Annotated in this window: 111 protein-coding genes, 2 tRNA genes and 3 rRNA genes (2 of these 116 cut by a window edge); 26 read left to right on the top strand and 90 right to left on the bottom strand. The window is 28.7% G+C overall.

Annotated elements, in window-relative coordinates:
- The 3 genes in view from ACRYA_RS01970 to ACRYA_RS01960 are tightly spaced (each overlapping or abutting the next) and all read right to left on the bottom strand, a layout consistent with a single transcriptional unit that may run on beyond the window.
- Positions 1-2, bottom strand: partial view of a DUF2018 family protein gene (locus ACRYA_RS01970; RefSeq protein ID WP_105917644.1) — a 2-nt sliver only. It extends 301 nt beyond the left edge of the window; only 2 of the gene's 303 nt are visible here; its start codon straddles the left edge of the window (only 2 of its three bases are visible, at positions 1-2); the stop codon falls past the left edge of the window.
- On the bottom strand, positions 2-1,297 hold the full coding sequence (gene hisD / locus ACRYA_RS01965) for a histidinol dehydrogenase (RefSeq protein WP_105917643.1): 1,296 nt from the start codon (positions 1,295-1,297) through the stop codon (positions 2-4). The genes ACRYA_RS01970 and hisD overlap by 1 nt, the downstream gene beginning before the upstream one ends.
- Positions 1,294-1,866 (bottom strand): shikimate kinase, encoded by a 573-nt coding sequence (locus ACRYA_RS01960; RefSeq protein WP_105917642.1) that lies wholly within the window; start codon positions 1,864-1,866, stop codon positions 1,294-1,296. Before ACRYA_RS01960 ends, hisD begins: the two co-directional genes overlap by 4 nt.
- 214 nt (positions 1,867-2,080) lie before the next feature.
- Here ACRYA_RS01960 and ACRYA_RS01955 point away from each other — a divergent pair, with 214 nt between their 5' ends.
- The 4 genes from ACRYA_RS01955 to ACRYA_RS01940 all read left to right on the top strand — a co-directional run bounded on the left by ACRYA_RS01955 (position 2,081) and on the right by ACRYA_RS01940 (position 5,416).
- A complete protein-coding gene (locus tag ACRYA_RS01955; protein ID WP_121443270.1) occupies positions 2,081-3,364 on the top strand; it encodes a major outer membrane protein in 1,284 nt (427 codons plus the stop codon).
- A gap of 123 nt (positions 3,365-3,487) precedes the next feature.
- Positions 3,488-4,123: a type III pantothenate kinase gene (locus ACRYA_RS01950; RefSeq protein ID WP_105917640.1), complete on the top strand. Its 636-nt coding sequence runs from the start codon at positions 3,488-3,490 to the stop codon at positions 4,121-4,123.
- Complete coding sequence (hisG, locus tag ACRYA_RS01945; protein WP_066155372.1) at positions 4,101-4,709, top strand: ATP phosphoribosyltransferase; 609 nt, start codon at positions 4,101-4,103, stop codon at positions 4,707-4,709. Before ACRYA_RS01950 ends, hisG begins: the two co-directional genes overlap by 23 nt.
- The gene (locus tag ACRYA_RS01940) at positions 4,709-5,416 is read left to right on the top strand and encodes a class I SAM-dependent DNA methyltransferase (RefSeq protein WP_105917639.1); all 708 of its coding nucleotides are present in this window, start codon (positions 4,709-4,711) and stop codon (positions 5,414-5,416) included. The genes hisG and ACRYA_RS01940 overlap by 1 nt, the downstream gene beginning before the upstream one ends.
- A gap of 3 nt (positions 5,417-5,419) precedes the next feature.
- Here the strand turns inward: ACRYA_RS01940 and ACRYA_RS01935 are convergent, their stop codons facing one another.
- The 3 genes from ACRYA_RS01935 to trpS are packed head-to-tail and all read right to left on the bottom strand — an operon-like array spanning position 5,420 to position 8,303.
- Positions 5,420-6,469, bottom strand: coding sequence for an AI-2E family transporter (locus tag ACRYA_RS01935; RefSeq protein ID WP_228199769.1), 1,050 nt, complete (start codon positions 6,467-6,469; stop codon positions 5,420-5,422).
- A 15-nt stretch (positions 6,470-6,484) separates the two neighbouring features.
- A complete protein-coding gene (locus tag ACRYA_RS01930; RefSeq protein WP_105917638.1) occupies positions 6,485-7,288 on the bottom strand; it encodes an ion transporter in 804 nt (267 codons plus the stop codon).
- Positions 7,289-7,337: 49 nt separating this feature from the next.
- Positions 7,338-8,303 (bottom strand): tryptophan--tRNA ligase, encoded by a 966-nt coding sequence (trpS, locus tag ACRYA_RS01925; RefSeq protein WP_105917671.1) that lies wholly within the window; start codon positions 8,301-8,303, stop codon positions 7,338-7,340.
- 169 nt (positions 8,304-8,472) lie between these two features.
- Here trpS and ACRYA_RS01920 point away from each other — a divergent pair, with 169 nt between their 5' ends.
- Together ACRYA_RS01920 and ACRYA_RS01915 are read left to right on the top strand one after the other, a co-directional pair.
- Entirely contained in the window at positions 8,473-9,969 is a 1,497-nt protein-coding gene (locus ACRYA_RS01920; protein WP_105917637.1) for a SulP family inorganic anion transporter, read from the top strand.
- A 1-nt stretch (position 9,970) separates the two neighbouring features.
- The gene (locus ACRYA_RS01915; RefSeq protein WP_105917636.1) at positions 9,971-10,810 is read left to right on the top strand and encodes a universal stress protein; all 840 of its coding nucleotides are present in this window, start codon (positions 9,971-9,973) and stop codon (positions 10,808-10,810) included.
- A gap of 35 nt (positions 10,811-10,845) precedes the next feature.
- On the opposite strand, the gene ACRYA_RS01910 is transcribed toward ACRYA_RS01915, so the two are convergent.
- Positions 10,846-11,385 carry a manganese efflux pump MntP gene (locus ACRYA_RS01910; RefSeq protein WP_105917670.1) on the bottom strand — a complete coding sequence of 180 codons (540 nt, stop codon included), beginning with the start codon at positions 11,383-11,385 and terminating at the stop codon, positions 10,846-10,848.
- A 205-nt stretch (positions 11,386-11,590) separates the two neighbouring features.
- Between ACRYA_RS01910 and ACRYA_RS01905 the strand changes: the two genes are divergently transcribed.
- Positions 11,591-13,087 carry an aldehyde dehydrogenase family protein gene (locus ACRYA_RS01905; protein ID WP_105917635.1) on the top strand — a complete coding sequence of 499 codons (1,497 nt, stop codon included), beginning with the start codon at positions 11,591-11,593 and terminating at the stop codon, positions 13,085-13,087.
- Positions 13,088-13,199: 112 nt separating this feature from the next.
- Here the strand turns inward: ACRYA_RS01905 and ACRYA_RS01900 are convergent, their stop codons facing one another.
- The 5 genes from ACRYA_RS01900 to ACRYA_RS01880 are packed head-to-tail and all read right to left on the bottom strand — an operon-like array spanning position 13,200 to position 16,759.
- Positions 13,200-13,649, bottom strand: a complete 450-nt coding sequence (locus tag ACRYA_RS01900; RefSeq protein WP_105917634.1) for a HEPN domain-containing protein — start codon at positions 13,647-13,649, stop codon at positions 13,200-13,202.
- A 3-nt stretch (positions 13,650-13,652) separates the two neighbouring features.
- Complete coding sequence (locus ACRYA_RS01895) at positions 13,653-15,032, bottom strand: DUF262 domain-containing protein (RefSeq protein ID WP_105917633.1); 1,380 nt, start codon at positions 15,030-15,032, stop codon at positions 13,653-13,655.
- Positions 15,025-15,897, bottom strand: a complete 873-nt coding sequence (locus ACRYA_RS01890; RefSeq protein ID WP_105917632.1) for a DNA adenine methylase — start codon at positions 15,895-15,897, stop codon at positions 15,025-15,027. Before ACRYA_RS01890 ends, ACRYA_RS01895 begins: the two co-directional genes overlap by 8 nt.
- Positions 15,894-16,283 (bottom strand): ExbD/TolR family protein, encoded by a 390-nt coding sequence (locus tag ACRYA_RS01885; protein WP_105917631.1) that lies wholly within the window; start codon positions 16,281-16,283, stop codon positions 15,894-15,896. Before ACRYA_RS01885 ends, ACRYA_RS01890 begins: the two co-directional genes overlap by 4 nt.
- Entirely contained in the window at positions 16,280-16,759 is a 480-nt protein-coding gene (locus ACRYA_RS01880) for a MotA/TolQ/ExbB proton channel family protein (protein ID WP_105917630.1), read from the bottom strand. Before ACRYA_RS01880 ends, ACRYA_RS01885 begins: the two co-directional genes overlap by 4 nt.
- A 60-nt stretch (positions 16,760-16,819) precedes the next feature.
- Between ACRYA_RS01880 and ACRYA_RS01875 the strand changes: the two genes are divergently transcribed.
- On the top strand, positions 16,820-17,701 hold the full coding sequence (locus ACRYA_RS01875; RefSeq protein ID WP_105917629.1) for a 1-aminocyclopropane-1-carboxylate deaminase: 882 nt from the start codon (positions 16,820-16,822) through the stop codon (positions 17,699-17,701).
- A 4-nt stretch (positions 17,702-17,705) separates the two neighbouring features.
- On the opposite strand, the gene ACRYA_RS01870 is transcribed toward ACRYA_RS01875, so the two are convergent.
- Positions 17,706-18,035 (bottom strand): hypothetical protein, encoded by a 330-nt coding sequence (locus tag ACRYA_RS01870; protein ID WP_105917628.1) that lies wholly within the window; start codon positions 18,033-18,035, stop codon positions 17,706-17,708.
- Between the two features lie 77 nt (positions 18,036-18,112).
- Between ACRYA_RS01870 and ACRYA_RS01865 the strand changes: the two genes are divergently transcribed.
- Both ACRYA_RS01865 and ACRYA_RS01860 read left to right on the top strand, forming a co-directional pair.
- Positions 18,113-18,889 carry a threonine/serine exporter family protein gene (locus ACRYA_RS01865; RefSeq protein WP_228199768.1) on the top strand — a complete coding sequence of 259 codons (777 nt, stop codon included), beginning with the start codon at positions 18,113-18,115 and terminating at the stop codon, positions 18,887-18,889.
- 1 nt (position 18,890) lies between these two features.
- Positions 18,891-19,358: a threonine/serine exporter family protein gene (locus tag ACRYA_RS01860; protein WP_105917627.1), complete on the top strand. Its 468-nt coding sequence runs from the start codon at positions 18,891-18,893 to the stop codon at positions 19,356-19,358.
- A 21-nt stretch (positions 19,359-19,379) separates the two neighbouring features.
- On the opposite strand, the gene ACRYA_RS01855 is transcribed toward ACRYA_RS01860, so the two are convergent.
- The 3 genes from ACRYA_RS01855 to ACRYA_RS01845 all read right to left on the bottom strand — a co-directional run bounded on the left by ACRYA_RS01855 (position 19,380) and on the right by ACRYA_RS01845 (position 21,574).
- Positions 19,380-19,763, bottom strand: a complete 384-nt coding sequence (locus tag ACRYA_RS01855; RefSeq protein ID WP_105917626.1) for a RidA family protein — start codon at positions 19,761-19,763, stop codon at positions 19,380-19,382.
- A 34-nt stretch (positions 19,764-19,797) separates the two neighbouring features.
- A complete protein-coding gene (locus ACRYA_RS01850; protein WP_228199767.1) occupies positions 19,798-20,574 on the bottom strand; it encodes an NUDIX domain-containing protein in 777 nt (258 codons plus the stop codon).
- Between the two features lie 124 nt (positions 20,575-20,698).
- Positions 20,699-21,574, bottom strand: a complete 876-nt coding sequence (locus tag ACRYA_RS01845) for an AraC family transcriptional regulator (RefSeq protein ID WP_105917624.1) — start codon at positions 21,572-21,574, stop codon at positions 20,699-20,701.
- A 152-nt stretch (positions 21,575-21,726) separates the two neighbouring features.
- Here ACRYA_RS01845 and ACRYA_RS01840 point away from each other — a divergent pair, with 152 nt between their 5' ends.
- Positions 21,727-22,833: an aminotransferase-like domain-containing protein gene (locus ACRYA_RS01840; protein ID WP_105917623.1), complete on the top strand. Its 1,107-nt coding sequence runs from the start codon at positions 21,727-21,729 to the stop codon at positions 22,831-22,833.
- A gap of 11 nt (positions 22,834-22,844) precedes the next feature.
- Here the strand turns inward: ACRYA_RS01840 and ACRYA_RS01835 are convergent, their stop codons facing one another.
- From ACRYA_RS01835 to trmD, 3 genes are all read right to left on the bottom strand, one after another.
- Positions 22,845-23,456, bottom strand: a complete 612-nt coding sequence (locus ACRYA_RS01835; RefSeq protein WP_228199766.1) for a DedA family protein — start codon at positions 23,454-23,456, stop codon at positions 22,845-22,847.
- A 100-nt stretch (positions 23,457-23,556) separates the two neighbouring features.
- Positions 23,557-23,913 (bottom strand): 50S ribosomal protein L19, encoded by a 357-nt coding sequence (gene rplS / locus ACRYA_RS01830; protein WP_105917622.1) that lies wholly within the window; start codon positions 23,911-23,913, stop codon positions 23,557-23,559.
- Positions 23,910-24,587: a tRNA (guanosine(37)-N1)-methyltransferase TrmD gene (gene trmD / locus ACRYA_RS01825; protein WP_105917621.1), complete on the bottom strand. Its 678-nt coding sequence runs from the start codon at positions 24,585-24,587 to the stop codon at positions 23,910-23,912. Before trmD ends, rplS begins: the two co-directional genes overlap by 4 nt.
- Positions 24,588-24,696: 109 nt before the next feature.
- Between trmD and ACRYA_RS01820 the strand changes: the two genes are divergently transcribed.
- Together ACRYA_RS01820 and metE are read left to right on the top strand one after the other, a co-directional pair.
- The gene (locus ACRYA_RS01820; RefSeq protein ID WP_105917620.1) at positions 24,697-25,044 is read left to right on the top strand and encodes a hypothetical protein; all 348 of its coding nucleotides are present in this window, start codon (positions 24,697-24,699) and stop codon (positions 25,042-25,044) included.
- Positions 25,045-25,249: 205 nt separating this feature from the next.
- Positions 25,250-27,517, top strand: a complete 2,268-nt coding sequence (gene metE / locus ACRYA_RS01815) for a 5-methyltetrahydropteroyltriglutamate--homocysteine S-methyltransferase (protein WP_105917619.1) — start codon at positions 25,250-25,252, stop codon at positions 27,515-27,517.
- A gap of 37 nt (positions 27,518-27,554) precedes the next feature.
- On the opposite strand, the gene ACRYA_RS01810 is transcribed toward metE, so the two are convergent.
- The 6 genes from ACRYA_RS01810 to ACRYA_RS01785 all read right to left on the bottom strand — a co-directional run bounded on the left by ACRYA_RS01810 (position 27,555) and on the right by ACRYA_RS01785 (position 37,296).
- A complete protein-coding gene (locus tag ACRYA_RS01810; RefSeq protein WP_105917618.1) occupies positions 27,555-29,534 on the bottom strand; it encodes a putative bifunctional diguanylate cyclase/phosphodiesterase in 1,980 nt (659 codons plus the stop codon).
- Complete coding sequence (locus ACRYA_RS01805) at positions 29,531-30,406, bottom strand: ABC transporter substrate-binding protein (RefSeq protein ID WP_105917617.1); 876 nt, start codon at positions 30,404-30,406, stop codon at positions 29,531-29,533. The genes ACRYA_RS01810 and ACRYA_RS01805 overlap by 4 nt, the downstream gene beginning before the upstream one ends.
- Before the next feature lie 22 nt (positions 30,407-30,428).
- Entirely contained in the window at positions 30,429-31,697 is a 1,269-nt protein-coding gene (locus ACRYA_RS01800; protein ID WP_105917616.1) for a methyl-accepting chemotaxis protein, read from the bottom strand.
- A 5-nt stretch (positions 31,698-31,702) separates the two neighbouring features.
- Positions 31,703-32,080, bottom strand: a complete 378-nt coding sequence (locus ACRYA_RS01795; RefSeq protein WP_105917615.1) for a PAS domain-containing protein — start codon at positions 32,078-32,080, stop codon at positions 31,703-31,705.
- Between the two features lie 113 nt (positions 32,081-32,193).
- Complete coding sequence (locus ACRYA_RS01790) at positions 32,194-34,170, bottom strand: methyl-accepting chemotaxis protein (protein WP_121443269.1); 1,977 nt, start codon at positions 34,168-34,170, stop codon at positions 32,194-32,196.
- Positions 34,171-34,377: 207 nt separating this feature from the next.
- The gene (locus ACRYA_RS01785; protein WP_121443268.1) at positions 34,378-37,296 is read right to left on the bottom strand and encodes a methyl-accepting chemotaxis protein; all 2,919 of its coding nucleotides are present in this window, start codon (positions 37,294-37,296) and stop codon (positions 34,378-34,380) included.
- A gap of 222 nt (positions 37,297-37,518) precedes the next feature.
- Here ACRYA_RS01785 and ACRYA_RS01780 point away from each other — a divergent pair, with 222 nt between their 5' ends.
- Positions 37,519-37,923, top strand: a complete 405-nt coding sequence (locus ACRYA_RS01780) for a DUF350 domain-containing protein (RefSeq protein WP_105917818.1) — start codon at positions 37,519-37,521, stop codon at positions 37,921-37,923.
- Between the two features lie 55 nt (positions 37,924-37,978).
- Here the strand turns inward: ACRYA_RS01780 and ACRYA_RS01775 are convergent, their stop codons facing one another.
- The 32 genes from ACRYA_RS01775 to ACRYA_RS01620 all read right to left on the bottom strand — a co-directional run bounded on the left by ACRYA_RS01775 (position 37,979) and on the right by ACRYA_RS01620 (position 69,011).
- Positions 37,979-38,542: a flavin reductase family protein gene (locus ACRYA_RS01775; protein WP_105917819.1), complete on the bottom strand. Its 564-nt coding sequence runs from the start codon at positions 38,540-38,542 to the stop codon at positions 37,979-37,981.
- 27 nt (positions 38,543-38,569) lie between these two features.
- Positions 38,570-39,754, bottom strand: coding sequence for an MFS transporter (locus tag ACRYA_RS01770; RefSeq protein WP_105917820.1), 1,185 nt, complete (start codon positions 39,752-39,754; stop codon positions 38,570-38,572).
- Positions 39,755-39,781: 27 nt separating this feature from the next.
- On the bottom strand, positions 39,782-41,890 hold the full coding sequence (gene flhA / locus ACRYA_RS01765; RefSeq protein ID WP_105917821.1) for a flagellar biosynthesis protein FlhA: 2,109 nt from the start codon (positions 41,888-41,890) through the stop codon (positions 39,782-39,784).
- A gap of 17 nt (positions 41,891-41,907) precedes the next feature.
- Complete coding sequence (locus tag ACRYA_RS01760; RefSeq protein ID WP_105917822.1) at positions 41,908-43,038, bottom strand: flagellin family protein; 1,131 nt, start codon at positions 43,036-43,038, stop codon at positions 41,908-41,910.
- Positions 43,035-44,339, bottom strand: a complete 1,305-nt coding sequence (gene fliI, locus ACRYA_RS01755) for a flagellar protein export ATPase FliI (RefSeq protein ID WP_105917823.1) — start codon at positions 44,337-44,339, stop codon at positions 43,035-43,037. Before fliI ends, ACRYA_RS01760 begins: the two co-directional genes overlap by 4 nt.
- The gene (locus tag ACRYA_RS01750) at positions 44,336-46,336 is read right to left on the bottom strand and encodes a tetratricopeptide repeat protein (protein ID WP_105917824.1); all 2,001 of its coding nucleotides are present in this window, start codon (positions 46,334-46,336) and stop codon (positions 44,336-44,338) included. The genes fliI and ACRYA_RS01750 overlap by 4 nt, the downstream gene beginning before the upstream one ends.
- Before the next feature lie 3 nt (positions 46,337-46,339).
- Positions 46,340-47,389, bottom strand: a complete 1,050-nt coding sequence (gene flhB, locus ACRYA_RS01745) for a flagellar biosynthesis protein FlhB (protein ID WP_105917825.1) — start codon at positions 47,387-47,389, stop codon at positions 46,340-46,342.
- An 8-nt stretch (positions 47,390-47,397) separates the two neighbouring features.
- The gene (locus ACRYA_RS01740; protein ID WP_105917826.1) at positions 47,398-48,147 is read right to left on the bottom strand and encodes a flagellar biosynthetic protein FliR; all 750 of its coding nucleotides are present in this window, start codon (positions 48,145-48,147) and stop codon (positions 47,398-47,400) included.
- Positions 48,147-50,105, bottom strand: coding sequence for a flagellar hook-length control protein FliK (locus tag ACRYA_RS01735; RefSeq protein ID WP_121443267.1), 1,959 nt, complete (start codon positions 50,103-50,105; stop codon positions 48,147-48,149). Before ACRYA_RS01735 ends, ACRYA_RS01740 begins: the two co-directional genes overlap by 1 nt.
- A gap of 10 nt (positions 50,106-50,115) precedes the next feature.
- On the bottom strand, positions 50,116-50,583 hold the full coding sequence (gene flgC / locus ACRYA_RS01730; protein ID WP_105917828.1) for a flagellar basal body rod protein FlgC: 468 nt from the start codon (positions 50,581-50,583) through the stop codon (positions 50,116-50,118).
- Between the two features lie 15 nt (positions 50,584-50,598).
- Positions 50,599-50,919, bottom strand: coding sequence for a flagellar hook-basal body complex protein FliE (gene fliE, locus ACRYA_RS01725; protein WP_105917829.1), 321 nt, complete (start codon positions 50,917-50,919; stop codon positions 50,599-50,601).
- Positions 50,920-50,935: 16 nt separating this feature from the next.
- Positions 50,936-51,322 (bottom strand): hypothetical protein, encoded by a 387-nt coding sequence (locus ACRYA_RS01720; protein ID WP_105917830.1) that lies wholly within the window; start codon positions 51,320-51,322, stop codon positions 50,936-50,938.
- A gap of 14 nt (positions 51,323-51,336) precedes the next feature.
- The gene (locus tag ACRYA_RS01715; protein WP_105917831.1) at positions 51,337-52,158 is read right to left on the bottom strand and encodes a P-loop NTPase; all 822 of its coding nucleotides are present in this window, start codon (positions 52,156-52,158) and stop codon (positions 51,337-51,339) included.
- Positions 52,158-53,312, bottom strand: coding sequence for a flagellar biosynthesis GTPase FlhF (gene flhF, locus ACRYA_RS01710; protein ID WP_105917832.1), 1,155 nt, complete (start codon positions 53,310-53,312; stop codon positions 52,158-52,160). Before flhF ends, ACRYA_RS01715 begins: the two co-directional genes overlap by 1 nt.
- Positions 53,309-53,704: a hypothetical protein gene (locus ACRYA_RS01705; protein ID WP_105917833.1), complete on the bottom strand. Its 396-nt coding sequence runs from the start codon at positions 53,702-53,704 to the stop codon at positions 53,309-53,311. The genes flhF and ACRYA_RS01705 overlap by 4 nt, the downstream gene beginning before the upstream one ends.
- The gene (locus ACRYA_RS01700; protein WP_105917834.1) at positions 53,688-54,065 is read right to left on the bottom strand and encodes a hypothetical protein; all 378 of its coding nucleotides are present in this window, start codon (positions 54,063-54,065) and stop codon (positions 53,688-53,690) included. The genes ACRYA_RS01705 and ACRYA_RS01700 overlap by 17 nt, the downstream gene beginning before the upstream one ends.
- Before the next feature lie 3 nt (positions 54,066-54,068).
- A complete protein-coding gene (locus tag ACRYA_RS01695; protein WP_105917835.1) occupies positions 54,069-54,386 on the bottom strand; it encodes a rod-binding protein in 318 nt (105 codons plus the stop codon).
- A 1-nt stretch (position 54,387) separates the two neighbouring features.
- Entirely contained in the window at positions 54,388-55,251 is an 864-nt protein-coding gene (locus ACRYA_RS01690; protein ID WP_105917836.1) for a FliM/FliN family flagellar motor switch protein, read from the bottom strand.
- 16 nt (positions 55,252-55,267) lie between these two features.
- Positions 55,268-55,582, bottom strand: coding sequence for a flagellin (locus tag ACRYA_RS01685; protein ID WP_105917837.1), 315 nt, complete (start codon positions 55,580-55,582; stop codon positions 55,268-55,270).
- 56 nt (positions 55,583-55,638) lie between these two features.
- Positions 55,639-57,669, bottom strand: coding sequence for a tetratricopeptide repeat protein (locus tag ACRYA_RS01680; RefSeq protein ID WP_228199765.1), 2,031 nt, complete (start codon positions 57,667-57,669; stop codon positions 55,639-55,641).
- Between the two features lie 7 nt (positions 57,670-57,676).
- Positions 57,677-58,003, bottom strand: coding sequence for a hypothetical protein (locus ACRYA_RS01675; protein ID WP_105917839.1), 327 nt, complete (start codon positions 58,001-58,003; stop codon positions 57,677-57,679).
- Between the two features lie 62 nt (positions 58,004-58,065).
- Positions 58,066-60,273 carry a flagellar hook-basal body complex protein gene (locus tag ACRYA_RS01670; protein WP_105917840.1) on the bottom strand — a complete coding sequence of 736 codons (2,208 nt, stop codon included), beginning with the start codon at positions 60,271-60,273 and terminating at the stop codon, positions 58,066-58,068.
- A gap of 109 nt (positions 60,274-60,382) precedes the next feature.
- Positions 60,383-62,065 carry a flagellar hook-basal body complex protein gene (locus ACRYA_RS01665; RefSeq protein WP_105917841.1) on the bottom strand — a complete coding sequence of 561 codons (1,683 nt, stop codon included), beginning with the start codon at positions 62,063-62,065 and terminating at the stop codon, positions 60,383-60,385.
- Between the two features lie 12 nt (positions 62,066-62,077).
- A complete protein-coding gene (locus ACRYA_RS01660; RefSeq protein ID WP_105917842.1) occupies positions 62,078-62,758 on the bottom strand; it encodes a flagellar hook assembly protein FlgD in 681 nt (226 codons plus the stop codon).
- A gap of 23 nt (positions 62,759-62,781) precedes the next feature.
- Entirely contained in the window at positions 62,782-63,069 is a 288-nt protein-coding gene (locus ACRYA_RS01655; protein WP_066166654.1) for a FliM/FliN family flagellar motor switch protein, read from the bottom strand.
- Positions 63,070-63,117: 48 nt separating this feature from the next.
- Positions 63,118-63,855, bottom strand: coding sequence for a FliH/SctL family protein (locus tag ACRYA_RS01650; RefSeq protein WP_105917843.1), 738 nt, complete (start codon positions 63,853-63,855; stop codon positions 63,118-63,120).
- Positions 63,855-64,865, bottom strand: a complete 1,011-nt coding sequence (gene fliG, locus ACRYA_RS01645) for a flagellar motor switch protein FliG (protein WP_105917844.1) — start codon at positions 64,863-64,865, stop codon at positions 63,855-63,857. The genes ACRYA_RS01650 and fliG overlap by 1 nt, the downstream gene beginning before the upstream one ends.
- Positions 64,866-64,874: 9 nt before the next feature.
- Positions 64,875-66,587, bottom strand: a complete 1,713-nt coding sequence (fliF, locus tag ACRYA_RS01640) for a flagellar basal-body MS-ring/collar protein FliF (protein WP_121443266.1) — start codon at positions 66,585-66,587, stop codon at positions 64,875-64,877.
- Positions 66,588-66,602: 15 nt separating this feature from the next.
- The gene (gene flgB / locus ACRYA_RS01635; protein ID WP_105911676.1) at positions 66,603-66,998 is read right to left on the bottom strand and encodes a flagellar basal body rod protein FlgB; all 396 of its coding nucleotides are present in this window, start codon (positions 66,996-66,998) and stop codon (positions 66,603-66,605) included.
- Positions 66,998-67,717: a flagellar hook-basal body protein gene (locus ACRYA_RS01630; RefSeq protein ID WP_105917846.1), complete on the bottom strand. Its 720-nt coding sequence runs from the start codon at positions 67,715-67,717 to the stop codon at positions 66,998-67,000. The genes flgB and ACRYA_RS01630 overlap by 1 nt, the downstream gene beginning before the upstream one ends.
- Positions 67,718-67,726: 9 nt before the next feature.
- Complete coding sequence (locus ACRYA_RS01625; RefSeq protein WP_170144468.1) at positions 67,727-68,617, bottom strand: hypothetical protein; 891 nt, start codon at positions 68,615-68,617, stop codon at positions 67,727-67,729.
- 22 nt (positions 68,618-68,639) lie between these two features.
- Positions 68,640-69,011 (bottom strand): response regulator, encoded by a 372-nt coding sequence (locus ACRYA_RS01620; protein WP_066155001.1) that lies wholly within the window; start codon positions 69,009-69,011, stop codon positions 68,640-68,642.
- A gap of 157 nt (positions 69,012-69,168) precedes the next feature.
- Here ACRYA_RS01620 and flgG point away from each other — a divergent pair, with 157 nt between their 5' ends.
- The 3 genes from flgG to ACRYA_RS01605 are packed head-to-tail and all read left to right on the top strand — an operon-like array spanning position 69,169 to position 71,279.
- On the top strand, positions 69,169-69,957 hold the full coding sequence (flgG, locus tag ACRYA_RS01615; protein WP_105917848.1) for a flagellar basal-body rod protein FlgG: 789 nt from the start codon (positions 69,169-69,171) through the stop codon (positions 69,955-69,957).
- A 19-nt stretch (positions 69,958-69,976) separates the two neighbouring features.
- Positions 69,977-70,363 carry a hypothetical protein gene (locus ACRYA_RS01610; RefSeq protein WP_105917849.1) on the top strand — a complete coding sequence of 129 codons (387 nt, stop codon included), beginning with the start codon at positions 69,977-69,979 and terminating at the stop codon, positions 70,361-70,363.
- Positions 70,350-71,279, top strand: a complete 930-nt coding sequence (locus ACRYA_RS01605) for a flagellar basal body-associated FliL family protein (protein WP_105917850.1) — start codon at positions 70,350-70,352, stop codon at positions 71,277-71,279. The genes ACRYA_RS01610 and ACRYA_RS01605 overlap by 14 nt, the downstream gene beginning before the upstream one ends.
- Here the strand turns inward: ACRYA_RS01605 and rimM are convergent.
- The 19 genes from rimM to rpsL form a co-directional block, all read right to left on the bottom strand.
- The gene (rimM, locus tag ACRYA_RS01600; protein WP_105917851.1) at positions 71,276-71,803 is read right to left on the bottom strand and encodes a ribosome maturation factor RimM; all 528 of its coding nucleotides are present in this window, start codon (positions 71,801-71,803) and stop codon (positions 71,276-71,278) included. The two genes, ACRYA_RS01605 and rimM, sit on opposite strands and share 4 nt — an antisense overlap.
- Positions 71,804-72,043: a KH domain-containing protein gene (locus tag ACRYA_RS01595; RefSeq protein WP_105911669.1), complete on the bottom strand. Its 240-nt coding sequence runs from the start codon at positions 72,041-72,043 to the stop codon at positions 71,804-71,806.
- A gap of 14 nt (positions 72,044-72,057) precedes the next feature.
- Positions 72,058-72,285: a 30S ribosomal protein S16 gene (rpsP, locus tag ACRYA_RS01590; RefSeq protein ID WP_066154982.1), complete on the bottom strand. Its 228-nt coding sequence runs from the start codon at positions 72,283-72,285 to the stop codon at positions 72,058-72,060.
- Between the two features lie 77 nt (positions 72,286-72,362).
- Entirely contained in the window at positions 72,363-73,715 is a 1,353-nt protein-coding gene (ffh, locus tag ACRYA_RS01585) for a signal recognition particle protein (RefSeq protein ID WP_105917852.1), read from the bottom strand.
- Positions 73,716-73,863: 148 nt separating this feature from the next.
- A complete protein-coding gene (locus ACRYA_RS01580; protein WP_105917853.1) occupies positions 73,864-74,616 on the bottom strand; it encodes a pseudouridine synthase family protein in 753 nt (250 codons plus the stop codon).
- On the bottom strand, positions 74,607-75,755 hold the full coding sequence (gene waaA, locus ACRYA_RS01575; protein WP_105917854.1) for a lipid IV(A) 3-deoxy-D-manno-octulosonic acid transferase: 1,149 nt from the start codon (positions 75,753-75,755) through the stop codon (positions 74,607-74,609). The genes ACRYA_RS01580 and waaA overlap by 10 nt, the downstream gene beginning before the upstream one ends.
- Before the next feature lies 1 nt (position 75,756).
- Positions 75,757-76,485, bottom strand: coding sequence for a zinc ribbon domain-containing protein (locus ACRYA_RS01570; RefSeq protein WP_105917855.1), 729 nt, complete (start codon positions 76,483-76,485; stop codon positions 75,757-75,759).
- A gap of 10 nt (positions 76,486-76,495) precedes the next feature.
- The gene (locus ACRYA_RS01565) at positions 76,496-77,230 is read right to left on the bottom strand and encodes a Nif3-like dinuclear metal center hexameric protein (protein ID WP_105917856.1); all 735 of its coding nucleotides are present in this window, start codon (positions 77,228-77,230) and stop codon (positions 76,496-76,498) included.
- Positions 77,231-77,232: 2 nt separating this feature from the next.
- Positions 77,233-78,117, bottom strand: a complete 885-nt coding sequence (glyQ, locus tag ACRYA_RS01560) for a glycine--tRNA ligase subunit alpha (protein ID WP_105917857.1) — start codon at positions 78,115-78,117, stop codon at positions 77,233-77,235.
- Position 78,118: 1 nt separating this feature from the next.
- A complete protein-coding gene (locus ACRYA_RS01555) occupies positions 78,119-78,349 on the bottom strand; it encodes a glutaredoxin family protein (protein ID WP_105917858.1) in 231 nt (76 codons plus the stop codon).
- A 2-nt stretch (positions 78,350-78,351) separates the two neighbouring features.
- Positions 78,352-78,846, bottom strand: a complete 495-nt coding sequence (gene purE / locus ACRYA_RS01550) for a 5-(carboxyamino)imidazole ribonucleotide mutase (RefSeq protein ID WP_105917859.1) — start codon at positions 78,844-78,846, stop codon at positions 78,352-78,354.
- 39 nt (positions 78,847-78,885) lie between these two features.
- Positions 78,886-80,142, bottom strand: coding sequence for a glycosyltransferase family 9 protein (locus ACRYA_RS01545; protein WP_105917860.1), 1,257 nt, complete (start codon positions 80,140-80,142; stop codon positions 78,886-78,888).
- A gap of 1 nt (position 80,143) precedes the next feature.
- Positions 80,144-81,433, bottom strand: a complete 1,290-nt coding sequence (locus ACRYA_RS01540) for a peptidase U32 family protein (RefSeq protein WP_105917861.1) — start codon at positions 81,431-81,433, stop codon at positions 80,144-80,146.
- 115 nt (positions 81,434-81,548) lie between these two features.
- Positions 81,549-84,422, bottom strand: a complete 2,874-nt coding sequence (locus tag ACRYA_RS01535) for a methyl-accepting chemotaxis protein (RefSeq protein ID WP_105917862.1) — start codon at positions 84,420-84,422, stop codon at positions 81,549-81,551.
- A 63-nt stretch (positions 84,423-84,485) separates the two neighbouring features.
- Complete coding sequence (locus ACRYA_RS01530; RefSeq protein WP_105917863.1) at positions 84,486-86,018, bottom strand: DNA repair protein RecN; 1,533 nt, start codon at positions 86,016-86,018, stop codon at positions 84,486-84,488.
- Between the two features lie 2 nt (positions 86,019-86,020).
- The gene (locus ACRYA_RS01525; protein WP_105917870.1) at positions 86,021-86,887 is read right to left on the bottom strand and encodes an NAD(+)/NADH kinase; all 867 of its coding nucleotides are present in this window, start codon (positions 86,885-86,887) and stop codon (positions 86,021-86,023) included.
- 126 nt (positions 86,888-87,013) lie between these two features.
- Positions 87,014-89,122 carry an elongation factor G gene (gene fusA, locus ACRYA_RS01520; protein WP_105917864.1) on the bottom strand — a complete coding sequence of 703 codons (2,109 nt, stop codon included), beginning with the start codon at positions 89,120-89,122 and terminating at the stop codon, positions 87,014-87,016.
- Positions 89,123-89,133: 11 nt separating this feature from the next.
- The gene (gene rpsG, locus ACRYA_RS01515; RefSeq protein ID WP_105908732.1) at positions 89,134-89,601 is read right to left on the bottom strand and encodes a 30S ribosomal protein S7; all 468 of its coding nucleotides are present in this window, start codon (positions 89,599-89,601) and stop codon (positions 89,134-89,136) included.
- Positions 89,602-89,616: 15 nt separating this feature from the next.
- Positions 89,617-89,997, bottom strand: coding sequence for a 30S ribosomal protein S12 (gene rpsL, locus ACRYA_RS01510; protein ID WP_066154936.1), 381 nt, complete (start codon positions 89,995-89,997; stop codon positions 89,617-89,619).
- 211 nt (positions 89,998-90,208) lie between these two features.
- Between rpsL and ACRYA_RS01505 the strand changes: the two genes are divergently transcribed.
- Both ACRYA_RS01505 and ACRYA_RS01500 read left to right on the top strand, forming a co-directional pair.
- A complete protein-coding gene (locus tag ACRYA_RS01505; protein ID WP_105917865.1) occupies positions 90,209-90,973 on the top strand; it encodes an alpha/beta fold hydrolase in 765 nt (254 codons plus the stop codon).
- A complete protein-coding gene (locus ACRYA_RS01500; RefSeq protein WP_105917866.1) occupies positions 90,970-92,124 on the top strand; it encodes an MFS transporter in 1,155 nt (384 codons plus the stop codon). The genes ACRYA_RS01505 and ACRYA_RS01500 overlap by 4 nt, the downstream gene beginning before the upstream one ends.
- A 31-nt stretch (positions 92,125-92,155) precedes the next feature.
- On the opposite strand, the gene ACRYA_RS01495 is transcribed toward ACRYA_RS01500, so the two are convergent.
- The 11 genes from ACRYA_RS01495 to ACRYA_RS01440 form a co-directional block, all read right to left on the bottom strand.
- On the bottom strand, positions 92,156-92,896 hold the full coding sequence (locus ACRYA_RS01495; RefSeq protein ID WP_105917867.1) for an AMIN domain-containing protein: 741 nt from the start codon (positions 92,894-92,896) through the stop codon (positions 92,156-92,158).
- The gene (locus ACRYA_RS01490; RefSeq protein ID WP_176549269.1) at positions 92,893-93,102 is read right to left on the bottom strand and encodes an FtsB family cell division protein; all 210 of its coding nucleotides are present in this window, start codon (positions 93,100-93,102) and stop codon (positions 92,893-92,895) included. Before ACRYA_RS01490 ends, ACRYA_RS01495 begins: the two co-directional genes overlap by 4 nt.
- Positions 93,103-93,134: 32 nt before the next feature.
- The gene (gene eno / locus ACRYA_RS01485; protein ID WP_105917868.1) at positions 93,135-94,412 is read right to left on the bottom strand and encodes a phosphopyruvate hydratase; all 1,278 of its coding nucleotides are present in this window, start codon (positions 94,410-94,412) and stop codon (positions 93,135-93,137) included.
- Positions 94,413-94,692: 280 nt separating this feature from the next.
- Positions 94,693-94,808: ribosomal RNA gene (gene rrf, locus ACRYA_RS01475) — 5S ribosomal RNA — on the bottom strand.
- A 181-nt stretch (positions 94,809-94,989) separates the two neighbouring features.
- Positions 94,990-97,902 (bottom strand): 23S ribosomal RNA (locus tag ACRYA_RS01470).
- Between the two features lie 358 nt (positions 97,903-98,260).
- Positions 98,261-98,336 (bottom strand) — tRNA-Ala (locus ACRYA_RS01465).
- 4 nt (positions 98,337-98,340) lie between these two features.
- Positions 98,341-98,417, bottom strand: a tRNA-Ile gene (locus tag ACRYA_RS01460).
- 124 nt (positions 98,418-98,541) lie between these two features.
- A 16S ribosomal RNA gene (locus tag ACRYA_RS01455) occupies positions 98,542-100,059 on the bottom strand.
- Together the 16S, 23S and 5S rRNA genes with 2 tRNA genes alongside form the textbook arrangement of a ribosomal RNA operon.
- Positions 100,060-100,486: 427 nt before the next feature.
- Positions 100,487-100,936, bottom strand: coding sequence for a c-type cytochrome (locus ACRYA_RS10810; RefSeq protein ID WP_105917552.1), 450 nt, complete (start codon positions 100,934-100,936; stop codon positions 100,487-100,489).
- Between the two features lie 61 nt (positions 100,937-100,997).
- Positions 100,998-103,214, bottom strand: a complete 2,217-nt coding sequence (gene clpA, locus ACRYA_RS01445) for an ATP-dependent Clp protease ATP-binding subunit ClpA (RefSeq protein ID WP_105917551.1) — start codon at positions 103,212-103,214, stop codon at positions 100,998-101,000.
- Positions 103,215-103,216: 2 nt separating this feature from the next.
- A complete protein-coding gene (locus ACRYA_RS01440) occupies positions 103,217-103,516 on the bottom strand; it encodes an ATP-dependent Clp protease adaptor ClpS (RefSeq protein WP_105917550.1) in 300 nt (99 codons plus the stop codon).
- Between the two features lie 85 nt (positions 103,517-103,601).
- Between ACRYA_RS01440 and bioD the strand changes: the two genes are divergently transcribed.
- The gene (gene bioD, locus ACRYA_RS01435; protein ID WP_105917549.1) at positions 103,602-104,246 is read left to right on the top strand and encodes a dethiobiotin synthase; all 645 of its coding nucleotides are present in this window, start codon (positions 103,602-103,604) and stop codon (positions 104,244-104,246) included.
- A gap of 3 nt (positions 104,247-104,249) precedes the next feature.
- Here bioD and ACRYA_RS01430 read toward each other — a convergent pair whose 3' ends face one another.
- The 3 genes from ACRYA_RS01430 to ACRYA_RS10690 all read right to left on the bottom strand — a co-directional run bounded on the left by ACRYA_RS01430 (position 104,250) and on the right by ACRYA_RS10690 (position 107,176).
- A complete protein-coding gene (locus ACRYA_RS01430) occupies positions 104,250-105,482 on the bottom strand; it encodes an McrC family protein (protein WP_105917548.1) in 1,233 nt (410 codons plus the stop codon).
- Between the two features lie 2 nt (positions 105,483-105,484).
- A complete protein-coding gene (locus ACRYA_RS10825) occupies positions 105,485-106,846 on the bottom strand; it encodes a DUF4357 domain-containing protein (protein WP_105917547.1) in 1,362 nt (453 codons plus the stop codon).
- 171 nt (positions 106,847-107,017) lie between these two features.
- Complete coding sequence (locus ACRYA_RS10690) at positions 107,018-107,176, bottom strand: hypothetical protein (RefSeq protein ID WP_165786090.1); 159 nt, start codon at positions 107,174-107,176, stop codon at positions 107,018-107,020.
- A 223-nt stretch (positions 107,177-107,399) separates the two neighbouring features.
- Here ACRYA_RS10690 and ACRYA_RS01420 point away from each other — a divergent pair, with 223 nt between their 5' ends.
- The 6 genes from ACRYA_RS01420 to ACRYA_RS01395 all read left to right on the top strand — a co-directional run.
- Complete coding sequence (locus ACRYA_RS01420) at positions 107,400-108,533, top strand: HpcH/HpaI aldolase/citrate lyase family protein (protein ID WP_176549268.1); 1,134 nt, start codon at positions 107,400-107,402, stop codon at positions 108,531-108,533.
- Positions 108,534-108,551: 18 nt separating this feature from the next.
- Positions 108,552-111,074, top strand: a complete 2,523-nt coding sequence (locus tag ACRYA_RS01415; protein ID WP_105917546.1) for an aldolase/citrate lyase family protein — start codon at positions 108,552-108,554, stop codon at positions 111,072-111,074.
- Between the two features lie 9 nt (positions 111,075-111,083).
- Positions 111,084-112,154: a MaoC family dehydratase gene (locus ACRYA_RS01410; RefSeq protein ID WP_165786089.1), complete on the top strand. Its 1,071-nt coding sequence runs from the start codon at positions 111,084-111,086 to the stop codon at positions 112,152-112,154.
- Positions 112,155-112,183: 29 nt separating this feature from the next.
- Entirely contained in the window at positions 112,184-113,167 is a 984-nt protein-coding gene (locus ACRYA_RS01405; RefSeq protein WP_105917545.1) for an HpcH/HpaI aldolase/citrate lyase family protein, read from the top strand.
- Between the two features lie 168 nt (positions 113,168-113,335).
- The gene (locus tag ACRYA_RS01400; RefSeq protein WP_105917544.1) at positions 113,336-114,835 is read left to right on the top strand and encodes a fumarate hydratase; all 1,500 of its coding nucleotides are present in this window, start codon (positions 113,336-113,338) and stop codon (positions 114,833-114,835) included.
- Positions 114,836-114,989: 154 nt separating this feature from the next.
- Positions 114,990-115,343 carry the 5' end (the start) of a DUF5718 family protein gene (locus ACRYA_RS01395; protein ID WP_105917543.1) on the top strand. Its footprint extends 483 nt past the window's final position, so only the first 354 of its 837 coding nucleotides appear in the window; it begins with the start codon at positions 114,990-114,992; the stop codon falls past the right edge of the window.

Raw genomic sequence — 115,343 nt, 5'->3', positions numbered from 1 at the left:
ATTATTTATCTTCCAATCGCACGCGAACACTTTTTGCATGTGCTGTTAATCCTTCTGTATCTGCTAAGAGTGCACAAGGCTCTCCTAAATCATTTATAGCTTTTTTTGAAAAACTTATTATTGAGCTTTTTTTAAGAAAATTCTCTACATTTAAAGGACTATAAAATTTGGCAGTTCCGCCTGTTGGTAGAGTATGATTTGGACCAGCTATATAATCTCCTATTGGCTCAGGAGTATTCTCACCTAAAAATATAGCACCAGCATGTTTTATAAAAGGAAGTAGCTCAAATGGATTTTTTGTCATAACTTCAAGGTGTTCAGGTGCTATTTCATTCATAAGTTCAATTGACTCTTCCATATTAGAAGCAACAATTATAACTCCTCTTTCATCTATTGATTTTTTAGCAATCTCATATCTGCTTAAATTTGCCAAAAAATTATCTACTTCAACACTTGTATTTTTTGCCAAATCTTCACAAGTAGTTATTAAAATCGAACTAGCCATCTCATCGTGCTCTGCTTGAGATAGTAAATCTATTGCTACAAAGTTTGCTTTTGCACTCTCATCTGCTAAAATCCCAATCTCACTAGGACCTGCAATCATATCAATATTTACTTCACCAAAAACCATTTTTTTGGCAGTTGCCACAAAGATATTTCCAGGTCCTGTTATTACATCAACCTTAGGAATTGTTTTAGTTCCATATGCCATAGCAGCAATTGCACTTGCTCCTCCAACTTTGTAAACTTTTGAAACATTACAAAGGTGACAAGCTGCAAGAAGTAGCTCATTTACTTCATTATTTGGAGTTGGTGTACAAACAACTATCTCTTTAACTCCTGCAACCTTTGCTGGAATTGCATTCATTAATAAACTACTTGGATACGCAGCTTTACCACCTGGAATATAAAGCCCTGCTCTATCTACAGCAGTTACCTTTTGTCCCAAAATTGTTCCATTTTCTTCAAAATCAATCCATGATTTTGGAAGCTGTTTTTCGTGATATGCTTTTATTCTATCATAAGCTTTGTGCAAAGAGTTTTTTAAATTTTCATCAAGAGTTTCATAAGCTTTTTTCATACTATCTTGAGATATTAAAAGTTCATCATCACTTTTTACAATCCATTTATCAAACTTCTCTATATGTCTTTTTAAAGCCTCATTTCCATCTTCTATAATCTCATCAATAATATTTTCAACTATTTTTGAAACACCTTTTATATCACTTTTTGCTCTTTTTAAAATATTTTCAAACTCTGTTTTAAACTCTTTATCTTTTGTATATATTATTTTCATTTTATCTGTCCTAAAATCTCTTTTACTATAACTTTTAAATCTCTGTTTTCAACATCAACAATAATATCTGCAACTTTTTCATACTCTTTTACTCTTGTATTATAAAGTTTTATAGCCTCTTTTTTATTTTGTAAAAGTGGTCGTTTTTTTAGTTTATTTTTTGCATTTGGTGCTTTTTTTATTCTTTTTAAAATTCCATCAAATGATGACTTAAGATAGATTATAGTTCCTATATTTTTAATATTTTCTTGACGATAAAAACCACCACCAGTTGAAATAATTGTATTTTCTACACTTTTTTCAAGCCAAAGTGCCGTCTTTTTTTCTAAATTTCTAAAATATTGCTCACCATCAAATTTAAAAATCTTTTTTATAGCTCTATTTTCCATACTTTCGATTAAATCATCTGTATCAATCGAATACTGGAAATGGAACTTTACTCCCACCTCTTCTTCTTCTGGGAATTGGGACGCAAGACCCACCATTGCGAACTCTTTTACCATAGCTCTTGCCACAGTTCCTTTTCCAACACCCATAAAACCAATTAGTATAATATTATTCTTTTTCATAGGAAAAGATTGTATCAAAAATATTAGTAAAAAATCCTAAAATAAGAAAACAAATGCTTACTTTTTGGCTTAAATTAACAATAAATAAACAGATAATTAACAAATTTAAGAAAACTTTAAAAATTAATCTTATAAAATGGTCGCCAAGGTTCACAAGGAATAAAAATTATTCTTGTAAATCGACTTTAATTTCGAAATTTTAGGAGAAAAAAACATGAGAAAAATCTCAAAAATTAGTTTAGTAGCAGCTGTTGCAGTTGCTGGTTTTAGTACTGCTAATGCTCAACCATTAGAAGAAGCTATCAAAGGTGTAGATGTATCTGGATCGGTAGTTTACAGATATAATAACTATGATAATAGTTTAAATAGAACTGGTGGTCAAACAGAAAACAATAACTACAAAATAGGTCTTAACTTATCTTCAAAAGTAAATGACTATGTTAAATTTAACTCAAGATTTATTGTAGGTGATTCAAAAAGTGCTGATTTTGCAAAATTAGATTCTAAAAAAGATCAAACTGGTGATGCACAAGCAGATGTAACTTTATCAAATGCATATTTTGGTTTAACTGCTATTCCAAATACTGTTGTAAATATTGGTAAACAAGGTTTAACAACTCCATATACAGTTGCTGTTGATATCAATGGAAATGAGCAAACTGGAACTGGTATTTTAGCTCTTTCAACATTTGGGCCAATTACTGCGGGTGCTGGTTACTTCAATGCAACTAACTTACATGATTCAGGAAATGGTGCATTTAATAGTAATAAAAGTGGTGTTACTGTAGATCACAAAGAAGTTATAAAAAATGGTAATGACATGTATGTTGCTACTGTTCAAGGTGATTTAGATTTTGTTAAACTTGAGGCTTGGTATGCTGGTATGCAAAACACTTTTGGTTCATACACTTTAGCAGCTACTTCAAATCTTGATTTAGCAGAAAATGCAAAATTAGGTTTAGAAGCTAGATATGTAAATTTACAATTAAACAGTAAAGTATTACAAGACACAGGTTTAACAAGTGATGATAACTCAATGATTAGACTTGCTGTTGATGGTAAGTTCTCTATCGTTAATGCTAGACTTGCATATACTATGACTGATAAAGATGGTGGTTTAACTGCACTTGATCAAGATGCAAAAAATACATCTCTTGGATGGTTCATTACTTCAAATGGTATAGCAGATGCTAAATATTTCCAAGGTGCTTTAGGTGTTGATATTTTAGATAACCTAAACCTAACAGCTCACTATGGATACTTAAAAGCTGATAAAACTGAAGCTGGTAAAACAACATTCAATAATCATGCTTACGCTAGAAGTGTTACAACTAGAGGTGATGAATTAAAACAACAAGAAGTTTATGGACAATTAACATATAAAATGTCTAAAAACTTAAGTACATATTTAAGATATGGTAACTTTGAGCAAAAATTTGATGGTGCAAAAAGTATTGATCAAGATGCTGGAAGATTACAAGTTGCTTATACATTCTAATTTTTTTAGAAGTTAAGACTTTCTTTCTAAAAGGTTGGGCTTTTGTCCAACCTTTTTTTTTGCCTTTTTACTTCTTAATTTGATATAATAAAATCAAAATTTTAAAAAGAACAAAGGCAAAATTTGATTTTATGTGATATTGGAAATACAAGTACAAAGTTTTTAATAGATAAAAATATAAAAAATTACTACAAAAATGATAAAATCCCAAAGTTTGAAGATGATATTTTTTATATAAGTGTAAATGAAAAAGCTACAAAAAAACTTCTTAAAAAAAATCCTCATGCAAAAAATTTATCTAGTTTTATAAATTTTAAAACTGATTATTTAGGTTTAGGAATAGATAGAGCAGTTGCATGTAGTTTTGAAGAAAATGCAGTTATCATTGATGCAGGAAGTGCAATAACTGTAGATATAATTGAAAACAAAAAACACATGGGTGGATTTATATTTTTGGGATTAAATAGTTTTTTAAAAAGTTATAAAAATATATCAAAAAAGCTAGAAATATCAAAAAGTGATTTTGAAAAAAATATTAATTTAGATAAAATACCGCTTCAAACAAAAGATGCTGTTTTTTTTGCTTTAATAAAATCTATCATTTTACCTATAATTGAGATTTGTAAAAATAAAAATATAATATTTACAGGTGGAGATGGAGAGTTTTTGAGCCAATTTTTTGAAAATAGTATATATAAAAAAAATTTAATATTTGAAAATATGAAAAGGATAATAGATGCTAACAATCGCCCTTCCTAAAGGAAGAATTGCAGATGAAACTCTTGATAGATTTGAAAAAGCTTTTGGAGAGAAGTTTGTTTTTGAAGATAGAAAACTAATCTTAGAAAAAAGTGGTTTTAAATTTTTAAATGTAAGAAATCAAGATGTACCAACTTATGTTATGCATGGAGCTGCTGATTTAGGAGTTGTTGGGCTTGATGTTTTAGAAGAGAAAGAGTACGACTTAATAAAGCTTTTGGATTTAAAACTTGGCCGTTGTAAAGTTGCTTTTGGTTTAAGAGCTGGAGAGAAACTAAATTTTGATAAAAGTAAAATAACAATAGCTACAAAACATGAAAAAATAGCCAAAAAATATTTTGAACAAAAAGCTATGGCAGTAGAGATCATAAAACTTTATGGCTCTATTGAGCTAGCACCTTTGGTTGGGCTTTGTGACTGTATTGTTGATATTGTAGAAACTGGTGAAACTATGAAACAAAATGGTTTAGAAGTAGGACCAACAATAATGGAAACAACAGCTCACTTAATAGCAAATAAAAACTCATTTTATGCAAAAAAAGATTTGATTTTTGATTTAAAAGATAAGCTAGAGAAATTTTTATAATGGGGCTTGATTTATATGCAAGAATAGAGCCTTATTTAGATTTTGAAGAGGAGATTTACTCTCTTCACAAAGAGTTTTTGAAGTTTATTATGGTAAATGATTTGGACAATATCATCGATATTGGTTGTGGTCAAGGCTATTTTTTAAATAATTTAAAAGTAAACAAAAAAAAAGCTTTTGGTATTGATTTAAGTATTGAACAGATAAAAATATGTCAAGAAAAAGGCTTAAATGCAAAAGCAATATCTCTTGAAGATGTTGAAAAACTAGAAGAAAAATTTGATTGTGCAACTGCAATTTTTGATGTTTTAAACTATATTCCAAAAATTGAGCTAGAAAAATTTATTTTACAAGTTAATAAAGTTTTAAATCGAAATGCTTATTTTATATTTGATGTAAACACATATTTTGGTTTTGATGAAGTAGCTCAAGGGACTATAAATATTGATATTGAAGATAAGTTTATAGCGATTGATGCTTTTTTTGAAAATGATAAACTTCAAACAAATATTACACTTTTTGAAAAAGAAGAGAGTGGAAAATATACAAAAGAACAAGACAAAATAGTACAAGAGTACCATAAAAAAGAGTTTTTAGAAAAGATTATAAAAAACTCTGGTTTTGAGATTGTTGAGATAAAAGAGTTTTTTCTTCACACAAATGAGTGTGCAGATAAATTAATATTTATTTGTAAAAAATATTTATAATAATTAAACTCTTCTTTTTAGTTTTTTTCTTGATAAATCAGACATTAAAATACCAAGCCAACGGCTATTTGAGTTTGAATCAAAAGCTATTTTTAAAGTCATAGTTATTGGAACTGCCAAAAACATTCCAACAATTCCTAAAATATAACCCCAAAATATCAAAGAGAAAAATATTACTAAAGGTGATAAGCCAAGCTCTCTTCCCATTAGCTTTGGTTCTAAGATGTTACTAATAGATATATTAATTACCATATAAAGCACAATTACCCAAATAGCAGAACCAATATCAAGATTCATTAGTGCTAAAAGTATTGCAGGAATAGAAGCTACTATTGAACCAATTACTGGAACAAAGTTAAATAGCATTGCTATAACTCCCCACAAAACTGGATAATCAACATCAAAAAGCATTAACATCAAAGTAACTATAAATCCTGTTAGAAAACTTGTAAAAGATTTAACTACAAAATATTTTTGAATGTTATATGAGAATAGATTAAAATGTTCTAGTTTTTTTGAGTTATTTCTAAAGATTACTTTTAGTTTTGTTTGAAAAGATTTTGATTCAGCAAGAATAAATGCAACTCCAATAATTACCAATAAAAATTGAGATAAAAATGCTCCAATACTTCCAATAATATTTTTAGTTACACCAAAAAAAGAACCGAAATTTAAAACTTCCATAATTTTTGCTCTGTCAATTTCAATCTCGAATCCATAATTTTGAACAAGGTGAATAGAGTTTAAAACCAAATTTTTTAGTTTCTCTTCATAAAGTGGAAGATTTGTTAAAAAATCTTTTAAAGAGATATTTATTACATAAACAAACATAAATCCAACTATTAAAACAATTAAAGCTAGAAGTAAATATGAAATTATTTTTGGAATTTTTCTCTTTTTTAGTAGATTTAAAACAGATGAGAATATAGAAGATATAAAAATAGCTAAAAATAGTATAACTACCACTTCACTTGCCATTTTAACTCCAGCAATAATTACTACAAAACTAGCAAAATAGAAAAAATAGTTTTTTAAATTTATTGCATCCATCATCTGTTTATCCTTTTTCTATTTTTCTAAATGATTTTTTAGTAAATGTTTTAGCTCACTAATCTCATTTCTTAGCTCTTTTATCTCTTTATTTAGACTATTATCTTGTAATTGTATCTCATCTATTATATTTTGCTCTTCCTCTTTGTTTAAAATAGCCATAGCATCAACAATTATTGCTACAACTAAATTTATCATTACAAAAGTTACTACAAATATAAATGGAACAAAGAAAACCCAAGCATAAGGATAAACATCCATTACAGGTCTTACAATTCCCATAGACCAAGACTCTAAAGTCATAATTTGAAATAGAGTATAAAACGACTCACCTAATGTTCCAAACCATAGGGGGAATTTCTCACCAAAAAGTTGTGTTGACATAATTGCGAAAATATAAAAAAACAGTGTCATTAAAGCAATTACAGATAACATTCCTGGAATTACGCTAATTAGTGCTGAAACTATTTTTCTCATTTGAGGAACAGCAGTTATAAGTCTAAATAGCCTTAAAACTCTTAAGACTCTTAGTATTTCAAATCCTGAACTTGTAGGAACTAAAGATATTGCTACAACAAAAAAATCAAACAAACTCCAAGGATCTTTGAAAAAAGATACTCTGTGAACATAAATTCGCAAAGCAATCTCAATTGTAAAAATCGTAATAACAATTTGATTAAATAATGTTGTGTAAACTCCATAACTTTGCATAAAAGTTTTTGAAGTCTCTAAACCCATTGTAATACCATTTAAAACTATCAAATAGATAATTATTTTTGAAAAAAATGCACTATCCACGATATTTTTAATTTTATGATACATAAAACTCCTTTTAAAAAATTTTGAAATAATAGATTAAAAAACTATAGATTTAAATTAAGCCTACTATATCTCTAATTTCTCTTATTTTTTCACTTGCTATTTTTCTTGCTTTACTAGCTCCAAAAGAGAGCATTTCTCGCACCTTTATTGGATTTTCTAAAAGTTTTGCTCTTTTTTCTTCATAAGGTGCAAAAAAATCTTCTATTTTTTCAAGAAGTGTAAGTTTAAAGTGACCATAACCCTCACCTGCTGTTTCATATCTTTTTTGTAAATCTTTTAACTCAACATCACTCATAAATAGTTTTGAGATATTGTAAATATTGCAATTTTCCCACTCTTTTGGCTCATCAAGCTCTTTTGAATCAGTTACTATTTTCATAACTTGTTTTTTTCGCTCTTTAGTACTTGTAAACATATCTATTGTATTGTTATAAGATTTACTCATTTTAGCTCCATCAGTTCCTAAAACTGTTGCAACATTTTCATCTACTTTTGCAGTTGGTAAAACAAAAATATCTTTTTTATATGCATGATTAAATGAGATTGCAATATCTCTTGTCATCTCAACGTGTTGTATTTGGTCACGTCCAACTGGAACTATATTTGAATCAAAAAGTAAAATATCAGCAGCCATTAAAACTGGATATGAAAAAAGCCCATGACTTGCACTAATTCCTCTTGAAGTTTTATCTTTGTATGAGTGAGCACGTTCTAATAGCCCCATAGAAGTGTGGTTTGATAATATCCAGTATAACTCTAAAACCTCTTTAACATCGTGTTGTATCCAAAAAGTTGATTTCTCAATATCCATTCCAAGAGCCAAAAAATTTATAGCTGCTTCATAAGAGTTTTTCTCTAAAAACTCTTTATCTTTTACACTTGTTAGTGCATGATATGAAGCTATAAAAGCAAATAGTTCACCATCATTTTGTGACTCTATCATCTTTTTTACCATACCAAAGTAGTTTCCTATATGAATTGTTCCTGATGGTTGAATACCTGATAAAATTCTCAAAACCAAATTCTCCTATATTTTTTTGTTTGGATTATATCAAAAGTAGCTAAAAGCATTAGTAAATCTATTAAAGAGGGCTTAAATTTTTTTAAGTATAATCTTCACCTTTTATTTAACAATAAAATTAACTCTATTTAAACTTAAAATATATAAATCAATAAGGAACTAGATGGTACAAAAATACTTTAAAAAAGATGAATGGTTCTCAAATATAAAAGCAGATTCAATTTCAGGTCTTGTAGTAGCTCTTGCACTAATACCTGAAGCAATAGCTTTTTCAATTATTGCGGGAGTTGATCCAAAAATTGGTCTTTATGCATCTTTTTGTATTGCAGTTGTAATCTCTTTTGTGGGTGGAAGACCTGCAATGATTAGTGCTGCAACTGGAGCTATGGCTCTTTTAATGGTTACACTTGTAAAAGAGCATGGGCTTCAATATTTACTTGCAGCCACTATTTTAACAGGTGTTATTCAAATAATTTTAGGCTATCTTGGAGTTGCTAAACTTATGAGTTTTGTAGCACGAGCTGTTGTAATTGGATTTGTAAATGCTTTGGCTATTTTGATTTTTATGGCACAACTTCCAGAACTTACAGATGTAACTTGGCATGTTTATGCACTAACTGCTGTGGGACTTGGAATAATCTATTTATTTCCTTATATTCCAAAAATAGGAAAAATGCTTCCATCACCACTTGTTACAATTATTGTTTTAACTATTTTTGTATATTTTGTGGGTTGGGATGTAAGAAATGTAGCAGATATGGGAGAACTTCCTGATACTTTACCTATATTTTTGTGGCCAGAAGTTCCATTAACTTTAGAGACTTTATGGATTATTTTACCTTATTCTCTTGCTTTAGCAGTTGTTGGATTACTTGAATCATTTATGACAACAACAATAGTTGATGAACTAACAGATACTTCAAGTGATAAAACAAGAGAAGCAAAAGGGCAAGGAGTTGCAAATATAGCTTCTGGATGTATTGGTGGAATGGCTGGATGCGCGATGATTGGACAGTCAATAATAAATGTAAAATCAGGAGGGAGAGGAAGATTATCTACTTTTTTGGCAGGTTTTTATCTTTTAATTATGGTCGTATTTTTATCTGATATTATCTCAATTATTCCTATGGCCGCTTTGGTTGCTGTTATGATTATGGTATCTATTGGAACATTTGATTGGGCTTCAATAAAGAATCTAAAAACTCTACCACTTTCTACAAATATTGTAATGCTTTCAACTGTTGTTGTAACTGTTTATACTCATAATTTAGCCCTTGGAGTAATAACAGGAGTTCTGTTTGCTTCTTTATTTTTTGCAAATAAGATTTCACACTTTATGTCTTGTGAAACTTCATATAATGAGAATAAAAGTATCAAAACTTATAAGTTTATAGGACAGGTATTTTTTAATAGTGCAGATAAATTTTATGATAGCATAAATTTTAAAGAGGTTTTAGATAGAGTAATTATAGATGTTTCAAGAGCTCATTTTTGGGATATTTCTGCTGTTTATGCACTTGATAAAGTGGTTATAAAATTAAGAAGAGAAGGTGCTATTGTTGAAGTTATTGGACAAAATGAAGCAAGTAAAACTATAATTGATAGATTTGGTGTTCATGACAAACCTGAAATGATAGAAAAAGTAATCAAAGGAGATTAAAATGAATAAAGTATTAGTTTGCCTTGATGGCTCGAATTTTTCAAAAGCAGTTTGTGATTATGGAGTTTTTATAGCCAAAAATCTTGATTTACCTCTTGTTTTACTAAATGTAATTGAGCATTCAAAAATTTCAAATGTAGTTGATTTTTCTGGAAATATTGGTCTTGGTGCAAAAGATGTACTACTTGAGATTTTGGTTGATGAAGATGCTAAAAGAAGTCAAGAACAAATTTCAAAAGGAAAAGCTATTTTAAAACAGATGCAAGAGTATGTTAAATCAAAAGAGTTCACAAACTTCACAACTCTTCAAAGACATGGAACTTTGTATGAGACTTTAGATGAGTTAGGAAGTGATTTAAAAATTGCAATTATTGGCTTAAATGGTGAAAATAGTAAAGATATAGGAGCAAATGTTGAAGAGTTAATTAGAACACTAAATATTCCAATTTTACTTGTAAATAGTGAGTTTAAAGAGGTAAATTCTATATTAATGGCTTATGATGGAAGCTCTTATGCAAAAAAATCAATTGATATTGCAGTAAAAAATCCAATATTTCCAAATACAAAAAGATATATTGTAAATATAAATAACGATAAAAATGAGTCATATAGAGTTTTAAACGAAGCTAGTTTGATATTCAAAAATGCAAATATAGATGTTGAAACTTCATCTTTAAGTGGAGATAAATTAGAAGCTATTTTGAATTATCAACAAAGTATAAACGCTGATATTATAGCTATGGGAGCTTATAGTCATAATAGATTTAGAAGTGCAATTTTTGGAAGTTTTACAACAAATATGATTTTAAAATCAAAAGTTCCATTATTATTGTTTAGATAAAAAGGAGAAGTTTTAAGCTTCTTTTTTTTAACTACTTAAAAAAGTAAAATTTTAAATCCAATTAGAATCAAAACAACTCCACCCAAAATTTCAGCTTTACTCTCATATTTTTCTCCACCACGACTTCCTACATAAACTCCAATATAACTAATAATAAATGTAACAAATCCAATAATAAAAATTGATAAATATATATTTACAGAAAACAGATGTAAGCTATATCCAGCAGCCATAGCATCAAGACTTGTTGCAATTGCTAAAGTTAATAATAGTTTGTTTGTTACTTGTGCTATCTCTTCTTCTACATTTTCATTAAATGCTTCATATAGCATCTTTCCACCTATAAGTAAAAGTAAAACAAATGCCACAATTTTGTCATATCCTTGAATATACTCTCTTAAACCAATACCACCTAAGAATCCTAAAAATGGCATAAAAGCTTGAAAAATTCCAAAAAATAACCCAGCTTTTAAAGCCATAGTTTTTATATCTTGCTTATTTTTTATTCCAAGACCAATAGAAACTGCAAATGCATCCATACTTAAAGCAAACGCCAATATCAAAACTTCTAACATATACATAATCCCTTTTTTTAAATATAAAGCCGAAATTATAACCAAATTAGATAAAAGTTTAAAATCTCTTTTTTGATATATATTTGTAACAAATTGTAACAAATATATAGATTTTTTTATGAAAAAGAGCTCTTTTTATTATTGTCACTAAAATGCCATTTATATATGCTAGTGTTTTGATATCAAATATCATTAAGGAGTTATTATGATTTATGAAAGACCAAAATATAAAAATCAGTATGAGAATTTTATAGGTGGAGAGTGGATTGTTCCAAATAGTGGTGAGTATATTGAAAATATTTCTCCAGTTGATGGAAAATTGCTTACAAAAATTCCAAGATCAAATGAAAAAGATGTTGATTTAGCAGTTGAGGCTGCAAAAAAAGGTTTTGAAGTGTTTAAGCACACATCTGTTACTCAAAGAAGTGCTTTATTAAACAAAATTGCAGATATTGTAGAGGCAAATCTTGAAATGTTGGCAATTGCTGAAACTCTTGATAATGGAAAAGCTGTAAGAGAGACATTAAATGCAGATTTACCTTTATTTATAGACCATTTTAGATATTTTGCATCTGTTATAAGAGCTGAATCTGGAACTATCTCTGATTTAGATGAAAATACAATTTCTCAAGAGATTTATGAACCTTATGGTGTTGTTGCTCAAATTATCCCTTGGAACTTCCCACTTTTAATGGCAGCTTGGAAACTAGCACCTGCAATTGCTGCTGGAAATTGTGTTGTTTTAAAACCAGCTAGTTCAACTCCACTTTCAATACTTCTATTTTTGGATTTAATCAAAGATGTTTTACCAAAAGGTGTTATAAATGTAGTAAATGGTGCGGGTGGAAAAATAGGTAAACATCTTGTAACTCATCCTGATGTTAAAAAAGTTGCATTTACAGGAGAGACAAGCACAGGTCAAGAGATTATGAGATATGCAACTGAAAATATTATTCCATCAACTCTAGAGCTTGGTGGGAAATCTCCAAATGTCTTTTTTGAATCAATTATGCAAGAGGATGATGAGTTTTTTGACAAAGCAATAGAAGGTTTAGTTCTATTTGCATTTAATAGTGGAGAGGTTTGTACTTGTCCATCAAGAGCATTGATACAAGAGTCAATTTATGAGCCATTTATGAAAAGAGTTATAGAAAGGGTAAAAGCTATTAAGCTTGGAAATCCTCTTGATACAGAAAATACAATGGGAGCTCAAAACTCTTTTAACCAAAAAGAGAAAATTGCAAAATATTTAAATATTGCAAAAGAAGATGGTGCTCAGTGTTTAGTTGGTGGAGATATTTATCACTCTTCTATAAATCCAGATGGATTTTATATAGAGCCAACAATTTTTAAAGGTCACAATAAAATGAGAATTTTCCAAGAGGAGATTTTTGGACCTGTTTTATCTGTAACTACTTTCAAAGATGAGAAAGAGGCTATTGAAATTGCAAATGATACTATTTATGGATTGGGTGCTGGAGTTTGGTCAAGAGATGCTCATCAAATTCATAGAGCATCAAGAGCTATTCAAGCTGGAAGAATTTGGGTAAATTGTTATCATGTTTATCCAGCTCATGCCTCTTTTGGTGGATATAAAAAATCTGGAATTGGAAGAGAAACTCATATGATGATGTTAAATAACTATAGACATACAAAAAATATTTTAACTTCATTTAATACAAAAGCTTTAGGATTTTTTTAATATCTTAAGATAATAGAGGCTTTTTTAGCCTCTATTTTCATTTTTGAAATACAAACAGATGCTCATGCATAATCAATAAAAAGTTTGCTTCTTTGCTTTTATTTACAAAAAATCATAACATAGAAAATATTTTTTTTAATTCCGAAACAAAATTATCAATTTTAATAAAATTTTGATTTAACACTTGAATAGTTAATACATTTATATTTTTACCATGAGCTATATTATTTCTATTATCAATAATACTTTGAATAGCTTGAATTGTAAGTTCAAAATCACTAATAGCATTTTTCAAATTATATGGAAAATCATCTTCAATAGTTCCTAAAATAGGTTTTATTTTACACCAAGTTGCATTTTGTAACTTTTCACCACTTAATTTTTTCATACATTCATGTGTTTTAAAATGCTGTGTCTTTTTATATTCTGTTAGTTGATTATTAATTTCTATTTCTAAATAACTTGATATTAAAATGCATACATAATTCTGTAAATGAGAGGTTATCTCTTCATCTAACTGAGAATAATCTTTGTTTAATAAGTTTTCAATTTTATTTTTCATAAATTATTCTCCAAAAAGCTGAATAGTAATTTCACATCTTCCTTTTACAAATTCCGTTTTAGAATTTCTTGACTCCCAATATTCTCTTTGTTTATAATCTTCTTTTTCTATATTAGCTTTTAAATCATCCAACTTATTTTTTATATATCCACTATTTACTAATTTTTGATTATCTATATTTTTTGCTATACCAACTAAAATTGAGTCTAATAATTGAGTATTTACTCTATTACTTCCTATTAAACAAATATCTTCTTTTGTAAGAAATTGTGAACAAATATTTATAGTTTTTTCAAAAATATTTTCAATATCTTGTTTTTGATTATATTTTAAATGTCTATTTTTACTCATATAAACATTTAAAAAGTGCTTCATTGGTGATTTATAATTTTCTAAATCAAAGTAAAGAGCAAAAAATCTCAGGATTAATTCTTCATGTGATTTTCTAGTATTTTTCATTTGAATAAAATCAATCCATTTTTGTTTATTTGCTAATTCTGATAACAATTCATTAAATTTACCATGATATGAAGAAGCTCTTATTTCTTGAGGTAAAAGCTTTGTGCCCTCAGTATTTATTCTTTCAAAAATTTTGTATATGCTATCATTATTATCATCTGGCTTATCTTGTTTGATAATTATCAACTGAATAGCATATTCATCTATTCTATCTTTTAATTTCTCCTCAAGTTCATTATAAGTTTTACCATTGAAATCTAATCCATAAAGTTTTTTAGCAACACTTTCTAAAGCAAACTCTCCATTATAAAATTTTTCAATTGATTTTAATCTTTGTTGTCCATCAATGATATAATAGTTTTCATCTTTCCCTTCATCTTTTGCCATAAATATCGATGGAATAGGAAGTCCCATCACCAATGATTCTATTAATTTTGAAGCTTGAGGAACTTTCCAAACATAATCTCTTTGAAAAGATGGGATATAATATTTATTTTTAGATAGCCTATTATATATAGTTCTTACATCAGCGGATGTTCCAAAAGTAGTAATATCATAAATTGGACTTTCATCTTCATTTTCATCTTCGTTAAACTCATCAAAATCATTTTCTCTATCACCAACACCTATTTCATAACCTAAATTATATGCACAAATTGCGCATTTATGTCTTCCTTGAGTTGGTTTTTGATTTATATGAATAATTTTAATACTAGATTTTAAAGCTTTTCTACCATGCTGACACTCTTCAATTTCATCTTCATTTGTAAAATCTAAAGCTTTACTTTCTCCATCTTTTATACCATTTTGATATGCACATAAAACACATCTGTGCCTTCCTATTCCACCTTGATTAAAATTTAATGATTCTATTAAATTTTTTGGCATTTTATTATTTTGTTCGCATGTAATAATTTCACTCATTTTTATAACTCCTAATTAAAAGTTCTTGAATTTTTCCTCTTTGAGATATTTTACTATTAATATTTCTATTTGCAAAAATAATTTCATATATTTTATATTCATTATACACATTATTTATAAATTTACTATTTGAATTACTTTGTGCAACTTTACATCTCTTTTCACTCAAACTTCTAAAAATATCAAAAAGTTCAATTTGCTCTTTTTCTAAAAACTCAAATTCACTATATGAAGTAAAACTAGAAGTTTGTGTAAGTGGATAATACGGTGGATCAAAATAAACCAAATCATCTTTTGAAGCATATTTTAAAACTTCTTTATAACTATCATTTAAAATATTTACATTTTGCAAAGCATTACTAGCACTCAAAATCACACCATAATCACAAATATTTGGATTTTTATAATTTCCTATTGGAACATTATTTTGATTCTTTTTATTTACTCTATAAAGCCCATTAAAACAAGTTTTGTTTAGATATATAAATCTTGAAGCTCTTTGTATTTCGCTTCTTTGTAAAAAATTATTTTGTCTATCCCAAGCTCTAATCTCATAATAAAACTCTTTAGTATGTTTTTGTTTAAAAGTTTCAAGTTCATTTATAAGCTGATTTGGATAGTTTTTTACTACATTATAGGCATTTATAAGTTCAGAGTTTATATCAAACAAAAAAATCTCTTTATTATCAAGTAATCCTAAATTCTTTAATTCAAAAAACAAAGCTCCACCACCAACAAATGGCTCAAAATAGTTATTAAATTTTTTTGGCAATAGTGGAATTATTTGAGATAGTAATCCTCTTTTTCCACCTACCCATTTTACAAATGGTTGAAAAGTTTTTTCTCTTACTACTGCTTTTGTCATTTTTTCTCTTCATTCGTAACCAAAGCCAAATTATTCAAACTATATTTTTGAAGTAAATCAAGAACTTTTACAACTTTTTCATATGGTACTTTTTTATCAATTCTAACAATTACAGGTTCTTCTTTGTTTTTTATACTTTTTAGATTATCTTCTAGTGAAGAAAATGAGACTTCAATACCTCTAATAGCTAGTTTATCTACACTTAACTCTATAAAAATTTGTTCAGATTTTACTTGCATACTTTTTGCATTTGAGCTAGGAAGTTCAAGCATAAGAGCAAGTTCCTCTTTTTTAAAAACACTTGTAACTATAAAAAAGATTAAAAGAATAAAAACAACATCAATAATTGGTGTTAAATCAAGTCCCAAATGCTCTCTTCGTTTCATCTATTTTCTTCTTTTACTAGCTCTTTTTTAGCTTTTATTTCGATTTTATCAACAAGGCTTATGAAGTGATTGTAGGCTATTTGATGAGGAATTGATACAATTATCCCAGCAATTGTTGTAATAAGAGCAACTGCAATTCCACCTGAAAATATTGTAGGATCACCTAAACCTTTTATCGTTATCTCTTCAAATGAACTATAAATTCCAACAACAGTTCCTAAAAGTCCAAGGAGTGGAGAGATTATTGCAATATTTTTTATAATTACAAGACCTGATTCTAATTTTTTTACTTCATACTCAATTTGTGCATTTGTTGAGTGATTAAAATCCAATCTTGAAGCTATTTTTGCTATTGTTTTATTGACCTGAGGAAGAGTTGTAAATTTCCAAATAATTATTGTAAACCCAATAATATTTAAGAAAATTAAAATATAGACTATAATCCCACCCTTGTCTATAAATTCTAATAAGTTCATATGAAAGCCTTTTGAAATTTTTAGATATTATATTGAAAAATTATTTACAAATAGGTATTTATGCAATTTATAAACTCAAAAACATCTAAAATTTTTTTAAACAATCAAAAATATTTTGTAAAAAGAGATGATTTGCTACATAGTGATTTTAGTGGAAATAAAGCTAGAAAATTTTACTACTTTTTAAAAAATAATTTACAAGGTATTGAAAAAATAATATCTCATGGCTCAAATCAATCAAATGCAATGTACTCTTTATCTGTTTTGTGCAAATTAAAAAATCTAAATTTTGACTACTATGTATCACATTTACCAGATATTTTAAGTAAAAATCCAAATGGAAATTACAAAGAATCAATTAAAAATGGTATGAATTTAATTATTGCTGAAGTTCCACAAAATTTTAAAGAAAATGAGTTATTCATAAGTGAAGGCGGAGCAGTAAAAGAGGCTAGCTTTGGAATAGAAATATTAGCAAACGAAATAAAATATTGGGCAAAAGAACAAAATTTTGAAGATAAGAAACTGAAAATATTTTTACCAAGCGGTACGGGAACAACTGCACTATATTTACAAAAATTTTTGCCTTTTGAAGTTTTTACTTGCTCTTGCGTAGGTGATGATAAGTACTTAAAAGAGCAGTTTTTAGCTTTAGAAGAAAAAAATCATCCAAAAATTTTAAAAAAAGAGAAAAAATATCATTTTGGAAAACTTTATAAAGAGTTTTATTTTAAACATATAGAACTTTTAAAACAAACAAATATAGAGTTTGACCTACTTTATGATAGTTTAGGATGGATTGTTTTTGAAGATTTTGTAAAAAATTTAGAAAATAAAGATGATTTCGTATTTTTATATATTCATCAAGGTGGAGTTTTAGGAAATAAAACGATGCTTGAAAGATATAAATTTAAATTTTCAAACTATTTAGACTCTATATAAAAAACTACTTTTGCTCTACTATTGTCCAACCAGTATCTTTTAAATGTTGTTTTGTTTTACTACAAATTTCACTTTGTATAAATAGTGTTTTTACTTTGAAGTTATGGTTTTGATGATTTACCAAAAGATTATACAAATTTTCTAGCTCATCTGAACTTTTTTTGATAAATCTGCTTTTACTTGACAATACAAATATTGCATAAAATTTTAAATCTGTGCTTGAACCTACAAAGATTCTTATCTTCTTTTTACTCTTTAACTCTTTTGGTAAAATCTCTTTTAACTCTTTAAAAAGTATATTTTTTTTTGCAAAGTATTGACTTGTATCTTTCATTGTTATCCTTAAAAGCGTTTATTATATCAAAACTTGTATAATTGCAAAATTTAAAAATTAAAAAGAGAAAAATTAAAATGCTATCTTACGAAGAACAATCGATAATCACAAGAGGTATTGTAAAAGCTGCTGTTTTAATGAGCGAATATGGAGCTGAAAGTATTTTAATAGAGCAAACAGCTCAAAGATTAGGAAAAGTTTTAGGTGCTTCAAGTGTTGAAATATCTTTGATACCATCTGCAATAGTTTTAACAACTCTTCATCATGGACAATCTGTAACAACTACAAGAAGAGTCCACCATAAACCTATAAATATGAGTATAGTTTGTGAAATTCAAAAAATAGTTTTAGATATGGAAAAATCAGACAATGAAGTAAACTATGATATTAGATATTTATACACTATTTTAAAACAAATTGAGCCAAATTACTACAATAGATGGTTGGTTGTTCTTATGGTTGCTCTTAGTTGTGCATCTTTTGCATATTTACAAGGTGGTGATTTTATGTCTCTTGTTATCACTTTTTTAGCTTCAGGTATTGCTATGTTTACAAGACAAGAGTTATCAAAAAGAAGATTTGTGATGATTATAGTTTTTGGGATAACTGCTTTTGTAGCTACAATTATTTCTGGATTATCAAAAATATATGGCTTTACAGATACTCCAAATATTGCAATGGCAGCTAGTGTACTACTTTTGGCACCTGGATTTGCTTTTGTAAACTCTTTTTTAGACTCATTCAAAGGTTATATGATGATGGGTTGGGGACGATGGATGGATGGTATGATTTTAACACTTGCTACATCTGTTGGAATTATATTGGCTATTGCTATTTTAGGACTAAAGGCTTAATATGGAATTTTTATTACAATTACTCATAGATGCTACTTTTGCTGCAACTGCATCTTTGGGATTTGGGATGGTTTTTAATGTTCCAAAATATACTTTAAAATATTGCGCCTTAGGTGGAGCAATTGTTTATGATTTAAGAACTATATTTTTACACTTAAATTTCGGAATTGAAATATCTACATTTTTAGCTTCTGCAGTAATTGGGATAATAGCTTTATATTGGTCAAGAAAATACAAAATACCAAGACCTGTATATACTGTTGCTTCTATTATTCCTATTTTACCAGGGACTTATGCTTTTGGAGCGATGATTGCTTTAATAGATATTAATAGATTTGGTGCAAGTATTGAATTAATAGAGCTATTTGTTCACAACGGGCTTAAAGCTATTGCTGTTTTAATAGCTATCACTTTTGGTTTAGTTCTTCCATCTTTATATTTTTTAAGACTTAATCGCCCTATTGTTTAGGCGATTATTTTATAAAAAATATTAGTTTTTAAATGCTATTACATCCACTTCAACTAAAACATTTTTTGGTAAAGTTTTAACGGCAACCGTGCTTCTTGCAGGAGCAGTTTCGGCTTTAAAATATTGTCCATAGATTTCGTTGAAAGCTACAAAATTATCCATATCTGATAGATAACAAGTTGTTTTTAATACATTTTCAAAAGAGCTTCCAGCTTCTTCTAAAACTGCTTTTAAATTTTCCATAACTTGTTTTGTCTGCTCTTGAACTCCACCATTTAAAATCTCCATATTTTTTGGATCTAGTGCAATTTGTCCAGAAGTAAAAACTAATTTTTCAAAACTAGTTGCTTGATTATATGGTCCAATAGCACTTGGAGCTTTTGTCGTACTTATTATTTTTTTCATTTTTATCCTTTAACTTTTAAAAAATTTATTATATTTAGTTTTTGCTTTCTTTTACAAAAAACAGTTCAAATTCATTTTTAAGATGACCTAAAATCGGAGTTTCACTTTTATACAATCCACAATTACTAATCGCTGATTTTACAATAGTTTTTGTGTAATCATGAATATCATCTCTTCTAAACATCTCATCTATATCTAGCCATATAGCTTCACTTATCTCCTCTTTATCTTTTACATCTATTTTTAAACTTTTAGGCTTCGCAAGACATAAAACATACAAGTTTGATTTATGAAATTGATGTGGGTAAAAATGACCAATAGATACAATCTTTTCAAAATCTACTACAACTCCAGTCTCCTCAAAAACTTCACGACTCAAAGCTTGTGAAATCATCTCAGCATCATCAATATGACCACCTGGAAGTTTATAATACTCATTTCTAACTATCTCTTTTATAAGTAAAATCTCATTTTTACTATTTATAACAACAGCTCCAACACCTAAAGTATGATTTGCTAAAGTTGGAACTATCGCATTTTGTTTTAAAACTTTTACAAGCAATATATAATCACTATTACAAGAGTGAAATGTAAAACCAAATTTTGTAGCTATTGGAATAAAGTTTGATTTTTTTATGTCTATATAAATCCAAATTAAATTTTTATTATCTTTTACTTTTTCTATTAAATCTTTTAAGTTTTGTTCAAAATCCAAAATATCTTCTGGTAAATCTTCACTTAAAATTGTTATTCCATTGTATGGATCAAGGCTTGTTTTAAAATTTGATATATATTCAATACTACTATTCATAATAATTTCCTTTTTATTTAATAACTACTTTTTATAGCGCAGATTCTTGTGCCTTTGGCTCTATCTTTGAGAAATATCCACTAAAAAAGTAGAATAAAAACATAAATAGCCTTGAGAACAAGTCTTAAGCATATTTTATTGGTAGATAAAAATCTAAAATAAACTCATTATCTGAACTTAAAAAATGATTTTTCTCATAAATTGTATACGATGGATTTGTTGTTGTTTCATAACCACTTTTTATTAGCCAAACATGATAAACCCACTGAATTAGCTTTATTACATCTCCATATTTTCCATTTAAACTAAACTTTGCATAAATTCCTTTTGGAATATCCAAGGTTGGAAGTGATAAATCTTTTAATTCTTCATTCTCATCTAAAACAGCAATTGCAATATATTGGCACTCATTAAGTGGAGTTATTATTGGATTATCGTGATGCAAAGCCATTTGTTTATAAGATTTTATCTCATTTGTATATATCCAAGTTTGAAGCTTTGCCCAAGTTTGTTTAATAGTTTTATCATAACCTTTATGCCTAATATAATAACCTTTCATTTGTGGCATTTTTTCAATTGTTGGTTCAATATTGAAAAAATCTTTAGTTTTAATATCTTGTGAAAACTCTTCAACTATTTTATTTGAATACTCTTTATAACCACCATTTTTCCACTCTTTTGGTGTCATGTTAAATCTTTGTTTAAAACTTCTTATAAATGAAGTTTGCGAACTATATCCTATCATTGAAGAAATAGTTGAAATAGTTGAAAACTTGTTTGTAATAAGTAAATTTGCAGCTTTTTCAAGTCTTATTGATTTAATACTTTCATAAATATTTTTTCCAAACTCTTCTTTAAAAATTCTATGAAGATGGAATTTACTAATATTTAGTTGACAACTTAACTCATCTATATTTATGTTTGTATCAATATATTTATAAATATAATTCATAACATCATTTGCAATTTTTGCTCTTTTTTCATAAGTAGATTTTTTCATAAAACTATTATATCAATAAATGTATATAAATTTAGCAATAATTGATAATAATAAAAGCATTTTATGTAAAGTATTAATATTTTTATTGCTGTAAAATTATATAAAATTTAATGGTACCCTTTAAAATGGGAAACCATTTAAAAGGAGAATTTATGAAAAGATCATTTATTAGAGAGATTCTTGAAGCAATAGATGAAGAGACTATCTCATTTGCAGGAGGACTTCCAAGCGAAAATCTATTTCCAAAGGAAGATTTAAAAATAGCAACACTAAAAGCAATTGAGAATCCAAAAGTTTATCAATACACAATTAGCAATGGAATAAATGAACTAAGAGAGCAAATTGCACAAAGATATACAAATGAAGGTTTTCCTACAACAAAAGAAAATATCTTAATCACAACAGGAAGCCAACAAGCAATGTATATTTTGGCAAAGTTTTTTGAGAACAAAGATATCACTATTGAAGAACCTTCGTATTTGGGTGCTATGAATATTTTTAGATTAAATTATTTAAAAATGCAAGGTGTAAAATTAGAAGATGATGGCTTAAATATAGATGAGTTTGAAAATAGTTTTAAAAATACAAAATTAACTTATTTAATTCCTGATTTCCAAAATCCAAGTGCTACTACTTATAGTAATAAAAAGAGAGAAGAAGTTTCAAATATAGTAAAAAAATATAATGGAATTTTAATAGAAGATAGTCCATACAGCGAACTATACTTTGAGAAAAAAAGTAAATATATAAGTGCATCAGTACCAAACCACTCTTTTCATTTAGGAAGTTTTTCTAAAACTTTAGTTCCAAGTCTAAGAATTGGTTGGATAAGAGCAAATGAAGAAAAAATAAAATCTCTGTTGATAATAAAAGAGAGTATTGATTTACACTCTTGCGGTCTTTCACAATATATCTTAGCTGAGTATTTAAAAGATGAACAAAAATATGAAAAACATCTTCAAGAAATAAGAGATGACTATAAAGCAAAAGCACAATTTTTTTCAAAATCTTTAAAAGCTATAATGCCTGAATTTAAACATCAAACACCAAAAGGTGGAATGTTTTTATATGGTGGTTTTGAAGATAAGATTGACACTTTTGCTCTAGTTCAAGAGTGTTTAAAGAAAAAGGTTGTTTATGTTCCAGGAAATCAGTTTTATATAGACAAAATACCAAATGGTGAGATAAGATTCAACTATACCCACTCAAATTTTGAGCAGATTGAAAAAGGTCTTAAACTAATAAAAAGTTGTCTATAAAATAGACAACTTTAAATTTTTCTTTTGTTTCTTCTTTTTGTAAATTTATAATATACATAACTAAATATTACAATTAATACTAGCAATATAATTATTATTTGATGTAAATACTCTTTTATTAACTCTTCATTTCCACCTAAGAAATATCCAAGAAATGCTAGTATCACAACCCAAATTCCAGCACCTAAACTTGTAAAAACTGAAAATACAAAAAGATTCATTCTTGCAAGTCCTGCTGGCAAAGAGATATATTGTCTTACAACTGGAATTAATCTTCCAAAAAAAGTAGAAATATGACCATGTTTATTAAAAAAGTCTTCCATTTTTAATATTGTATCTTCACTAATCAAGAAATATTTTCCATATCTCATTAAAAATCTTCTTCCAAGTTTTAAAGCAAAATAGTAATTAAATATTGCCCCTGCAAGTGAACCTAAAATTCCAAAAAGAATTACTGCATAGATATTCATTTCACCTTTATAGGCTAAATATCCAGCTGGAATCATTACAACTTCTGATGGAAATGGGAAAAAAGAACTCTCTAAAAACATCATTATAAAAATACCTGCATATCCAAACTGACCAACAGTTTCAACTATAAAATTTATAATTTCAGAAAGCAAATTTTTCCTTTTTGTAGATGTTTAAAAATAAAAATAGAATTTTTTATGAAGTTTTTAGAGAATTTATTTTAAATAAAAGATATTAAGGCGAGTGCCTTAATTATCTTTTTAGCTCTCTTATTTTCGCAGCTTTACCTTTTAGTGCTCTTAAGTAGTTAAGTTTAGCTCTTCTTACATCACCTCTTCTTAACACTTCAATAGCTTGTAAAGATTCACAATATAGTGGAAAAATTCTCTCAACACCAATATTATTTGCTCCAAGTTTTCTAATAGTAAATGTAGCATCAACACCGTTTCCGCTTCTTCCAATTACTACACCTTCGAAAGTTTGAACTCTTTTTTTCTCACCCTCTTTAATCTCAACACCAAGTCTTAATGTATCTCCCGCTCTAAATGCTGGAACTTCTTTAGAAGCTATTTGAGCTGCTTCAAAACTTGCTATATATCTGTTCTTCATCGTCTTTCCTTATTGGGTCTATAGTATTTCGTCCTACAAATGGACATATGAAATTTTAAGTCGCAAATTTTACTATGGTTTCCCTTTAAATATTCTTTAACGACAAATAAATTTTTATAATTTTCTGGTTTTGTAAAAGATGGTGCTTCTAAAAGATTATTTTCATAACTCTCAACATCTAAAGAAGCATCATTTCCAAGAACTCCTTGAACATTTCTAGATATTGCATCCGCCATAACCAAAGATGGAAGTTCACCACCTGTTAAAATATACTCTCCGATAGAAAAAACCTCACAAGCATATTTTTCAATAACTCGCTCATCAATTCCTTCATATCTTCCACTCACCATTACAATATTTTTCTTATTTGATAATCTTTTTGCATCACTTTGCCTAAATGGTTTAGCAGCTGCAAGTGGAAAAATTATATAAGCATCTTCATCTTTTCTTTTTATATCATCTAGACAATCAAAAAGTGGCTGACAAGATAGAAGCATTCCTGCGCCTCCACCAACCATAGCATCATCTACTTTTTTGTGTTTGTTTGTTGTAAAATCTCTAGGATTATAAAATTCATAACTTATTAAGTTTGATTCAACTGCTCTATTTAATATAGAGTCTTTTAAGTATGGTTCAATTAAATTTGGGAAAAGTGTAACAAAAGTAAACTTCAAAATAAAATTCCAATCAATTTTTTGTTTGGAATGTTATCATAATTTTTTTTATATATTATTAAGTATAAATAGTATAGATTTCGCATCTAATATTATAAGGAGTAAGTTTTTGAAAATTAAAGGCTTTGGAAAAAAATATTTTACACTAGCTTCAATTCAAGCGTATGCAACGGCACCAAAATTGCATGCAATATTTACTTCAATAAAAACTAATATAAATGAAAAACTAAAAATCTCTTCAAACAGTGATGATGAAAATGAATTATCCAAAGATATTGAGCAAAATTTATTAGCTTGTAATCTAATAAATTCTAAACCTTGTCACTGTGATTGTCTATTTAGAAGAAAAGCAGCACTTGCTGTAAGACTTTTTCAATTTATTCCTAGATGTCCATACTATACAACATATTTTGCATTTAGAAGAACTGGCGTTCATCCACCACAATTATCATTTTAATAATCAAAAAGTTTATAAATCTTATTTTAAATCCTCTTGCTACAAGAGTTTGCCACTTTTGGTAACCCAAAATCATAGATTTTGACCAAAAGGACAAAATTGTCTTTTTCGGACTTAAAAACGATTTTAATAAGCTTTAAATATTTCAAAATTGTTATCTACATTTTGTAGAGAATTAAATATTTTTATTAAAAGGATTAATAATATGTCAAAAAATTATGTAATAGGATTTCCACGAATTGGAGAAAAAAGAGAGCTTAAAAAAGTTTTAGAAGATTTTTGGGCAAAAAGAGTTGATTTTAGTGAAGTAAAATATGTGGCAGAAAATTTGCGAAAAAGACACTGGAATTATCAAAAAGAGGCAAAAATAGATTTCATAGCTTCAAATGATTTTTCACTATATGATAATATGTTAGACAGTTCTATTTTACTAGGAGCTATTCCACAAAGATTTCAACACCTAAGAAATGAAGAGTTATATTTTGCAATGGCTAGAGGCAATGATAATTGCGTTGCAATGGAGATGACAAAATGGTTTAATACAAACTATCACTATATTGTTCCAGAAATATCTAAAGATACAACATTTAAACTAAACTCTAAAAAAGTTATAGAAGAGTATAAAGAAGCATTAGAGCTTGGAATTAATACAAAAATAAATTTAATCGGTGCAATTACTTATTTAGGACTCTCTAAAAGTGTTGATAATAGTGATATTTTTGCTCATATTTCTAGTGTTGTAAAAGTTTATAAAGAGCTTTTAGAAGAAATTTCAAAACTAAATGAGAATATTGTTGTTCAATTTGATGAGCCTTTATTTGTAAAAGATTTAGAACCAAAAATTTTATCTCTTTTAAAACCAGTTTATGATGAGCTTTCATCTGTTTCATCAAATATAAAAATAGTTGTTACAACTTATTTTGAGCACTCAAATGAAGCTACAAAAATTTTAGTAAACACTCCTATTTGGGCTTTAGGATTAGATTTTATTCATGGAATTAAAAATTTAGAGAGTTTAGAATTTATTAAAAATTCAAATAAAGTTTTAATAGCTGGAGTTATTGATGCTAGAAACATTTGGAAAAGTAATTTTGAAGATAAATTAAATCTTCTAAATACAATATCAAATGTAGTTTCAAAAGAAAATATCGTAGTAGGAACTTCTTGCTCGCTTTTACATGTTCCTTTTACTCTAAGTTATGAAGATAATTTAGATAAAGAGATTAAATCTTGGCTTTCATTTGCAAATGAGAAATTAAAAGAGTTAAATCTTGTTTCAAAAAAGTTTTTTGGCTCAAAACTATCTTTAGAAGATATTGCAAATATTGAAAAAAACAAAAAAGATAATACTTTAAGAAAAATATCTACTAGAGTTCATAATAACAGTATTCAAGAAGAGATTAAAAATCTAAAAATTTGTCAAAGAGCAGATAAGTTTGAAGATAGAATAAAAATTCAAAGAGAGTTTTTTAAATATGATGCACTTACAACCACAACAATTGGTTCATTTCCTCAAACACCTCTTATAAGAGAGAATAGAAAACAATATAAATCAAATGCTATTTCAAAAGAGCAATATGAAAATGAAATCAAAAAATACATTGATGATTGTATTGCATTTCAAGAAGAGATTAATCTTGATGTACTAGTTCATGGAGAGCCTGAAAGAAATGATATGGTTGAATATTTTGGACAGTTATTGGATGGTTTTGCATTTACTTCTAATGCTTGGGTTCAATCTTATGGAAGTAGATGTGTAAAACCACCTTTGATTTTTGGAGATGTTTCACGACCAAAAGCTATGACAGTTGATTGGATAAAATATGCTCAAAGCAGAACTAAAAAAGTAGTTAAAGGAATGCTAACAGGTCCAGTTACAATTCTTAACTGGTCATTTGTAAGAGATGATTTACCAAGAAATGAGGTAACAAAACAAATTGCACTTGCAATAAACAAAGAAGTTGATGATTTACAAAATAGTGGAATAAAAATGATTCAAGTTGATGAAGCTGCATTTAAAGAGGGTTATCCTTTAAGAGCTGAAAATATAAAAGCTTATGAAAATTGGGCTGTAGAGAATTTTAAATTAAGCGTAAGTTGTGCAAAAGCAGATACTCAAATTCATACTCACATGTGTTATAGTGAGTTTAATGATATTATAAAAACTATTGAAGCTATGGATGCAGATGTTATCTCTATTGAAACAGCAAGAAGTGGAAATAGACTTTTAAAAATATTTAAAGATGTAAACTATAAACAAGAAATTGGACCTGGAATTTATGATATTCATAGTCCTAGAGTTCCAAGTGTTGAGGAGATGGTAGCTCAAATAAATGCTTTAACTGAAGTTTTACCAAAAGAGCAATTATGGATAAATCCTGATTGTGGTTTGAAAACTAGAAAATGGCCAGAAGTAAAAGAGAGCCTAAAAAATATGGTTGAAGCTGTACAAATTGTAAAACAAAACAGATAAAAAAAGATAGCCTTAAAAAAGGCTATCTTTTAATAGATTATAAAGATTTATAAAACTCTTCAAACTCTTTTGCTTTTATAGGTTTAGAAAAATAATATCCTTGGTATAAATTACAAGAAATAGATTTTAAATACTCAACTTGTTCTTGTGTCTCAACTCCTTCAGCTACTATTTTCATATTTAGTGTTTGTCCCATTTTTACTATTGTTTCAATAAATACTTTACCTTGACTATTAAAAGAATCATCTATAAAAGATTTATCTATTTTTAAATAATCAATAGGATATTTTTTAAGATATGATAAAGATGAATATCCTGTTCCAAAATCATCTAAGGAAATACTTACTCCAAATTTATTTAATTTTCTAAGAGTTGAATATACACTATTATTTTGGTCAATTAAAATATACTCTGTTAGCTCTAAAATAATTCTATTTGGTTCTATTTTTTTACTATTTATTTTACCTATTAAATTTTTTGCAAAATTATTTTGCAAAAACTGTTTAGCAGAAATATTTATAGACATTACTATATCTATACCTTTACTTTTCCAATCTACATATTGATTTAGTGCCTCTTCTACAATCCAATCTCCCAATTCAATTATAAAATCATTCTCTTCAGCAAGAGGAATGAAATCGCAAGGAGGAATAAATCCTTTTTCTTTATCTATCCATCTAATTAGTGCTTCTACTCCTATTATTTTTGAGTCTTTTAAGCAAACTTTTGGTTGATAAAATAGTTGATAATCACCATTTTTAAGAGCAGTTCTCATTTGTTTATTTAGATTTATTGTTTTTAAAATCATATCATTTAACTCTTTTGTAAAAAAATGATACTGATTTCTTCCATGTTTTTTAGCTTCGTACATAGCTATATCTGCACTTTTCATTAATGATATATGATCTTCTCCATCTTGTGGAAAAATAGCTATTCCAATACTACAAGTTGTATCTACAGGATGAGTTTGTATAACCCAAGGTTTAGCTAGTTGCTTTTGTATTCTTTTTATTATATTTGTAAGTTCAACACTAGATTTAAAATCTTGAATTATTAATACAAACTCATCTCCACCAACTCTTGCAATAAAATCATTTGGTCTTAATACTTGTTTTAACATACCTGATATTTTTTGAAGTAGTTCATCTCCAATATTATGCCCCAAAGAATCATTTATAGTTTTAAAATGGTCTAAATCTAAAAATAAAAAGGCAAACTCTTCTTGTTTTCTTTTTGCAGTTGGAATTAATCTATCTAAAAATTCTTGTAGAGAATTTCTATTTGCTAAACCACTTAAAGAATCAGTTCTTGCCATTAAAAAAAACTCTTTTTTTTCATTTTCTAATCTAGAAAAAGAGTCAACCATTGAGTGTCTAATAGATTCTAATTCCCGTATTTTAAAAGCTTTGGGTATTTTATTATTGTAGTATGCCAATTGTCTTAGTTTTTCTAATGGAATAGTAATATATTTTCTAAAAATAATATAAAAAAGTAAAAATCCAACTATTGGTAAAACTCCAAAGTATATAAAAAACTCTTCCCTATTTTTTATAAAATATTGATTGATATCTTCCTTATCAAGTAAGAATATTAAATCCAAAGTTTTTTGTCTATTTTGTTCAAAAAATATAATATCCTGTTTTAAATATGTAATTTTTGATAGTTTTTCATTATAAGTTTTTATATCACTTAAAATTAAATCTTCATTTATACTCTTAACTTTTGGATCAGTTGTAAGAAGAAGTTTACCATCATCAAAAACTAAAATTGCTTTTAAAAAATAACTATTTGCAACTACATTTCCTAAAAGTGATCTAAAAAGTAAAATATCATCTTTTTTCTCCATCATTTTAGAAATAGTATAAGATTTCTCTTCTATTTCTTGTTGTATTGTTGTATATATTACTTTTGAAGTTTGTTCTTCTTGATTTTTAAAATAGTAATAAAACAGTATTGACAATAACAAAAAAAGTAAAGCTATAAAAAATAAAACAAATCTTTGAATTCCAAAAATCATAGTAAGCCTTTTGTTGGGAAATCATTTTCTTTTAAAGAGTCTAAAATATTTTGATCAATATTTTTATTTATCCATTTTATGTTTGAAAGACTTTGTTGGAACTCTTCAAAGCTTGTATCATATAAGTAATCTTGTATTAAATCATAATAAGCTTTTTCATCTTTTTCTAACTCATCTATAGCAATATCTATAATCTTTTTTAACTCTTTTAGTTCATCTTTGTATTTTATTAAAATATCATTTGTTGTAAACATAGCATCAACTATTAAAATATCTATATTATCTTTTGTAGTCTCTAAAGTTTTTAAACCATTTTTTTCTAAAGTTATATTATATGGATTGTAACTAATAGCAATTGTTGGGTTTTTAAACTCTTTTTGTTGTGCTATAAAAGATTGGTCTTTATTTATATAGTTAAAATTTTTATTTTTTATATCGTACTTCGTTATAAAATCATCAAAAACTAAAGAGTTTATTGAACTTAACTCTAAAAAAACATCAATTTGTTTATCTTCTTTTTTTATCTCTTCTAATGTTTTATTTGACATAATAACATCACCACCATCAGATTTATTTAGAAGCATTATAGGAACTACTTGGTTATTTCTTTTAAAAGTTTCTTGGTATTCATATTGTGTTCCAAGAAATATATCTGCATGATTTGATTTGTATGTATGTAAACTTTCACTTAAAGAAACTACACTTAAAAGTTCAATATTTAATTTATCCAAAAGACCTTTTTCTTTTGCATAAAATAAAGGTGTATAACCTATCCAATTTGATGTAACAATTCTTAATTTATCTTTTTTATGGCTAACACAAGATGTTAAAAATATAATAGACATTAAGCTTACTAAAATAACTCTAATCATAAAACTCCCCTTTATTTATAATTTAATTCTTATTATTTACTCTAATACTCTTTTTACTAACACTGCTTTTGCCATCAAACTCTTTATCATTTGCATTTTTTACAATTAGGTTTGAGATTAAATCTGTTGTAACAGCTACTTCATGAGATTGTGAAGCTATATTTGCATTTTGTTGTGTTTGTTGGTCTAGTGCTGAGATTGCACTATTTATCTGTTCAACAGCTTTTAGTTGTTCTTGGCTTGAAAATTGAACTTCATTTATTAGATTTTTTGTCTCATTTATGCTTAAATATAACTCTTTGTATCCATCTATCATATAAGATGAAATATCTCTTCCTATATTTGCTTTTTTATTTGCACTTTCAACTATATTTTTTATCTCTTTTGCAGCTTGAGCACTTCTAGCAGCTAAGTTTCTTACTTCACCAGCAACAACTGCAAACCCTTTCCCTGCTTCTCCAGCAGTTGCAGCTTCTACGGCAGCATTTAGGCTTAAAATATTTGTTTGAAAAGCTATTTGATCTATTACACTTATTGCCTCATTTACTAAATTAACCTCTTTAGAAATTTCTAACATTGCACTAGATGTTTGTTCTGCTAACTCTTCTCCTTTATTTGCATGAGATATTATGTTATCAGACAAAGATGCAACTTTTAAAATATTATTTGTATTCTTTCTAATATTTGATGTAACTTCATCTAATGCAGCAGATGTCTCTTCAAGGCTTGCAGCTGCTTTTCCTGATGATAGATTTAAACTATCAACATTTTCTAAAAGAATTTTTGAACTATATTGAAGAGTCAAACCATTCGATTTATTTTCTACTAACATTTCAGTTATAGTCTGTCTTAGGGTATTTATCTCTTGAAATAAAACTTTATAATCATTTTCAACTAAACTTTCATCTAATTTTGGCAAATAGTTATAAGTTCCATACATTAAAAGAGTCTCTTTTACTAGTTTAATAATTTTTTCTAAATCATTTGCCAAATTATTTATAGTTTTTGCAATATAATTTAGTTTAAAATTTGAACTATCCGTAAAATTTATTCTATCATGCGTAATTCCATTTGCAAGTTTTTCTGAAATTAGCATAATCTCACCAAAAATTTGTAACTCTTCATCATTTTTTTTATTCATTAGTTCACAAATATTTGCTATTTTTTGACTGATTTTATTATTTTTTTTAGGTGGATTTATTTTTATATAGTTTATCTCATTGTTAAGATACTTCTCAATTTGATCTAGAGTTTGCAAAACATCATTGTTTGAATTATTTTTAAAAAACATAAAAATTAGCCTAGTTTATATAGTTTTTTTGCAATTTCTATCTCTTCTTTTGTTGGTTTTACTCTTACTGAAACATATCTAATCGTTCCATCTGAACTTCTTGATGGAAAAGCTGTTGCATTTACCCAATAGTATCCACCATCTTTTGTTCTATTTTTTACAATACCTTTCCAAGTTTTTCCAGATTTTAATGTTTTCCATAAATCTTCAAAAGCCCATTTTGGCATATCAGAATGTCTTACAGTATTATGGGCTTTTCCAAGAAGTTCTTCTAGAGAAAATCCTGCTATTTTACAGAAGTCCTTATTTGCAAAAAGGATTTCTCCCTTTTCATTTGTTTGAGAAACAATAATTGTATTCTTTTCTAAACTCATCTCTTTCATATTTCCCCTTATTTTCTTGTGTAGTGAAGCTAGTTTTAATGATTAAAAACTAGCTTCTTTATATGTTTTATTTTGAAATATTAATCACCGCTTTTTTCTATGAGTGAATAAATTTAGAAACTTTCCCATTCGTCGTTACTAGAACTACTTGTTATCTCTTTTGTAGAGTTAATATTTGGTTTTGAAGTTTTAATTATTTTTTTAGGTATTGAGGCTATTATATGTTCTTTTACCTCTTTTTTTATTCCTATATCTTTTGCTTTTACTTCATTTTTACCTTCAAACTCTTTTTGGTTTGCATCTTCTACTATTAGTTTTGCTATTTCATCTGTACTTAAAGCAATATCATGTGATTGACTAGCTACCATTGCATTTTGTTGTGTTTGTTGATCAAGTTGATTTACTGCATCATTTATTTGTTCAATTCCAAGAAGTTGTTCTTTAGAAGCATTTTCAATATCAGATATTAGGTTCATTGTTGAAGATATATTATTATTTAGATTTTTATATCCATCAATCATATTTGTAGCTATAGTTTTTCCTTCATTTGCTTTTACTGTTGCTCTTTCAACTATTGTTTTTATCTCACGTGCTGCTTCTGCGCTTCTTGTTGCTAGATTTCTTACTTCTTGTGCAACAACTGCAAACCCTTTTCCTGCTTCTCCTGCAGTTGCAGCTTCAACTGCTGCATTAAGAGAAAGAATATTTGTTTGGAATGCTATTTGATCAATTACACTTATTGCTTCATTTACAAGATTTACTTGAACATTTATCTCATCCATTGCAGTTGTTGTTTGATTTGCCATAGCTTGACCTTCATTTACTGCTTTTGTAACACCATTTGAAAGCATAGACATTTTTGCAATACTCTCTGTATTATTTCTAATATTACTAGTTATCTCTTCTAGTGCTGCTGCTGTCTCTTCTAAAGAAGCTGCTGCTTCATTTGAGCTTAGGTTTAATTTGTTTACATTTGATAAAAGAATAATAGAGCTTTCATCAAGAGTTAAACCATTTGCTTTATTCTCTTTTAACATTGAAGTAACTGAATCACCCAAACTGTTTACACCATTTGCCAAAGCCAAAAGTTGTTCTTTTAAACCATTTGTAGATACTTTATTTAAGTAGTTATAAGAAGAGTATTTTTCTAAAACATCTAAAATATTTTCAATATTTTTCTCTAATACATCTCCCATCCCATTTATAACTCTTGAAAGTTGCATTAAGGCTGGATTTGAAACTTTTGTATTTAATCTTTGACATAAATCTCCTTGTTCAAACTCTCCTAAAACTGAAATAGTTTCATCAATTAATCTTCTATCTTCTTCTATTCCTGCTTTTGTTTTTAAAATATTTACATTTACTACTTTTGACATTTGACCAAATTCATCTTTATTACTCTCATCCAAAAGAGTTGTATCTGAAGCTTCTCTATTTAAATATGCAAAAAATCCTAAAAGTCCATCTTTAAAACTATTTAAAGAGCCAATTATATTATTTGCTACTAATATAGAGATACCTATAAATAAAATTGTTGCTATTGTTATTATTATCATCAAATTTGTATCTAAAGCCACATAAGCTTCATCTCTTAATTTAACAGCAGATTTATTTATTTGATGAATATTCTCTTCCATATCTAAACCAATTTTTGCCATAGAAGAGATATTTTGTTTTAAAGTATCATTCTCTTCTAAAATATTATTATTATAATCTTCAATCTTATTCTTTGAATAAACTTTGAAAAGTTCAACATACTTATCAATTAAAGAGAGAGTTTTAGATGCCAACTCTTTATTTTTTACATCTACGAAACTTTTTGAACTCTCTGCTAAACTATTTTTTAAGAATTCAATATTTTCAATCACAACATTTTCATTATTTGGAGTTGCTGCTCTTAAAAATTGATAAACTGATATTCTAGTTTTTGCTATATCCAAAACAAATTTTTCACTTGTTAATGCTGCTGCATTTCTTTTATGTGCTATATCGATAAAATATAAATAAATAATACTTGAAATAACAGCTATTAATATAAACAATATTGGAAAAAAGTACAACTTCTTTCTTGTATCTAAACTTTTTAACATGATTTGTATCCTTTGTATAAATAGGCCAAATATTACAATTATTTATATTAATAATTTTACATAAAGATAATATTTATTATAAAATATTTCTAATTGATACAATATGAAACAAATAATTTCTATTAATGATAATTTAATGTCATTTAATATATATAAAATGACTTTTTATACTTTTTTTATGTAATTTAAAAATAAAAATAATAAAAACTACACTCTATTATTCTTTGAATTTAAATATAAAATATCATTTAAACTATCAAATATCTTTATAGTTATCTCTTCTATTTGATTTGCAGTATTTTTTAGAACTTTATTCTCACTTTTATTTGAATTTTGTGTTATATACTCTTGCATTTTTTCATGTAGATTTTCATGATGATTTTTCAAAATATTCCACTTTTCATCTTTTATAAAAATCTCATTTTTACTTTCACAAGAGATTATCCATTTTCCCATATTACAACTTTTGCAATCATCTACCTTACAATTTTCATATTTATTTAAAAGTTTAAAATATCTTTTTTTAAAATTCAAATGTTCATTTTTATAAACAGATAACTCTTTTATCAAATCAACATTTTCAACCATATCATAATACTTTTCATCTATTTTAGAAGCAGATGTAATTTGAAGTAATTTATTAGATAAATCTGATACTTCATTTGATAATCTATCTATATTTAAAGCTGTTTTAGCATTTTTCTGTGTTGTAAAATCAAGTTTTGAAACTGTCTCATTTATCTGAACTATTCCTAACTCTTGCTCTTTACTAAAAATTGTTACATTGTGGATTATATCTTTTGTCTGCGAAATTTTTAAAGCTAAATTTTCATAACCTTTTATCATAGTATCGACATTGTTTTTACCATCCAAAGTCTCAAAATTTGCACTCTCAACCAACTCTTTAATCTCTTTTGCAGCTTTAGCACTTCTTGTTGCTAAATTTCTAACTTCTCCTGCAACAACTGCAAAACCAATACCAGCATCTCCAGCGGTTGCTGCTTCAACTGCTGCATTTAAACTTAAAATATTTGTTTGAAATGCTATTTGGTCAATTACTGTTATTGCTTCATTTATAGCTTTAACTTTTTTACTAATTTCATCCATAGATGAAAAGGTTTGAGCCGCAAATTTACTTCCTGTTATTGCATCTGTATTTAGTTCATCTGAGATTTCTAACATTTGATTCATATTTTCATTGTTATTTTTTATATTTTGAGTTATCTGCTCTAGTGCAACAGAAGATTGCTTTAAAGATAGTGCCTGATTTGAAGATGAAACAGACAATTCATTTGAAGAGTTTGTTAATATTTTTGTATTTTGTTCAAGTTTTTTTCCAGCATTTGTAATCATTGCAATTAACTGTGAAGATGATTGCCCCAAAATAATAGTCGAGTTTGATAATATTCCAAAATCTCCATACATACCTTTTATATGGTTTTCATCTGACTTAAATGTGTAATCACCTTGTGCATAGTTATTTAATAAAAGATTTAAACTATCAATTTTTAATCTAGTTCTATCTATCATTTTATTTATAATATCAACTAATGTTTGTAACTCTTTTGTAGATGATTTTGTTTTTATAGTGTATTCAAAAAATCCATTGTTTACCTTTTCCATAATATCTGTTATCTCTAATATTACATTTTTATCATTTTCAATAATTTGTTCTATCTTTGCGACTTGAATATTCATATTTTTAGTCATCAAAGCAAACTCATCTTTACCATCTATTTGGTTTAATTTTATATTATCTTTCTCTTTCATTGAGTATAAAAAGAACTGATTTAGATTATTTTCAAATTTTTTGATGGATTTTGTAACTTTACTTGTCATTATTATAATTACTAAAAAAATAAAAATCATAAGTAGTACAAGAAAAAGCAAGAAAAACAAAATTTGATTATCTAAATCTTTTGTATTTGTTTTTATATATAAAAGCGTATCTTCAACTATTTTATTTTTAATATCTTCAAAGATCTCTATTTTACTAGAAGATAATTTTTCCCATTTTTGATTATCTACTCCATAAATATTTTTTGTTAAACTGTTTAATGCTCCTAAAATCCTCAAATCTAAATCTTTTGTATCTTCTAAATATTCATTATTATAAGACTTTGACATATATGAATCTGCTACAAATTGGATATCATTTAAAAACTTTTCTTCCTCTTTTGTGTATTCAAGCCTTTTGTAATCTTTTATTGCTCTTAAAATTTTCGTATGCTCTTTTTGTATTTTATTTAGTATATCTTCATTATTTGTTAATATAAAGTCTTTATAGTTATGGATTAATCCGCCGTATCCTAAAGACTCTTTTATAGTATTTAAAATATTATCCTTTTCACTTTTTAAAAAAATAGCTCTTCTAAAATCATCTATATTTGTAAAAATTGTACTTTGCAGTTTTTGATTAAAAAAATCTAACTGCTCTTGTGTTAAGTTTTTTCTTAATTCATTAATATCAGAGTCTTGAAAAATTATTAAAGATATAAAATTATTATAATTTGAATTTGAAATAAGATTATTATCAAAAATATTTTTTATCAAAGCATTTTCTTTATATGTCTTTTCTATAATATTTGTTATCGAAATATAAGTTTTTGAAGCTTTTAGCAACTCTTTACTATTTGAATATATTAAAAGTTCATCAAAAAAAGATAATAAATTTGAAATAAGTTGGTCGTAATACTGCTCTATATCTTTACTACTTTTTGATAACTCTTTTACATCTATTCGTTTTTCATCTAGTAAAGATATGTTAGTTTTAAAAATCTCATATTTATCAAAAAGTTTGTGGTCTTTTTTAATTAGATAAAAACTATTTATAAAAATATCTAACTTTTCATGTGATAATCTACTTAATTTTATTTGATTTTCTAAATCATCTTTTTTTGTTTGAGCATAACTATTTATATAAGATATAGACAATTCTCTCTCTTTTTGAAGATTTACCAGCAATTTAGAAATTTCAACTGTGAAATCTATATAACTTGATGTTTTATCCATATTTAATACTTTTTCAACTTTTTCAAAAATCAATATAGATGACAACATAAAAATTGCCAAAAGAGGTAGAACCAAGATTAAAAAAATTTTATTTCTAAGCCTTAGGTTATTCATTTTATTTCCTAATATAATATTTTTTGTAATATATTCTTTATTGTTTAAATAGGAGTTTATATATTTTAAGATGTAATTAAGTTGTAACTAAACGGTAATTTACTTGTAACTTTTGACTTATATTTTTATTATTAAAAAATCGCTATATTCTATGTAAAGCTTAAAATATAAGCTTTATATAACAACTTTTGGATAAAATGAGTAAAAAAAAAAGGATTTTTGATGGAATTTGGTTTATTTTTAAGCTTTTTAGGATTTTTCTTTACAGCAGTTATTTTAGTAGTTGCTTTTTTATATTTGTACGCTATTGTTACACCATATGATGATTACACACTTATTTTTGAAAAAAACAATATTGCAGCAGCTTTAGGTTTTGGTGGTGCAATTATTGGTGTTTCTATACCTCTTTATAGTGCTTTGGAAAACTCTGTTTCTTATTTTGACTTTGCTATTTGGGGAGCTATTGCTATTGCTATTCAGTTAGCTTATGCTTTTGTAGTTACAAGAATTAGTGGAAAATACTCTTTTAATGAAAAAATAAATGAAGGTGTAGTTTCTGTTGGTATTTTAATGGCATTTTTATCAATTTGTATTGGTCTTTTAAATGCTGGTTCTATGAGTTATTAAAAACTAATAAATTTATCTATCATTTTGAACTATTATCAAAATGATAGATAAAAAACTATAAATCTACCATAGCTTTAAAAGTAACTCCACATCTTCCTATACTCTCAATTTTTGTATGATTTCTCTCATTTATTCTACCATCTTGTATATATTGAAAATTTATCTTTAAAACAACTGGTGTTGTATCTCCATCAACTTTATAAGTATCATAATATTCACAAAAAAGTGCTGTTTGAGTAGAGCTTATCATTGGTGGATAGTCATTCAACTCTTTTTTTACATCTATCTCATATATTTCTATTTCGCTTTGAGTTTTACACAAAGGTGTAGCACATTTTTGTAGCTGTTCAACATTATCTTTATTTGGAAAACAAATAGTTGCTTTTTTTGTTTTCAAAATATTTGCTAAACTATCTTTTGGACTTCCATCATCTTTTTTTCCAATAGCAACTATAACCAAAGCTGGATTTGTTGAAATTGGTATAAAATAAGAAAAAGGAGCTGCATTTAAAACTCCATCATCATCTGTAACTATCCAAGCAATTGGTCTTGGAACTATACTTCCTGACATTATTTTATATCTATCTAAATCATTTACATTTTTGTAATCTAAAATCATAATTTTCTCCTTTTAATGATTATACAATTAAATTTTTGAATAAATCTTTGTATAGTAGTAAGCATAAAATAAAAATGCAACTCCTAAACATATTGTAATAATTGAAGTTGTTGTAACGTGTGCCATAGTTCCAATAAACAGAGTTGTTAGAACATTTGCAAGCATAAAAAACATATCATTATATGATATCACTCTTCCTATATACCTTTTGTCGCAATGATTTTGTAAAAGAGCATAAGTATAAGACCATAAAAAAGCTGTACTAAATCCTACAAAAAATAGAGCAACTAAAGATGCATAAAAATCACCTTGAGCAAATGCCCAAATTATTATTGTAATACCTTGAAAAACTAAAAGGTACTGAAGATTCTCTTTTTTTATAATCTTATTTAAAAATAGTGGTCCAATCATAAGTGCAACTGCTCTTACTGCATTTGAAAGCCCAATAGCAAGAGGAACAGCTATAATCTCTTTATACTCATTTTTTGCCAAAATAGTAATCAAAGCATCATAACTAGTAAGCCCTACACTTGCATGTAAAAAGATTAAATGTAAGATAATTTTATTGTTTTTAATATATCTTAACCCATCAATCATAAGTTCCAAAATTTTCTCTTCAACTTTTTTGTATTCTATATTTATTTTTATATTAAGAAAAACAAAAAAAGCTAATACAAAAATAGCAACATCTATTAATATAGCAGCTTTTACACCATATAAATTCACTATAAAACCACTAACCGCCATTCCAACAGCATAAGTAAATGACCAAATAATTGATTGTATTTCATTTGCTGTTTGAAGATCTTTTCCAGTAGTAATTTTTGCTAAAAGTGACATTTCACTTGAAAAAAACATTGAAGCAGCACTCATTCGTATAAAAATAAATATCAAAAGTAACCAAATTTGCGAAGCTGTTTCAATTAATAAAAAACAAGCAGTCATAGATAACTCTATAAAAAGTAAAGTTACCATAAGTGGTTTTATTCTTAATCTATCTATTAAACTTCCACTAAAAGGAGCTATTAAGATTGCAGGAATAAAATGCATAGCCGTAACAATTGCAATAGCAAGTTCGCTTGAACCAAACTCTACAACCATAGTATAAATTGCAACAGTAGAAAACCATGCACCAAAAGATGCAATAAAGTTCACCAAAGATAAACTTCTAATAATTGGTTTATCTCTTAAAAAATTAATATAATATTTCAAAAAAATCCTTAAAAAAATGAAAAAAAATCAGAACTCTAAAGTTCCTTCAATAGCAAAATTTGCTTTTGAATCAAGTTCTGCGTGAGATAAAACAGGAATAGAAAGACCAAATTTCTCATAAATTTCTGATACTCTTTTTCTTAAAACAGGATCAACAACCATTGCAACTTTTGAAAAACCTTTTTTCTCAATATCATCTAATAGTTGTTTTGTTTTTGTTACAAGATTATTTATCTCAGCAATACTAAGCATCAACTGGCTTGCACCGTGATGATCTTGAAGTTTTCCTATAAACTGTTGTTCTAGTTCTGGTTTAATTGTAACTATATGTAAAACTCCATCTGTATCTTTATATTTTTGAGTAATAAGCCTAAAAAGTTTCGCTCTTACATGCTCTAAGAGTATCTCTGGAGCTTTTGTAAACTCAGCAATATCTGCTACTGCTTCAATTATTGTAAGCATATCGATAATTGGAATTTTCTCATGAAGCAAATCTTTACAAACTTTTAGTAAACTTCCATATGAAGCAACTTTCATAGCCTCTTCAACAACAATTGGGAAATCTTTTTTAAGTCTATCAATAATATCAACAACATCTTGTCTTGTAATAATATCTTCTGCATATTTTCTAATAATTTCTGATATATGAGTTGATATAATTGTTGGAGCATCTACAACTGTAAATCCTTTCATCAAAGCATCTTCTTTTAAATCTTTTGAAATCCAAACAGCATCTAGATTAAATACAGGTTCTTTTACTTTTATTCCGTCAAGATGTTCACTTGATAATCCACCCATTGCAAGAAGTTTATCTACTTCTATTCTTCCTTTTACTATTGGAATTCTTTTTAGATAAAATTGATATTCATTTGCCCCTAAACTTGTATCATCAGAGATTCTTATTTGAGGTATTATAAATCCTAACTCAGATGCTATATTTTTTCTTATCGCTTTTATTTTATCAAGAAGTTCTGAGTTACCCTGAACAAGTTGTAAAAGCCTAATTCCTAGCTTTAATTCTAAAACTTCAAGTTTCATTACAGTTTCTATACTTTGACTCTCATCAGGAACAGCTGCTGCTCTTTTTTTCTCTTTTAAATCTTCAGGTTTTTCAATTTTTTTAGCAACTTGTGGTTTAAAAAATCTAGTAACAATATTATCATCACCTTTGTCAATCATAATAATAGTATAACCCAAAGCTGCTATCATAAGTCCCATCGTCATCAAAATTCCTGTAGGGAAACCTGGAACTAATCCAAAAAGCATTAGACCAATACCAACTAAAATAAGAGATTTTGTATCTTTCATAAGTTGATTTACAGCTCTTGTTGCAAATCTCTCATCATCTGTATTTGATCTTGTTATTATAATAGCAGTTGCAGTTGATGTTAAAAGAGCTGGAATTTGTGCAACAAGTCCATCACCAATAGTTAAAATTGTATATATACTTGCAGCTTCACTAGCTGGTAAATCATGTTGAAAAATACCAACCAAAAGCCCACCAATAATATTTACAATCGTAATAATAATACCAGCAATTGCATCACCTTTTACAAACTTAGATGATCCATCCATCGCTCCATAGAAGTTTGCTTCAGTTATAAGTGCTTTTCTTCTTTCTTGTGCTTCTTTATCATCAATAAATCCAGCATTTAAATCGGCATCAATAGCCATTTGTTTACCAGGCATTGAGTCAAGTGTAAATCTAGCAGTTACCTCAGCAACCCTTGTAGCACCTTTTGTTACAACCATAAAGTTTATCAAAACTAAAATGATAAAAATAACAACCCCAATAACCATATTCCCACCAACAACAAACTCTCCAAAAGCTGAAATAATTGTACTTACAGCATCTGGTCCATTGTGTCCATCTGCTAAAATAGATCTTGTTGTTGCAATACTAAGGGCTAGTCTAAATATAACCAAAATTAATAAAAGCGTAGGAAAAGTTGTTAAATCTGCTGGCTTTTGAATATAAAGTGAAATTAATAAAATCAAAAAAGATAGTGCTAAAGATATAGATATAAAAAAGTCGATAGCAACTTGATTTAAAGGTATTATAATAATAGCAAGCATTGATAAAAACAATGCTACTGCTATTAAATCCCTAGAGAAAATATTTTTAATAAACTTCATATAATAAAAAAACTAATTTATTTCAAGAAATTAGTTAAAGATAACTCAAATGTTCTATTTATTGTTGAGTAAAGTGCTGTATAAGAGATTTCAAGAGCCTTTAGCTCTGTAGCAACTTCTGTCAAATTTGAATTTCCAAGCTCTTTTTCAAGAATACTTAGTTGCGTAATTTTAGATTCAGCTCTCTCTTTTGATACTTCAAAAGTTTTATTTTTTGCTCCCAACTCTGAATGTGCAATAATAGTTGTATCATAAGCTTTTGTAGATTCATCAATAGCTTTTGAGATACCAGCTCTTCTATCTTCATAAGTTAAAGTAGGATTTCCTAAACTATCAAGACCTCTTAAACTACTAATTGCTTCATCTAACATGTCAAACATATTTCTTCTTGCTTCAAATTTTGTACCATCGGTATTTGGCACAGTAGTTGTATACTCAGTTGCTGGAGCAACGGGAGGAGTAGCTGCTAATGTTTGAGTTGAACCATCCCAGTTTGTTTTTGTAAGTGTGTTTGCAACATTATCAAAAACCCACTCTTTTCCATCTTGGTCTGTAATTCTATCACCATCTTTAAAAGTTAATGTACCACCTTTTGAAGCACTATCGGCAACATAAAAGAAAGCATCTATACCATTTATTCCTCTTTCTCTGTAAGAGCCCTCATCAACTGCAACTTTTCTTAAATCTGCATCTCCATTGTATGTTACTTTTCCAGATGCATCCATAGAAAAAGGCTTAACAGAAGCATCGCTTCCTGCAAAAACATATTGACCTTCTGTTTGAGTATTTGCTAGATTAAATAAATTTTGTTTATAACCTTCAATAACTCCAGCAATTGCCTCAAGACCTTCTATACTAGTTGTAGAAGTATTTGCTTTTATTAGCTCTTCTGCTTTTATCTTTTCTAAAAGAAGTTTAACCTCTTTCATTGCAGTATCTGATGTATTATTTAAAACATCAGCTCTTTCTATTTGCTCTATAATTCCTTTTTGAGTTTTTATTTTATCCTCTGTATGAGTTAATCTTCCAAAAGTAACAGAATCGTCGCTTCCAAATTGAAGTTTACTTCCACCCATTTGAAAATTAAGTTTTGCTTGATAATTATCTAGATTTCCTAATCTGTATGTTGTAGAATTTAATGATATCATATTAACACCTTTCTTAAATTTGCAATAATCTCATCAAAAGAGTACTTTTCCAAAGTTCCTTGAGTAAGGAACTCTCTTGCCTTCTCTTTTTTTGCTATTGCATTATCCAACTCAAGATCCATACCTTTTTTGTATGCACCAACTCTAATTAAAACTTCATTCTCTTTTATTAGCGATAATACTCTTTTTAACTTTAAAAAATCATTATAATGCTCTTTTGTTACAACCTTATCTATTACCCTTGAAGCTGATTTTAATATATTTATTGGTGGATAAAACCCCTGTTCTGTTAAATCTCTTGTTAGCACTATATGTCCATCAAGTATAGACCTACTTTGATCTGCAATTGGATCATTTAAATCATCACCATCAACTAAAACTGTAAAAAATGCTGTAATAGAGCCTTTTTTACTATTTCCAGCTCTCTCCATAAGTTGTGGCAAAAGAGCAAAAACTGATGGTGGATATCCCCTACTTACTGGTGGTTCTCCTGTACTTAAACCTATTTCTCTTTGAGCCATTGCAAATCTAGTAACACTATCCATCATAAGAAGTACATCATGACCTTTATCTCTAAAGTATTCAGCTACACTCATAGCTGTAAAAGCAGCATACTTTCGCATTAATGGTGATTCATCTGAAGTTGCAGTCACAATTACAGTATTTTCTAAATTGTTGTTTAAATTGTAGTGAATAAATTCAGGTATTTCTCTTCCTCTTTCTCCAACAAGTGCAATTACTTTAATAGTTGCTTCACATCCTTGAACTATCATTCCCATAAGAGTTGATTTTCCAACTCCACTTCCAGCAAAAATACCTACTTTTTGACCTTTTCCACACGTAAGCATAGAATCAATAGCTTTTACGCCTGTTGCAAACTTTTGATCAATAATTCCCCTATCAAGTGGTGACATACTCTCTTTATTTATAGGAGCATTTGTATCTAAATCTCTTATTTTTCCTAAATCATCAATAGGCTCTCCTAAGGCATTTAGAACTCTTCCTAAAAGACCATTCCCACACTTTATAGTAAGTCCATCTCTTTGTAAAAATACTTTATCATTTATCTTAAAACCATCAATAAATGAAAATGGAACTATAACAAACAAGCTATCATTTAAAACTGTAACCATTCCTAAAACTGTATATAGTTTTTGTACAGATTCAATTCTTACAATATCTCCAACAGCAACATCTAAACCAATAGCAGTTAAAGTAACAGCTGAAATATTTACAACTCTTCCAAAAGCTATATTTAAATTGTTTGAATCTATGCTATCAATAATATCATCTATATTCATGGATTCATTCCGTTACACATATTTTTATAAAAATTATCTTCTATATTTACATTTTTACATTTTTCTAAATATATCACTTTTTGTTCTTTTTGCCCTAAATTATCATATAAAGTTAAAATATCATAGTAAAGTTTTATCTCAACATCTGGTTTTATATTTTTAGCATGTTGTAAAGCTTGTATAAGATAGTTTACTGCATCTTGAAAATTATTTTGTTTTTTTAATAATCTTGATAATTCGCTCTCTACAAAAGGAGAATAAACAAAAGCTTTAAACTCATTTTGCTTATTATTTAAAGAATTTAAAATCTTAAATGCCTCTTCCTCTTTTCCCTCTTTTATTAAATATAGATATAAATCATAATAAAAATCAATAATTATTGGTTTTTCTATATTTGCTTCAATTAAATCATTATTTTCCAAACTATTCTTAAAAAACTTGTCTAATTTTACTGAATTATTATCAATTTTTAAAATCTGATATTTATACAAAAACTCTTCTTTTAAAATCTCTTTATGTTTTGATTTTTCTATTTTTGATGAGTAATACAAAGCATCATCTATCTCTTCAACATCGAGAGCCATAGCTTCCAAAATAAGATAAATATCTAAATCTTTTGAATCTTTAAAGATATTTTTAATTTGCTTATAGTTCTCAATAGATGGAACTTCTCTAATACATTTAATAAACTCATTTTTTAAACTATCATCGCTAACTATATCTTTAAAAAGATCTGTTTTTAAATCTTTTAAAATATAACTTAATTTGATGCAATCTTGCTCTTTTAAATACTCTTTTATAAGCCCTAAATGTGCTATATCTAAAAGTTCATCAACATTTTCATAACCAAATCTCTTTAATATATCTTTTGGAATATCTTTATAAATTCTTTTCATTTTTATTACATCTTCATATTTTTTATTAAAATTATTATTAACCAACTCTTGAAGAAGTGCTTTATTTTGCATAGCCTCATTTTCTGGATATTTATCAGCTACTACATTTGGTAAAATAGCCTTTTGCCTCATTTTTATTTCATCATAAAACATAGATGAATTATCAAAATTTTCACTTTTTGGATAGTTATCAATAATATTTTTATATAGAATCTTTGCAAGATTTAAGTAGTTATCGGTTTTGTCGTATAAACTCATATATAAATTTGCTAATTTATACTTTGTTTGTTCTAAAATATCATCTTTTTTTGAAGTTATTATTAAGTTTTTTAATATATCTATAGCAAAAGTTTTCATATCTAGCTTTAAAAGTAAATCCACTCTTTGATTAGCTAATATATAATCACTAGAGTAAAAAGATGGATTTGTCAACAAAAGTTGTCGCATAAGCTCACTTGCTTCTTCTTTTCTTCCCTCAAGTAAATATATATCAAAAAGTTCATTTGCAGCAATTGAAGCAATATTTTTATCTTGTGTATCGCTTAAGACTTCAAAAATTGATTTTGAAGCCTTTTTATAGTCTTTTTGATATTTAAAAATCTTTGCTAAAGATATTTTTCCTTTTGCTTTTGCCTCTTCATCATCAAAGATATCTACTACTGTTTGAGCATAATATCTTGCATCTTCTACTTTATTTATATTTATCTTTAAATCTATCAAAATCAAATAAGCTTTTAATAAATCTTCTTGATCTATAAGTGATGAATTTATAGCTACTTCCAACTCATTTGCAGCGCTACTTATATGCTGTTTTGAGTTTGTTTTTAAAACTAATTCAGAGTAAAGTATTAAAATATCTGAATTTAAAAGTGATACCTTATTGTTATCTTTTATAATTTTTAATTTTTCAAAAGCCTCAAAAAGTTTTCCATCAAGTGCTATTGCTTTAACATCATCTAATTGATTTAAAGTATTTATTATTGTCTCTTTTGTTTTTGTTGGAATTTGTTTTCCATTTGAATCTATAAAACTATAATAAAAATCTCTATCTTTAGCATTTAGAAGAGAAATAAGAAGTATAAATATAGTTAAAAATCTCAAATTTTACCTTTTTTTCTTTAATTCATAAACATAAGAGAAAATCTCTGCAATTGCTTTATAAAACTCTGAAGGAACTTCTCTTTCTAACTCAATTTGATCATACAAAGCTCTTGCAAGACTTGGATTTTCTATTATAGTTACACTATTTTCTTTTGCTATCTCTTTTATTCTTAAAGCTAAAAAATCTATACCTTTTGCAACAAGTAAAGGAGCTTGATTTTTTGAACTATCATATTTTAAAGCAACAGCATAGTGTGTTGGATTTGTAATAACAACATCGGCATCAGGAACACTACTCATCATTCTTTTTTGTGCCATTTGCATTTGAATTCTACGAATTCTTCCCTTAACTTGAGGGTCTCCTTCCATATTTTTATACTCATCTTTAATCTCTTGTTTACTCATTTTCAAAGATTTCATATAATAATGTTTAGAAAAATAGAAATCTATTATAGCAAAAATAATGATAATAAACAAAATAGTAAAAACAAATATAATAATCAAATCTATCATAGCTTCAATAGTTGCATTTAACTCTTTATTCATCATTATCAAAAAATCTTGATATGTCAATGCAAAAAGTAAAAACATAACCCAAACTATTACAGATAATTTCAGAGTTAATTTAAGCGCCTCCATTAATTTTTTTAAACTAAAAATATTTCCCATACCCTTTATTGGATCTAGTTTTTGTAAATCAAGTTTCAAAGGAGTTGCAATAAACCCAAACTGCATCCAGTTACTAGCAAGAGCTAAAACAAATACTAACAAATATATAGGAGCCAAAGCTTTCACAAGTGTTGTTGCAACTGTAACTGTAATTGTAAAATATGTGCTTTCGTCTATCTCTTGTCCAATAAAGCCATATATATATAACATTACTTTTTTTATCTCTAAAAATGTAAATCCTGAAAGAAATATTAAATAAACAGAACCCAAAGTTAAAATAACAGCACCAGCTACCTCAGCAGATTTACCTACATTTCCTTCATTTCTGGCATCTTCTATCTTTTTGGATGTGGGTTCTTCAGTTTTTTCTTCATCATCAGCCATAAAATTTCCTACTCAAATTTACTAATAAAATAGTTTGTAAATGCTTCAAAAAATATTTCTAAACCAAATATTAAAAATAAAAATATTAAAGCAAATTTCAACTGAAAAGTGATAATAAATGGAGAAAATGCTGGCATTGATTTTGTACCATAACCATAATAAACATCCAAAATAAATCCTATAAAAAATAGAGGTAAAGCAAAAGTAAATGCAAATGCAAACATTCTATTAATCTCACCAATAGCAAGTTTTATACCATTAATAGAGAATATATCAAAAGTTCCTAAATGTATCATAGAGAAGCTTTTTGCTAATAAAACCAATGTCATTTCATACATTCCTGTTTGGAAAAATAGCATTAATGATACCCAAAATAGTAGTTTTGCTATTAATCCTTCTTGAGAACCTGTTGTTGGATCAAACATCATAGCCATAGACAAAGCAGTTGAATACTCAACAAATTCACCTATAATTTTAACAGATGAAAATATTATATTTACAAGCATCGCAGCAACTAATCCCAAAGTTATTTCAGATAATAAAGAGACTATAAAAGAAGATTCATTTATATATTTGATATCGCCAATAAATGGAAAAAGAAAAATTACTAAATAAAAAGCAAAAGCTACTCTTATAGTAACACTTATCGCTGTATGCCCAAAAACTGGCATAAATGCTACAAAAGATACTACCCTTGCAAAAAGAAGAAGAAACTTAACCAGTACATCTTCATTTAAAAGTGAGAAAAACTCTTCCATTACATATAATCGTTTTTTTCTTCGTAATCTTTGTTTTCTTTTTTAATCCTTAATATCTCTTGAGTATTTGAATCTCTTTTATCTCTTTGATTTTGATTACTTGAAGAGTCTCCTTGACTTTGACCACCTTCACCTTTTGAGAAATCAAGATTGAAGTTTGCATTGTCATTAAATGTTTTTGCCAAAGAGTTTCTTAACATATTTTGATTTTCCATCAAAAGCTCTAATGTTGCAATATTAGAAACACTCATATTAATAGTTAACCCACTTGATCTATCTTGTTTCATTAAAACTGAAATAGTTCCCAAATCTCCTGGATTTAAATTCATTCTAAAAACAGTAACTGGTGGCTTATAGTTTTCATACATCTGCCTTGCAACATCTGACATCATAGAGGCCATTTGTTGTTTTGCACCAACAATTCTTGATTGAATTGAATTTACCAAATTTGGTTGAATATCCAAAATTTTATCATCTACAATATTTATAGTATCTTCTAAAAGAGCTTTTGAAGCCTCTATTGAGTTTGTTATAAGATTTCTAACATCTACACTTCTTACATCTTTTTCATTTAAAATACTATTTAAAATATTCTTTCTATCTAAAACCTCTTTTTCATCTACGCTTAAATTATTTAAACTCTCACTAGAGATATTTTGCTCAACTTCCAAATTATTTGCATCTAAATCTAATATATTCGCACTTTTTTCTATATCTTCAACACTTGAAGCATTTTTTAGAATATTTATTGCTTCATTTTTATTAAAAAGTAGTTGATTATTCAAACTATTTTTTTGGTCAGCTAAAAAAATATTTGAAGATATCTCTTTTGAATTTTTATTAGTTTGTTCTATATTTTGAGGATTTGAAGTAGTTACTTCTTCTATTTTTCTTGTAATATCTTTTTTACTATTTGATTGAATTAACTGATCCATAAGAGACAATTTTTGATCTACTTTCGTACTATTTTCAGTTTTTATAACTTCATTTTCAACAATTAAAATATTTTGTGAATTTAAGTTATTTTCATTTTTTACAGTTTCATTTTTGATAGCGTCATTTTTGACAACTTCATCTTCAACAATTAAAATATTTTCAGAATTTAAATTATCTTTCAAAATTGTAGAAGTTTGAATTTGATTTTCTAACTCTTTAGTATTATCACTATTTACTATTATTTGAGATATGTTTTTAGTTGTTTCTGAAGTTACAACATCAAGATTTTGACTGTTTTCATCTTTTATTTGCAAATTATTTGTATTTATATCTTTTATAAGGACTTCTTGCTCTATATTCTCTACTAATTTATCATCTTTAGAAATTATAATTTTGTCACTATCTAACTTTTCTTCTAAATTATTTTGACTTTTTAAATCTTCAATTACTTCATCTAAAGATTTTATAAAAGTTTTATCATTATTTAAAATATGAACATTTTCTAAACTCTTCAAAGGTTCACTTAAAATTTGCTCAACTTTATGTACTTGCTCTAAATTACTATTTTTTACTTCCAAAACTAACCTATCTAATAATGAGTTCTTACTACTTATACTATTTTGAATATTTTTTGTAGGTTCTTTTATCTCATCTTTTTTGATATTATCTATATTTGGATCATTTGTTATATTTTTTGATAAATCTTTTATAACTTCTTCACTATTTGAATTTTCATCTAAATTGATAGTTTCAAAATCAGAAGTTTCAGCACTCAATTTTGTATTGATCTCTAAAACTTCACTCTCTAAAGAGTTGTTTTCTAAATTGGAAATATTATTTTGAGGTATTATTTTTGAATTTGTGTTTTGTGTTGAATTATTTTCAATATCTTCTATTGAAGTTTTTAAAAGAGAATCAAATAAAGATGGCTTATCTTTTGGTAAATCTTCACTTGTGCTTAAAACTGTTGTTTCACCTTTTAAACCGCTTGTTTGTGTAAAAATATCAACTAGATTTGCCATTTTTTAGTCCTTAATTTCCAGCTAAAATATCTAGAGTTTTTGTATCAATTCCTCTATGAGTATTAAATGCAGTAACATTTGCTTCATAAGATCTCATAGCTTCTATTAAATCAACCATTTCAATAACAGGATTTATATCAGGATATGCTACATAACCCTTTTCATTTGCATCTGGATGAGTTGGGTCATATCTTAATACAGGTTGCGCATCTGTATGAATTATCTTTTTTACTCCAACAGCTCTTAGAGCTAAATCTGATTGCGGTGAATTGTTTATTTCAATATCATTTGAATTTGTTCTTCTAGTTTTATTTGCTACTAAAACATCTTCAAAAATAACTTGTTGCTTTTTATATGGTCCACCCTCTTGAGTATGAGTTGTTTTTGCATTTGCAATATTTGCACTTACTACATTTATTCTTGTTCTTTGTGCACTCATTCCTGAAGTTGATACATTATATCCATCAAAAAAACCCATAACTTGCTCCTTTTACTAAATTTGCATTCTCATAATTTCTCTATAAGCATTTATTGCTTTATTTTTAACTTCTAATCCCAATTTAAGGCTTAACTCTGCTTCTTCAATTTTTTGAACAGCTTCTTGAAGATTTACAACTTTTCCTGTTGCAATCTCTTTCATAGAGTTATAACCCTCTATTTGAGAATTATTTACCTCTTTTACAGCTCCATTTAATAAATCTTTAAAAGATTTATCGGCATATTGACTTTCACCTAAAGTTTCACTTTGTTTTACATTTGCACTATCAATACCTTGTAATGGATTTAAATAGTTTATAGCACCTACTATACTCATTTTCTATTCTCCTATTTTAGCTTGTAGCTTCTTCTTTTTTATCTTCATTAACTACCTCTTGCGGTAATTGTTCATTCGATAAATCTTCATTTTCTTTATGTTCTCTCATATCTTTTGTAGCAAGTTGATTTAAAAGTAAGCTTATTTTATCTTCATTATATCTATTGTCAAAATCCATTCGTTTTTGGTCTAAGCTAAAATTGTTAACTATAAAAGATAGCATTAAGTTACTAAAACCTTTTAAAGTAACAGTAACTAAAATAGCCCCAAAAAGCATTTGAAGGGGTGAAAAAAGTTCTGCGTTGAATGTAAAAAATATTATTGTAGCAAAAAAACCAATTGCTATATATATTCTAAATATTCCAGTATTTATTAGATTTTGTGAAAATCTTTCTACTACCACTTAAACTCCGATTTTTAAATATTTCTTAAAACACCATTTACAATATTGTGCAACTTAATAGCTGCTTCTTCTTGTGGAAACTCATTTACAAATATCTTTCTAGATCTAGCTATTTTTGTAATGTTTTCACTACTTGGTACACTTCCTATATATTTTATCACAAATTCACTTTTTAATCTGTTTTTTTTAGCTAAATTTATCAAAGAGTTTGAAATTGTCTCACCAACTAGCTCATTTTTTGTGTGATTAAAACAAAGCATTAAACTCTTTTTATCAATTGCTAACATTTTTATCAAAGAGTACACATCAGTTAAAGCGCTAGGATCTGTTGAAGTTATAGCCAAAATATTTGTTGATACTTTTAAAAACTCTTTTACATAGTCATTTAATCCAGCTCCAGTATCAACAATTAAAATATCATAAAAATCTAAATCTAATATATCTTGCACTAATCTAGAGAATATAAAACTACTACTATTCGTTACATATTGATAACCACTTTTTCCAGCAATTAAAGATAAATTTGGATATTTTGTTTCTATTATTACATCTTGCAATCTTTTATGCCCATTAATATAATCAAATAGAGTAACTACTGGTTTTACATCAAAAAGTACTTGCATATTTGCTAAGCCTATATCTGCATCCAAAACCAATACTCGTAGATTTTTTTGAGATAATATATAAGCAAAATTTGCTGTAAAAGTGGATTTTCCAACTCCACCTTTTCCTGATGTTATTGTCAAAAGTTTTGTTTTTGAACTTTTTACTTCACTATTTACTTTTGAAGTAAGATTTATTAATTTTTCAGCCTGAGAGAACTTAACATCAAGCATTATATCTCCTTACTGCACTCATTATTCATAAAACAATCTATTAAAAAAGAAGCATCTGCTGCTATTAAATCATCTGGTACATTTTGTCCAATAGAGAAATATGTTATTGATTTTTTTGTTTTATGTGAAAAAGATATAACATTTCCAAAACTTTTTGTCTCATCTAATTTTGTAAAAATAAGGTTATCAATATCAAGTATTGAATAATTTTTATAAATCTCCATCAAATCGCTATGCTTTACATTTGAAGGAAGAACCAAAGTTTTTTCAATAGGAAGCTCATATACATGCTTTCTGTACTCATTTATAAGTTCTATTTTATCAATATCATATTGGCTAGAACCTGCTGTATCAATAAATATATAACTACAATTTTTAAGCCTTAAAAGTGCTTCTGTTAAATCTTCAGGTTTTTTAACTATTTCCAAAGGAAGTCTCATAATATTTGTATATGCTTGTAACTGTTCTATTGCACCAACTCTAAAGGAGTCTAAAGTAATAACACCAACTTTATGATTTTGTTCCATTTTATAAGCAAATCTTGCAGCTAGCTTTGAAATAGTTGTAGTTTTACCAACTCCTGTAGGACCTACCATCATCATAATTTTTCTCTGCTCTTTTCTTAAAGGTTGCTCCATTTTAATAGGAATAACTCTTCTTAAAACTAATTTAAAAAAATCATTTACTTTTTTTTGGTTTGATTTTAGTGAAACAGGAAGCTCTTTTATTGTTTTTTTCATAATAGTGTATGTCATCTCACTATCAAATTCATTTTTTTCAAAAATAGTATAAACATCTATAAATTCAGGAGGAATAAGTAAGTCATATAGTTGGCTTTTTGGCTTCCAAAGAGTTTTTTGAACTTGCTCAAGAAGAGATTGCATTTTTAAAATCTCCTCTTTATAGTCATAAATTTGTGCTTTTATAGGCTCAGATTCAACTATCGCTTTTGCAATTGCTGTTTTTGTAAACTCCATATTTTTTTGAATCTCATCATCTTCAACAGCAACAACTATCTCATACATATCTTTATTATAACCATTTGCATTTGCAATTTTTTTTGTAGAGATTACAATAGCTTCTTCACCACACTCTATTTGAGCATTTCTTAAGGCTTCTGTTGGTGTTTCCCCTAAAAAAGAGAGTCTATTCATTTTTGTCTTCCATCTTTATATATTTGTTCAATAGTTCCATCTAAATTCTTAAATCTTATAAACTCTTCATTTTCATAAATAATTTTTCCTTTTTTTACTATTTTGAGTCCACCAAAATTAAAGACTATCTCATTGTTTTCACTAGATTTTACATTTTTTTGACAAACTATACTGTTTTTATTTATATGATGTATTGTTATAAATTCACCATTTTGTAAATCTTCCAAAGTCAAAGGAGTACAAGTTCTAGGAATTGTCTCAAGCTCTTTTTGTTCTAGTTTAGAAATATCTATTTTCTCTTCATATTTTATTGCTTCTTTTGTTACAAAAACAGAAATTGCAAATAGATATGAAGAAAAAACTAAGGATAAAAAACTAAGCTTTAATATCAAAAATCTGTCCTCCAGATTGCTCACTTATCTCATCTAAGAGCTCTTTATACATCTGTTTTATTGGTAAAACAATGTTTGCTAATTTTTTATTTAACTCATACAAAGTTCTTAATCCATCTTCAAGTTCGTTTACTTTATCTCTATAAACATTTACATCAAAATTATTTTGAATAAGTGTTGATAACTCTTTGTTTAATTCAACTTTTTGACTCATAATCTCATTTATAATTGAATTTTTTCTATCATTTCTTCCAAAAAGTTCTTCATGTTTTGAGGCTTTTATATCTTCTATATCTTGAGTTATTGCATTTTTTAACTCAAGTATTAGTTGTTGCATATTATCGACTATTTTATCAACCATATTTTAACCTTGTTCTTTCTTATTATTTTGTGATAAAAAGTTATACAGCATATCACTAATTCCAAAATTACCACTAGAACTATCAGAAATTGATTGCAAATACATACCTTTTATAATATCGCTACCAGCTTCTTCTCCTGCTATACTAGTTGATTTTAAAGAAGTTTCCAATATTTGATTTATAAAAAATGCTTCAAAATTATTACTTACCTCTCGTAACTCTTTATCTTCAACATTCTTGAGACTACTACTATTTAAATTTTCAAATTTATTTGTTTTTAGAATATCATTGTTATATAAATTGCTACTATTTATCTCCATTTTACAATCCTATTTTATCTAATTTAAAATCTTCATTTATAATTTTCTTAATCTTTAATCCAAATTTTCCTTCTACAATTACAGCTTCACCCTCACCTATTTTAACACCATTTATAAGAATTTCAAGTGGCTCATTTACCATCTGTTCAAGTTCAATAATTTCACCAACATCCCATCTTAAAATATCTTTTAAAAGAACTATTTTTGTACCTAATCTTACGCTTAGTTTTAATCTAACATTGTACAAAAGTTCAAGATTTTTAGATGGATTTGGAACTCCTACTATTGCTTGAGTTGGAGCAACAGTAACTGGAGCTGAAACAGGAATAGAAACTGCTGGTTTTTCATCCTTTACTCCTGTAATTAAAGAGAAAAAAGTAGAAAATGATTTATCAAAACTAATTAAAATAGGAGTTTCATCTTCATCCAAAGATATATTAAAAATATATATATCTTTTCCACTTAATGCACTTTTTTCTACTTTTTTTGTTCCTTTAATCTCAGATTTCATACCTACAATATCTGGCATGCCTTGAGCATTTGAAGCAGTACAAAAGCTACCACAAATATTTGAAACTATTTCATTTACAGCATCTGTTGTTTCATCATCAATATCTGCTTTTAAATCACCCATTCCACCTAGCATTAAATACTCAAACTTTGTAGCACTAATACTAGGAACATAAAAGACTATACCTGAACTTAAACCTTTTATATCGAATTTTACATCTGCTTCTATAAAACTTGAAGATTCAAAACTATCATCTATTTTTTTTGTTTCAGAAATTTTTGCTTTCTTACCTAGTAACTGTTCTAGCGTATTTGATAGCTCGTTTTTAAATACATTTGATAAATCTGATGCCAAAATATGTTACCTTTTTTTAATTTTTAATACTTTTTTCTAGCTCTTCAATCAAAAAAGCTTTTATTTTCATCATATCTTCTGTTGGATATTTATTTTCAATATCGCCTCTTGTTATTTTTACAAAAAAATCTCTTGATTTTTTGTTGTATCCAAATTGAATATTATCTAAAATAACTTCATTCAACTCACTTGCTGGATCCTTTGAAGCATTTTTTTTATACTCATCTTCTTGTATTGTTTTAACTTTTTCTTCAACATTACTTACTTGTTTTGTCTTAATTTCATAGTTTTGTTTTGCATTATCAATTTGTGCTACTCTTCCAACTTCCATAAGAGACTCCTTTGTAAGAATTTTAAAACATTATAACAAAAAAAAATTAAATAGTATTATAAAGAAAGCATAAACTCTTCAAAACCAACAATTCTAAAATCTATATATGGATTATCATACTTATTTAATAAGAATTGCTTTGCACTTGAAATATTCATATTTTGTAAAAGTTGAATCGCAGTTAAAAAATCTGTATCTTTATCTTTATAAAATGCTTTTATTAAAGATATTTGAATAGATGCTTCTTCTGGTCTTAAAGATTCTAAAAATGATGCAGTTGAAAGATACATTGTAAATCTATTCTCATATCCAAACTCATCTTTTAGCCTTTTTAATGTCTCAATAGAATTAAGTGGTTTTCCCAAATATAAATCACTATATGCTTTTGTTACTAAATAACTTGGGTTGTTGTTTCCATCTATATTAAAATCTACTCTTGTAAAAACACCAAATGCTTTTAGTATATCAATATAATATTTTGAAGTAATAAGAGAGCTATCTAAAAAATTATTGTTGTATTTCAAAGTTACTGCATCTTGAACTCTTGCAGAATAGCTGTACTCATTTTCACTTCTATTTTTTTGAACAAGTTTTAAAAGATATATAAAAGGATCTCTTTCATAATCTTCAAGAAGTTGATGATTACTTAAATCTTCATTGTTGTTCATCTTCTTTAAAAAATCTATTGCTTTATAGAAAACTGTTTTTTCATAAGATTGTGCTGTTTCAACAACATTGTAACCACTATTTATAAATAATTTATATAACTCTTTTGCAAAATAACTATATAATCCACCACTATCTCTTATATTTTTATCTAAAATAGCTCTTTGCTTATCCGGCATATCAGCAAATGTTTTATTTGCAGTAATTAGATACATAACTGAATATAACTTATTACCAGGACTTAGTTTATAAGCTTTTTCAAAATTTTTATAAGCATTTGTAAAATCATTTATTTGAGCATAAGATAGACCTAAGTTATAATAAATATAGGCTTTAGAATCTGTTTTTATAATATTTTTTAATTCATTTACCCGTTTTATTGGATCTTGTTTTACCAAACGAATAAATTTTGTATTATATTCAACCATATTTTCTAAATTCTCTACACTTTGTGCTTTTCCATATATAAAACCTTTTACGGAGTCATATATTATCTCTTTTGAATCTGAAAAGACAAAAGGAGCAAAATAATATATAAAATCATACATTCTATCTTCATCAAATTTCATAATACTTTTATAGTAATCTTTATATGTATATAAATCTTTATTAAAAAATATCTCTAATGGCATTTGTATATTTACATTAAAATCTTTTTTTCTATCATTAATTAAATCAAGTATCTCTTGTGCATCTTCAAAATTATTTTGTTTCAAGCTTGAATATGATGAAATCCACAATATTTTATTTAAAGTTTCACTATCTTTCTCTTCTTCTCTTACTTTCTTCAAAATTGTTGAAGCTTTTTTAAAATTATTTAGTTTTATTAAAATCATAGCTTTTTTCAAATCCAAAGAGTAGCTCATCGCATTTAAAGCTCCTAGAGCATTTTCATAATCCTCTATCATCAAATATCTATTTGCCAACTCTTTCAAAATAGCATCTTTAATATCTGTAATAAGCTCGTTGTATTCACTTAATTTTTTGCTATTTTGAAAAATTGTTACTAAATCTAGCATATATTTATCATCTTTAGTTATTTCAAAAAGATAGTAACAAGATGATATAAATGAGTATGGTTGATTTATTAGATTTGTCTTTTTTGAATAGATTTTATTAAAAAACTCTTTTGCTTTTTCTTCATTTTTTTGTTTGTAATATATTATTCCCATATTCAAAAGTGATGGTGCTTCAAAAACTTTTGAAGTTCTTTCAAAAAGTCTTAAAGCATCTTTGTATTCACCTTTTCTAAAGTGTAAAACTGCTTTATTAAAATCAACTTGTATCTCCAAATTTTCATTTGAAGCTTCTAGTTTTTCTAATTCAAAAATTATTTGTGGTTGAGATTCTATAATATTTGCATATAAAAAATTATTTAGTATAAAAAAAATTATAACTATTTTGTATATAGATTCTTTCAAATTATTCCTAAATAATTGCATTTACCTGAGCAAATAACTCTTCATTTCTTCTTTGTAAATCATTGATTTTATTTTTTAAAGTGATATTTTCAAGTCTAAGATTTTGTAAATCGTCACGTGCAACTTGTAGATTTTCTTGATTATTTTTAAGACTACTTGTACCTATTTTTACCTGCTTTTCATATCTTTGAATTAAAGTTTCAAGCTTTGTAACCTCTTCATCTATAATCTCTTTTTCTTCTTTCATTTTTTTATACATTGATTTATAGGCACTTGTACTTGAAATAAAGTAAAGCAAAACGATAGATAAAACTGTTGATATTAAAAAATCCAATTTCTTTCCTATAATTAATATATTTAAATAGAGCAAGAAAAAATCTCGCTCTATTTGTAATACTATCTTTTTAAGTTAATAAGTGTACTTAAAAGCTCATCTGATGTTGTTATAGATTTCGCATTTGCTTCAAAAGCTCTTTGAAATACCATTAAGTTTACTAAGCTTTCACTTAAATCTGCTTTACTAAGTTCTAGTGCTTGTCCTTTTACACCTGCTGTATTATTGTTGTTTATACTATAAATTGCATTTCCAGACTCCTGAGTTCTTTGAAAGTTGTTATTTCCAGCAGCTTCAAGTCCTCTGTTGTTTGTAAATCTTGCAATTGAAACTTGACCAACAGCATACTCAACTCCACCTTCTTTTATAGTTACAAGTCCTGTGTCATCTATACTAAATTGTCCAAATTTACTATCAGAGATATTTAAAACATCTAATCTTAGTTGAAGACTATTTTGAGTAGAAGTTTGATCAACTCTTGTAGTTATCTCCATAAACTCACCTCCTGCACCTCTTCTTCCAGAGTAATCAGCATTTATCTCTATAAATACATCATTAACACCTGGTGCTGGATTAGGATCATCATATGTTAGTTTAGCATCAAACTCTAAATCATAACTAGAATCCTTTGTTTCTAATACCAAGTTTCCATTTACATTTTTTGCAATAATATAATCACCTAATTGTGGTCCAGAAGCTGTTCTTAAATTATTTATTGAGTTTACTATACCATCTATTGTCATATCATCATACGGTGCTGTTGCTCCTGTACCAAAAGTAATATTTACAGGCTGTGGTGGAGTTCCTCCATTATTTGGAACTGGAATTACATAACCTAAATCTTTATCAAAAATTTCTATGTTAAATTTATAATCTCTTGTAGAAGTTGCTGAAGTTGCATTTCCATATAGCTCTTGAGTAGTATAAACACTTTGTTGATTTCCAGTTACAAGTCTTGAAAGTGCTTCTCTAGCTGATTCTATAGCAGCTTTTCCAGAACCTGAGACTGCGGCAGCTGTTGTTTGGTGTGATCCTTTTACAGATACATTTTGATTTGCTCCTGAGTGTTCTGATACTTCTGTTATTTTAAAATCTTTTCCAGGAATTAAAGATTTTATTTGAATAACTCCTCTTAACATATCTGCTAATTTTGTACTCTCTTCATACATACCATTTGGATTTAATGTATCAGCAGTTGGCGCTAAACTATCTTTTGCCATATAAGCAACCATTCCACCAGCATTTGAATTAGAAATTTTATCAGCCATAGCTTTATAAGTATTTATTTTACCAGCTAATTGGTCATATTTTGCAATTTCTGTATCTGCTATCTCTTGCGTTGCTATTGGTCCATTTGGAAAAGGAGCAATAAGGTTAGTAGGATTTACAATACCGTATGTTGCAACTTCTCCAGATGCAGTAAGCTGTGTCCAAAGCTGTTGTCTATAATCATCCGTTGTTTTAGTTGGAATAAAATCTACATCGTAATTTTGTCCATCAATAACTACTCTTATAGAGTCACCATCTTTCCCAATAATTGAAGTAGGAGGAACTCCTGTTCTAAAGTTTACCTGAGAAACTTGTGCAATAGAACCAGCTGATGGTAAAGTTGGATCATCTTTATACTTTTGAAGCCAAGCATTATAATCAGCCATCGCAAGGTCTATATCTTTTAGCTTTGCGGCTTTTGTTTTTGCTCCAGCTCCACTAAATACAGACGTAGCGTCTGATTTTGCAGTCTCATCAAAATTTGTAGCCTTTGCTGCAATTGTTTCAATAAAATCTCCATGTCTAATAATACTATTTCCCAGATTTTTAATATAAGAATCTGTAAACCTTGTAGCATTTTGATTTGTACTCTTTACATCATTTTTTTGGTCAATTGAACTCATTGCCCAACCTTGAACCTCATATCCATCTGGATTTTGTAAAGTACCACTTTGTCCCATACGGAAATTTCCAGCTCTTGTATAAAATGTCTCTGCAGTTCCAAGTGTATTTTTATTTATTACAGTGAAAAATCCATCACCTTGTAAAGCAACATCATACTCAACTCCTGTGATTTTTGAACCACCTGTTACGAAAATCTTCTCTGCATCTTGTACAAATGATCCTTTACCAATTTGTCCTTGGTAAATTTGATCCGCAAAAGAAATTCTTCCTGCTTTATAACCAACAGTGTTTACATTGGCAATGTTATTTGATTCATTATCCAATGCTGTTTGATGTGCTGCTAATCCTGATATTCCAGTCCATAATGCACCTATCATGACTAATCCTTTATATTAAGGTAAATGAACATAAATGTTCATACTTTTGCATAAAATTTATATGAAATTTATACAAAAGTATAAACAAATTGTTTATACTTTATTTTTGTTATCTCTTCATTTCTATTGCCGTTTGTAAAAACTCATCTGCTGTTGTAATAGATTTTGAACTTGCTTCAAAAGCTTTTTGAAATACCATAATTTGTGCTAAAGTAGAACCATAATCTATATTAGCTCTTTCAAGAGCACCACCTCTTATTATATTCATAGTATCTGAATTAAAAGGATTTCCACTATATTGTGACTGTTGAAACAAATTTCCTCCCATAGGCTCTAATCCTTGCTCATTTCTAAATCCAGCAGTACTAAGTCTTCCTACTAAAAAACTATGTCCTTGACTTTTTACAAATACAAACCCATCATCTGATATATTTATTTCCGCTGTACTTTTATCAGAGATTCCTAATGCATCAAGCCTTACATTTATATCATTTTCTCCAATAACTCCTAAGTTTCCATACTCCAATACATTTGTAATTTGTAAAAACTTTCCATCTGCATTTTCAACTGCATTTTTTAAAGCATCTCTTGCACTATCAACCATCGCAAGACCAGAACCTTTTACTGCTTCTTGTAATTTTATAGAATTAAAGTTTGTATCATTAAGTTTTATATCAGATATATTAAAGCTAGCACCAGCAATTAAAGTATCAATAACCAAAGTTCCATCTTTTGCACTAGCACTCATACCATCTTTTGAAGAAATTTTATCAGATAAGTCTTTCATAGCATTTATAACACTATTTGCATTTGTGTATGAATTTATTTGATTATCCCTTAAAGTTTGTGCTGTTGCTTTATCCAAAATCTCTTGAGGAGTTGTTGCTGGCATTGCATCTATATTTGCTTGACTTTGTATAGTGTTAGGATCAACTAAATTATACTTTGATTTTCCATTTGTATCTAAAAAATTATATAATTTTTGCATCTCTTCATCATTTATAGTTGAGTTTACATCAAATTTCACACTATATGTTTTATTATCAATTGTTACACTAATAGTATTATCTGTAGCTTGTAAAGATGATAAATTTGATGAAAAATCTATTTGAGATTTTTGACTAACAGATGAACTATTTGTTGTTGTTTGATCCATCAAAAATTTATTTAACTTCTCTATATAATCAGCTTTTAATGCTTCAATATCATTTATCTTATTTTGTGAAGTTTTGTATCCGTCACCTTTTTTTAATATATCATCATCTTTTGAAGAACTCACATAATCACTAGCTTTTGCATTTATGTTATAAATTGTACCACTTCCATTGTTTATATTTGTAGATACTATACTTTGTATGTAGCTATCTGTGAAAAGTGTATCAGATGGATTTGTAGTTGTAGTAATTTTACTTTGAGGCACTAATCCTTGTATTTTATAATCATCTTGTGTTGTCAAAAAACCATCTTTTGCTTGAACTAAATTTCCAGCTCTTGTATAATAAATTTCATTTGGATTTTCTCTACTTTTTACTACAAAAAAACCTTTACCATCTATTGCAACATCTATTCCAACACCACTTTGAACAATATTTCCTTGCTCAAACTGTTTTGAAATACTTTGAGTTTGTACGCCTTTTCCAAATCCTGCTTGACTGTATAATACATCTGAAAAACTTATTTGGTCTTTTTTATGCCCAACAGTATTTGAGTTTGCCAAATTATTTGACTCAACAGCTATTCCTTTGTCATGTTGCCAAATTCCAGCAATTCCATTCCACATAGCTCCTATCATATTAAAGCCTTTTTAGAAAATTTTTGTTATTGAAGAAAATGGCATACTAACAGTTTCATCAGAAACAACAACAGTACTTTTACCATTTGCTACATATTTATGGTCAGTTACTTCATTTCCATCTGCGTCTTTTACTACTAGTTTTCCATCTTTAACCAAAGGCTTTCCTAAACTCTCCAAAACTAAAGTTTGTCCAGTTTTTTCACCTTTTTCATCGTATAGGTTTCCTGTTTCATCATAGTTAGCTGCTTTAAGTTCATCTCCATCTTTCAAAGATATTCCATTGTGAAGATATAACCACTCTCTTGCTATAACTTGTATTTCACCATCTACATTTTCAATAGATTCAACTGTAAATGCTTTTAAGGCTCCATCTTTATTTGTACTTCCATTTTCAATATTTTTACCAATTACACCTGTTGCTGTTGAAAGCGAAGATTGAGAAAAGGCTGTTTGAATAGATTGAAGTGCTTTTATCATCTCCATATTCGCATTTAATGTACTCATTTGCATTTGAGTTGATAGCATTTTTGCTGAATCCATAGGTTTTGTTGGATCTTGAAGCTTTAACTCTTCAATCATTAGCTTTAAAAAATCATTTGTTGTTAGTGCGTCATTACTTACACTTTGTGTATATTTATTTCCAAAACTATCTGTACCTGTTACACTATTTGTACTGCTTACATCTGCCATATTAAACTCCTTGTTTAAGATTATTAAATCATATGCTCTTCAAAGAAATATTGAACAACATTATCTGAATCCATAGCATCTTGGACTCTAACTGCTAATTTCTCTTCCATAACAATTATATCACCTGTTCCAATTATTCTTGAATTTACATAAATCTCGCCACCACTACCAGCTGGTTTATGCAATGATATAATATCTCCTTCGGTTAATTTTAAAAACTCACCAACTGATATACTAGTGCTTCCAAGCATAACATCAACAACAATTTCGGTATCTACTAATAAATCGTAAACTCTTTCACTTATTTCCATATTTAATACTTTTTAATGTTATTTAATGATTGTATCATAAATCTGATTTTATATCACTAAATCTAAAGATTCAAGCATTGAAGATATTTTTGCTTCAATACTTCCATCAAAATTTCCCAAGTTGCTAGCAATTACAACACCTCCAGCAACTACATTTGCATCCTCAAAAAGTTCAATAAAAGGTTCTAGTTCTAACTCTTGTTTTAAAACATAATAATCTTTTGGATTTAAATGAATTTTTACTTTTGTTGCATTTTTTAGTTTTAGTAAAAGCTGATTTATAGTCTGTTTAGCTATTTTAGAAGAGTTTTCTCCTACTTCAATATTTATAATTTTTTGAGCAATAGATATAGAAGTTTTCAATAATTTACTCTCAAAACCAAAAGCAGCCTGCTCAAAAAACGTTGCACACTGCTTCAAATCTTTTATTGCTTTTATAACTTGAGTATCAAAATCTTTACCTTTGATTATGGCATCTTGTTCGATAGTTGTAACTTTTTGTGACACTTCTTCAATCTTTTTTATCATTTTCTCAAATTCAGCAAAAATAGGCTCTATTTTCTCCAAAACAGCAGAATTATCAACAATGTTCATAGTTTCAACAGGAGTTTTTGATTCTGTTTTTTCTAGATTTAAGCCATTTTCATTTTCTAGTTTTAACTCAACAAACTCATGAGTATCTTCTTTTGGTACTACTTTATTTTTTAAAAAATTAGATAGCTCAAATTTCTCTACTTTTTTATCATCTTTTAGTACTCTTGCACTCGAGTAAACATTTTCAGCCATTAGCTATTCTCTCTTTCAATGACTCCATCGTCCATCATCTTTTGAGCAACAGCCAACATTCTTCTTTGTGCAGCCTCAATATCTTTAATTTTAACTTTTGTAAGCATTTCACTCTCTTCATAAAATCTATCTTTAACTCTTTGAGACATTGCACCTGTAACTTTTTCTATTTGCTCTTGTGTAGTATTTTTCATTGCAACAACAACATCTGCAGACTCAACACTTTGAATAATCTTCATAATATACTCACTATCAAGGTTAAGTAAATCTTCAAATACAAACATATTATCTTTTATTCTAGTCGCCAGAGACGTATCAATCCCGTTTATATTTTTAAGAATATCAACTGCTTTTGGTCCCATTTTATTTAGCATATCTGCAACAACTTTAACACCACCAACATCTACAATTGATGACAATAAAGACTCTAGCTTTTTTTCTAAAACAGCTGAAATAGTTCTTACAACATCAGGAGAAACGTCTTTAATAGTTGCTATTTGAATACTTACTTTTACACGAATCTCTTCATCAAGCTCCATTAAAACATCTGCTGATTTAGAAGGATCCATATGTGCTAAAATAACAGCAATTGTATGAGGTGATTCATCTTTTATAAAGTCACTTAACTGTTTTGGATTTACACCATCAAGATAAGAAAAAGCTTGATTTGCTAGCTTCATTCTTGATAACTTCTCAAGTACCTCTTCAGCTGCGTCTTGTCCAATAGATTTATATAAAATCTCTTTTGCAAAATCATACCCACCAGAACTAATAAACCCTTTTGTTCTAGTATATAAGTGAAACTCCTCTAAAATCGCTAAAGAGACCTCTTTGTTTATAGATTGTATTTGTGTAATAGCAGTTGAAATTTGTTCAACATAAGCTTTATCTAAATATTGAAATATTTTAACTGTTGAGTCTTCACCTATTAGTACAAAAAATCTTGCGATTTTTTCTAACATAGACATACCTTTTAAAATATCAATATCACTATAAATATCTACTGCCATTTATTATTCCTATTTAAAATTAACATTACCTTCACTTAATAACAACTCAATCATTCTTGCAATATCAGCTGGATTATTATTTATCTCTCTATCGAGCTCTTCAATAAATACTTCATACTTAGCTGCTGATTCTTCATCAAGCCCATCAATATTGTTTAAAATTTGACTTTTTACTTTGGTTTTTAATCTTCCATGAGCTGTATTTTGATCTAGTACATCATCAAGTCCAGCCAACATATCTTTTACCAAATCTTCATCATCAACACCTATCTCTTTTTTCTTAGCATCTCCTAAGATTACTAAATCATTGCTTGCTATAAATTTTCTATAAAAAATAAAAAGTAAAAGCCCAACTACTAAATATTGAATATAATCTTTATACTCATCTAGTATACTTTTTATACTCATACTCTCTAAATACCCACTACCACCAATTACATTTCCAAACTCATCTACAAGTTCACCTTTTTCGTTCAAAGATTTAATTCCAACAAATTTAAAATCTTTTACAGTAATTGTATCTCCTCTTCCTTTATCATATCCAATAGCATCTGCAGATAATGATTCTAAAGATGCTAAAAAATCGGCTTTATCTGGATGATCTTTTAAAACACCTGAATCAAAAGTAACAGAAGCTGAAATTCTTCGAATATTTGTAAAATTACTATCTTTTTGAGATATTAGTTTTCTTGAAATCTCATAGTTTGTAACAGTATTTGAGCTTTCACTATTTGAAGATAGTTTACTTCCATCATTTAGCTGTTGTGGAGGTTGAATGTTATTATCAGCTCCAGCTATTCCACCTGTATTATTTCCAAGCCCTGAAGCATTTGCTGTATTTTCAATAACTTGTTGAGATCTAATACTTCCTTCTGGACTATAAATTTCCTCTTCAATATCTTTTTTAGTGAAATCCAAAATCACATTTACTTTTGCCATAACTCTTCCAGCTCCAACAACTGGTTCTAAAAGTGAAATAATTTTTTGCTCATAATCCTCTTCAATTTTATCTTTATACTTTGTTTGAACTGTAGATCTTTGAGTATTCATATCTTCGGCAGATACTTCAAGTAAATTTCCATCTTGATCTATTAGTTGTATATGCTCTTGTTTTAAATCAGGAACAGCAGAAGCTATGAAGTTTTTAATACCATCTAGTTGTTTTTGAGTTAAAAAAATACCTTGTTTTAGTGTCAAAACAGCAGAGGCTGTTGTATTACTCTTTTTCTCAGTAAATATTGTCTCTTTTGGAATTGCTATTTTTACATTTGCTTTTAAAACTCCACTTAAAGACTCTAAACTTTTACTAAGTTCCCCCTCTAAAGCTCTTAAATATTTTACTTTATTTTCAAAATTTGTTGTACCAATAGATGATTTTTCAAAAATTTCCCACCCAACATGCTTGTTTGTTGAAGCTTCACTAGTTACAAGTTTAATTTTTGCAATATTTATAAACTCTTTTGAAGTTTTAAGAGTTAAATTACTTCCACTTCCTGTTACTATAAATGTAATTCCAGCACTTTCAAGCTCTTCAGACGCTCTCATAACATCAGCTTGAGTAAGATTTGAAGCTATTGTGTAGCTTAATTTTTTATCTTCAGCTTTGATATTTGAATATATCAAAAAACCAATAACCAATAATAGCAAAAGAGCAAAACCACCAACAATTGCTATTCTTTGTGCTTTATTTAAATTATTTATAAATTTTAGAAGTTGATCCATTAAAAAATCATCCTATTAACTTTTACCTGAAGCATCAATCACTGATCTAAAAAGCCTTGAATCTTTTTTTATAGATGATTGTATTGCATCAAAAAGAACTTTATTTTTTGATTGCTCACTCATTTGACTATCTAAGTTTACATTATTTCCATCATTTTGTTCTATTAAATTTGGAACTTGAATCAATCTTGGATTGCTAGAACCTCTATAATCAAGATTTTGCATATGGTTAGTTGTTGTTCTTTTTAATTTTAAAATATTTTGCTCTTTTAACTCTTCTGAAAATACTAAATCTTTCGTTTTATACTCTGGAGTGTTAACATTTGCAATATTACTAGATATTACTTTTTGTCTTTCACCTCTAAAATTTAGTTGTTCAAAAAGTTTTCCTGATACTTCACTTGCATGCATTATCTAGTATTTCCTCCAATTTTCTCTATTAAACCAGCGTTTAATTCATCTATTGTTTTAATTGCTCTTTGAGATTGATCAAATCTTCTATGAGCATCTATTAGCTCAACCATAGTACTTACTCTATTTACATTTGATTGCTCAACCGTTCCATTTAAAATCCTATTATCATTGTTTTCAAAATTTTCAACATCATCTAGAGCTAAAGCTTTGTAAGTATTATCTCCTATTTTTTCAAGATTTTTAAAAGATGTTTTAGCAACTCCAATTTGCAACTCAAAGCCATCTTCCACAACTATAGCTTCATTGTCTGCATTCAAAACATTATTTCCATTTCCATCTACTAAAAACCCATCTAAATTTTTAAATGATCCATCTCTTGTATATACTATATCACCATTTTCATTTTGAATTTTAAAAAAACTATCTGGTGCATTTAAAGCAAAATCAAGAGGATTACCAGTCATTTTCATAGGTCCCATTAAAGGGTCTGTATATCTTGTATCAATTTTTGGAATATTATTTATTGTAATTGACTCTACAAGTGGGTTTTGTTGTTCCTCTTGCATTCTTTGTAAATACCAATTAAATGTAGTTTCAGAAGTTCCCTCTTGCTTAAAACCAAAAGTATCTGCATTAGCAAGGTTATTACTTATTTGATCAAGTCTATTTATTTGATTTACCATTGAGGCTGTTAGTGGATAAACACCTTGGTTCATTATATTTCCTTACTTGTTAAATTCAGCTATAAGCTTATCTAAATCATCACCTACTAAATCTTGAGTATCTTTATCTCCATGAATATGTTTAGCCATTGGAAGTTCTCTTGGATTATTATCTTCAAAAAGATTATTTAAATAACTAGATAGTTTTCGAATAACTGACATAACTCTTTCTATTTTTTGTCTATTTATATCATTAAATTGCATAAGTTCCATTCCTTGAAAAATATGCATATCCTCTTCATCTATAGAAGTTTTTAAATCTTTTAGTGAGCTTTCAAAACTTTTTACTTTTTCTAGCTGTTGTTTAAATAACTCTATTTTTGGAAATTTATTACTTAAAGAACTTAAAAGTTTATTTTGAGATAAAACAAACTCTTCATACTCTTTTACTCTTCTTCGTAGATCACTGTTATTGTCCAAAGTCAAACTTAATACATCAAAAATTTGTGAAACTTTCTCTTCTGAATCATTTGCTACTTGACTAAGTTGGCTTACAACTTTTGTGTCATTTTCAGCAGGAAAAGGAAATACTCCTTCACTTATTTTTGAAGATGACCACTCTTTTACAATATCATCATCTGATTTATTAGATTTTGTAACAGGTTCTTCAATTTGCGTATTTAAAGGTGAATGATTTCCTAAAATAGCATCTTCTGATAAAGCATCATCTTCAATATCATTTAAAAGTTCACCTATCTCACTTATTTTCTTCTCACTTGCTGGAGAAACAAGGCTATCTTTATCCTCATTTTTTTCTACTTGAGATAAAAGTGCTTCTATCTCTTTTGTATTTACTTTTTCTTCAGGAATAGACTCTTCTTTAATAGTTTCAACACTATCTTGAGCTGGTATATCCAAACCGTTCATTAAGGCTTCAATATCTTCTTGACTCATACTCATAATAAACCTTTTTTATCTATTTTTTAATAACACCATCTAGTTTCTCTTTTAAAACTTCTGCATTAAAAGGTTTTACAATGTAGTTATTAACTCCTGCTTTCAAAGCTGTAATAACTTCACCTTTACCACCTTCAGTTGTAATCATAATAATAGGTGTTTTTTGATGCGTTCCTTCGCTTCTTACTTTTTTAACAAGCTCTAAACCATTCATATTTGGCATATTCCAGTCTGTTAAAATAATATCGTAATGCCCCTCTGTAAGAAGTTTCCAAGCTTTCAATCCATCTTCAGCTTCATCAAAACTCTCTTTGCTAAATCCTAATTGCATAACTACATTACCAATAATTCTTCTCATTGTTGAACTATCATCAACTATTAGAATTCTCATTTTTTCCTCTTTGTATTAAAATTATTCCAATAAAGTATGCATTATATTTAATTTGTTTTAAATTTTTACTTAAAATTGGATTTATAGGGATTTAGATTTATCTAAAATTAATCCATCTTAAAATATAATATATGATTATTGATAAAGGAGATTTCTTATGATTAGAGGACTTTATACAGCTGCAACTGGAATGAATGCAATGCAGAGTCAAATTGATGTAACTTCACACAATATTGCGAATGTTAATACAACTGGATTCAAACAAGATAGAGCTGAATTTCAAGATTTGATTTATGAAACTTTAAACTATACAGCTGGTCAAACTACACAAGACACTAGAAATCCAACGGGAATTGATGTTGGTCTTGGAGTTAGGCTTGCAAATATTCAAAAAAACTTTACAGAAGGTGATTTAAAGCCCACTGGAAACCCTCTTGATGTTGCAATCGTGGGAAAAGGGTTTTTTCAAATTACACTTCCTAGTGGTGAAATAGCATATAGTAGAAATGGTAACTTTAAGCTTGATGCTGAAGGAACTATTGTAAACGGAAATGGATATGCGCTTGAACCTCAAATAGTTGTTCCTCAAAATGCAAAAGACTTAAGTATTGGAAATGATGGTTTTGTAACAGCAAGAGATCCTCAAACTGGAGATACTATAGATTTAGGTCAGATTATTTTGGCAGATTTTATAAATCCAGCAGGGCTAGCTCCTTTAGGTGATTCTTTATTTATGCAAACAGATGCCAGTGGTGATGTTGTTGAAGGAGATCCAACTACAGAGCAGTTTGGTGGGTTAAGACAAGGCATGGTAGAAAGTTCAAATGTTAAACTTGTAAACGAGATGGTTGATTTAATTACAGCACAAAGAGCCTATGAAGCAAACTCAAAAGCAATTACAACTGCGGATAGTATGCTTGACACTGTAAATAGGTTAAAAAATTAATTATAGTTTTTAGTCCATTATGAATTTAGAAGAGTTAAAAAAATTAAGAGAAAAAAATTTCTCAAAGCATAAACAAAAAAAAAGAGCCTACTATCTAAAAAGTAAAATAAAAAAAGAGATAGATTACGAAGATGAATTAAAAGATGATGGCTTTTTAAAAAAAATGCAAGAGATTGTAAAAAGCCAAAGACTCTACATGGATAGCAGACAAGAGACAATTAAGAAGAAAGTAGAAGAGTATCAAATTCTAAAAAGAGATTACTATGAGCAAAATAAAGAAAAGAGACTTGAATATGATAAAGAGTATAGAGAGAGAAAAAAAGAGCAACTAAAAGAGTATAGGCAAAAATATTACGAGAAGCAAAAAGAGAAAAAACTAGAAGAAGAGAAAAATGGAAACAACTAATTCAAATCCAGAAGATAAAATAAGTGAAAATCAAGAGCAACAAGAAGAAGATAAAAAAGACAAAACACTTCTTATAAAAAGAGTTTTATTTATTACTATTGGTGTTTTACTACTTTTTTTAATAGTATTAGCTACTATCTTTATTTTTAAAAGCGAGGAAACAAAAGAATCTACTGAATCTTCACCTCCTGTTGAAAAATCTACTCAAATAAATGAAAATAGCACTGAAAGCGTTCCTCCTGAACCAGAAATAAAAGAAACAAAATTTGATTTTAATAATCTAGAGCCTGAAAAATTAAATGAACAGCTAGAATTACTAACAAATAAAAATATGGAGTACCAAAAAGAGAAAGAGCAAAAAATTCTTGAAGAAGAGAAAAAGCTATCACCTATTTTTAATCTTGTAAATAATCTAAAAGACAAAGAAGAGAATAAAAAAGAAGAAATTACTAAAACTCCTTTGGAAGATACTAATATAAAAGAAATTAAAAAAGAAGAAATATCAAAAACCGAAGAGATAAAAGAAGAAAAGAAAGAAGAAGTAATTAGCGATAAAAATGGAATATCATTAGCAGTAAACAGTGAAACTAAAACTAAAGATAATAATCAAGAAAAAAATTCCAACTTAATAGACGAACCTACTAAAATAACAGAATCTTTAAATTTTGTAAAGCTTATAAATGTTGCCAAAATAAAAGGAAGTTTAAATAAAAAGTATCTTGATAAAGTAGTTGAAGTAAATGCAAATATATTGCTTTGTAGAGATGATGAAAATATAATAGAGCTATATTATGGTCCATTTCTAGAAGATAGCCTAAGAGATGATTTACTTTCTAAATTGATTAAAAATGGATTTAAAGAGTCTTATTCTTTGGAGATGACAAAAGAAGAGTTTGATAAAAGATGTAATTACTAAGAATTTTCTAAAATATCAAAAGCATTTTTTACAAATATTTTTTTGTTTTCTATATCTATTTTTTCTATAAATTTATCAAAAATATGCGGTATTAAGAATACTTTTGGAAGTTCTTTTGATACAAGTTCACTAGAAGTTTGAACTTCTAAATAGTCATTTAATGGGTATCTATGAATATCTTTTACTTTTCCTAAAAGTAAATCATTTTCAAAAATCTCACAAGAGATTAAGTCAAACCAAAAAAATTCATTTTCTTTTAATACACAAAACTCTTTAGTAGCTTCTTGAGTAGTAAATAGTTCACTATTTGTAAGTTTTCTTGCTAAATCTACATCTAAATAGTTTTCGAATAAAACTAGCTCTTTATTTGGATTATACTCCAAAATTGTCAAAGTCAAATTTCTATTTGTTGTAAAAACAGCACCTTTTTTAAACTGCATAGGAAAGTCAGAGTCTATAAAAAGCCTTAAATGACCTTGTAAACCAACTGCTTTTCCTAATTTTGCAACATAAACTTTATTCATCTATTTTGTAACTACTTGTATTTTATAAGATATTCCATCTTTTGCTTTACAACCATTTGCAATTGTTTTTAGAGCATTTATCATATTTCCATTTTTTCCAATAAGTTTTCCTATATCAACACTATTTACGCTTATTGTAATTTCAACGAAATTTTCATCAATTTGCTCTTTTGTTACAACAATATCCTCTGGAACTGCAACAACTAGTTTTGCATAGTTTTCTATAAAATTTATTATCATTTTATTTTAAACTATTATCTTGAAGCTAATTTTTTAACTTTTTCAGATGGTTTCGCACCAACACTTAACCAATAGTTATATCTCTCTTCATCAATTTTAAGAACTTGAGGCTCTACAACTGGATTGAAGTAACCAATTGATTCAATCCAACCTGAATCTCTTCTTTTTCTTGAGTCTGTTACAACTATTCTATAAAATGGTTTTTTATTTCTTCCCATTCTTGTTAATCTAATCACTGTCATGTTTTATCCTTTTTTTATTTATAGTATTGAGCTTTAAACTCCAAAAAAGTTTATAGCTCAACACTATTTATTTGATATTATCTTGGAATTTTTGGCATTCCATTTGCTCCTACTTGAGAAAGCATGTTATGTAAACCTTTCATTCCACCTTTACTTGAAAGCTGTTTTGCCATCTTTGATGCACTTTTAAACTGTTTTAAAATCTTATTTACTTGAACTTCACCAAGCCCCGCTCCAGTAGAAATTCTTTTTTTTCTACTAGGATTTAGTAAATCTGGATTTTCTCTCTCTTTTGGAGTCATAGAACCAATTAAAGCTTTAATTCTTTTTATCTCTACAGAATTTTCAAAATCCATATCTTTTAAAGCAGGCATAGCACTACTTAATCCAGGAATCATTCCAATAATTGACTTTAAACTACCTAACTTACTCATCATTTGTAGCTGCTCTAAAAAGTCATTAAAGTTGAATTCACCTTTTTTGATTTTTTTACTAACTTCTTTTGCTTTTTTCTCATCAAAAATTGTTGATGTTTTTTCAGCAAGCCCAGCAATATCACCAAGTCCTAAAAGTCTTGAAACTATTCTATCTGGAATAAAAACTTCCAAATCTGGCATTTTTTCACCAATACCAATAAATCTCAAAGGAACTTCAACTTGACTTGCAATACTTAAAGCAACTCCACCTTTTGTATCACCATCATATTTTGATAAAATAACCCCATCTATTCCAATTTTCTCTTTAAATGTAATAGCTGTTTTAGTTGCATCGTGTCCTGTTAATGAATCTGCAACATAAAAAATTTCATTTGGATTTACTGCATTCTTAATCTCTTTTAGCTCATTCATAAGCTCTTCGTCAATAGCAAGTCTTCCAGCAGTATCCAATAAAACAACATCATAATGCTCTTTTTTTGCTTTTTCAATAGCACTTTTTGCAATTTTTACAGGATTTTTTTCTGTATCATCAAAATATATATCAACTTCTATTGAAGCAGCAATTTGTTTTAGTTGCTCAACTGCTGCAAGTCTTTGTAAATCACAAGCAACAACTAAAACTTTTTTATTTCTTACTTTAAGATAATTTGCAAGTTTTCCTGTTGTTGTTGTTTTTCCACTTCCTTGAAGACCAGTCATTAAAACAACAGTTGGAGGAGTTGAAGAGAATACGAAACCTTGATTTCCATTTGCTGTTAGAGTTTTTTCAAGTTCTTGCTTTAATACTTTTATGAAGTTATCTTGTCCAATTCCTAATTTTTTTGTCTCGATTTCAATAGAATTTAATAAATCTTTTGTAGTTTTATGATGAACATCAGCTTTTAAGAAAGCTTTTTTTAACTCAAGTGTAGCACGATTTAATGATGCAACATCGTCTTGATGTCTAATCTTCCCTATTATTCCTTTTAACGAACCTGTTATTGAATCAAACAAAACATAACTCCCATATTTTTTATTTTGAAATTTTATTTAATTTTTACTTTAATATAGTTTAAAATTAAATTAAATTTAAGTCTTTTTTTAGTTTATACTTTTTTAAAAAGCCTATATCTTAGGCTTTTTATTTTTTAAAAGCTTAATTTTAGCTAAAATCATACACTTTAAACTCTTTTGGCTCGCGTGCCTCAAAAGTGTAATCAAAGATTTTTGTAATTTTTGAATGAAGTAAAACTCTATTTACATTTGAAGCTGTTCTTCCATATATTGCATCTCCAATAATTGGTAATCCAACAAAATTTAAGTGAACTCTAATTTGATGAGTTCTTCCACTTTCAATTACCAGTTTTATCTTTGACTTATTTCCTTCTACTAAAAGTGGATAAACCGTTGTTTTTGCACTTTTTCCATTTTTATCAACTTTTGATTTAGCAACTCCTCTATCTTTTGTTGTTAAAATTGGTTTATCTATTACAATCTCTTCTATAACTTTTCCTTCAACAATAGCCACATACTCTTTATATACTCTATTTTGTGCAAACTCTTTTATAGCTTTTTTTTGAAACTCTTCGTTTTTTGCAAACATCATAACACCACTTGTCTCTTTATCAAGTCTATTTAGAAGTATTGCATTTTTAAAAGTTTTTGCAATTTCATCTGCTGTTAAAAATGCTGGTTTGTCAACTACCAAAATATCATCATCTTCAAAAATAACTTTTGTTTTTGCTAGTTCTTTTACACTAAATTTTGTGTCTTCTTTTATCTCACCTCTAGCAATCATTACTTTTTTATCACCAACTTTTACCAAACCTCTATCAATTAAATCTTTTGCTTTTGCATTTGATATTCTTTCTTGAATTGCTAGAAGCTTATATGCTTTATCATATCCTACTGCCATTTTTTTATCTCCTTTATTATAGGTTCAAATGAACCTTCTTTTGTTAATTCTGGTTTTAAAAGAGTATTTGCTTTTTCTAAATACTCTTTTAACTCACTGTTTTCTATTAAATAATAGTTTTTTATACACTCAAAAAGTGATTTTTGATTAAAAATATTTTTTCCACTAATAATCACATTTCCAAAAAAAGCAGGCTCAATAGGATTATGTCCTCCAATTTTGGCAAATGCTCCACCTAAAATTGTAATATCACTTATTTCGTAAATATCATTTAAAATTCCCATGATATCTACTAAAACTATATCACTATGAAAATCCTCTTTATTACTAAATTTATGAAAACTAATATTCTTATCTTTCACATAATTTTTAATTAATTCTTCAACTTTTAAAAATCTCTCAGGATGCCTAGGAACAATAATAAGTTTTCCAAACTCTTTATTATAAGCATTTAAAACAAGCTCTTCTTCACCTTCATGCGTACTTGCTGCAACTATTGTTGTAATATTTTGTTTTTCAAACAAAGCTTTCTTTTGAGGAAGCTGTGCTAGTTTTATATTTCCAATTACTTCAACATTTGAAGCTCCAAGCTCTTGTAATCTTTGTTTATCAATTTCGCTTTGTGCAAAAACTTTATCTATATTTTTAAAAATTTTTTTATAAAAAAATCTAAACCTAAGATAAGATTTATATGATTTATCAGAAATTCTAGCATTTATAAGTAAAGTTTTTGCACCTTTTTTTTTGGCAATTAAAAAAAGCATATACCAAAGTTCTGCTTCCATAACTACTAAAACTTTTTGTCTTATTATCCAAAAAGGCAAAAAAATCTCAAAAGGTAAAAATCTAACATTTTTACAAATAGCTTTTGCTTCATCAAATCCAGTATTTGTAATAACCGTAATGTTTGATTCCTCTTCAAACTCTTTTATAAGAGGTTTTATAGCTCTTACTTCACCCATAGAACAAGAGTGAAACCAAACACCAGATTTTTCAAATTTTGGATTGTTTTTTAAGAAAAATTTTGCAGGAATTGCAAGTTTATATTTTTTACTTTTTGACTTGTAGAATAAATATGGAATTAAAACAATATAAACTACAAGTAAAATAAAATTATAAAAAAGCGTAAAAAGGCTCAAATTAAGCCTCTGTTACATCTGTTTCTTCTTCACCTTTATAAAGAATTCTTCCACAATGAAGGCAATTTACAATCTCTTCACCTTTTAAAACTTCAGCATAAGTTTTGTCATTTATCTTAATAAAACAACCATAACAAGCTTGTTGTTTTACAGGAACTACTGCTGTATCTTTTGCCCATCTTTTAATTTTTTCGTAGAAAGTTAATATTTTTTTATCGAATTGATCCAAAAGTTCATTTCTTTTGTCATAAATTACATTTCTTTCTTTGTTGATTGCTTCAATTTCATTATCAACAGAAATTCTAATTTCTTTAATATCTTCTTCTTCAGTTTTTAGTTTTTCTTGGAGTTCTTTTAGTTTCTCTTCTTTTGCAACTGTTAATTTATCAAATCTTTCTATCTCTTCATTTGCAAAGCTTACTTGTTCTTTTGCAATCTCTTCTTCTAACTGAAGAGCTTTTAACTCTTTTTCATTTGTTACTTCTTTATTCTTTTTAGCGATTTGATCTAGTTTTGTTTTTAGTTCTGCTAAATGAATATTATTTTTTGTTCGTTTAGATTTTAACTCATCAATCTCTAAATAAACACTATTTATAGAAACTTTTAGTGCCTCTGCTGTTTCTACAAAAACGGCTAATTTTGCTTTTTGATTTTCAATTTTTGGGTCAAATTGACTAATACTTGTATCAAATTTTGACAAAGCAATTAAATCTTGTAAATATTTATTCAATGTTTTCTCCTTAAAAAAACTCAAATGGATTTTTTGAAGCTGTTATTATAGCTTTTAATTTATTTTTTTTCAAATATACTTCTAGAAGTTCTTCCAAAAGTATATTAAAATGATTTTCACTCTCATAGTGTCTTATATCAATTAAAGACAATCCTCTAGCTTTTGCTTCCATAGCATCATGATATTTTATATCACCTGTTATAAAGCAATCTGCTTTTACCTCATCTATCAAACTCATAGCTGAACCTGTACAAATAGCCAATGTTTTAATATTATCTTTTGTTTTTACAAATTTTATATTTTTTAAATTTAACTTTTTGCTTAAATGTTTTAGAAGCTCACTAAAACTCATATCTATATTGCAAGTTGCAATAAACTCATTTTGATTTTCAATTTTAAAATCTAAAATCTTCTCAACCACAAACCTATTTAAGTGTGTTTTATCTATATTCGTATGCATAGAAATAAGTGATATATCTTTTTTTATAAGCTCTTTTAATATTTTTGAAGAGTATGTATCATAATTTAATCTTTTTAAACCACTAAAAATAAGTGGATGGTGAGTTATAACCAAAGAGTTTGGCTTTAAAGTTTCTACTAAATCTAAATCCAAATCCATACTAAGATATAAAGTTTCAAACTCATCTTCAAAGTTTCCTACAAGAAGTCCTGAATTATCCCATTTTTCTTGAAGTTCAAAAGGGCTAATTGTGTTTAAAAATTCATAAATATCTCTTATTTTCACCCTTATGCTCTTCCAACTCTTTTTAGTCTCTGATTCTCTTGCTCTTTATACATAACTGCGCATGCTTGTGCAAGCTCTCTAACTTTTAAAATATAATTTTGTCTTTCTGTAACACTTATTGCTTTTCGTGCATCTAAAGTATTAAATGCATGGCTTGCTATCATACATTGATCATAAGCAGGAAGCGGAAGTTGCGCTTCCAAACAAGCCTTACACTCATTAAACGCCTCTTCAAAATCTCTAAATAGTTTTGTTGTATTTGCTACTTCAAAATTATATTTTGAAAATTGATATTCACCTTCTTTGTGAACATCTGCATAAGTTGTAATGCCATGTTTATTTTTATTCCAAACAATATCAAAAACAGAATCAACACCCTGAAGATACATAGCAAGTCTTTCTGTACCATAAGTAATTTCAACAGCAACAGGATCACATGAAAGTCCTCCAACTTGTTGAAAATATGTAAATTGTGTAACTTCCATACCATCAAGCCAAACTTCCCACCCAAGTCCCCAAGCTCCTAAAGTTGGTGATTCCCAGTTATCTTCTACAAATCTAACATCATGTTTACTTAAATCAAGCCCTAAATATTCTAACGATTTTAAATATAAATCTTGAATATTCTCTAAACTTGGTTTTATTAAAACTTGAAACTGATAGTATGCACCTAATCTATTCGGATTTTCTCCATATCTTCCATCTGTTGGACGCCTGCTAGGTGCTACATAAGCAACACTCCAAGGAGTTGAGTCTAAGCTTCTTAAAAGTGTTGCTGGATGAAAAGTTCCAGCACCAGCTGCAATATCATAAGGCTGAACAATATTGCAACCTTCATTTGCCCAAAACTCTTGAAGTTTTAATAACATTTGTGAAAAAGTAAGCATCTTATTTTATTCCTAACTCTTTATTTAATTTCTCTTTGTCAAAACCGCATATCCAAACATCTCCAACTAAAAAAACTGGAGCACCTTTACATCTTTTTTGACAATCATATAAGGCTTTTTTATTTTTTGTTAAGTCAATTTGATTAAATTTCAGTTTTCGACTTTTTAAGTAGTTAATAGCCTCTTGGCACCATTTACAGTTTGGTAAAGTAAATAGTGCAATTGGCTTCAATATTATAAAATCACTTCAATATCTTTTGAATCAGTCTCAACAGCTTTTGCTTTTACAATTCTGTCTTCTTTTAGTTTTATTGCTAAATCTTTATCACTAATTGCTAAAATTTGCATTGCTAAATAAGCAGCATTAATTGCACCTGCTTTTCCTAAAGCAACAGTAGCAACTGGCATACCAGCTGGCATTTGAACAGTTGAAAGCATAGCATCCATACCATCCATTGCACCACCTTTCATAGGAACTCCAATAATTGGTTTTGTTGTAGTAGCTGCCAAAGCTCCAGCAAGGTGTGCTGCCATTCCAGCTGCTGCAATAAATGCAATCGCACCTTTTTCCTCAGCTTCTTTTACATACTCTTTTGTTCTTTCAGGACTTCTATGAGCAGAAGAGATAATTAACTCATATTTTACTTTGAACTGTTCAAAAGTATCTGCACAGTTTTTCATAATTTCATAATCTGACTTACTACCCATAATGATTGATACAAATTTCATTTATATTCCTATTTATTTAATTTTAAAAGTCTTATTATATCAAAAACTTTCTAAGACTTTTACAATCTTATCTATCTTGAGTTTTTTCCACTCTTCAAATTTATTTATAGTCAAACTATCATTCTCATATATAAATTTTGATAGATTTTTAGAGCTATCTTTTACAAAAATTGTTTTTGTACATTTGTAATATTTAAGCTGCTCTTCATACTCTTTAAAAGTTGCTATGCAAACTGTTGGTATCATAAAACAATCTGCTATGTGAAGTGCTGATGTATAAGCAGTAATTAGCTTATCACAAGATGAAACTATATACATAAAGTCTTCAATTGTTTTTGAATAAGATGATAAATCCAAAAAGTTATCTGCTTTTATTTTATTATCAATCAAAAGAGTTGAAACGATTGTATAATCATCTAACTTGTCTATCAAATTTTTTAAAATCTCAATAGCAAAGTTTTGAGGAATAGATTTATTTATATTTGCACTATAAGGATGAAAAAGTAAAAGTTTTCCTCTTTCTTTACGCTCTTGTATCTTTTGTTTTAAACCTTTTGTTAGTTCAAAATGGTCTGTTTTTAACTGTGAAAATTTTTCTAAATCTGATATTTTTTTATAATCTATCCCAAATTTAAAAAGCCAAGCATCAACTGGATTTATATCTAAGATTTTTGTAATATCAATACTGTTGTCAACAAAATAGTCATATTCACAAATAGTTTTACTATTTATTGCAAGTGGTAAAATCTCATTTATATAATCTTGAGTTGAATATATACTTTTATCTCTATTGTAATAACTATTATTTGAAGCTTTTATGTATACATCAAGTTTTACAACTTTGTATATCTCTTTTAATTTATTATAAAAAATTCTAAGGGCAGCCATTCCGCTTATCATTTGGCTAATACTACTTCCCAAAGTTCCAATAATAGCAACTTTTATACTAGTTTTATGAAAACTTTTTAGTTGATTTAAAAAATTCTGCTCTTTTAACTCCAAAAATCTTAAATCTTTAAGCTCCAATCTCTCTATACTCTCATTTTCTATAATTACACCCAATTGTGTAGGAAATGATGGATTTTTTAGTACACTTTGTTCGTTTATAATTTTTGCATTATATTTACTTTTATCAACTTTTGCAAAGATATCTTTTAAGTCATTAAAATCATCGTAAGTTGTAAGATATATTGTCTCATTCTCTATTCCAATAGGCGCTTTAAACCTATTGTACTTTAAAATTGTTCCATCAGTTATTTTAATATTAATGCTATTTGTGGCTCTAAAAAAAATCATTTTATTCTATATTTTCACCAATATTTTCTACTCTAAACATTGTAAGGTATGGTAGTTTGCAAGGAAGTTGTATTTTATTTACATTTCCACTATGAACACTTTCAAGCTCTTTGTTTGTATCTGTTAAAATCTTTTTAAAGTTTATATAATACAAACCATCTTCTTTTTTAAAAACTTTACCTATTTCATTTTCACAAGTATCCAAAACTGTATTATGTGGAGTAAATATCTCTATATCTTCATTTGGATAGACTTTATATTTACACAAGAAGTGTTGTTCATCTTCTGTTACAAGTCCAGTTACTTCAAATGAACCTTTGCTTAATGCATAATCGTGATTTTGAGAATCTATTTTCTCAAATGGTCTGTGAATTAAATATGCATCTGTAAAGCCTCTATTTTTTGTAGTATATAGCTCTTTTTGATATTTTTCAGGTTCAAATTTACCAGCATAGTAGTCATCGATAGCTTCTCTATATGCTTTTGCTGTAACTGCAGCATAGTATGGAGATTTTGTTCTTCCTTCTATTTTTAAACTATCCACCGCTTTGCTATCAAGTATCTCTTGAATATGAGAAGCTAAGTTCATATCTTTTGAGTTAAATATATATGTTCCAACTCCTGGCTCTTCTTCCAGTCTAAAAAGACTTCCATGCTCATCGTTTCCAGCATATAAAGTGTATTCAAATCTACAATCATTTGCACAACTTCCTCTATTTGGAACTCTTCCCATTTGAACAGCACTAATTAAACATCTACCACTATAGGCAAAACACATAGAGCCATGAACAAAAATCTCTATTTCCATATCTGGAAGATGTTTTTTTATCTCCATTACATCTTTTAGTGAAATTTCTCTGGCAACAACTATTCTTTTTACTCCCATATCCCAAAAAACTTGAGCATCAAGATAGTTTAAAACATTTGCTTGAGTTGATAGATGAATCTCAATCTCAGGAGCGATTTCTCTACAAAGTCTTACAACACCAGGAGCTGCAACAATAAAAGCATCTGGTTTTAACTCTGCCATTTTTTTAATATGTGTTTTTAAAAGCTCAATTTGAGAGTTAAATGGGAATCCATTAATTGTTGCATATACTTTTTTTCCTCTTTCGTGAGCATAATCTATTGCTTCTTTAAAAGTTTCATACGTGAACTCTTTGCTAGCTCTTATTCTTAAACTAAAATGACTAACTCCACCATAAACCGCATCTGCTCCGTATTTTATAGCTATTTTTAATTTTTCTAAATTTCCAGCAGGTGAGAGTAACTCAACTTTTTGCTTACTCATAAAATTCCTTTGATTGTTTTTAATAAATTTTTTTAATTGAAATTAAGTCTAGATTATATCTATTTTTTAATAAATATTTAGATTGGAAGAGTCATTTAAAGTAAAGCAAGAGAGCCTAAAAGCTCTCCCACTCATCATCTTTTGCAGATGATTTAAACTCTTTTTTACTAACAGTTTGACTAATTTCTTTAGGCTTAAATTCATTTTTACTTGGTAAAATTTGTAATTCATGAATATTTGCTTCACTTGTATTTTCTATATTATCAATCTTTACTTGATCTAAAGATTTAAATACTTCTATAGTTGAAATATCTAGCTGCTCAGATAGTTTTTTTAATAAATCTCTATTTGGTTCATTTTTACAATCTTCATTTATGTAATTTTGTACACTGTTATGAACTAATTCATGATGCTCTTTTAAATGTTTCCAGCTTTGATTTTTTGTAAAATTAATACCCTTTTGCTCTTGTTCACTAATCCATTTTCCCAAATCACAATCAGTTGGTAAAGTAACACTCCAAGGAGTTTTACTTTGTCCTATCTTATCAAAATTTACAAGCTTAAATTTAATATGGTCATTTTTAAGTTTTGAAACTTTAAATACTAAATCTATATCTTCAATAATTTTTGGTTCTACTTGTTTAAACTTAGCACGGTCTGCAATTTTTAGAAGATTATTTGACAAACTTGAAGCTTCTGTTGCAAGATTACTAATTATTCTAGAAGAGTTAGCATTTACTTGAGTCACGCTATCTAAGACATTTATTGTGTCATTTATTTGTAAAATTCCAACTTCTTCCTCTTTACTTCCTTTTGAAACATCTTCAATTAAAGTTATTGTCTCATTTATCTTTTTATTTAAATCTGTGTAGCCATCTTTCATACTATTTGCTATACTTTTTCCTTCATTCGCTTTTGAAGTTGCAATTTCAACTATATTTTTTATCTCTTTTGCAGCTTCTGCACTTCTACTTGCCAAATTCCTAACCTCTTGAGCAACAACTGCAAATCCTTTTCCTGCTTCTCCTGCAGTTGCAGCTTCAACTGCAGCATTTAGACTTAGAATATTTGTTTGAAATGCTATTTGATCAATTACTTCAATAGCTTCATTTATTGAGCTAACCTCTTTATTTATCTCATCCATTGCCTGATTTGTTTTACTTGCTAGCGTTTCACCCTCTTTTGAAGATTTTTGAAGATCTAAAGCTAAAACTGACATTTGAGATGTTTTTTGAACACTTTGCTTTATAATTCCAGTTATCTGCTCAACTGCTGCTGCTGTTTGTTCTAATGATGCTGCTTGCTCATTTGCTGAAGCTGATAACTCTTTTGCAGATTTAGATAAAACTGCTGTATCATTATTTAACTTTGTACCAGTTGCTACTATCATTGATAAAAACTCTGAAACTGTATGACCTATTAATTGAGTACTAGTTGCTAATGATGACATAACTCCATTTACTTTTGTTGTATCAATTTTTGAATCAAGTCCTTTAAAATTTGAGTTTCCATACTCTATTAAAGTATTATTTAAACTCACCAAATTTTCATTTGTTCTTTCAATCATGTGGTTAATTGAATCTCTTAATCTTTGAATTTGTGGACTTGAAGATGTTTTTTCAATCTTATAAACGTAAAATCCTTGTGCAATTTTATCTATAACTTCATCAACATTTTCTATAACTTTGCCATCTTCAATATAACCTTTTTTAAGTTTAGAAATATATTGATTGAAACTATCAACTATCTTTCCTATCTCATCATCTGATTTTTTATTTATTCTATCTGCTTGCTCATTTCCGCTAGCTATATCTTTTATAGCAATATCAAGCTCGTCAAGTGGTCTTATAATAGCTTTATTTACAAAATAGTTATATATTAGTATTGCTATTATTACTGAAATAAAAGAAAACAGTGCAATACTAGCTATGATTGACTCTATTTTATCATTTGTATTTTCTTGCATCAATGCAACTTCTGCTTCAATATCATCAACATAAGCACCTGTTCCTATTATCCAATCCCAAGGCTCAAACCTTTGAACATATGAGAACTTCTCTTTTGGATCATTTTTCTTATCTGGTTTATCCCAATAATATTTTACAAGTCCGCCCTCTTTTTTCTCATTTGTAATTCTTGCCATCTCCACAAATAATTTTGTTCCATAAGGATCAGCATAATTACTTAAATCTGCTCCATTTAATTTACTATTTGTCGGATGATTAATCATTTTAGGGTGTGAGTCATTTATCCAAAAATAGTCATTATTAGCATATCTCATCTCTGAAATAGTTTTTAAAGCTTCTGCTTGAATTTTAGCTGTTGCATTTTCAACATACTCACCAGTTCCAATAACCCAGTTATAAGGAGTAAATAATTTTACAAAAGATACTTTAAGTTGTGGTTTGTCAAAACCTGGTTTTGGCCAAACATAATCAAGAAATCCCTCTTTATCTTTTTTTGCAATATCTGCAAACTCTTTGAATATTTGTTTACCATTTGGATCTTTATATTCATGCATATCTTTATTATTTAACTTTGGATTAATTGGGTGAATTAAAACAACTGCATCTAAATCATTTATCCAAAAATAGCCAGTCTTGCTATATCTAGTAGCATTTACAATATCTTTTAATCTTTCTTGTAAAGCATCTTTAGATAAAATATTTTTATTTTTTTCATACTCAGCTTCTAAAATAGAAAAAAGAAACATAGTTTGCTTTTGAAGCTCTTCTTCCACTTCAATCTTAACTTTTTCTACAGAAGTTCTTTGATGATAAGCTTCAACTGTTTTCATAGCTAGTGAAACATAGTTTTTAAGCTCTTCCTCTTTTTTTGCATATGCTTCTTCTTTGTACTTCTCTATTGTTTCAGTCGAAAAAGATTTAAGCGAATATATTGAGTCAATAGCTATAATTATTGATATTAAGACAATTGTCGCAATTGATAATATTAATAACTTTGCTTTTATTGATATATTTTTTGACATTTTATAGCTCCAATGCAATTAAATGCCATTATTGTATCATTATTTTAAAAAAATCTATGTTTTTTATTCTTTTAATAAATTTTTTACAAAATCTAGAGCCTCATTTGTAACATTTTCTCCACTTATCATTCTTGCTAGCTCTTTTGCTCTTTGAGTATTATCCAAAATAGTAACAATTGAATTATTCTCTATTTTTTCTACTAAAAAGTGCTGATTTGCCTGTGATGCTAACTGTATTTGATGAGAAATTGCAAAAATTTGATAATTTTTGCTTAGTTTTATTAAAACTTTCGATATTGCATCACTCTCTTTTCCACTTAAGTTTGCATCTATTTCATCTAAAAAAAGTACTCCATTATCTGCTATATCAAACTCACTAATTGAACTTAAAAGAGCAAGTCTTAACCTATTGTATTCACCTGAGCTAATAGTTGATATAGCAACCCCATTTAGTTTAAACTCTACAAAATCAATACCACTAGAATCTAGTTTTTTCTTTGTTATGGTAATTTTTGCACTATTTAAATATAAAAAATCCAAATAATAGTTAACACTTTTTTCTAAACTTTCTACACTTTTTTGACGATAAATTGATATTTCATCTGCTAAATTTAAGATTATCTCATTTAACTGATTATACTTTTGCTCCAACTCATTCTTTTCATAACTTATATTATTGTAATTTTCAAGCTCTTTTTGTTTTTGTTCTTTATATTCTAAGCACTCTTTTATACTCCCAAATCTTTTTAGTAGTGAAGATATTTTCTCTATTCTATTTAAAGTATCTTCTATATTTATATCTTCAAGTTCACTAAGTGTATCATTTGCTTTTTCTAAAATATTTGTAAATTCATTTATTGCTTCATCAAAAAAGCTTGAATCAAGCTCCAAAAGCTCAAGTAACTCATTAACGGCTCTTGCATTTTCAAAAATAATTGATGCTTTTTTACTAGCAACTTCTATTTTTTCTTTTTTTGCCAAAGATTTTTTTAGACTATTTAACTCTTCATATTCATTCTCTTTTGGATTAATCTCTTCTATTTTTGCAATTTCAAATTTTGCAAACTCTTTTAAATCTTCAAGATTTTTTTCATCCTCTTTTATTTTTGTTAATCTTTTTTCAATATCTATAAATTCTTTATATTTAGTATCAAAATCTATTTTTATTTTTTTAAATTCTTTAAAATTTTTATTTGCATATCTATCTAAAAAATCGATTAAAGTTTCACTTTTAAAATCACTTGTATCTCTAAGACTTAAATATTTAATCAAATTATTTGATATTTCACTCAAAGTTTTTTTAGATAAAGATTGGCTATTTAAAAAATATCTTGCTTTCTCTTTCTTAAGACATTTTATTACAATATCTTCTTCAAAATTTATATCAAACTCTTCATTTTTAACTCTTGAATTATTTAAGTTAACTTCTACTATTTCAGATTTTACATCTTCAAGTCCAAAAGTAGCAAGTATCTCTCTCATTAGTATTGATTTTCCAGCTCCACTTGGACCTGTAAAAATATTTAATCCACTATTAAACTCTAAATCTACTTCTTTAAAAGATAGACAATTTTTTATATATAATCTAGTTATCACTTTTAGTTACCCCATCTTAGTTTTTCACTTAAAACTTTAAAAAAATCTCTACTACTTCTATGAAGCATTTTTGCTTTTTTAGCTGCAATCTTTATTTTTATTATTTCATCTTTTTTTAAATCATATAACTCTTGACCATCAATTATAACAACCGCTCCACTATCTTGTGTAACTTTAAACTCTATTTCAAAATCAGCTGGTACAACTATTGGTCTTTGTGTCAGTGAGTGCGGAGCTATAGGAGTTATTATAAAAGCTTCAGTTAATGGATAAACTATTGGTCCACCAACAGATAAATTATAAGCTGTTGAACCACTTGGTGTAGATAAAATTAAACCATCACCAAAATATGTATTAAAAGATTTTCCATCTATTTTAGCTTTAACCTCTAGCATTGATGATAAATTTTTTCTAGAAATTACAATATCATTAAAAGCTATAAATTTTTTACTTTTTATTGAACCTTTTATTATCATTCTTTGGTTAATTTTATAATTATTTTTTAATAAATCTTCAATAAACTGTGGAAGTTCATTCATATTTAAATCAGTTAAAAATCCTAAAGTTCCTAAATTAATACCCAAAACTGGTAGCTCATACTTAAAAGCTCTTCTTACAACTCCCAAAAGAGTACCATCTCCACCAACACTTACTAAAAAATCGACTTTTAAACACAACTCTTCAAAACAAAATCCACTATCATCTATCATTTTTGCAGATTGTTCTTCAAGAAAAATATTTATATTTTTATTTTCAAATAGACATTTTATTTTTAAATATACATCTTTTAATTCTGGACTATTAGGTTTTAAAATAATTCCAATATTTTCAATTTTTTTTAGTAATTTATAGCTTTTATCTAATCTCAATTTTAAATCTTTTGTTTTTAATTTTATATAAATAATTTGTAATTCTAGTAAATTACTCATATAAAACAAATAAAAAAAGGGATATGCAAAAAGCACACCCCTCTTTTTAATAAAATGTAAACTTAATTACCCATTTCTTTTTTTCATAATCTCTTCAGAAACATTTCTAGGAACTTCTTGATAAGCATCAAAAATCATAGAATATGTTGCTCTTCCTTGAGACATAGATCTTAAATCTGTAGAGTAACCGAACATTTCAGATAATGGAATCATTGCAGTAACAAGTTTGATACCAGCTCTGTCATCCATAGACTGAACTTGTCCTCTTCTTTTGTTACAATCTCCAATAACATCTCCCATATAATCTTCAGGAGTTTCTATTTCAACTTTCATGATTGGCTCAAGTAAAACAGCACCTGCTGCTGCACTTCTACAACCTTGTTTGAATCCCATTGAAGCAGCTAATTTAAATGCCATCTCAGATGAATCCACTTCGTGGTAACTTCCATCATAAAGTGTAACTTCAATATCAACCATTGGATAACCAGCAAGAATTCCACCTTGCATTGCTTCGTTACAACCTTTTTCAACAGCAGGAATATACTCTTTTGGTACAACCCCACCTTTAATATCATTATTAAATTTGAATGTTGGTTCGCTTCCAGCTGGCATAGGTTTAATCTCTAAGTAAACATGTCCATATTGACCTTTACCACCTGATTGTTTTGCATATTTGTACTCTTGCTTAACAGCATTTTTAATAGTCTCTCTATATGCAACTTGAGGAGCTCCAACTTCTGCTTCAACTTTGAACTCTCTTTTCATTCTATCTACAAGAATTTCAAGGTGTAATTCACCCATTCCAGCAATAATAGTTTGTCCTGTTTCTTCATCAGTCCATACTCTAAATGATGGATCTTCTTCAGCTAGTTTTCCTAAAGCAATTCCCATTTTTTCTTGGTCAGCTTTTGTTTTTGGCTCAACCGCAACAGAGATAACTGGTTCAGGGAATTCCATTCTTTCTAAAATTACTGGATCTTTTTCGCTTGCTAGTGTATCACCTGTAATTGTATCTTTAAGACCAACAACTGCACCAATTTCTCCAGCGTAAAGTTCTTTAACTTCTTCTCTTGAGTTTGCATGCATTTTAAGTAATCTTCCGATTCTCTCTTTTTTCATTTTTGTAGAGTTTAATACGTAAGTTCCAGACTCTAGAACTCCTCTATAAACTCTTGCAAATGTTAATTGTCCAACAAATGGGTCAGTCATAATTTTAAATGCAAGGGCAGCTACTTCACCTTTATCAGTTGAAGGAACAATTACAGCTTCACCATCTTGAGTTTCACCTTTAATATCAGCAACTTCAGTTGGTGCTGGTAAATACATAGCAACTGCATCAAGAAGTGGTTGAATACCTTTATTTTTAAATGAAGTTCCACAAACCATTGGAGTAATTTCCATAGCTAAACATCTTTTTTTAATTCCAGCAGTAATCTCTTCTTCAGTTAATTCAATACCTTCAAGATATTTTTCCATTAACTCTTCGCTTGACTCAGAAGCAGCTTCAATTAATTTTTCTCTATATTCATTAGCAGTATCTACTAAATCAGCAGGAATTTCTTCAATTTTATACATCTCTCCAGCTTGAGCATCAAGAGTGTATGTGTAAGCTTTCATTTTAACTAAATCAACCATTCCTCTAAATTGGTCTTCTGCACCAATTGGAATTTGAAGTGGAACTGGATTTGCTTTTAATCTATCTCTAACTTGATTCATAACATTAAAGAAATTTGCACCTGTTCTATCCATTTTATTTACATAGATAATTCTTGGAACTCCATACTTATTTGCTTGTCTCCAAACAGTTTCAGATTGTGGTTGAACTCCTCCAACTGAACAAAATACTGCAACAGCACCATCAAGAACTCTCATAGATCTCTCAACTTCAATAGTAAAGTCAACGTGACCTGGAGTGTCAATGATATTTATTTGTAACTGCTCATTTGTTTTTGGATGATTCCAAAAACAAGTAGTAGCTGCAGAAGTAATTGTAATACCTCTTTCTTGCTCTTGTTCCATCCAGTCCATTGTTGCTGCACCTTCATGAACTTCTCCAATTTTATGAGAAACTCCCGTGTAGAATAAAATTCTTTCAGTACTTGTTGTTTTTCCTGCATCAATGTGTGCAGCAATACCAATATTTCTAACTCTGTTTAAAGGTACTTTTCTTGCCATAATAATTTATCCTACCATCTGTAGTGTGCAAATGCTTTGTTAGCCTCTGCCATTCTATGTACATCTTCTTTTTTCTTAAAAGATGATCCTCTTTCGTTTGCTGCTTCGAATAGCTCATTTGCTAATCTTTCAACCATTGTTCTTTCATTTCTTTTTCTTGAAGCATCGATTAACCATCTAAGTGCCAAAGTTTGTCTTCTTACGGCTCTAACTTCAACAGGAACTTGATATGTAGCTCCTCCAACTCTTCTACTTCTAACTTCTAAAAGTGGTTTAACATTTTCAACTGCTTTTTCAAACAGATCAAAACCTTTTTCTTCACCTCTTTTATCAAGGTTATCTATTGCACCATAAAGGATTTTTTCAGCAACAGATTTTTTACCATCTAGCATAATTGCATTAACAAATTTTGTGATCACTTTACTATTGTAGATAGGATCAGCCATTATCTCTCTAACTGGAGCTTTTCTTCTTCTCATTTTCTATCCTTCTACTTATTTTTTAGCTTTTGGTCTTTTTGTACCATACTTAGATCTAGATACAGTTCTGTTATTTACACCAGCTGAATCTAAGGCACCTCTTACAATGTGGTATTTAACCCCAGGTAAATCTTTTACTCTTCCACCACGTACAAGCACAATTGAGTGCTCTTGAAGGTTGTGTCCTTCTCCACCGATATATGAAATAACTTCAAATCCAGTTGTTAATCTAACTTTTGCAACTTTTCTTAAAGCCGAGTTAGGTTTTTTTGGAGTTGTTGTATATACTCTTGTACATACTCCTCTTCTTTGTGGACATTTTTTAAGTGCTGGAGATTTTGATTTCTCAACCACTTTTTTTCGCTCTTTTCTTACAAGCTGTTGTATCGTAGGCATTTCTTTCCTTTATAATATTTGGTTTGAGTAGTTATAGCCCTACTCATGCTTCTCGTAATCTTCAAAATACTTTGAAGCGATACTACCATTCTAGGAAACTGTTGTAGTGTTTTCTAAAAAAGTTTCGCATTATACCTAAATGCTCTTAAACTTTTCTTTATCATAATATTATTCATTTTATACTAGAATTTTTTTTTAAAAGGCAAAAGCAATGACAATATTAAACTACAAAAATTTTGGAAATGGTGAAAAAAAACTTATTTTTTTACACGAATTAATGGGAGATTGTACAAATTATGAAAACTGTTTAAACTATTTTGATAAAAATCTTTTTACTCTTTTTATGGTTGATTTAAGAGGATATGGCTTATCAAAAAATATTTTAGGAAAATACAATTTAGATGAAGCTACCAATGATGTTATAAACCTAGTATCAAATTTAAAATTAACTGATTATATTTTAGTAGCTCACTCTATGTCTTCAATGATAGCTCAACAAATTGCTTCAAAAGATAAAAGGGTAAATAAACTTATTTTAATAACTCCGATATCATATAAAGGAGTAAAAAGTACACAAAAAGCAAAAGAAAATTTACTATATCAAATGGAAAAAAATAGTGGAAAAATAGAGGAAATAATAGAACAGTCTAGCCAAAGATATAATCAAACTTGGAAAAATTATCGTATAAATTTAGCTTACAATTGTTCTATTTTAGAAGCTAAAATTGCTTACATGAGTATGTATTTAAATATAGATTATGAAAATAATTTTGAAAATATTAAAATTGATATTCCTATTAAAATTATCACTGGAAAATATGATTTTCCAGTTTTCTCAAAAAATGAAGTAGAAAAATATTTTCAAGAGTTTAACAATGTTGAAATTATAGAATTTGAAGAAGCGGGACACTATCCTATGATTGAATGTCCAGTACTTTTTGCTTCAAAAATTGAATTTTGGGCAAAAAATATATGACAAAACAATTATTTCCTCTTGCTTTAGGTGGTTTAGCCATTGGAACAACTGAATTTATTATTATGGGGCTTTTACCAGATGTTGCAAAAGATTTAGGAGTTTCTATTCCAATTGCTGGACATTTAATATCTGCTTATGCTTTTGGTGTTGTAGTTGGAGCTCCAATTTTAGTAGCTTTGAGTTCAAAATTTCCACCAAAAAATATTTTAATAGTTTATATGATTTTATTTACTTTATTTAATGCCTTATCAATCGTGGCTCCTGATTACAATACTCTTTTAATGTCAAGATTTCTAGCAGGACTTCCTCATGGTGCATTTTTTGGAGTTGGAACAATTGTTGCCATTAAACTTTCAAAAAAAGGAAAAGAAGCTCAAGCCGTATCTTCTATGTTTACAGGGCTTACATTAGCAATTTTACTATTGGTACCACTTTTAACATACGTAGGACACAACACCAGTTACAAATGGGCTTTTTTAATTGTTTCTTTTTTAGGTATATTTACTATTTTAGCTTTAATTAAATTTATGCCAAAACTAAAATCACTTAAAACAGTAACTTTTAAAGAAGAACTTGAGTTTTTTCTAACTTTTAAAGCTTGGCATATTATTTTAATAGTTTCTATTGGATTTGGAGGACTTTTTGCATGGTTTAGCTATATTGCACCACTTTTAATAAATGTTTCTAAATTTTCACCTAGCTCAATCTCTTATTTGATGCTTGTTGCTGGAGTTGGAATGGTTGTTGGAAATATTTTAGGTGGATATTTAGCAGATAAAAAAGACCCAATAAAAGTAGCTATATATCTCTTAAGCTTTATGGTGATTTTTTTAATATTGGTATTTTTATTATCTGAAAATAAGATTTTATCTATTGTTTTAACTTTTGTTTGTGGTGTTTTTGCCATGAGTGTTGGAACTCCAATAAATATGGTAATGGTTAAAAGTGCAAAAAGCTCTGAAATGCTAGGAGCTGCATTTATGCAAGCTGCTTTTAATGTAGCAAACTCTTTAGGAGCCCTGTTTGGTGGAATACCACTTTTGTATGGATTAGGTTTTGAATATCCTGCACTAGTTGGTGCTTTTATGGCATTTTTGGGACTTTTACTATGTATACTTTATTATACAAAATATTCAAAAGAGAAGATATAGTCTTCTCTTTTCATAAATATAAATCTAAAAACTATTTTAATTTAATTACAATCTCTTGGTCTTTAACATCAACACTATACTTTGCTACTTTAGAACCAAGTTCAACAGCAACTCTATAATAACCACCTTTTTGATGATTCCCAACTGTTATATTTTTAAAATTATTTCCTGACAAAAGCTCTTTTTTTGTATTAAAACTTACTTTTGCTTTATAATCAAAAGCTAATTTATTTTCTTTGTCTATAGAAAACTTTTTAAACATTTTATGTTCGCTTCGAATAATCAACTCATTATCACTACTTTCAATCTTTAAAAATGGCAAAATATTTTTTTGTTTTAATGAATTTGAATTAGGATTTACTGTAGTACTTATTTTATCACTATCTACATCAGCTCTAGGTTTTACATAAATTACTTGTTCTGGATCTTTTTTTACATTTGCAAGCTCTTTTTTAACAATCTCTTTAGTTTTTTGTTCATTTTGTTTATTTGCTTTTTGTACAATAGCTTCTAGCTCTTTTTTAGTATATGTTTTTTCTGGTGCTTTTTGTGTATTAGTTTTTGGTGCAGATGAAACTGGTTCATTTTGAGTATTCATTTGATTTTGTACTTTTTGAATATACTGTGCTTCTTGAATCTCTTCAAGAGTTTTTGGAGTTTCATTTAACTCATACATTCTTCCTGTCTCTTCTTCGTATTTTGCAAATGGGTTATCTCTACCACTAAGTGTTACACAAAATATTATAGCTATTCCTAAAATTACTTTTTTCATTCTTCTGGCTCCAAATTTTTTAATTCAAAATACTCTTTTTGTAAATAAGCATTCTCTTTTTGCAATCTCGAAATTTCATCTTCTAAATACTCTTTTTTATGCTTTAAAGAGCTATAAACTTGTATTGAATTATCTCCAAAAAGAAGATTTACCCAATGATAAGCAAAATAAATAGTAGCCAATAGTGAAAAAATCACTATTAACATAAATCCAAAAATATTACTTGCTTTATTAGACATTATTTTTTAGAAAAAGGCTCTTTTCCTAAATATTCGCTATAACCAATCTCTGTTCCAATTTCAAGAAGTCTGTTATATTTTGCAATTCTATCACTTCTTGCTGTACTTCCTGTTTTTATCTGTCCACAATTTAAAGCAACAGCAAAATCAGCAATAAATGCATCTTCACTCTCTCCACTTCTATGACTCATTATACAGTTATAATTGTTTCTTTGAGCCAATCTTATAGTTTGCATAGTTTCACTTATAGTTCCAATTTGATTTGGTTTGATTAAAACTGCATTTGCAATGCCTTTTTTTATACCCTCAGCAACTATACTTGCATTTGTTACAAATAAATCATCACCAACAAGCTGAACTTTATTTCCTAACTTTTCAGTTAAAATTTTCCATCCATCCCAATCGTCTTCACTTAAACCATCTTCAATAGAAACAATAGGATATTTTGAGCATAAATCAGCATAATAATCTACAAGTTGAACTGAAGTTAACTCTCTATTCTCCCCTTTTAATACATATTTTCCTGAACTATTTATTAACTCACTAGCAGCAACATCAAGAGCAATAGATATCTGCTTTCCAGCCTTATAACCAGCTTTTTCTATAGCTTCCATGATAACAGATATTGGCTCTTCATTTGATTTTAAATTTGGTGCAAATCCACCTTCATCACCAACTGCTGTACTTTCACCCATACCATCAATTATTTTTTTAAGATGCTGGTAAATTTCTGCAACTGCTCTTAAGCCTTCATTAAAGTTTTCAATTCCTGTTGGCATAATCATATACTCTTGAAAATCTACAGAGTTATTCGCATGCTCTCCACCATTTATGATATTAAACATAGGAACAGGCATAGTCATAGCATTTGCTCCTCCTAAATATCTATATAATGGAATATTAAGTGAAGCTGCTGCTGCTCTTGCTGTTGCCATTGATACACCTAGAACTGCATTTGCACCAAGATTTGAATAGTTACTTGTACCATCTAATTCTTTCATAATTGCATCTATCTCAGCTTGATTAAAAGGACTTTGACCTATTAGCTCATCTGCAATTTGTGTATTTACATTTTCTACTGCTTTTAAAACACCTTTTCCTAAAAACCTGTTATCAGCATCTCTTAACTCAAGTGCTTCTCTTTTACCAGTACTTGCTCCACTAGGAACTATTGCACTAGACTTTGTACCATCACTCAAAATAACTGTTGCTCTTACTGTAGGATTTCCTCTTGAATCCATAACTTCATCAGCATAAACATTATCAATAAATACCACTTGGGTCTCCTAGTTTTGAATATTTTAGAAAGATTATATCTAAAAAAAATTTGGCTTTAGCTTTTATATATAAAAATAATTGATAAAAAAGTATAAGTAAGTTATTTAAAATAAGACAAACAATAAGTTGTAAGAAAAAGAATAAGGAAAAGCTTACTTGATTAGATAGGATAAAAAATAATAAGTATTTAAAAAGCAATAAAAAAGCTTACCTTGACCTACTTAAATAGAGTAAGACAAGATAAGCTCTTGGTGGGTTGGGTGTTTAAAAAACTCAATGAGCTGGCAGCGACCTACGTTTCCACAAGGGGACCCTGCAGTATTATCGGCGATGAAGTGCTTGACTACCAGGTTCGGAATGGGGCTGGGTATTTCCACTTCTCTTTGACCACCAGCAAATTTGAGTGATAAAAGCTTGTAATAAACTCTTAACACTCAAATTGTGATTTGAGAAATTTAATGCTAAAGTCTTTATAGCTAAAAAAGCTAATTTCATATTTGTATAACTATATATAATCAACACAAATTAAACATAAGTAAATATGCTTAATAAGATAGTAAACCAAAGAAAATTGTTAAAAATAAGCCAAACGTTCTATTAGTACTGGTCAGCTAAAGGGCTTACACCCATTACACACCCAGCCTATCAACCAGCTAGTCTTGCTGGGAACTTCAGGGAAAGTTCATCTTAGAGTTGGCTTCGAGCTTAGATGCTTTCAGCTCTTATCACATCCCAACGTGGCTACCCAACGATGCTCTTGGCAGAACAATTGGTACACCAGTGGTTGGTTCATCCCGGTCCTCTCGTACTAGGGACAAATCTCTTCAACTTTCCTACGCCCACGGAAGATAGGGACCGAACTGTCTCACGACGTTCTGAACCCAGCTCGCGTACCGCTTTAAATGGCGAACAGCCATACCCTTGGGACCGACTACAGCCCCAGGATGCGATGAGCCGACATCGAGGTGCCAAACCTCCCCGTCGATGTGAGCTCTTGGGGGAGATCAGCCTGTTATCCCCGGCGTACCTTTTATCCTTTGAGCGATGGCCCTTCCACGCAGAACCACCGGATCACTATGACCGACTTTCGTCTCTGTTCGACTTGTAGGTCTCACAGTCAAGCTAGTTTATGCCATTATACTCAACAAGCGATTTCCAACCGCTTTGAACTAACCTTTGTAAGCCTCCGTTACTATTTAGGAGGCGACCGCCCCAGTCAAACTACCCACCAGACATTGTCCTGAATGAGGATAACTCATCGCAGTTAGTAACTCAAATATTCAAGGGTGGTATCTCAAGGATGGCTCCGACTCTACTTGCGTCTAGTCATCATAGCCTCCCACCTATCCTGCACATGAATATCCAAGCTACAGTGTCAAGCTGTAGTAAAGGTGCACGGGGTCTTTCCGTCTTTCCGCGGGTAGGAGGAATTTTCACCTCCACTACAATTTCACTGGATCCCTCTTTGAGACAGCTCCCATCTCGTTACGCCATTCATGCAGGTCAGTATTTAACTGACAAGGAATTTCGCTACCTTAGGACCGTTATAGTTACGGCCGCCGTTTACTCGGGCTTCAATCAAATGCTTCGCTTGCGCTGACATCATCAGTTAACCTTCGAGCACCGGGCAGGCGTCACACCTTATACATCCACTTACGTGTTAGCAAAGTGCTGTGTTTTTGGTAAACAGTCGGGAGGGACTCTTTGTTGCAACCTCTCTAGCTTTTTGGAGCAAGTCCATATACCAAAGTAGGCACACCTTATACCGAAGATACGGTGCTATTTTGCAGAGTTCCTTAAAGAGGGTTCTTCCACGCGCCTTAGAATACTCATCCCACCCACCTGTGTCGGTTTACGGTACGGGCAACATATAATAAACTTAGTGGCTTTTCTTGGCACGACAGTATCATCGATTCTCCATCTCCTCCGAAGAGTGTCAAGAGCCTGTAAGATCTCGGTCTAACGTTAAGCGGATTTGCCTACTTAACAACCTACGTCCTTCGACCCACTATTCCATCAGTGAGCTCGATTAACTCTATGCGTCCCCACATCGCGCTTATATGTTGGTATTGGAATATTAACCAATTTGCCATCGTCTACACTTTTCAGTCTCGACTTAGGACCCGACTAACCCTACGATGACGAGCATCGCGTAGGAAACCTTGGGTTTTCGGCGTTAAGGATTCTCACCTTAATTATCGCTACTCATGCCTGCATGCTCACTTCTATCCGCTCCAGCACTCCTTACCGGTATACCTTCAACGCTGAATAGAACGCTCTCCTACCACTCGAATAAATTCGAATCTAAAGCTTCGGTGTACATCTTAGCCCCGTTATATTTTCCGCGCAGAATCACTAGACCAGTGAGCTGTTACGCTTTCTTTAAAGGATGGCTGCTTCTAAGCCAACCTCCTGGTTGTCACAGTAACTCCACATCGTTTTCCACTTAGATGTAACTTAGGGACCTTAGCTGTTAGTCTGGGTTGTTCCCCTCTCGACGACGGATTTTATCACCCACCGCCTGACTCCTGTGATTCCACATATAGTATTCATAGTTTGATAGGGTTTGGTACCGCGGTAAGCAGCCCTAGCCCATTCAGTGCTTTACCCCTATATGCTACAACACAAGGCTATACCTAAATATATTTCGGAGAGAACCAGCTATCACGAAGTTTGATTGGCCTTTCACCCCTATCCACAAGTCATCCCGAGACTTTTCAACGTCAATGGGTTCGGTCCTCCACTGGCTCTTACACCAGCTTCAACCTGCTCATGGATAGATCACTTCGTTTCGGGTCTGCAGCATCTGACTATGTCGCCCTATTAAGACTCGCTTTCGCTACGGCTTCGCACTTGGCTTAACCTTGCCAGACACCACAACTCGCAGGCTCATTATGCAAAAGGCAGTCCATCACCCTGATAAATCATAGGGCTCTGAATGATTGTAAGCTAATGGTTTCAGGTTCTATTTCACTCTGCTCGCTGCAGTACTTTTCACCTTTCCCTCACGGTACTTGTTCACTATCGATCTGTAAGTAGTATTTAGGATTGGAGGGTGGTCCCCCCAGCTTCAGTCAAAATATCACGTGTTCCGACCTACTCAGGATACTATTAGTATTATTGAGAATTTTAATTACAGGAGTATCACCTTCTATGCTCTAGTTTTCCAACTAATTCATCTATTCTCTTTAATTACACATTATAGTCCTACAACCCCCAATGCAAGCATTGGGTTTGTCCTAATCCCAGTTCGCTCGCCGCTACTATGGGAATCTCATTTGATTTCTCTTCCTCTGGCTACTGAGATGTTTCACTTCACCAGGTTCGCTCCCCGTAGGGTAACATAGTTCTCACTATGCTGGGTTGCCCCATTCGGAAATCCTCGGATCAAAGCTCTTTGGCAACTCCCCGAGGCTTATCGCAGCCTAATACGTCCTTCATCGCCTCTTACAGTCAAGGCATCCACCATTAGCCCTTAATAGCTTATTATTAAATCTAAATAAATTTAGATCTACTTTTTTTGCCTAGAGTAATTAATTAAAATTACTCTAAATTTGATAATATTCTTTGGCTACTATCTTATTAAACATATAGTTTAACAATATAGTTGTGTTATCTATAGTTTTTAATATCTCTATTAAATTTTAGATATGAAATTTTTTATTTAAAATTAAATATTTCTATTTAACTTTACGAAAAAATTTTAAAGACTTTAACATTATATTTTTAAATATCATACTACTTTAAATAACTAAAGTTATTCAACGTAACGTTTCTGATTAAAACCAGATATAAACTCTTATTTATTTAAAAGCTTATATCTAATCTCTTATTCTTTATATACATATGGTGGAGAATAGCGGGATCGAACCGCTGACCTCCTGCGTGCAAAGCAGGCGCTCTCCCAGCTGAGCTAATTCCCCATAATGGTGGGCCTATCAGGACTTGAACCTGAGACCTCACGATTATCAGTCGAGCGCTCTAGCCAGCTGAGCTATAGGCCCATATTTACCTATAAATTATCTGTTGTTCTTCCAAATAATCTTTACAAACTAAATATATGTTGTTAAAAGTAGTTTTTTTCTTTTTTATTTATATTAAGAAACAAATCTTAATACTTTTTCTTTGAAAGGAGGTGATCCAACCGCAGGTTCTCCTACGGTTACTTTGTTACGACTTCACCCCAGTCGCCAAATCCACTGTGGAAGGTAGCTATTTTAGCATCCCCGCTTCGAATGAGTTCGACTCCCATGGTGTGACGGGCGGTGAGTACAAGACCCGGGAACGTATTCACCGTAGCATAGCTGATCTACGATTACTAGCGATTCCAACTTCATGTAGTCGAGTTGCAGACTACAATCCGAACTGGGAGATATTTTATAAGATTTGCTCCACGTCACCGTATTGCGGCTCTTTGTATATCCCATTGTAGCACGTGTGTAGCCCTGGACGTAAGGGCCATGATGACTTGACGTCGTCCTCACCTTCCTCCTACTTGCGTAGGCAGTCTGTTTAGAGTTCTCAGCCGAACTGTTAGCAACTAAACACGAGGGTTGCGCTCGTTGCGGGACTTAACCCAACATCTCACGACACGAGCTGACGACAGCCGTGCAGCACCTGTATATAAGTTTCTGCAAGCAGACACCAATCTATCTCTAGAAAGTTCTTACTATGTCAAGTCCAGGTAAGGTTCTTCGTGTATCGTCGAATTAAACCACATGCTCCACCGCTTGTGCGGGTCCCCGTCTATTCCTTTGAGTTTTAATCTTGCGACCGTACTCCCCAGGCGGTACACTTAATGTGTTAACTGCATTACTGCAAGATCAAGTCTCACAACAACTAGTGTACATCGTTTAGGGCGTGGACTACCAGGGTATCTAATCCTGTTTGCTCCCCACGCTTTCGCATCTCAGCGTCAATAATGTTCCAGTAGATCGCCTTCGCAATCGGTATTCCTTCTGATCTCTACGGATTTTACCCCTACACCAGAAATTCCATCTACCTCTCCCACATTCTAGATTAACAGTTTTCAAAGCAGTTCTATAGTTAAGCTATAGGATTTCACTTCAAACTTATCAATCCGCCTACATGCTCTTTACGCCCAGTGATTCCGAGTAACGCTTGCACCCCCCGTATTACCGCGGCTGCTGGCACGGAGTTAGCCGGTGCTTATTCATATAATACCGTCATTATCTTCTCATATAAAAGGAGTTTACGCACCGAAATGTGTCATCCTCCACGCGGCGTTGCTGCATCAGACTTTCGTCCATTGTGCAATATTCCCCACTGCTGCCTCCCGTAGGAGTCTGGACCGTGTCTCAGTTCCAGTGTGACTGATCATCCTCTCAAACCAGTTATGTGTCATTGTCTTGGTAGGCCATTACCCCACCAACTAACTGATACAATACAGGCTAATCTCTTACCAATAAATCTTTCCCTTATTAACTTAAGTTAACAAGGAGTATAAGGTATTAGCAATCGTTTCCAATTGTTATCCCTTAGTAAGAGGCATATTACCTATACATTACTCACCCGTGCGCCACTTAGCTGACAATTATAGCAAGCTATAATCCGTTCTCGTTCGACTTGCATGTGTTAAGCACGCCGCCAGCGTTCACTCTGAGCCAGGATCAAACTCTCCATAAATTTTTGATTAAATCTTACTCTAATCTTTATGTAGTGTTGAAACTGACATTTTTGTTTTTAATTACTTAATTACAAAATTATCACTCAAATTTATAGACAAGTAATAAATATTTTACTATTTATATCTTGTTTCATTTTTTTTACTTTTAACAATCATTATATTTAGTTTACAAAGATTACTTCTTAAACTTCATATCTATTTTAAAGAACTCTAATTTTAAACCCTTCGGTCAAATTGGACGGGAATTATAGTGCCTTTTTTTCCTTTTGTCAAGAGATTACTCTTAAAGTTTGGTTAAATTTTGAAATTTGTCACTTTTTTTGAGTTTATGTTCTATAAAAGTCGTATTTTAGGGATTTGTAAAAAAAGTATATGCTTGGTTTAATTAATATTTGTAATAAATTTGGACTTTTTGTCCAAATTTATTTAAAGTTTTGAAATATAATCTGCTAAAACTTCAATTTGTTCTGGAGTTTTTGTTTCAACGTGAGTTTTCATAAGATTTTTCATAACTCCACCGTAACTTCCATCTTTATAACCATTTAAAGCTTTTATAACTCTATTCTTATCCCAACCTGTAATTACTTGAGATTTTCCTAAAGCTTCTTTTTCACCTTTTAAGCCATGACATGATGCACATGTTTTAAATAAAGCCTCAGCATTTAACTCATTTGAAGCAGTTTCATTTGCTACTTTTGGCTCTTCAGCTTTTTTTTCTTCAACTTTTACTTCTGTTTTAACTTCTTTAGCTTTTTCTTCAACATTTTGAGTAACTTCTTGCTTTGGTGCTGTTTGTTCTTGTGTCTCTTTTTTGTCTTCTGTACAACCAACAAATAGTAATAGTGAAGTTGCTACAATTGCAATGCCTTTTTTCATTTTATCCCTTTTTATAAATATTTTTTTGGAATTGTATCAAATTGATTGTAAAATAATTGTGTTATTCATAAATAAAAACAAAATCATCTTTGAAATCAATTTTAACTACTCCACCTTTTTTAAGTTTTCCAAACAAAATCTCATCTGTTAAAGGTTTTTTTATTTTTTCAGAAATTACCCTATTTAGAGGTCTTGCTCCCATTGTTTTGTCGTAACCAAGTTTTGCTAATTCATCTTTTGCTTTTTTACTAATTTCTATTTGTATTTTCTTGTTTTCAAGCTGTTTTTCTAAATCATCTATAAACTTTCCTGCAACTTTTGAAACAATATCCAAACTTAAACTATCAAAACTAACAACACAATCAAGTCTATTTCTAAATTCTGGTGCAAAAAACTTATTTATTGCCCTATTTTCATTTAATTTATCATTTTTAGCAAATCCCATAACATTTGCTTCAGATACTCCCAAATTTGAAGTCATTATCAAAACAACATTTTGAAAATCTGCTTTATTTCCACTATTGTCTGTTAATTCTGCATTGTCCATAACTTGAAGTAAAATTGACATCAAATCTGGATGTGCCTTTTCAATCTCATCTAAAAGCAAAACTGTGTGAGGATGTTTTCTAATAGCTTCAGTCAAAAGTCCACCTTGCTCAAAACCAACATACCCAGCTGGTGCTCCAATTAGTCTTGAAACTGCATGAGCTTCCATATATTCACTCATATCAAATCTTTCAAAATGAATTCCCATTTGAAGTGCCAATTCCTTAGCTACTTCTGTTTTCCCAACTCCTGTTGGTCCTGTAAAAAGAAAACTTCCTATTGGTTTTTTATCAATTCCCAATCCAGCTTTGTTTATTTTTATTGCTTGAACTATTGAATTTATAGCCTTATCTTGTCCAAAAACTCTTTTTTGCATATTTTTTTCTAAGTTTTTAAGTAGTGATAAATCTGATTTTGTAGCACTTCTTGCTGGAATATGTGCCATTTTTGAAACAACATCTTCTACATCTTTTGAAACTATTGTGATATTTGCTTCATTTTTTGTTTTTAAAGTTTTTGATAACTCAATTTTTTTTGAAGCACCTACCTCATCTATTACATCAATTGCGCAGTCTGGTAAAAACCTATCTTGAATATATTTTTTACTAAGTTCTACTGCACTTATAATTGAACTTTTTGAATATTTAACACCATGAAACTCTTCATATTTTGTTTTTAACCCTTCTAAAATCAAAATAGAGTCTTCAATACTTGGTTCATCTATATCAACTTTTGCAAATCTTCTACTAAGAGCTTTATCTTTTGCAAAATCATTTCTAAACTCTGAAAAAGTAGTAGCTCCAATACATTTTATACTACCATTTGCCAAAAGTGGTTTTAATATATTTGAAGCATCCATAGCACTTCCACCAACGCTTCCAGCTCCTACAATTGTATGAATTTCATCTATAAATAGTATTGCTTTTGGAATTTTTGATATCTCTTTTAAAAGTGATTTTAGTTTTTTTTCAAAATCTCCTCTATATTTTGTTCCAGCTAGCATAGATCCCATGTCTAGTGAGAATATTTTAGAGTCTTTTAAAAAATCTGGTATTTCATTATTTGCTATTTTTAAAGCTAAACCTTCTGCAATTGCAGTTTTTCCAACTCCTGGTTCTCCAACTAAAAGTGGATTATTTTTCTTTCTTCTTCCTAAAATCTCAATAACTCTCTCTAACTCTTTATCTCTTCCAATAACTGGGTCTATTTTAGATTTTTTTGCGATACTTACAAGCTCACTTGAATTTTGCTCTAAAACTTTTTCATTTTTATCACTTTGTTCATCTTTTTGCTCAAAATTTTCATCATCCATTTTGTGAGAAATCTCCTCTAAAATATCTACTCTTTGAATTCCCAATTTTTTTAATAAATATGTAGAGTATGCTTTTTCATCTTTTAAAATTGCTACAAACATATCTTCAACATTGGCTTTTGTTTTTCCGCTACTTTGAGTATGTGCTACCATATACTCAATAGTTGACGATAAAGCTATTGTTTCTATTGGATCGTCTTTTATATCATCCTTAAATTTTGGGGTATTTGCTTCTATATATGTTTTTAAATCATCAAATAAAATCTTTGTATCAACACCTAAATCAAAAAACATATCTTCTATTGTTGAATTGTTTATTAGCATTAAAAAAATATGCTCTAGTGTTAAATATTCATGCTTATTTGCTTTTGCATAGTTTATTGCTTGTGCAAAAATATGCCTTAAATCTTTACTTATCATTTTTACTCTTCTTCCATTATGGCTTTTAAGGGAAACCCTTTTTCTCTTGCTAGGCTTTTTACTTGTGCAACTTTTGTAGAAGCAATCTCAAAACTATAAACTCCACAAAGACCTTTTTGATTATTGTGAACTTCTAGCATTATTGCTTCTGCTTCATTTTGATTTTTTCTAAATACTTTTACCAAAATATCTATTACAAAATCCATAGTAGAATAGTCATCATTTAATAAAAAAACATTGTACTTCTTTGGCTCTTCTACTTCTAAATCTTCGTTTAATTCAATTTCTATCTCATTACTCACTTAAAACCCTTAATTGTAAACCATATTTTAATATGTTAATATCGCTTTTTAAAAAGCTTAAAATTATAACAAAAAAGAGATTATTATGAAGATTAACCCAAAAGATTATATAGGAAAAACAATATTTATAACTGCAACAAATACAAATGTAGGTAAAACATTTGCTAGTGAAGTTTTTTTAAAATATTTTGCAAAACAAGGGTTAAAAGTTGGATATTTTAAACCAATTGAAACAGGGGTTATAAATAACTATCCGCTTGATGGTATGAAAATGTTTGAACTTGTAAAAGAACTAAATCCTAATTTTTTGAAACTAACTATAAATGATATTGTGCCTTATCAATTTACTCTTCCTGCTTCTCCTTATGTTGCAAAAGGAAACACTTTTTTAGATATTGATTTTTTAATAGAGAAAAAAGAGTATTTACAAACTTTTTGTGATGTTTTGATAATTGAAGGAGCTGGTGGATTATTTGTACCTATTAAAAAAGATTTATTTATGATTGATTTTATAAAAGAGCTAAGAGTTAAAACTTTTTTAATAACTTCTTCAAAATTAGGAAGTATAAATGATACTTTACTCTCACATGAAGCCTTAAAAAATAGACAAATAGATTTTGACTTTTTTATAAATTTGTATGAAGATAAAGATAGTTTTGAAGAGATTTCAAAGCCATTTTTAAAAGATTATTTTGGTGAATTGAAGTTTTTACAAGATTATATAATATAGAGTTTAAGCCTCTATATTTTTTCCTACAAACATTTTTTTATCTACATCAAAAAATAAAATATCTAGTTTTAGCTCTTTATCTTTGAAATAGTTGTATGAATTTTTTATAAATAATTCATCAAAAGGATAAATTAGATACATTTTTTGACAATTTTCATATTTTGTACCATAAGCATAAAGTTGATACATATCATCTTGTGAAACTCCATTGTAAGATTTTTCTTCATTTAAGATTTTCCATTTTGTATCTGCTATAATCTCTCCACCATTTATTACAATATCAGGTTTTAGTCTAAATCTTCCACTTCCATTTTCATAAGCTAAGTGATGAGTTCTATCTTGTGATTTAATATATTGAAAATTTGAACTCTTCTTTAAATAACTATAAACAAAACTTTCAAAAAGTAAATTCATATCAAATAAAAGTGCAAAAGCTACATCATTCCCCTTATATGGAGAAAATGAGTTTTCAAATAAAAAAGTTTTACACCACAATAAAACTTGCTCATAATCTTTCATTTGTCTATTTAATTTTAAATTTGAAAAATCTGATTTTATATTTTGTGAAACTTTTATATCATCAAAAACAAATAAAAATTCTCTAATTCTTTGTTGATTTTTATTTAATTTTGATTTTTTATACAAATATTGAAGAGTAGTTTTAATAAGCCTATTTTCAACTCTATTGCTCATAAACTCTTCGTATTGAACAAAAAATCTCTCTTTGTGAATTGTGTTATATTTTATTTGTTCAGAAATTTTTAGTTTACCTTTTAAAAATTTTAGATTCTCTTCTTTGCTTATGTAATCACTTTTTATTCCATTTCTAACTAATGCGGCCAACTCTTCTAAAAACATTGAGATAAAAATCTCAAGAAGTGGCATTTTTGAAGATTTTAAATTTGCAACACTAAGATTTTTAAATGGAGAATTTTTTAGAGTTTTTAACATTTTTATTAAAATATCTTTTGATTTTTCTTTTGTTACATTTTTAATTTTTGGCAAAATCTCTATTATAGTTCCATCTTTTGTTTGTATTAGTCCTACATAATTTTGAGTTTGTAAAACTTTACCAAAACCTTTTTTTGTAGTTATTTTTAAATATTGTGCTGTTTGTTCATTTTCTAATATAAATTTTTCTAAAGAGTCAAAAGTATCTTTTTTTATAAAATTATCTTTTGTATCATTTTTATATTGAAGATATTCAAACTCTTTTAAAATCAACTCTTTTTTCATTTTTAGTCTTTAAATTTTGTAAAATCAAACTCTTTTTTTATGTTATAAATAAATTTCTCTTCTTCTAAATATTCACTATCATTTCTTAATTCTTCATCAAAAATATCTGATTTTACTTCTATTTTCTCCACAAACCCATCTCCTAAAACTAATCTTACTTTTTCCCAATCATCATAAAAATACTCTTGTAAAAGTGGAATTATTTTATTTCTAAAGATATTTTCTAGTTCAGCTTTTTTATCTTTTGCTGTTTCTAAATTTTGTAAACTCATAAAATAAGCATGACCTATAGTGTGGTCTCTGTCGTATAAATACTCTACTCTTTCATTTATTTTTTCAAGAAGTTTATCTATTTTTATTCCATCAACTACTAAATTTTCAAGCAAACTAGAATTTGGCATCATCTCCTCAAAATGAAATCTTCTTCTAAGTGCCGTATCCATTAAAGCGATACTTCTATCAGCTGTGTTCATAGTGCCAATTATGTATAAATTTAAAGGTACTCCAAAATCATCTGCACTATATGGAAGTTTTAATTTAATCTCTTCATCTGCTCCTACTCTTTTTGATGGCTCAATTAAAGTTATAAGCTCTCCAAATATTTTTGAGATATTTCCTCTGTTTATTTCATCTATTATTAGAATGTAGTTTTTTATATTTTTTTTGTCTTTTATTGGTAAGTTATCATCTAAGACTTCTTTCCAATCATTATAACCATTAGATTGTCTTCCTAAAATTACAGAAGAGGCAGCACTCATGCTTTGAAATGCAAAATCTTCTTCTAAAATATAAAACTCATCTTGTTCAATATATTTTGCAGTTTCTAATACTTTATTTTTTAAAGAACTATAATTATAATTTTTAAATGATTCTGCTTCTCCTTTTCTTACTTTTGAACCTTTCAAAACTCTAAAATTATTTTCATCATCTTCAATCATTTCAGCTTGAATATTTAAAGCTTTTGCATTTAAAATAAATTTTCTTTTAGTTATATTTTTTTTTATTGAATTGTTTTCAAAGAAATCTATTTTCGCTTTATTTGATAACTTTTTAAAAATTCCATCGACAACATCATAAATCATATCTTCGCCATTTTCATTTCCATCTTTTCCAGCTGGAATTGCTTTTATTCCCTCTACAAACTCTTCATAAGAAAAACTTTGATGAAATGTTATAAACTCTATCTGTCCAGATTTTTTATACTCTTCAAACTTTGTTTTTAAATCTTCTCTTTTTTCATTATCTTCTATAAATCTATTTTCAATAATTTCAATAGCTTTGTTTATAGTATTATAAGTTTTTCCAGTCCCTGGACTTCCATATAATATTTGGTTTAGTGCTTGTTTTTGTTTAGATTTTCGCATATTTTTTCCTATAAAAAAATCTGTTTGTATTAAATCATTACTTTGTATGTGTAAAAATTCTATTAAATATTTGAGTGCACTCCAAGCTTCACCACCAATGGTTCGAGTTCTATTCCATTCTTGCAACTCATAAATATTTTTTTCAAATAGTTCATTAATATTTTTTAATTCTTAAATTCTTAAATCATATAAACTTATATTTTCTTCTTTAAAATTTACTTCAACCAATTTTAATGGTATTATATTTTTCAATCTATTTGTATAGTTTGTAATCGTATTATCTTTTAAATTTTTATTATTTTTTAACCACTGTTTAAATAACTCTTCCATTTTAATCCCTATTTTAATATTTCCAAAATTTTTCCAAACATTCTAGCAAATAGTTTATTATTTTAATAAAACCTCAATTATTATAATAAGCTTAAAAATATTTTCTATATTAAAAGATATAAATTGATTTCATTTTAAATTGTGTATAACTTCACTATTAGTTTTTTATGGAATAATACGATTTCTTAAAAAATAAAAAGAAATTTAAAGAAAGGTTGAAAATATGATGACTTCTGCGATAGATTTATCAAAACTTACAGCAAAAGATGATTTAACTCCAGTTCTTGGTGGTTATTGGCCAGGGATTCAAATTTATTATCCCCCTATAAAGTTTAACCCGCTAGATGGTTCTTATGAGAGTATAGAACAAGCGAAATTAAGACTTCAAAAACACGCTTATAATACAAGAGCACATACAGTTTTATTTGACTTAGAAGATGGATGTAGACAAAAAGCTATGAGTAGAGAGCTTTTAATTCAAGAGTTACCAAAATTTCCTGAAAAAGATTTTCAAATAGCTATTAGAATAAATCCATTTAGAACTGAAGAGTATGAAGAGGATTTAAAAATGCTTAAACAAATTCATCAATATATTGATGTAATAGTTTTAGCAAAAGCTGGAGAAGTTTATGGAAGTGCTGAAATTAGAGATTTATCTTCTTGGTTAATCTCTATTGGAAGTAATCTTACAATTCAACCAATCGTTGAGCATCCAAAATCACTTCAAATAGCTGATAGATTAATGGAGTATTCAACTGTAAAACATATAGTATTTGGAATTCACGATTTTTCAAAAGCTATGGCATATAAAATCACTCCAAAAGGTTGGATTGACGAGCTTGAAACTTACTTTGATATGCTAACTTTAGAAGCTAGAATTAAAGGAAAAGGTGTAATTGGTGGAGTTGAAGTTATGCTTACACCACACTCATTACCAAGTAATTGTGTTGAAAAAAAAGATATTAGAAGATGGTTAGATTTACATGGAGATGAAGCTAGTAAATATGTTTACTCTCATGCTTTAAGAGAGAGTTCTATGGGACTTACTGGAAAACAAGTAATTACTCCAAACCATATAAATATCTGTAAAGTTGCATTTACACCATCACCAAATGAGATTGCAAAAGATGTTTCTATCTTAAAAGCAGCTCTTGAAGCAGATGCTCTTTTAAGTGGTGCAATTAGATATGAAGGTGAAATGCTTGATCCTCCAATGTTTGGTAAATCTTTACAAAATATTTTAAGAGCTTATGCTCTAAAAAGCTTAACAAAAGAAGATGAGTTATTTGCACTTTCAGTATTAAATAAAATGCCTCTGCATACATTTAAAGAAAACTGGCCATATGGTCAATTGTAATAATTATAGGAGATTAAAATGAGTCAAACAGTAAAATTAGATATACCTGAGTTTTTAAATATAGGTATTGCTTGTACATCAGCTTGGGTTGGTACAGCAAAAGAGAACAATGTTGCTATGATTATTGAAGATGATAAACTAGGAACTGATCAAGTTACATACAAAGAGTTAGCTATAAAATCAGATCAAGTTTCAAACTTTCTTACTCAAGAAATAGGTTTAAAACCACGAGATAGAGTATTGGTTTGTCTTAAAAATTCACTTGCATATCCAATATCTTTTTTTGGAGTAATGAAAGGTGGAATGATTGCCGTTCCTACTTCAACTTTATTAAGTGGTAGTGAAGTTAAATATTTAGCTGAAGATTCTCAAGCAAAAGCTATAGTATTATCAGCTTCTATGTATGAAAATTTGGTTCCATATTTATTAAATCTTGATAACTTAAGAACTATAATAATTGCTGGAGTTGATAGCACTGAAGGTCTTAAAAAACCAGAAGGTATTGAAATATTTGCTCTAAATCAAATATTTAATAGTACAAGCAAAACACCAAATCATTATAATTCAAAATCAGGTGAACCTGCATATTTAGTATATACATCTGGAACAACTGGTTATCCAAAAGGTGTTTTACACTCTCACCGTTCGCTAATAGGAAGAAAACCAGCAACAGATTTTTGGTTTGATTTTAAAGAAAATGATAGAATTATGCACTCGGGGAAATTTAACTGGACTTATGTTTTAGGTTCAGCACTTATGGATCCACTATTTAATGGTCACACAGTTATTGCTTATGAAGGTGCAAATGATGCGTCAACTTGGATTAATTTAATCAAAAAACACGAATGTACAATATTTATTGGGGTTCCAACAATCTATAGACAAATTATTCAAAAAACAGATTTTAAACTTGATGATTGTCCAAGTTTAAGATATTGTATGAGTGCGGGAGAGCATTTAAGTGATGAGATGTTAGGACTTTGGAGAGATAGATTTGAACAAGATATCTATGAAGCTATTGGAATGAGTGAGTGCTCATACTATATTTCACACTCAAAAAATAATCCTATAAGACCAGGAAGTGCAGGTTTCCCACAACCAGGACATATTGTAAAACTTTTAGATCCTGAAACTTTAGAAGAAGTTGGAGTTGAAGAAGAGGGAATGATTTGTATTGGAGAGGATGATCCAGGATTATTTTTAGAGTATTGGCAACTAGAAGAAGAGACTTTAAAATCAAGACATGATGGTTACTTCTTTACAGGAGATTATGCAAGAAAAGATAAAGATGGATATATCTGGTTTATTGGTAGAAAAGATGATATTATCAATACTTTTGGATTTAGAGTAAGTCCACATGAGATTGAAAGAGTTGTAAAAACTCACGCTGATGTAGCTGATTGTGTTGCTTTTGGTCTTGATATTGAAAAAGAGAAAACTATTGTTGCTATTGCTGTTGTTGGACATTCAACTTTGAGTAAAGAAAAAGAAGCTGAGATTTTAAAATTTGCTCAAAATAATCTTGCAAAATATAAAGCTCCTAAAGAGATTTTTATAATGTCTGATTATCCAAGAACAAAAAATGGAAAAGTTCTTAGAAAACAACTAGTAAAAGATTTACATGAAAAATATTTTGCAATAACAAAAGGTGAAGAGATAGTTGAGTATAAAGCTAGAAGATCAATGTTATTAGTTCCTGCTTACAATGAACATAATGTTGAAAAAGCTAGAACTGTTTTAGCTGATACTGTTATTTTCGATTTAGAAGCTATATTAGAAGACCAAAGAGAGCTAGCAAGAGAGACTTTAAAAGAGGTTTATAAAAAAGGTGGAGCTAAATTTGGTGAGAGTGAAAGAGTTTTAAGAGTAAATAATCTAGGAAGTGAAGATCTAAAAAAAGATTTAGAACTAGTTCGTGAGATTGAGCTTGATTCATTATTATTCTCTAAAATTGATACTAAAGAGGATGTTTTAGAAGCTGTTAAATTAATAGAAGGGATAAATCAAAATCTTACACTTATGATTATGATTGAAACACCTATATCTGTTTTAAATATTCAAGAAATTTGTGCAGCTAGTTCAAAAGTTGAAGTGGTTGTTGTTGGTTCAAATAAACTTGCAAATAGACTTCAAATTGATATAAAAAGAGGCTCGAAAGCTATTGTTACATACTTAGCACACATTGCACTTGCAGCAAAAGCTTATGGAAAAACGGTAATAGATGGTCCACACTTTGATGTAAAAGATGAGTTTGCTTGTGAAGATTCTACAAAAGATGCATTTAATCTAGGATTTGATGGAAAATCTCTTGTACATCCAATACAAATTGAGTATATAAATGATATATTCACTCCAAAACAAAGTGAAGTTGAAGATTATGAAGAGATGATTAGCAAATATGAAGAGGCTAACAAGCAAGGTAAAGAGGTTATTTTACATAACAATAGACTAGTTGATTCTTCAAGAATTGCATGGGCTAGAAAAATGATTAAGTTGTACGAAACTTATAAAGCTTTAGGTCAAAATCTATTTGGAAAATAAGGAGAAAAATTGTCAAAAATTAGCAACAAAATAAACTTTGGTAACTATTTTGAAGATTTTAGTATTGGTCAAAAAATAGTTCATCCACTTCCTAGAACTATAAGTGAAGGTGATGTATCTTTATATATTGCTTTTACAGGTTCTAGATTTTCTTTGCACTCAAGTGATGTTGTAGCAAAGGAAATTGGATATGACAAAAGACCAATTGATGATATTTTAATGTTTCATTTAACATTTGGAAAATCTGTTCAAGATATATCTTTAAATGCTATTGCAAATTTAGGGTATGCTGAAATATCTTTCCCAAATCCAGTTTTTATAGGTGATACTGTATCAATGACTTCAAAAGTTATTGGATTAAAAGAGAACTCAAATGGAAAAAGTGGGGTTGTATACGTTCACTCAATTGGGATAAATCAAAATGGGAATGAAGTTTTAAATTTTAAAAGATGGGTAATGGTTCATAAAAAAGACCACTCAAACTTAAGTGGTATAAATGAAGTTCCAACTTTTGAAAAAGCAACTCCAATTTTAGATAAGATTAATATCCCAACTATAAAATGTGTTGATACAAATGCGAGTGGAGGAGTTTACTTCTTCGAAGATTATGAAGTTGGTGAAAGACTAAACCATCCAGAAGGAATAACTATTGATAATAGTGACCATACACTTGCAACAAAGTTATATCAAAATAATGCAAAAGTACATTTCAACGACCATATGATGAAAACTACACCAATGGGTCAAAGACTTATGTATGGTGGAATTATAATATCAATGGCAAGAGCAATATCATTTAATGGGCTACAAAATGCTCAATGGGTATATGCAATAAATAGTGGAAATCACTGTAATCCAACTTATGCTGGAGATACAATTTATGCTTATAGTGAAATTTTGGAAAAAATTGAACATAAAAGAGAGGATATTGGACTTTTAAGAGTTAGAACCGTTGCACTTAAAAACCAAAATCCAAAAGATATTGAAAATGCAAAAGCAGAAGATGGAAAATATCTTCCAAATGTTGTACTTGATTTGGATTACACAATTATAATCCCAAAAAAATCAACAAAAAAATAAAAAATTAAATTTAATAAAAAGGAAAAAACATGACACACCCAAAAGAAGCTTTATTTGAATCTGGTAAATCTTTACCAATTATTCCAACTTGTGAACACTTTGCAGGAAGCGAAAAGCTAATCCTAAAAGGTTTTGAAATGCAAAAAAAACTAGGTCCTGTATTTGATATTACTTGTGACTGTGAAGATGGTGCTGAAACTGGTAAAGAAGTTGAGCATGCTCAAATGATTGTTAGAGTTGTAAACTCTGCTGAAAACCCATATAAAATGGCAGGAACAAGAATTCATGACCATTCTCACCCTGATTGGAGACAAGATGTTGATATTCTTGTAACTGGTGCTGGAGAAAATTTAGCATATATAACACTTCCTAAATCAACTTGTTATGAAGATGCAAAAACTCAAATTGAGTATATTCAAGCTGTTGCAAAAAAAGCTGGAATTAAAAAAGAGATTCCAATTCACATTTTAATTGAAACTCATGGTGCTTTACAAGATGTTGAAAAACTTGCAACTTTACCTTGGTTACAAGTACTTGATTTTGGTTTAATGGACTTTGTTTCTGGATACCAAGGAGCAATTCCAGCAATAAATATGAGAAGTCCAGGTCAATTTGAACATAGACTTATTGGTGCTGCAAAAGCAAGAGTTGCACAAGCTGCTATTCAAAATTGTGTAATTCCTTGCCATAATGTAACTTTAGATTTAAAAAATCCATATCAAACATTTAAAGATGCGGAAAGAGCAAGAAATGAGTTTGGATTTATGAGAATGTGGTCAATTTACCCAACACAAGTTCAAGCAATCGTTGATGCTATGAAACCTGATTTTACAGAGCTTGAAGCTGCACAAAATATTTTAATCAAAGCGCAAGATGCTGAGTGGGGACCAATTCAGTATGATGGTGAATTACATGATAGAGCAACTTACAGATACTTCTGGGAATTAGTTCAAAGAGCTAAATATTCTGGTGTTAAATTACAAGATGAAGCAGAAAAAAGATTTTTTGCCTAATTTTTAAATGATTTAAAAAGCTACCCTTTTTTAAGGGTAGCTTTTTTTTAATTCATAAATTTTTAATATATTTAAAAATTTTCATATAAAATATGTTTTGTAAAAGCCAATTTTATATGGTGCATTGATATAATTAAAAGATTTCTAAAACCAAAAAAGGAAAAATTAATGAGTAAAAAAATCACAGAACAAGATATTATTGATTCAGTTGCCTCTGCGTGTCAATTTATATCTTTTTATCATCCAGAAGACTTTGTAAAAGGTATGGTTGAAGCTTATGAAAATGAAAAAAGTGATGCAGCAAAAAATGCAATTGGACAAATCCTAATAAACTCAAAAATGTGTGCTTTAGGGCATAGACCTCTTTGTCAAGATACAGGAAGTGTTAATATTTTTGTAAAAGTTGGGTTAAAAGCAAACCTAGATATTACAAAAAATTTAGAAGATTTATTAAATGAAGGTGTAGCAAAAGGTTATACAGACCCTGATAATACTCTAAGATATTCAGTTGTAGCTGATCCTGCTGGAAAAAGAACAAATACAAAAAATAATACTCCTGCTGTTATTCATGTAAGTGTTGATAACTCTGATAAACTTGATATTACAGTTGCAGCAAAAGGTGGAGGAAGTGAAAATAAATCTAAATTTGCTGTTTTAAATCCAAGCGATAGTATATATGATTGGGTTATGTCAAATGTAAAAGAGATGGGTGCTGGATGGTGTCCTCCTGGGATTTTAGGAATTGGAATTGGTGGAAATCCTGAAAAATCAATGTTGCTTGCAAAAGAGTCTTTAATGGGACATGTTGATATTCATGAACTAAAAGCTAGAGGGGCTCAAACTCCACTTGAAGAATTAAGATTAAAATTATATGAAGATATAAATAAGTTAGGAATTGGGGCTCAAGGCTTAGGAGGTCTAACAACTGTTTTAGATGTTAAAATCTTAGATTACCCATGTCATGCTGCTTCACTTCCTGTTGCTATGATTCCAAACTGTGCAGCAACTAGACATATTCACTTTGAATTAGATGGAAATGGACCTGCTAAATTTAAAAAACCTGATTTAGATCTTTGGCCAGATATTGAACTTCCAATGGATACTATTAAAAGAGTAAATATTGAAGATTTAACAAAAGAGAATTTATCTCAATTTAAATCTGGTGATACACTTTTATTATCTGGAAAAATTTTAACTGCACGTGATGCTGCTCACAAAAAAATAGTTGAGTACAAAAATGCAGGAATTCCTCTTCCAAATGGTGTTGATTTAAAAGATAAATTTATATACTATGTTGGACCAGTTGATCCTGTAAAAGGTGAAGTTGTAGGACCTGCAGGACCAACAACATCTACAAGAATGGATAAATTTACAAAAGATATGATGGAAATTGGAATTATGGGAATGATTGGAAAAGGTGAGAGAAAACAACCAACAATCGATTTAATAAAAGAGTACAAATCTATCTATCTAATTGCAACAGGAGGTGCAGCATATTTAATTGCTCAATCAATAAAAGGAGCAAAAACTTTAGCATTTGAAGAGCTTGGGATGGAAGCTATTTACGAATTTGAAGTAAAAGATATGCCTGTAACTGTTGCTGTTGATACTCTTGGAAACTCTATTCATACAACAGGACCTGCTAAATGGAGAACTATTAATAAGTAATCCTTATTATACAAAGAGCCACAAATACTCTAGGCTCTTTGTAAATATCTATCTTAAATTACTCTTAAATTAACAAATTATATTTCGTTTTTGACTTTTAAAACAATTTTTTTGGATACAATTGCAATTCAAAATATTTTAGGATTTTATAATTATGAATTTAATAGAAGATTTAAAAGATTATTTAGGTTTTGCAGTTGCTGGAAACTTTGCAAATCACTTAGGAGAAGCTGGAGAAGCTGATGAGTTTTCTGTAATTGAAACAAAAGAAAAAGATGCACCAAAAGGGATGTTTCCTTTTTACATAAAAGGTCATGACAGTTTTTTAGGAACTTATCCTATTTGTGATGAAGTTATATTAACTCATGGAAGAGAAGAAGACAAACTTCAAGTTGAAGCAGAAGTTGCTTTAATTTGTGATTTTGTCTATGAAAATGAAAAAGTAATAGATATTGTTCCAAAATATTTTACAGCATTTAATGACTGCTCTATTCGTATTCAAGATGGG

Origin of the sequence: Aliarcobacter cryaerophilus ATCC 43158, from assembly GCF_003660105.1 — a bacterium.
GTDB classification, from domain to species: domain Bacteria; phylum Campylobacterota; class Campylobacteria; order Campylobacterales; family Arcobacteraceae; genus Aliarcobacter; species Aliarcobacter cryaerophilus.
This window is presented reverse-complemented; position numbering and strand designations above follow the sequence as displayed.

What these genes read in the sequence shown, in the direction of transcription:
- ACRYA_RS01670 (WP_105917840.1), bottom strand. Translation starts at nt 60,273, where the DNA reads ATGATAGGTGCATTATGGACTGGAATATCAGGATTAGCAGCACATCAA.
- ACRYA_RS01405 (WP_105917545.1), top strand. Translation starts at nt 112,184, where the DNA reads ATGACACACCCAAAAGAAGCTTTATTTGAATCTGGTAAATCTTTACCA.
- ACRYA_RS01495 (WP_105917867.1), bottom strand. Translation starts at nt 92,896, where the DNA reads ATGAAAAAAGTAATTTTAGGAATAGCTATAATATTTTGTGTAACACTT.
- ACRYA_RS01785 (WP_121443268.1), bottom strand. Translation starts at nt 37,296, where the DNA reads ATGAATAACCTAAGGCTTAGAAATAAAATTTTTTTAATCTTGGTTCTA.
- ACRYA_RS01685 (WP_105917837.1), bottom strand. Translation starts at nt 55,582, where the DNA reads ATGGAAGTTGGAAGAGTAGCACAAATTGATAATGCAAAACAAAACTAT.
- fliE (WP_105917829.1), bottom strand. Translation starts at nt 50,919, where the DNA reads ATGAGTATAGTAGGTGCTATAAACTATTTAAATCCATTACAAGGTATT.
- ACRYA_RS10825 (WP_105917547.1), bottom strand. Translation starts at nt 106,846, where the DNA reads ATGCGAAAATCTAAACAAAAACAAGCACTAAACCAAATATTATATGGA.
- ACRYA_RS10690 (WP_165786090.1), bottom strand. Translation starts at nt 107,176, where the DNA reads ATGGAAGAGTTATTTAAACAGTGGTTAAAAAATAATAAAAATTTAAAA.
- ACRYA_RS01665 (WP_105917841.1), bottom strand. Translation starts at nt 62,065, where the DNA reads ATGATAGGAGCTATGTGGAATGGAATTGCTGGAATTTGGCAACATGAC.
- ACRYA_RS01795 (WP_105917615.1), bottom strand. Translation starts at nt 32,080, where the DNA reads ATGAAAGAGATGAGTTTAGAAAAGAATACAATTATTGTTTCTCAAACA.
- flhF (WP_105917832.1), bottom strand. Translation starts at nt 53,312, where the DNA reads ATGAATAGACTCTCTTTTTTAGGGGAAACACCAACAGAAGCCTTAAGA.
- ACRYA_RS01955 (WP_121443270.1), top strand. Translation starts at nt 2,081, where the DNA reads ATGAGAAAAATCTCAAAAATTAGTTTAGTAGCAGCTGTTGCAGTTGCT.
- fliG (WP_105917844.1), bottom strand. Translation starts at nt 64,865, where the DNA reads ATGGCAGTAGATATTTATAGTGATATTGATATTTTAAAAGGTATGTCT.
- glyQ (WP_105917857.1), bottom strand. Translation starts at nt 78,117, where the DNA reads ATGCTTACTTTTTCACAAATGTTATTAAAACTTCAAGAGTTTTGGGCA.
- ACRYA_RS01505 (WP_105917865.1), top strand. Translation starts at nt 90,209, where the DNA reads ATGACAATATTAAACTACAAAAATTTTGGAAATGGTGAAAAAAAACTT.
- ACRYA_RS01610 (WP_105917849.1), top strand. Translation starts at nt 69,977, where the DNA reads ATGAATTTAGAAGAGTTAAAAAAATTAAGAGAAAAAAATTTCTCAAAG.
- ACRYA_RS01545 (WP_105917860.1), bottom strand. Translation starts at nt 80,142, where the DNA reads ATGATTTTTTTTAGAGCCACAAATAGCATTAATATTAAAATAACTGAT.
- ACRYA_RS01905 (WP_105917635.1), top strand. Translation starts at nt 11,591, where the DNA reads ATGATTTATGAAAGACCAAAATATAAAAATCAGTATGAGAATTTTATA.
- flgG (WP_105917848.1), top strand. Translation starts at nt 69,169, where the DNA reads ATGATTAGAGGACTTTATACAGCTGCAACTGGAATGAATGCAATGCAG.
- hisD (WP_105917643.1), bottom strand. Translation starts at nt 1,297, where the DNA reads ATGAAAATAATATATACAAAAGATAAAGAGTTTAAAACAGAGTTTGAA.
- ACRYA_RS01910 (WP_105917670.1), bottom strand. Translation starts at nt 11,385, where the DNA reads ATGTTAGAAGTTTTGATATTGGCGTTTGCTTTAAGTATGGATGCATTT.
- ACRYA_RS01940 (WP_105917639.1), top strand. Translation starts at nt 4,709, where the DNA reads ATGGGGCTTGATTTATATGCAAGAATAGAGCCTTATTTAGATTTTGAA.
- clpA (WP_105917551.1), bottom strand. Translation starts at nt 103,214, where the DNA reads ATGATAAGTAAAGATTTAAGGCATATTTTTGCACAAGCAATAAACTAT.
- flgC (WP_105917828.1), bottom strand. Translation starts at nt 50,583, where the DNA reads ATGGGTTTTTTTGATGGATATAATGTATCAACTTCAGGAATGAGTGCA.
- ACRYA_RS01620 (WP_066155001.1), bottom strand. Translation starts at nt 69,011, where the DNA reads ATGAGAATTCTAATAGTTGATGATAGTTCAACAATGAGAAGAATTATT.
- fliF (WP_121443266.1), bottom strand. Translation starts at nt 66,587, where the DNA reads ATGGATCAACTTCTAAAATTTATAAATAATTTAAATAAAGCACAAAGA.
- ACRYA_RS01875 (WP_105917629.1), top strand. Translation starts at nt 16,820, where the DNA reads ATGCAATTTATAAACTCAAAAACATCTAAAATTTTTTTAAACAATCAA.
- ACRYA_RS01535 (WP_105917862.1), bottom strand. Translation starts at nt 84,422, where the DNA reads ATGTCAAAAAATATATCAATAAAAGCAAAGTTATTAATATTATCAATT.
- ACRYA_RS01740 (WP_105917826.1), bottom strand. Translation starts at nt 48,147, where the DNA reads ATGGAAGAGTTTTTCTCACTTTTAAATGAAGATGTACTGGTTAAGTTT.
- hisG (WP_066155372.1), top strand. Translation starts at nt 4,101, where the DNA reads ATGCTAACAATCGCCCTTCCTAAAGGAAGAATTGCAGATGAAACTCTT.
- rplS (WP_105917622.1), bottom strand. Translation starts at nt 23,913, where the DNA reads ATGAAGAACAGATATATAGCAAGTTTTGAAGCAGCTCAAATAGCTTCT.
- ACRYA_RS01715 (WP_105917831.1), bottom strand. Translation starts at nt 52,158, where the DNA reads ATGCTTGATGTTAAGTTCTCTCAGGCTGAAAAATTAATAAATCTTACT.
- ACRYA_RS01930 (WP_105917638.1), bottom strand. Translation starts at nt 7,288, where the DNA reads ATGTATCATAAAATTAAAAATATCGTGGATAGTGCATTTTTTTCAAAA.
- ACRYA_RS01895 (WP_105917633.1), bottom strand. Translation starts at nt 15,032, where the DNA reads ATGAGTGAAATTATTACATGCGAACAAAATAATAAAATGCCAAAAAAT.
- ACRYA_RS01805 (WP_105917617.1), bottom strand. Translation starts at nt 30,406, where the DNA reads ATGATTAGAGTTATTTTAGTAAGCTTAATGTCTATTATATTTTTAACA.
- ACRYA_RS01420 (WP_176549268.1), top strand. Translation starts at nt 107,400, where the DNA reads ATGATGACTTCTGCGATAGATTTATCAAAACTTACAGCAAAAGATGAT.
- ACRYA_RS01850 (WP_228199767.1), bottom strand. Translation starts at nt 20,574, where the DNA reads ATGAATAGTAGTATTGAATATATATCAAATTTTAAAACAAGCCTTGAT.
- ACRYA_RS01870 (WP_105917628.1), bottom strand. Translation starts at nt 18,035, where the DNA reads ATGAAAGATACAAGTCAATACTTTGCAAAAAAAAATATACTTTTTAAA.
- fliI (WP_105917823.1), bottom strand. Translation starts at nt 44,339, where the DNA reads ATGAATATAGATGATATTATTGATAGCATAGATTCAAACAATTTAAAT.
- ACRYA_RS01860 (WP_105917627.1), top strand. Translation starts at nt 18,891, where the DNA reads ATGGAATTTTTATTACAATTACTCATAGATGCTACTTTTGCTGCAACT.
- ACRYA_RS01810 (WP_105917618.1), bottom strand. Translation starts at nt 29,534, where the DNA reads ATGATTTTTGGAATTCAAAGATTTGTTTTATTTTTTATAGCTTTACTT.
- ACRYA_RS01760 (WP_105917822.1), bottom strand. Translation starts at nt 43,038, where the DNA reads ATGATATCATTAAATTCTACAACATACAGATTAGGAAATCTAGATAAT.
- ACRYA_RS01660 (WP_105917842.1), bottom strand. Translation starts at nt 62,758, where the DNA reads ATGGCAGATGTAAGCAGTACAAATAGTGTAACAGGTACAGATAGTTTT.
- metE (WP_105917619.1), top strand. Translation starts at nt 25,250, where the DNA reads ATGTCAAAAAATTATGTAATAGGATTTCCACGAATTGGAGAAAAAAGA.
- ACRYA_RS01430 (WP_105917548.1), bottom strand. Translation starts at nt 105,482, where the DNA reads ATGAAAAAAGAGTTGATTTTAAAAGAGTTTGAATATCTTCAATATAAA.
- flhB (WP_105917825.1), bottom strand. Translation starts at nt 47,389, where the DNA reads ATGGCTGATGATGAAGAAAAAACTGAAGAACCCACATCCAAAAAGATA.
- purE (WP_105917859.1), bottom strand. Translation starts at nt 78,846, where the DNA reads ATGAAATTTGTATCAATCATTATGGGTAGTAAGTCAGATTATGAAATT.
- ACRYA_RS01865 (WP_228199768.1), top strand. Translation starts at nt 18,113, where the DNA reads ATGCTATCTTACGAAGAACAATCGATAATCACAAGAGGTATTGTAAAA.
- flhA (WP_105917821.1), bottom strand. Translation starts at nt 41,890, where the DNA reads ATGAAGTTTATTAAAAATATTTTCTCTAGGGATTTAATAGCAGTAGCA.
- fusA (WP_105917864.1), bottom strand. Translation starts at nt 89,122, where the DNA reads ATGGCAAGAAAAGTACCTTTAAACAGAGTTAGAAATATTGGTATTGCT.
- ACRYA_RS01845 (WP_105917624.1), bottom strand. Translation starts at nt 21,574, where the DNA reads ATGAAAAAATCTACTTATGAAAAAAGAGCAAAAATTGCAAATGATGTT.
- ACRYA_RS01800 (WP_105917616.1), bottom strand. Translation starts at nt 31,697, where the DNA reads ATGTTTTTTAAAAATAATTCAAACAATGATGTTTTGCAAACTCTAGAT.
- ACRYA_RS01855 (WP_105917626.1), bottom strand. Translation starts at nt 19,763, where the DNA reads ATGAAAAAAATAATAAGTACGACAAAAGCTCCAAGTGCTATTGGACCA.
- ACRYA_RS01960 (WP_105917642.1), bottom strand. Translation starts at nt 1,866, where the DNA reads ATGAAAAAGAATAATATTATACTAATTGGTTTTATGGGTGTTGGAAAA.
- ACRYA_RS10810 (WP_105917552.1), bottom strand. Translation starts at nt 100,936, where the DNA reads ATGAAAAAAGGCATTGCAATTGTAGCAACTTCACTATTACTATTTGTT.
- ACRYA_RS01400 (WP_105917544.1), top strand. Translation starts at nt 113,336, where the DNA reads ATGAGTAAAAAAATCACAGAACAAGATATTATTGATTCAGTTGCCTCT.
- ACRYA_RS01540 (WP_105917861.1), bottom strand. Translation starts at nt 81,433, where the DNA reads ATGAGTAAGCAAAAAGTTGAGTTACTCTCACCTGCTGGAAATTTAGAA.
- ACRYA_RS01415 (WP_105917546.1), top strand. Translation starts at nt 108,552, where the DNA reads ATGAGTCAAACAGTAAAATTAGATATACCTGAGTTTTTAAATATAGGT.
- rpsG (WP_105908732.1), bottom strand. Translation starts at nt 89,601, where the DNA reads ATGAGAAGAAGAAAAGCTCCAGTTAGAGAGATAATGGCTGATCCTATC.
- rpsP (WP_066154982.1), bottom strand. Translation starts at nt 72,285, where the DNA reads ATGACAGTGATTAGATTAACAAGAATGGGAAGAAATAAAAAACCATTT.
- ACRYA_RS01780 (WP_105917818.1), top strand. Translation starts at nt 37,519, where the DNA reads ATGGAATTTGGTTTATTTTTAAGCTTTTTAGGATTTTTCTTTACAGCA.
- ACRYA_RS01790 (WP_121443269.1), bottom strand. Translation starts at nt 34,170, where the DNA reads ATGTTAAAAAGTTTAGATACAAGAAAGAAGTTGTACTTTTTTCCAATA.
- ACRYA_RS01630 (WP_105917846.1), bottom strand. Translation starts at nt 67,717, where the DNA reads ATGAACCAAGGTGTTTATCCACTAACAGCCTCAATGGTAAATCAAATA.
- ACRYA_RS01655 (WP_066166654.1), bottom strand. Translation starts at nt 63,069, where the DNA reads ATGGAAATAAGTGAAAGAGTTTACGATTTATTAGTAGATACCGAAATT.
- ACRYA_RS01500 (WP_105917866.1), top strand. Translation starts at nt 90,970, where the DNA reads ATGACAAAACAATTATTTCCTCTTGCTTTAGGTGGTTTAGCCATTGGA.
- ACRYA_RS01580 (WP_105917853.1), bottom strand. Translation starts at nt 74,616, where the DNA reads ATGGCAGTAGGATATGATAAAGCATATAAGCTTCTAGCAATTCAAGAA.
- ACRYA_RS01840 (WP_105917623.1), top strand. Translation starts at nt 21,727, where the DNA reads ATGAAAAGATCATTTATTAGAGAGATTCTTGAAGCAATAGATGAAGAG.
- rimM (WP_105917851.1), bottom strand. Translation starts at nt 71,803, where the DNA reads ATGAATAAAGTTTATGTTGCAAAATTAGGAAAAGCAGTTGGTTTACAA.
- ACRYA_RS01625 (WP_170144468.1), bottom strand. Translation starts at nt 68,617, where the DNA reads ATGAGTCAAGAAGATATTGAAGCCTTAATGAACGGTTTGGATATACCA.
- ACRYA_RS01735 (WP_121443267.1), bottom strand. Translation starts at nt 50,105, where the DNA reads ATGGCAAATCTAGTTGATATTTTTACACAAACAAGCGGTTTAAAAGGT.
- ACRYA_RS01775 (WP_105917819.1), bottom strand. Translation starts at nt 38,542, where the DNA reads ATGATTTTAGATTACAAAAATGTAAATGATTTAGATAGATATAAAATA.
- ACRYA_RS01900 (WP_105917634.1), bottom strand. Translation starts at nt 13,649, where the DNA reads ATGAAAAATAAAATTGAAAACTTATTAAACAAAGATTATTCTCAGTTA.
- bioD (WP_105917549.1), top strand. Translation starts at nt 103,602, where the DNA reads ATGAAGATTAACCCAAAAGATTATATAGGAAAAACAATATTTATAACT.
- ACRYA_RS01490 (WP_176549269.1), bottom strand. Translation starts at nt 93,102, where the DNA reads ATGTTAATAGTGATTTTTTCACTATTGGCTACTATTTATTTTGCTTAT.
- ACRYA_RS01915 (WP_105917636.1), top strand. Translation starts at nt 9,971, where the DNA reads ATGAATAAAGTATTAGTTTGCCTTGATGGCTCGAATTTTTCAAAAGCA.
- ACRYA_RS01920 (WP_105917637.1), top strand. Translation starts at nt 8,473, where the DNA reads ATGGTACAAAAATACTTTAAAAAAGATGAATGGTTCTCAAATATAAAA.
- ACRYA_RS01700 (WP_105917834.1), bottom strand. Translation starts at nt 54,065, where the DNA reads ATGGTTGATAAAATAGTCGATAATATGCAACAACTAATACTTGAGTTA.
- ACRYA_RS01880 (WP_105917630.1), bottom strand. Translation starts at nt 16,759, where the DNA reads ATGAACTTATTAGAATTTATAGACAAGGGTGGGATTATAGTCTATATT.
- ACRYA_RS01605 (WP_105917850.1), top strand. Translation starts at nt 70,350, where the DNA reads ATGGAAACAACTAATTCAAATCCAGAAGATAAAATAAGTGAAAATCAA.
- rpsL (WP_066154936.1), bottom strand. Translation starts at nt 89,997, where the DNA reads ATGCCTACGATACAACAGCTTGTAAGAAAAGAGCGAAAAAAAGTGGTT.
- ACRYA_RS01695 (WP_105917835.1), bottom strand. Translation starts at nt 54,386, where the DNA reads ATGGAGATAAATAGTAGCAATTTATATAACAATGATATTCTAAAAACA.
- flgB (WP_105911676.1), bottom strand. Translation starts at nt 66,998, where the DNA reads ATGCATGCAAGTGAAGTATCAGGAAAACTTTTTGAACAACTAAATTTT.
- ACRYA_RS01650 (WP_105917843.1), bottom strand. Translation starts at nt 63,855, where the DNA reads ATGGCTGAAAATGTTTACTCGAGTGCAAGAGTACTAAAAGATGATAAA.
- ACRYA_RS01595 (WP_105911669.1), bottom strand. Translation starts at nt 72,043, where the DNA reads ATGATAATAAATTTTATAGAAAACTATGCAAAACTAGTTGTTGCAGTT.
- ACRYA_RS01935 (WP_228199769.1), bottom strand. Translation starts at nt 6,469, where the DNA reads ATGATGGATGCAATAAATTTAAAAAACTATTTTTTCTATTTTGCTAGT.
- ACRYA_RS01885 (WP_105917631.1), bottom strand. Translation starts at nt 16,283, where the DNA reads ATGAAACGAAGAGAGCATTTGGGACTTGATTTAACACCAATTATTGAT.
- ACRYA_RS01890 (WP_105917632.1), bottom strand. Translation starts at nt 15,897, where the DNA reads ATGACAAAAGCAGTAGTAAGAGAAAAAACTTTTCAACCATTTGTAAAA.